The organism is Streptomyces sp. B5E4 (assembly GCF_039871555.1).
Lineage (GTDB): Bacteria > Actinomycetota > Actinomycetes > Streptomycetales > Streptomycetaceae > Streptomyces.
In genome coordinates, this window is sequence record NZ_JBDPMI010000025.1 from 1 (window position 1) to 115,343 (window position 115,343).

Below are 115,343 nucleotides of genomic sequence, written 5' to 3' on the forward strand. Positions count from 1 at the left end.
CCGAACCCGGAAGCTAAGCCCGACCGCGCCGATGGTACTGCATGGGGGACCGTGTGGGAGAGTAGGTCACCGCCGAACAATCTTTAGTACTCAACCCCCGGACACCGTCCGGGGGTTGAGTCATTTCCGAGGTCCTTGCAGACTGGGACAATGGCCGAGGAGATAGTCGCACTTCGTTGGGATGAGCCGTCGGACGGCAGGGACGCCCCCGCGGTCGTCCTGCTGGATCAGACGCGACTGCCCGCCGACGAGGTGGAGTTGGTGTGTGCCGATGTGCCGGCGTTGGTGCGGGCGATTCAGACGCTTGCCGTGCGGGGGGCCCCGTTGCTGGGTATCGCCGGTGCGTACGGCGTAGCCCTGGCGGCCGTGCGGGGCGATGACGTCGATCAGGCCGCCGAACTGCTCGCCGGGGCGCGGCCGACCGCCGTGAATCTGGCGTACGGCGTACGGAAGGCGCAGGGCGCCTATCGCGCCGCCGTGGAGGCCGGTGACGGTGATGTCGGGGCGGCCGGCGCCGCGCTCGCCGAGGCGCGGTCCTTGCATGCTGATGATGCGCGGGCCAGCGCGCGGATGGCGGAGCACGGGCTGCGGCTACTCGGCGAGCTGGTGCCCCACGGTGGTTACCGGGTGCTCACGCACTGCAACACCGGGGCTCTGGTGTCCGGTGGCGGGGGTACGGCGTTGGCCGTGGTGCTGGCGGCGCACCGGTCCGGGGAGCTGCGGCGGCTGTGGGTGGACGAGACCCGTCCGCTGCTGCAGGGGGCCCGGCTGACCGCGTATGAGGCGGGGCGCGCGGGGATGCCGTACACGCTGCTGACGGACAATGCCGCCGGGTCGCTGTTCGCGAATGGGCAGGTGGACGTGGTGATCCTGGGCGCGGACCGGATTGCGGCGGACGGGTCGGTGGCCAACAAGGTCGGGACGTATCCGCTGGCGGTGCTCGCCCGCTACCATCGGGTTCCGTTCCTCGTCGTCGCGCCGACGACGACGGTGGACTTCAGTACGCCGGACGGCTCGGCCATCGAGGTGGAGCAGCGGGCCGGGGGCGAGATCACGGAGTTCTCCGTGCCGCACGCCGCCGGGTCGGGTCCGGGGCAGGCCGCGGTGACCTACGCGGTCGCACCTGTGGGTACGCAGGCGTACAACCCGGCGTTCGATGTCACCCCGCCGGAGCTGGTGACGGCTCTGGTCACGGAGCGTGGGGTGGCGTCGCCGGTGACGGGGGATTCGCTCGCGGAGCTGGTTGTGCGTTGACCGCGGGTGATCGTCAGGGGAAGCGGCACGTTGCGGCGGTGGCCGGGGCGTGACCTGGGACACGGGATTCTCTGTATGGGATGTGTAAATGGGATGATGTCGTCATGAAGGGACGCGTTCTCGTCGTCGATGACGACACGGCACTGGCTGAGATGCTCGGCATCGTGCTGCGCGGGGAAGGCTTCGAGCCGTCATTTGTATCGGACGGTGACAAGGCTCTTGCCGCGTTTCGCGAGTCGAAGCCCGACCTGGTGCTTCTGGACCTCATGCTGCCCGGCCGGGACGGTATCGAGGTCTGCCGCCTGATCAGGGCGGAGTCAGGTGTGCCGATCGTCATGCTGACGGCGAAGAGCGACACCGTGGATGTCGTCGTGGGCCTGGAATCCGGGGCCGACGACTACATCGTCAAACCGTTCAAGCCCAAAGAGCTGGTGGCCCGTATCCGGGCCCGGCTGCGCCGGTCGGAGGAGCCGGTGCCGGAGCAGCTGGCGATCGGTGATCTGGTGATCGACGTCGCCGGGCATTCGGTGAAGCGCGGCGGTGAGCCGATCGCGCTGACACCGCTGGAATTCGACCTGCTGGTGGCGCTGGCACGCAAGCCGTGGCAGGTCTTCACGCGCGAGGTGCTGTTGGAGCAGGTCTGGGGTTATCGGCACGCCGCCGACACCCGCCTGGTGAACGTCCACGTGCAGCGGCTGCGCTCGAAGGTCGAGAAGGACCCGGAGAAGCCGGAGATCGTGGTGACCGTCCGCGGCGTCGGCTACAAGGCGGGGCCGAGCTGACGTGTTCCGCGTGCTGCCGCGGGAGGGCGTGCCCGGCGGGCCGGTGCAGCCGTTCGTCCGGCTGTGCGTGCGCTGGGTACGCCGCCCGTTGCGTATCGCGACGAAGCTGTACCGGCGGAACATCCAGTTGCGGGTGGTCGCCACCACGCTGCTGATGTCGCTGGGCGTCGTCGTGCTGCTCGGCATCGTCGTCATCGGGCAGGTCCGCAACGGCCTGCTGGAGGCGAAGCTCGGCGCCGCGCACGGGCAGGCACAGAGCGGCTTCGCGCAGGCGGAGATACGGGGTGCGTCGGAGGAGCCCGGCAGCGGCAGCGAGGCCACGTCGTCCGTGAACTCCGCGGAGTGGCGGGCGGCCCTGGTGGAGCAGCTCATGGGCAGCGGGCAGGGCGTGGTGTCCGTGCTGGTGATGAGCTCCAGCGTGAACAACGAGGCCACCGGCTCGTCCGACAACCCGCGCGGCTCGCTTGTCTCGGACGACACGTCGGTGGACAGCATCCCGGCCGATCTGCGGGAGAAGGTCGACCGCGGCGGCGGTTCCGGGGTCTACGAGCAGTACGCGCGCGTCTGGAAGCGCGGCTCGGACGAGAGCGAGCCGTCGCTGATCATCGGCAAGCGGCTGAACGACCCGAACAACAACCCTTACCAGCTCTACTTCGTCTTTCCCTTCACCCAGGAGGAGAAGACGCTGAGCCTGGTGAAGGGCACGCTGGCGACGGCCGGGGTGTTCGTGGTGGTGCTGCTCGGCGCCATCGCCTGGCTCGTCGTACGGCAGGTCGTCACGCCCGTACGGATGGCCGCCGGCATCGCCGAGCGGCTGGCGGCGGGACGGCTCCAGGAGCGGATGAAGGTCAGCGGTGAGGACGACATCGCGCGGCTGGGCCAGTCCTTCAACAAGATGGCGCAGAACCTTCAGGTGAAGATCCAGCAGCTCGAAGATCTGTCGCGGATGCAGCGCCGCTTCGTCTCCGACGTCTCGCACGAGCTGCGCACCCCGCTGACGACGGTGCGGATGGCCGCGGACGTCATCCATGAGGCACGCGAGGACTTCGATCCGGTGACCGCCCGCTCCGCGGAGCTGCTGCTCGATCAGGTGGACAGGTTCGAGTCGCTGCTCTCCGACCTGCTGGAGATCAGCCGCTTCGACGCGGGTGCCGCGGCGCTGGACGCCGAGCCCGTCGACCTGCGGGAGATCGTGCGGCGCGTCGTCGGCGGGGCGCAGATGCTGGCGGACGCCAAGGGCGGGCGGCTGCTCGTCACGGGTGACGAGCGGCCGGTGATCGCGGAGGTGGACGCGCGGCGTGTGGAGCGGGTGCTGCGCAACCTGGTCGTCAACGCCGTGGAGCACGGCGAGGGCCGCGACGTCGTCGTACGTCTCGGTGCGTCGGAGAGCGCCGTGGCGGTGGCCGTGCGCGACTACGGCGTGGGGCTGAAGCCCGGTGAGGCGACGCGGGTGTTCAACCGTTTCTGGCGCGCCGATCCGGCCCGTGCCCGTACCACGGGCGGGACCGGGTTGGGGCTGTCGATCTCCCTGGAGGACGCCCGGCTGCACGGCGGCTGGCTGCAGGCGTGGGGTGAGCCGGGCGGCGGGTCGCAGTTCCGGCTGACGCTGCCGCGGACGGGCGGGGATCCGCTGCACGGCTCGCCGGTGTCGCTGGAGCCGGAGGACTCGCGGGCGCGGCGGGCGGCGCGGCCGGTGGAGCCGGGTTCGGTGACCGTGGCGCCGGCCGGTGGGTCGGCCGGCGGCGAGCTGCTGGGGACCGTACCGGCGCAGGGCGGGCGTGGGACGGGGGCCGCCGCGCGGGCGGCGGCACCGCGGCCCGCGGCGCGGGCGGAGGCGGACCCGACGGCGCTGCCGGGCAGCGGGCGGCGGGTCAGCGGGTATGCGGGGGCGGCTGACGAGGCGCCGGGTGCCGGGAGCGAGGATGGCCCCGAGAACGGCTCTGAGGGCGTGCCTGAGGAGGGCGTGGGAGGCGGTGAGGTCCCTAGTGAGGTCGGCGGCGAAGGGGAGCGCGGTGGTCGCGTCTAGGCGTACGGGAGAGGCGTCGGCGGTACGCGGGCGCCGGCCGGCGGCCGGTACCCCGGTGGCGTACCGGCGGCGACCGCCGGGCCGAACCCGCCGCTACGCCAGCGTCGCGCTGCTCGGCGGCCTGCTGCTCCTCGCCGGCTGCGCGTCCATGCCGGACAGCGGGGGCGTGCACCAGGTGCCGCTGTCGGAGCAGCGCGAGGATCCACGCGCGCGTACGTACGCGGAGCGGCCGGAGCCCGGTGCCAGCCCGCAGCGCATCGTGTCCGACTTCCTGGAGGCCCTGCGCAGCGACGACTACGCCACCGTCGCCAAGGCGTATCTGACGAAGAAGGCGCGCACGTGGACTCCCGGCGAGACGACGGTGCTGGCCGAGGCGCCCACGGTGATGGAGCGGCCGATGGCCGGGCCGAAGCCGGTGAACGGCGACAAGATCACCACGGCGGTCGTCCAGCTGCGCGGCGACAAGGTCGCGTGGCTCAACGACGCGGGCACGTACACGCCGGATGAGCGCGCGTACAACCTGAACATCGAGCTGTCGAAGGAGGGCAAGTCCGGGCAGTGGCGGATCGTGGATCCGCCGCGGGGGCTGGTGATCAGCCGGGCGGACTTCGAGCGGACCTTCCAGTCGGCCAGTACCTACCACTTCACGGCGCGCAGCAGGGACACGCTGGTGGCCGACCCCGTGTACGTGCGGCGGCGGATCGATCCCGTGACGGACGCCGTGCGCACGCTGCTCGACGGGCCGGGCGGGCTGATCGGGTCGGTCACGGAGACGACGTTCCCGGCGCGCACGACGCTGGCGAAGAACCAGCGGCTGACGGTCGACGAGGAGGGCACGCTGCGGGTGCGGCTCGCGCTGGAGACGAAGCCGGGGCTGCACACGTGCGAGCGGATGGCGGCGCAGGTGCTGCACACCGCGGAGAGCCAGGAGGGCGTGCGCGTCGACAATGTGGAGCTGCTGACGGCCAGGGACACCAAGATGTGCGACCTGAGCACGGCGGCGGGCGAGCGCTATGCGCCGGACCGGCTGGCGCGGCATCCCGCCTCGCTGTACTTCATCGACGCCAAGAACCGGCTGGTACGGACCTCGTCGGGGCCGGACGCGGGCGAGGCCGGGCCGGCGACGGTGATCAGCCCGCTCGGCGACGGCAAGCCGGCGTTCGGGTCGGCGGCGGTGGCCCGTTCGGAGAAGAAGGCGGCCGGGGTGACGGCCACGGGGCGCGCGCTGTACGTGTCGTCGCTGGACGAGTCCTCGGAGCTGGGTGAGCCGCTGCTGACCAGCGGTGCCAGCGAGGCGCAGGCCGAGCGGGGCGACGGGCTGACGGCGCCGAGCTGGGACGGGCTGGGCGACCTGTGGGTGGCCGACAGGGTCGGCGGGGAGTCGCGGCTGTACTGGATGTCGGGCGGCGCCGGGGATCCGGTGCGTATCGACGTCACGGGGCTGGAGGGGCGGATCGAGGCGCTGCGGATGTCGGCCGAGGGGGCGCGGATCGCGCTGGTCGTCAGCGAGGGGTCGGAGAGCCGGCTGGTGCTCGGGGCGGTGTCGGTGAAGGACGGTGTGCCGGTGGTGGCGCAGTTGCGCGACACGGGGGCGCTGGAGGAGGTACGGGCCGTGTCGTGGGCGGGCGAGAGCCGGCTGCTGGTCGTGGGGCGGGAGTCCGAGGGCGTGCAGCAGATGCGGCTGGTGTCGACGGACGGGTCGGTGCCGCCGGCGGCGGAGCTGGGGCAGGGGCTGACCGGGGTGACGGCGGTGGCGGCGGCGGAGGACGGTACGAAGCCGCTGGTGGCGGCGTCGGAGGAAGGGATCGTGCGGTTGCCGCAGAACGCGTACTGGAAGCCGGTGCCGGGCGCGGAGGCGGCCACGGCGCCGGTGTATCCGGGGTAGGCGCCGCGGGGTTCCGCTGCCGGTTTGTCCACATCCGCGGGGTTGTCCACAGGGGGTCGCGGGTGTCGGTGGCGGCGGGCATGGTGGACGCATGCGGGGGACAGGGCGGGAACTGGCGGGGCTGATGCTGCCGGCCGGCTGCGCGGGATGCGGGGCCGGGCGGGGCGCGGGGGCGCTGTGCGCGGGGTGCGCAGCGGAGCTGACGGCGGGTGCGGTGCGGCGCGTGGTGCCCCGGCCGCGGCCGCCGGGGCTGCCGGCGGTGTATGCGGCGGTGGCGTACGCGGACGCGGCCCGGTCGGCGCTGCTGGCGCACAAGGAACGGGGCGCGCTGCGTCTGGCCCGTCCGCTGGGCGCGGCTCTGGCGGCGGGGGTGCGGGCCGCGGAGGCGGAGCGGGGTGCGCGGGGCGGCGCGGGTATCCGGGCACGGGGCGGCGGTGCGTCGACGGCGGCTTGCAGCGCCCGGGATCCGGCGGCTGCTCGCGGAGCCTCGGGTGCGCCGACGGCTCGCGGTGAGGCCGGCCCGGCGGCGGTGTCCGGGGATCCGAGGGCTTCGGCGTCGGAGCCGGCGCGCCGCCGTGGCCGGGTGCGGGTGTGCGGGGCGGGCGGTGAGCGGGTGGTGCTCGTGCCGGTGCCGTCGGCGCGTGGGGCCGTGGTGCGGCGGGGTCATGATCCGGTGCGGCGTCTCGCGCTGGTGGCCGCGGAGCGGCTGCGGCGGGCCGGGATACGGGTGGAGCTGCTGCCGGTGCTGCGGCAGCGGCGGGCCGTGGCGGACCAGGCGGGGCTGAGCGCGGTGGCGCGGCAGCGGAACGTCTCGGGGGCCCTGGAGGTGGTGCGGGGCGGTGCGCTGCGGTTGCGCGCGCCCGGGTGCCGGATCGTGCTCGTCGACGACGTGCTGACGACCGGGGCGTCCCTCGCCGAGGCGGCGCGGGCGGTGCGCGCAGCAGGCTGCCATGGCGGGCTCGCGGCGGCCGTCGTGGCCGCGCCGCGCGACGCGTTCGAAGCCGGTCGCGCGTGTGCGCTCCCTTGACTGCAATCTTACGTTTCCGCAGGTAGAAAGGAGGTATAAGCACCTGATCGGACTACAGTTGCCTCAGGGGGTGCCGCAGCATCTCAGGCGAGCTATGTTCGATTGTGAGGAGGCTGTGAGGACAGTGGATGGGCCGAATCCGCTGGATCCGATGGGGTGTCGATCTTGTCGTTGGGGGAGGAGGAGGTGAAAGCCGGTCCTCCGTGAGGAGGGTCCGGCGGCAGAGAACCCCGAGGCTCCGGCACGAACCGGGGCCCGAGCGCACCAAGGGACCGGCTTCGCCCGTCAGCTCAGCGGTACGCGGAGCCGTTCCAGAACGGAGTTCTGCGTGGACATCGTCGTCAAGGGCCGCAAGACCGAGGTTCCCGAGCGGTTTCGTCGGCATGTGGCCGAGAAGCTGAAGCTGGACAAGATCCAGAAGTTCGACGGCAAGGTGATGAGCCTTGATGTCGAGGTGTCCAAGGAGCACAACCCGCGGCTGGCCGACCGCTGCGACCGGGTGGAGATCACAGTTCACTCCCGGGGGCCCGTGGTACGCGCCGAGGCGGCCGCGGCCGACCCGTACGCAGCCCTGGACCTGGCGACGGCCAAGCTGGAGGCGAGGCTGCGCAAGCAGCACGACAAGCGCAAGACCAGGCGGCCCGGCAAGGACCGCAGGACGGCGGCGGAGGTGGGCGACGTCGTCGCGCACGCGGCGCAGCTCACGGACGACGGGGAGCTGACGACCCCGTCGATGGAGACGATCACGGAGAGCGAGCCGCTGCAGAGCGGCTCTCGGCTCCTTCGCCGCGGACCGCTGGAGGTGGACGGCGACGGCCCGCTCGTGGTGCGGGAGAAGACCCACGCCGCCGCGCCGATGACGCTGGACCAGGCGCTCTACGAGATGGAACTCGTGGGGCACGACTTCTATCTCTTCGTCGATTCCGACAAGAAACTGCCCAGCGTGGTCTACCGCAGGCACGCGTATGACTACGGCGTGATCCACCTCGACCCGTATCTGATCGAGGAGTCGCTGCCCGACGGTGCAGGGGGCGCCCTGGGCGGCTGAAAGGCGACGGTAGGCGGGCGGCGGGGGCGTCACCCCGCCGCCCGATCGTGAAATCATGTGCGCGCACGGCAAAGTCGGTGCCTGGGGGCAAGCGTGGCGGAGTTCGAGCTGAGCGGAGCTGGTGAGCCGAAGACGTCGGTCGGTCCCCGGGAGGAGCCGATCCGTGTCCTCGTCGTGGACGACCATGAGCTCTTCCGCCGCGGCTTGGAAATCGTCCTCGCGCAGGAGGAGGACATTCAGGTCGTCGGTGAGGCCGGCGACGGCGCCGAGGCCGTGGTCAAGGCCGCCGACCTCCTTCCCGACATCGTCCTGATGGACATCCGGATGCCGCGGCGCACCGGCATCGAGGCGTGCACGTCCATCAAGGAAGTCGCCCCCAGCGCGAAGATCATCATGCTGACGATCAGCGACGAGGAAGCCGACCTCTATGACGCGATCAAGGCGGGCGCGACCGGCTATCTGCTCAAGGAGATCTCCACCGACGAGGTCTCCGCCGCGATCCGCGCCGTGGCGGACGGGCAGTCACAGATCAGCCCGTCGATGGCGTCGAAGCTGCTCACCGAGTTCAAGTCGATGATCCAGCGCACCGACGAGCGGCGGCTCGTGCCGGCGCCGCGGCTGACCGACCGGGAGCTGGAAGTGCTCAAGCTCGTGGCCACCGGGATGAACAACCGCGACATCGCCAAAGAGCTGTTCATCAGCGAGAACACGGTGAAGAACCACGTGCGCAACATCCTGGAGAAGCTGCAGCTGCACTCCCGGATGGAAGCCGTCGTCTACGCGATGCGCGAGAAGATCCTCGAAATCCGCTGAGGCTTCCGGGTGCCGCGGGGACGCCCGGAACGGGCGGTCAGCCCGCGGCCACGGCCTTCTCCGCCGCCCGCGCGAGCGGCGTGTGCAGCTCCGGCGGGCTGACCCGCTCCACCCGCACCGACCGCGCCCCGACCCAACTCGCCGCCTCCGCGAGCGCCGCCGCCGTGGGCTCCACGGCCTTCGCCGGCGTGACGCCGTTCGGCCGGTCCGCGCCCAGCGTCACCTGGCGGGCGACGAGCGTGCTCCCCTCGCGCCCCGGGTCGACCCGGCCGACGAGCCGGCCGCCGGCGAGCACCGGCATGGCGAAATACCCGTGTATCCGCTGGGGCTTCGGCACGTACGCCTCCAGCCGGTGCGTCAGTCCGAAGATCCGCTCCGTACGCGGACGGTCCCAGATCAGGGAGTCGAAGGGGGAGAGCAGCGTCGTCCTGTGCCGCCCCCGCGGGCCGTCTGCCAGCGCCTCCGGGTCGGCCCACGCCGGCTTGCCCCAGCCTTCGACCTCCACCTCGACCAGCTCCGTGTCACCCACGACGGCGGCGACCTGCTCGCCTTTGAGACGGTGATAATCAGCCAGGTCCGCGCGCGTGGCCACGCCGAGGGCGCGGCCCGCCTGGGCGACGAGCCGGCGCAGGCACTCCTCGTCCGTCAGGTCGTCGTGGAACAGGGCGTCCGGGACGGCGCGTTCCGCCAGGTCGTACACCCGCTTCCAGCCACGCCGTGCGGTGACGACGACCTCGCCGGCATCGAGCAGCGTCTCCACCGCGATCTTCGTCTCCGACCAGTCCCACCAAGGGCCGCCCTTCTTCGCCCCGCCCAGGTCCGTGGAGGTCAGCGGGCCGTCGGTACGCAGCCGGTCCACGACGGCGGCGCGCGAGCCCTCCGGGTCCTGCAGGTGATGCCAGCGGTAGCCGCGGGCGCGGCGGTCCCGGCGGCGGAAGGCGAACAGCGGCCACTCCTCGATGGGCAGGATGCAGGCGGCATGCGACCAGTACTCGAAGGCGGCCGCCCCCGACCAGTACGCCGACTCCACCGCCTCGCGGCCGATCGCGCCCAGGCGCGCGTACGGCACGAGTTCGTGCGACCGGGCGAGCACCGAGATCGTGTCCAACTGCACCGCGCCCAGCCGCCGCAGCACCCCGCGGGCCCCTGCACGGCGGTCGGGCGCGCCGAGCAGCCCCTGGGCGCGCAGGGCGATACGGCGGGCGTCGTCGGCGGAGAGAGACACGTTCGTGGTCATGCCGGCGAGCGTAGAGCCTGCCTCTGACAACCCCGGCCGGCAGCGCCGCCCGGCCTGGCCGCCGCCTCTGCCTGCGCGTCAGCGCCCCGTCCGCGCCGGGTACGTCACACGTGCCCCGTACGGCACCTGCGGGGCCAGGCCCATGTCCGACGGGAGCAGCGACGCCACCCAGGCGTCCCGCCGCACGCCGCGGTGGACGAGCCGGGAGCGCAGCACGCCCTCCATCGTGAAGCCGGCCTTCCGCGCCACCGTCCGCGATCCCTCGTTGCCCACCTGCGCCAGCCACTCCAGCCGGTCCGCGCCCAGCTCCGTGAACGCCCAGCGGGCCAGCGCCGCCACCGCCTCTCCCGCATACCCCTGCCCGCGGTGCCGGGGGGCGGTCCAGAAGCCGACGGAGCGGACGCGCTCCTCGGGCCCGGCCGTGCGGCCGACGCCCGCCGAGCCCACCAGCGCGCCGCTCTCCAGGTCGGTGAGGACCAGGTCGTACTGCCGGTCCTCGCGCCAGCCGGCCGGGATGATCTTCAGGACGTACTCCTCGGCGTGCTCCCGCTCGTACGGCGACGGGACCGGCAGCCAGCGCTGGATGCCGGGGTCCTGGCATGCGGCCAGGACGGCGTCGATGTCACCGGGCTCCGCGGGCCGGAGCAGCAGGCGCTCGGTGACCAGCGTGATGGGGTCCATGGGGGTGATTGTCCGCTTCCCGGGCGGGCCGCGCCAGCAGCACAGTTGGACAGCCCGTGCGCTTTCGGACACTTACGGCGACGGTGACGGCGCCGGCAGATACGGCAGCCGCGATGTCAGCTCCACGTCCGACGGCAGCAGCGACGCCACCCAGGCGTCGCGCCGCGTGCCGTGGTTGACGAACCACGAGCGCAGCGTGCCCTCCATCGTGAACCCCGCGCGCAGCGCCACCGCCCGCGACGGCTCGTTGCCCACCTCGGCGAACCACTCCAGCCGGTCGATGCCGACCTCCGTGAACGCCCAGCGCACCACGGCCGCCACCGCCTCCGCCGTGTACCCGCGGCGGCGTTGCCCGGGTGCCGTCCAGAACCCCAGTTCCGCGACCCGCTCCGCGTGCCGCGACGGCGTGAGGCCGACGAGCCCCATCGAGCCCACCAGCGCCCCGTCGTCGCGGGTGAAGACGCCGAAGTTGTACATGGTGTCCTCGCGCCAGCCCGCCGGGCTGACCTTGAGGACGAAGTCCTCCGCGTGCCCGCGCCCGTACGGCGACGGTACGCGCGTCCAGCGCTGCACGTCGGGGTCCTGGCAGGCGGCCAGGACGGCGTCGACGTCGCCGGCTTCCATGGGCCGCAGCAGCAGCCGGTCGGTGTCCAGTGTGACGGGTTCCATCCACGGATTCTCCGCCCGTGCCTCCCGCCCCGCCACGGCTTTTCCGCCCCGCCACTCCCGCGTACGCGCACCCGTCACGGCGGTCCGGCGCGCCCTTTGCGGCACTTTCCGCAGGGTCCGGACGTTGACACGTACGGTGACGGCACCTAACGTCCCTGGGCTGGACCTCCCGGGGCGCCCGCGTCCTCGCATACGATGGCCGGTGCGGCCGTGGGCTCCGCGAGGCCCGAGAGGAGCCCCAGAGGACAGGGGCCGCACCAGCGCACCCGACCGTGCCAGGCCCGACCGGCAAGGAGCCAGCCCAAAGTGTCCGTCTTCGGAAAGATCATGCGCGCAGGCGAAGGAAAGATCCTGCGCAAGCTCAACCGCATCGCGGACCAGGTCAACTCCATCGAAGAGGACTTCACCGAACTCTCCGATGCCGAGCTGCGCGCACTGACCGAGGAATACAAGCAGCGGTACGAGGACGGCGAGTCCCTCGACGACATCATGCCGGAGGCGTTCGCCACCGTCCGCGAGGCCGCCCACCGCATCCTCGGCGAGCGGCACTACGACGTCCAGATCATGGGCGGCGCGGCTCTGCACTGGGGCTTCGTGGCCGAGATGAAGACCGGGGAGGGCAAGACCCTGGTCGGCACGCTGCCCGCGTACCTCAACGCGATCTCCGGCAAGGGCGTGCACATCGTCACGGTCAACGACTACCTGGCGCAGCGCGACTCGGAGTGGATGGGCCGGGTCCACCGCTTCCTCGGCCTGTCGGTCGGCTGCATCCTCGCCAACATGCCGCCGGCCCAGCGCCGCGAGCAGTACAAGTGCGACATCACCTACGGGACGAACAACGAGTTCGGCTTCGACTACCTGCGCGACAACATGGCGTGGTCGAAGGACGAGCTGGTGCAGCGCGGCCACAACTTCGCGATCGTCGACGAGGTCGACTCGATCCTCATCGACGAGGCCCGTACGCCGCTGATCATCTCCGGCCCCGCCGACCAGGCCACCAAGTGGTACGCGGACTTCGCCAAGCTCGTCACCCGGCTGTCCAAGGGCGAGCCGGGCGACCCGCGCCTGGGCAAGCAGGAGACCGGCGACTACGACGTGGACGAGAAGAAGCGGACCGTCGCCATCCATGAGGCGGGCGTCGCCAAGGTGGAGAACTACCTGGGCATCGACAACCTCTACGAGTCCGTGAACACCCCCCTGGTCGGCTATCTGAACAACGCCATCAAGGCCAAGGAGCTGTTCAAGAAGGACAAGGACTACGTCGTCATGAACGGCGAAGTCATGATCGTCGACGAGCACACGGGCCGTATCCTGGCCGGCCGCCGCTACAACGAGGGCATGCACCAGGCGATCGAGGCCAAAGAGGGCGTCGACATCAAGGACGAGAACCAGACGCTCGCGACGATCACCCTGCAGAACTTCTTCCGGCTCTACAAGCGCCACGACCGCAACGGCAACGAAGAGCCGGGCCTGGCGGGCATGACCGGTACGGCCATGACCGAGGCCGCGGAGTTCCAGCAGATCTACAAGCTCGGCGTGGTGCCCATCCCCACCAACCGGCCGCTGGCGCGCATGGACCAGTCCGACCTGATCTACCGCACCGAAGAGGCGAAGTTCGACGCCGTCGTCGACGACATCGAGGAGAAGTACAAGAAGGGCCAGCCGGTGCTGGTCGGCACGACGTCGGTGGAGAAGTCGGAGTACCTCTCGCAGCAGCTCAGCAAGCGCGGCGTGCAGCACGAGGTGCTCAACGCCAAGCAGCACGACCGCGAGGCCATCATCGTCGCGCAGGCCGGCCGCCGGGGCGCGATCACCGTCGCCACGAACATGGCCGGCCGCGGCACCGACATCAAGCTCGGGGGCAACCCCGACGACCTCGCCGAGGCCGACCTGCGCCAGCAGGGGCTGGACCCCGTCGAGCACGCCGAGCAGTGGGCGGCGGCGCTGCCGGCCGCGCTGGAGAAGGCGGAAGAGGCGGTCAAGACCGAGTACGAGGAGGTCAAGGACCTCGGCGGGCTCTACGTGCTGGGCACCGAGCGGCACGAGTCGCGGCGTATCGACAACCAGCTGCGCGGCCGCTCCGGCCGTCAGGGCGACCCCGGCGAGTCCCGCTTCTACCTCTCCCTCGGCGACGACCTGATGCGGCTGTTCAAGGCGCAGCTCGTGGAGCGCGTCATGTCGATGGCCAACGTGCCCGACGACGTGCCGATCGAGAACAAGATGGTCACCCGCGCCATCGCCTCCGCCCAGTCGCAGGTCGAGCAGCAGAACTTCGAGACCCGTAAGAACGTCCTGAAGTACGACGAGGTCATGAACCGTCAGCGCGAGGTCATCTACGGCGAGCGCAAGCGGGTGCTGGAGGGCGAGGACCTGCACGAGCAGGTACGTCACTTCATGGACGACACCATCGACGCCTACATCCAGGCCGAGACCGTCGAGGGCTTCGCCGAGGAGTGGGACCTCGACCGGCTGTGGCGGGCCTTCAAGCAGCTCTACCCCGTCTCCGTGACGGTCGAGGAACTGGAGGAGGCCGCGGGCGACCGCGCGGGCATCACCCCCGAGTTCATCGAGGACATGGTCAAGGAGGACGTCCGCGCGCAGTACCACAAGCGCGAGGAGCAGCTCGGCTCGGAGATCATGCGCGAGCTGGAGCGCCGGGTCGTGCTGTCGGTGCTGGACCGCAAGTGGCGCGAGCACCTCTACGAGATGGACTACCTCCAGGAGGGCATCCAGCTGCGCGCGATGGCGCAGAAGGACCCGCTGGTGGAGTTCCAGCGCGAGGGCTTCGACATGTTCAACGCCATGATGGACGGCATCAAGGAGGAGTCCGTCGGCTACCTGTTCAACCTGGAGGTCCAGGTCGAGCAGCAGGTCGAGGAGGTCCCGGTGCAGGACGCCGCGCCCGCCGACGCCGCGCCGCAGGAGGCCGCGCCCGCCCCGGCGATCCTCGCCAAGGGCCTCGACCAGCCGCAGCGCCCCGACCGGCTGCACTTCTCCGCGCCCACCGCGGAGGGGGGCGTTGAGGAAGGCGAGCTGGCCACCGACGGCGCCCAGGCCGCCACGTCCGGAGGCTCCGGCGACGGCCGCACCCGGGCGGAGCGCCGCCGGGCCCAGAAGGGCGGCTCGAAGGGCAAGCGGCGCAAGAAGTGAGGCCGTAGTACGTCACCGCACGGCGGGGCCGGTCCCAAGGGACCGGCCCCGCCGTCGTCATGTGCGCTCGCCCTGCGGGCTGGGGTCCATCTCGACCGCGGCGCAGCGCCAGCGGTGGTCGGGGCCCAGTTCCAGGCGGAAGGCCAGCGCCCGCAGCCGGTCGCCCACGGCGACGCGGGCGAACGCCTCGATGGCGTCGGGTGCCGGGCGGCAGTAGCCGCACGCCCGCAGTTCCGGGCGGGGGCCGTCGCGCAGGGGCAGTGCGTCGGCGAAGGCGGCGAGCTGGTCGTAGGCGCGGCCCGTGGTGTGGCCGAGCAGCCAGTGCATCGGCCGCTGCCCGCTGAGCGCGAGCACCAGCCGTTCGGCGAACCACTCGTGCGGGCGCAGCTCCCCGGAGGGGCGGCGTGCGGGCTTGCCGCCGGGGCGGCGGGTGTCGCACCGGTTCCGCGGGGCGGTACGGCCGCGGGGCCGCGGGGGTTTCTCGTGCGGTGGCCGGTGGGCGGGCCTCCGGCGGTGTGCCGGGTCGTACGGCGGGTCGGGTGCCGGTTCGCCGGGCCGGCCGGCCGCGGTGTCCCGGGCCCGTCCGTACCGGGTCCCGTCCGTCAGGACGTTCGCGGCGCCGCCGTCCGGCTCTTCCCGCTCCGGCCCGCCTTCCGGCCGGTCGGCGGCCGGCCGGGTGTGTGTGGTCGTCACGCTGTCACCCCCGTGATGCGTGTGGTTCGCGATACCCGAAGGTCTACCGGCGCCCCTCGCCGCTTCGCAACGTCCGCCGCCTCCTCGCCGGACCGCCGGGGGATTCACCCCTCCAGGTGACTCGCCCGCTCCGGCGCCCGCCCGCAGGCCCGTCGTGCCTGCGACGGGCGCCGCACAGGGTGCTGTCGCCACGGGCCCTGGCAACCCACTCGGACGGGGGACCGCCGCCGTATAGTTCGCCCATGCGCGTGTACGTCCCCCTGACCCTGCCCGGCCTGGCGCGGGCGCACGAGGCCGGTGAGCTGGGCCCGGCGCCGCTGGTGGCCTACGCCGTGACCCCGGCGCTGCGCGAGTGGTACCTCTCGGACAACCTCGAAGAGCTGGAGTACGCGGCCCTCACCCGCGCCGCCCAGGCGTCGCTGCGGCTGCTGGCGATCGCCCCCGCCCCCGGCGCCCCGCCGCGCCGGGTCGTGGTCGCGGCGGAGTTGCCCGACGGCGCCGCGGCGGCCGACCCCGATCGGGGGATGGACCCCGCCGCGATCGGCGAGGTGCGTGTCCCCGCGGCCGTGCCGCTGAAGCTGGCGGCGGCGGTGCACGTGGACGCGGACGACGCGGCGGCGGACGTCGCCGCGGCCGTGGCCGCCCTCGGCGCCGCGGACGCCGGGGACGACGACGCCCGGTTCACGGTCGACGGCGCGGAGGACCACGAACTGCTCTGGTACGGCGTCCAGGAGATCGGGAACCTCGTCGGCTGAGCGGCCCGGCCGGCTCGACCGCCCGGTTGTCAGACCGGCCGGTTACCGTTCTGGAGTGCGTACACACCTCGTCTGGGACTGGAACGGCACCCTCTTCCACGACATCCAGGCGGTGATCGAGGCGACGAACGCCTCCTTCACCGAGCTGGGCCTGCCCCCGATCACGCTGGAGCGCTATCGCGATCTGTACTGCGTTCCGGTGCCGCGGTTCTACGAGCGGCTGATGGGCCGGCTGCCGACGGCCGAGGAGTGGGAGGTCATGGACGAGGCCTTCCACCGGCACTACTGGGTGCGGGCCGAGGCCGCCGCCCTCGCCGAGGGCGCGGCGGAGCTGCTGGCGCAGCGGCGGGCCGCGGGGCAGACGCAGTCGCTGTGCTCCCTGGCGCCGCACGAGCAACTGCTGCCGATGGTGCGTTCGCACGGCATCGCGGACCACTTCGTGCGGATCGACGGCCGCACCGGCCCGTCCGACGGCGGGAAGGCGACGCACATGGTGCGCCACCTCGGCGCGCTCCAGGGCATAGACCCGGCCCGAACGGTCGTCATCGGGGACGCGGTGGACGACGCCACGGCCGCGCGGCACGCGGGTGTACGCGCCGTGCTGTACACCGGCGGTTCGCACAGTCGCGCGAGCCTGGAGGCCGCGGGCGTCCCGGTGGTGGACAGCCTGGCGGAGGCGGTCGCGGCGGCGGACGAACTGGGCGCCTGACGACGCCCGGCAGCCCGTCCGGCACCGGGCTCCACCCCTCGCTCGTACGCCCCCAAGGTGACGTTCGCCACCCCGCGGCACACCGGACCCAACCGGGCCATACGGAAGGCTTTAGTCCAGGTGAAGGACGTTCCGCAGGCTGGAGAAGCTGTGCGGATCGTCAAAGAACGGGGGCTGTGTTTGTACACATTCGGCCGTGGACGGCGCCTGGCCCCAAGGGGATAGCCTGGTGGCGTGATCAGCCCGATATCTCATGGGGGCGACGGAGGCGGGGCCCGCGGGGCCACCACCGCGCCCCTCCCGGCATCGGTCGGCGCCGGGGACCCCGACCGGGGGACGGCTGATCGGCGAAACCGGTGCCGCCGCCCGATGATGGCCGGAAGCGGACCGGTGCGTTTCCCGTTCCGGCACGATGCCGCGCAGGGCCCGGAGGCATCCGGGCCGCGGTGCCGTGCCCGCTCGTCAGCAGGGCCGGGGAGCACTCCCGGGCCCACGAGAACCGTCACGCAACGGCGCGCGACAGGAGCCTGAGGACCATGCAGATCAAGCTGGCTGAAGCCAAGAACGAGCTGCTCGCGCGCGCGGCGCGGGCGGACGGGACGGGCGAGGGGGGATTGCCTCCCGAGACCCTCGACGCGTACCTCCAGCGCTATTACCTGCACACCGCGCCCGAGGATCTGCTCGGCCGTGACCCGGTCGACGTCTTCGGCGCCGCGCTCTCCCACTACCGCCTGGCCCAGAACCGTCCGCAGGGCACCGCCAACGTGCGCGTGCACACGCCCACGGTCGAGGAGAACGGCTGGACGTCCAGTCACAGTGTCGTCGAAGTAGTCATGGACGATATGCCGTTTTTGGTGGACTCCGTCACCAATGAGCTGTCTCGTCAGGGGCGCGGCATTCATCTGGTGATCCACCCGCAGATCGTCGTCCGCCGGGACGTCACCGGCCGGCTGCTGGAAGTACTGGACGCCGGCCGCGACCCGAACGCCTCGCCGCCGTACGCGCGCGGCCTCGAAGACCTGCCGCACGACGCCGTCATCGAGTCCTGGATCCACGTGGAGATCGACCGAGAGTCGGACCGCGCGGACCTCAAGCAGATCACCGCCGACCTGCTGCGGGTGCTGTCGGACGCACGCGAGGCCGTCGAGGACTGGCAGAAGATGCGCGACTCCGCCCTGCGCATCGCCGACGACCTCGACGAGGAGCCGCTGCCGGACGACATGCCCACGCAGGAGGTCGAGGAGGCCCGGGAGCTGCTGCGCTGGCTCGCCGCCGACCACTTCACCTTCCTGGGCTACCGGGAGTACCGCCTGACGGTCAACAGCGACGGCGAGGAGCTGACCGCCGTCCCCGGCACCGGCCTCGGCATCCTGCGCGCCGACCCGTCGCACGCCGCGTTCGGCAAGGACAACGGCAGGCCGCAGCCCGCCTCCGAGTCCTTCCACCGGCTGCCCGCCGACGTCCGCGCCAAGGCCCGCGAGCACCGCATGCTGGTGCTGACCAAGGCCAACAGCCGCGCCACGGTGCACCGCCCGGCCTACCTCGACTACGTCGGCGTGAAGAAGTTCGACGCCGAGGGCAACGTCGTCGGCGAGCGGCGCTTCCTCGGCCTGTTCTCCTCCGCCGCGTACACCGAGTCCGTACGCCGCGTGCCCGTCGTCCGCCGCAAGGTCGCCGAAGTCCTCAGCCGCGCCGGCTTCACGCCCAACAGCCACGACGGCCGCGACCTGCTGCAGATCCTGGAGACGTACCCGCGCGACGAGCTGTTCCAGATCCCCGTCGCGGAGCTGCAGTCCATCGTCATCAGCGTGCTGTATCTGCAGGAGCGCCGCCGGCTGCGGCTGTTCCTCCGGCAGGAGGAGTACCGGCGCTACTATTCGGCGCTCGTCTACCTGCCGCGCGACCGCTACACCACCTCCGTGCGGCTGCGGCTCGTCGACATCCTCAAGGAGGAGCTGGGCGGTACGTCCGTCGACTTCACCGCCTGGAACACCGAGTCGATCCTGTCCCGGCTGCACTTCGTCGTCCGCGTCGACCCCGGCACCGGGCTGCGCGAGCTGACCGAGACCGACGTCCACCGCATCGAGAACCGCCTCGCGGACGCCTCCCGCTCCTGGAACGACGGCTTCACCGAGGCGCTGATCGCCGAGTTCGGCGAGGAGCGCGCGGCCGAGCTGGCCCACCGCTACGCCGGTGCCTTCCCCGAGGGCTACAAGGAGGACTTCGCGCCCCGCGCGGCCGTCTCCGATCTCCAGCACTTCGAGAAGCTCAGCTCCCGCGGCGGCACCGAGAAGTTCGCCCTCAGCCTGTACGAGCCGGTGGGCGCCGCGCCCAACGAGCGCCGGCTGAAGGTGTACGGGGCGGGCGCGCCGTTCTCGCTGACCCGCGTGCTGCCCGTGCTGCACAACCTCGGCGTCGAGGTCACCGAGGAGCGGCCGTACGTGCTGCGCTGCGCCAGCGTCACCGACGCGTGGGTCTCGGACTTCGGGCTGCTGTTCCCCCCGTCGCAGAACGGCGGCGGTCTGGAGGTCGGCGAGGACGCGCGCGAGCGCTTCCAGGAGACGTTCGCCGCGGTGTGGAACGGCGAGGCGGAGGACGACGGGCTCAACGCCCTCGTGCCCGTCGCCGGGCTGACGTGGCGGCAGGCGATGGTGCTGCGCGCGTACGCCCGCTATCTGCGCCAGGCCGGCTCGAAGTTCAGCCCGGCGTACATGGAGGACACCCTCCGTACCAATGTGCACACCACCCGGCTGCTGGTGAGCCTCTTCGAGGCGCGCATGGCGCCGGAGCGGCAGCACGCCGGGCGGGAGCTGACGGACGGCATCCTGGAGGAGCTGAACGGCGCGCTGGACCAGGTGGCCTCCCTGGACGAGGACCGCATCCTGCGCTCGTTCCTCACCGTCATCCAGGCCACCCTGCGGACCAACTACTTCCAGCACGACGGCGACGGGACCTGGCACTCGTACCTGTCGCTGAAGCTCGACCCGCAGGCCATCCCCGGACTGCCAGAGCCGCGCCCGGAGTACGAGATCTGGGTGTACTCCCCGCGCGTCGAGGGCGTGCACCTGCGTTTCGGCAAGGTCGCGCGCGGCGGGCTGCGCTGGTCCGACCGGCGCGAGGACTTCCGCACCGAGATCCTGGGCCTGGTCAAGGCGCAGGAGGTGAAGAACACCGTCATCGTCCCGGCCGGCGCCAAGGGCGGCTTCGTCGGCAAGCGGCTGCCGGACCCGTCGGCGGACCGGGACGCCTGGCTGGCCGAAGGCATCGCCTGCTACAAGACGTTCATCTACGGCATGCTCGACATCACCGACAACCTCGTCGGCGGCGAGGTCGTGCACCCCAAGAACGTCGTCCGGCACGACGAGGACGACACGTACCTGGTCGTCGCCGCCGACAAGGGCACCGCGACCTTCTCCGACATCGCCAACGAGGTCGCCGTCTCGTACGACTTCTGGCTCGGCGACGCGTTCGCCTCCGGCGGCTCCGCCGGTTACGACCACAAGGGCATGGGCATCACCGCCCGCGGCGCCTGGGAGTCGGTCAAGAGGCACTTCCGCGAGCTGGGCGTGGACTGCCAGACGGAGGACTTCACCGCCGTCGGCATCGGCGACATGTCGGGTGACGTCTTCGGCAACGGGATGCTGCTCAGCGAGCACACCAGGCTGGTCGCCGCCTTCGACCACCGGCACATCATCGTCGATCCCGACCCGGATCCGGCCGTCTCCTACGCCGAGCGCCGCCGGCTCTTCGAGCTGCCGCGCTCCTCCTGGGAGGACTACGACACCCGCAAGCTCTCCGAGGGCGGCGGGGTGTTCTCCCGCAAGGCCAAGGCGATCCCGGTGAACGCCAAGATGCGCCGGGCGCTCGGCATCCGCGACGGCGCCGCGAAGATGACGCCCGCCGAGCTGATGAAGGCGATCCTCCAGGCGCCGGTCGACCTGCTGTGGAACGGCGGCATCGGTACGTATGTGAAGTCCTCGGCGGAGGCGCAGGCCGACGCCGGCGACCGGGCGAACGACGCGATCCGGGTGGACGGCATCGACGTACGGGCCCGGATCGTCGGCGAGGGCGGCAACCTCGGGGCGACGCAGCTCGGCCGGATCGAGTTCGCGCGCTTCGGGGGTCCTGGGGGTACCGCCCACGAGCGCGAAGCGCTCAGTGGGGGAGGCAGGGGCGGCAAGATCAATACCGACGCGATCGACAACAGCGCCGGTGTGGACACGTCCGACCACGAAGTGAACATCAAGATCCTGCTCAACCAGGTCATCGGCGACGGCGACATGACGGTCAAGCAGCGCAACCGGCTGCTGGGGGAGATGACCGACGAGGTCGCCGCGCTGGTGCTGCGCAACAACTACGCGCAGAACACCGCCCTGGCCAACGCCGTCGCACAGGCCCCCAGCCTGCTCCAGGCCCACCACCGGTACATGCGCAAGCTGAGCAAGGAGGGCGCGCTCGACCGGGACCTGGAGTTCCTGCCCGGCGAGAAGCAGATGCGCGAGCGCCTCACCGCGGGGCTGGGCCTCACCCAGCCCGAGCTGGCGGTGCTGCTGGGCTACACGAAGATCACCACGGCGGAGGACCTGGTCGCCACCGGGCTGCCCGACGACCCGTATCTGGAGCGGCTGCTGTTCGCGTACTTCCCGCAGCCGCTGCGCGACCGCTTCCCCGACCAGATCCGCGCGCACGCGCTGCGCCGCGAGATCGTCACCACGGTGCTGGTCAACGACACGGTCAACACGGGCGGTACGACGTTCGTGCACCGGCTGAAGGAGGAGACCGGCGCGTCGACCGAGGAGATCGTACGGGCGCACACCGCGGCCCGCGCGATCTTCCACCTCGGCGACTTCTGGGACGAGGTCGAAACCCTCGACAACCACATCGCGGCCGACGTCCAGACCCGTATCCGGCTGCACTCGCGCCGGCTGGTCGAGCGCGCCACCCGCTGGCTGCTCAACAACCGGCCGCAGCCGCTGCAACTGAGCGAGACGATCGACTTCTTCAGCGAGCGCATCGGGCAGGTCTGGGCGGCGCTGCCGAAGCTGCTGCGCGGCACGGACCTGGAGTGGTACGAGCGCAACCAGAACGAGCTGACCGACAAGGGCGTCCCGGCCGAGCTGGCGCAGCGGGTCGCGACGTTCTCGGCGGCGTTCCCGGCGATGGACATCGTCGCCGTCGCCGACCGCACCGGGCACGAGCCGCTGGACGTCGCGGAGGTGTACTACGACCTCGGCGACCGGCTGCACATCAGCAACCTGATGGACCGCATCGTGGAGCTGCCGCGGGCGGACCGGTGGCAGTCCATGGCCCGCGCGGCGATCCGCGAGGACCTGTACGCGGCGCACGCGCTGCTCACCGCGGCGGTGCTGTCGGCGGAGCCGGAGGCGGAGGGCGAGGCGATCACGCCGGAGCTGCGCTTCAAGACGTGGGAGGAGAAGAACGCGGCGATCCTCGGGCGGGCGCGCAGCACGCTGGAGGAGATCCAGGGGTCGGAGTCGTTCGACCTGGCGAACCTGTCGGTGGCGATGCGGACGATGCGCACGTTGCTGCGGACGAACCGGTAGGAGGGGCGCGGCGCGGGGCGTTGCTCGAAGTCCGGGGCGGGCGAATGACGTAGTTTGTCCCGCATGGGGCAGACAGCCACGGATCAGCGATCGCCGCGCGTCGGCCCCGGTACGGCATCCGTCGTCGCCGCGTACCGCCGCGCCCTTCCCCGCGCCGTTCGCCGCCACCTCGCCGCCCTCACCGCCCCGCACCACGCCGACCGGCTCCGCGCCGCCCTCAAGGCCCGCCGCGAGCAGGCCGCCGCCGAGGCCCCCGGCCGCGTCGTCATCACCGTCGACGGCCGGCCGCGCATCGCGCACCTGCAGCGCTCGCTCTCCCCGGTGCAGGCCCGCCGCGTCGGGGTGCTCGGCGTCACCCGGGCGCTGCGGACCGCGGGCGTCCCGTACTTCGCGGTACGGGGCCGGGCGTGCGGCCCGTCGGTCGTCGCCGTGCCCGCGTCCCAACGCCGCCGGGCGTGCCGGGTGCTGGCACGGCTGTGCCGGGTGCAGCCGGCGTACGTGACGGTGGTGGTCGGGCCGGGCGGAGGTGCGGGGCCGCGGGGCGTCGGCCTCGGGGCCGGCCTCGCGGACGGTGCGGCCGGTGCGCACCCGCGCCTCGTGCCCGGCTACGAGCCGGGCGTCTGGCAGCAGTTGGAGAAGGCCGACGTGCTGCGCGTCACGTGGTACCGCACGGAGCCGGGCCGGCGGCTCGTCATCGGCGCCGACTCCGGCTGCGAGGTCGAGTTCTGGCACGAGGACGCCATCGGCGACCGGCTGATCGCGCCCCGCCCCGGCCGCGTCGCCGACAGCGTCCCGGCCGGCGCCACCGAGGTGAAGATGACGGACCGCGGCTCCTGGGGCTGCGGTAGCCGGCTCACGCTGCGCACCCGCGAGGAGTTCGCGCACCCGCTGCCCGGGGACGTCACGTACCCGATCGACGCCGTGTACACCTGGACGGACCCCGAACTGCGCTACGCGCTGCGCTCCCTCGCGACGTACGCGCCCTGGATCCGCCGCATCCACCTGCTCACCGACGACGGCACGCCGCCGTGGCTGGACACCGCGCACCCGGGGCTCAAGGTCGTCGCCCACCGCGAGGTCTTCGCCGACCCGACCATGCTGCCGACGTCCAATCCGCGCGCCGTCGAGAGCCAACTGCACCACATCGAGGGCCTCGCCGAGCACTTCCTGTACTTCGGCGACCGCCTCTTCCTCGGCACCGAGACCGTCCCCGAGAACTTCTTCCTCGCCAACGGCCTCACGCGGTTCTTCGTCTCGCCCGCGCAGGAGCCGCTACGGCACGCTCCGCACCCGCTGCGGCGCAGCGTGCTGTGCGAGATCGAGCGCGAGTTCGGCGACCGGCACGTGGCGACCGCCGCCCACCGCGACCCCCGCCGCGACGACCTGGCGATCCCGTCGTCGCTTTACCACCACTACGCCGCCCACACCGGCCGCGCGGCCGCCGCCACGCTGCGCCACGCGGACGTGGACCTGGCGGCGCCCGGCGCGGACGCCGCGCTGCGAGGGCTGCTGGCGGCGCGGAACCGGACGGTGATCCGGGTCCGGGGCCAGGGGGCGCCGGGGCTGCTGGGGGCGTTCCTGGAGGCGTACCTCCCGGTGCCGAGCGCGTACGAGCTGCCGGGGTGAGGGCGGCGGAGAGGGCGGCGGTGGGCCGGCTGGACGCCGAGCACCTCACGGTGCTGGACGGGCGGACGCTGAACGTGTGCGTGCGGCTGCCGGCGGGCGGGGCGGGGCGGTCGGGAGCGTGGCTGCGGGTGGGAAGCCGGGCGCTGCGGCTGGAGGTGGCGGGGGAACGGGCGTTCGGGACGTACGTGGTGGAGCCGGGGTCGCCGGATGCGGGCCGGCGGAGGGCCGCGGGGGCGTGGCACGGGCTGGACGTGATCGCGGTGCGGGAGGGGGAGGCGCGGGAGTTGGGCGTGGAGCTGGCGGTGGAGGGCCGGCGGCGGCGCAGGGGCTACGGGCTGCGGGCGCCGGTGGACGCGGGGCCCGCCGAGTGGATTGCGGGCGCGGGGCCCACACGGCTGGATCCGCCGCATCCGGACGGGTGGCGCGTCACGGTCGCGTCGCCGGGGGACGGCTGTGCCGTGGTGCTGCGGGTGGAGCGGTTGCCGCCGCATGTGGAGGTGGACCGGGTGGAGGTGGGCTGGACGGAACTGACGGTCCACGGGCGGGTGGTGGGACCGGCGGATTCCGCAGCGCCGACGGTGGAGCGCCGGCCCGTCCGGCTGCCCCGGCGCCGGGGCGCGGAGGCCGCGGGGCGCGGGCCTCTCGGCCCGGCCCCCGGCGGGGAGTTCGCGTGCGAACTCGTCGGGCGCGGGGAAGCCGGGGGCGTGTGTGCGCTGCCGGTGGCCGCCCGCGGCGGCGGGCGGTTCGTGGCCCGGGTCGGAGGTGCCGAATGGGCACGGGTGGCCGCCTGGAGCGGCGAGCGGGTGTGGGACGTACGGGTACGGGCCGCCGGGTGCCCGGTCGCGCTCCCGGTGGGGCGGCTGCTCGGCGACGTCGTCGACCCCGGGCGCGTACACCGGTTGCCGAACCGTCTGCTCATCGCCGACTCCGGCGACGTCGTCCGGGTCGCCCCGCGCTACACCGCGGCCGGCCGGCTGGTCGTCGTCACCGAGGCCGTGGGGGACGCGGGGGACATCCGGTGAGGATCACGTTCCTGGCGGACCCCGCCGCCGCGGCGGAGGACGGTGTCGTACGGAGCCTCGCGGCCCGGCACGACGTGGAGTTCGCCGCCGGGCCCGACTCCGCCGCCCTGCGTACGCTCGACGCCGACGTCCTCGTCACCGCCGCCTCCGGCCACGCCACCGCCGTCTGCGCCTTCGCCCCCGCCCGCACCCTCACCGTCCACCGCATCCCCCGCCCCGGCGACCCGCCGCCGCCCGGCGCGCCGGAGCTCGACGCGCTGGTCGTCCCGACGGAGGCCGACCGGGCGGCGTACGAGAAGGAGTTGGGCCCGGCGGCGCCGCGCCTTCTGGCCATCCCCGCCGACGCGCACGCCGCCGACCGCTGGCACACGCTCCTGACCGGGCTGGCCGCGCTCCGCGACGACGAACCCCGCCGCCAGCGCGACCGCGCGGACCGCGCGGCCTTCCACCGTGCCGCGACCGCCCCCGCCCGACCGGTCCGCTCCCTGCCGCCGCCCCCCGCGCCGGCGGCGGCGGAGCGGCGGCGGTGGGAGGAGGCGGTACGGGCCGCGGGGAGCGGCGGCGGACGACTCGTGTGGGCCGCAGGGCAGTTGGCCGAGCTGCGCGACGACCTCCTCGCCGCCGACGCGTACGCCGCCAGCCTCCGCCTCGCCGCGGACGCGCTGGAGGCCGCCGATGTCCCGTACGTCCTGTTGCGCGGCCCCGACGACCCCGACGAGACCGGCCCCGGCGACGCCCTCCGCCACCGCCTCGCCGTCGACGCCGGCCTCAGCTCGCGCGCCTGCCGCGCGTTCGCCGGCGCGTACCCCGGCCAGGCCGTCTACGCCGTGTCCCTCCCGCACCGTGCCGTCCCCGTCCCCGCCGAACTGCTCACCGCCACAGCCGCACCACCCGCCCTGCGCCTCTACCGCCCGTACCTCACCTCGGGCCGCACCCTGCGCTACGGCCCCGGCCACGGCTGCGACATCGAGTTCTGGCACCGCCGCCACCGCGGCGGCGCGTACGCCGGCCCGTGCGCCCCCACCGCGCTCGGCGCCACGCTGCCGTCGCTGGCCCCGACCGCCGTGCGGTACGTGGACGACCGCGCGTTCCCCACGCTCCGCGAGTTCGTCACCGAGCCCCGCCCGCCTGTGGACGCCGTCTACACCACCACGGGCCCGGCGCTGCGCTACTCACTCCGCTCCCTCGCGATGTTCGCGCCCTGGATCCGCCACACGTACGTCGTCGCGGAAACCCCGCCGCCCTGGCTGGACACCGCCCGCCCCGGCCTCACCGTCGCCGACCGGCGCCATCCCCCCGACGCTCTCGGCGCGCACGTACTCCCCCTCGCCGCCGACGTGTTCCTCGGCCGCGCCCTGCCCGCCCGGCGCCGCCCCGGCCCGCTGAGCGTCGACGCCGCGGGCGGCCACGAGCCCCGGCGCCTCGACGGACTGTTCGCCCGCCGCGACACCGACGCCTTCCGCCTCTGTCTCGACGGCACACTTCCGCGGGGCGTACACGCGTTCCTGGAGGGGTACTTCCCGGTGCCGTCCCCCTACGAGCGCGCGGGCGCGCGCGGGGAGGGCGTACGGGCGTGAGGATCGTCTTCCTGCTTCCCCGCGCCGACGAGCCCGGCGACCTTCCGCACGCCGTCCTCACCCGCGCCGGCCATCTCGCCGCGCGCCACGACGTCGAGGTCGTCAGCGTCTTCCGCACCCGCGACCGGCCGCCCGCCGCGCTCGACGCCCGCGTCCCGCTGCGCCACCTCGTCGACCGCACCGGCCCCGTCCCCGTACCGCTACGGCCCACCGCCCTCACCGACCGCGTCCGGCAGCAGCTCGCCGCCGCGCCCAGCGCACTCGTCGACCCCGCCCTGGACCCGGACTTCGACGCGCTCACCGACACCGAACTCACCCTCGCCCTGCGCACCCTCGACACCGACGTCCTCGTCACGTCCTCGTCGGCGCTGCCGGCAGCCGCCGCGGACCACACCCCGGCGGGGGTGGTCCGGATCCACGAGTCGCAGGGGGCGGAGGCGTTGCCGGCGGGGGTGGGGGAGTGCGATGCGGTGGTGGTACGGACGGAGGGCGCGCGGCGGCGGCTGGCGGCGGCGCTGGGCGCGGCGGGGCGGGGTCCGGCGGCGCCGCGGACGGTGGCGATCCCGTACCCGGCGCCCGACGGCTTCCGGCCGCGGTCGTCGCGTACGACGCGGACGGCGCTGCTGGCGGGCCCGCTGACACGGGCGGACCACGCGGTCACGGCCTTCGCCGCGGCCTCGCCGGCCGGGTCGGGCTGGCGGCTGCGGGTGTTCGGCGACGGCCCGGAGCTGCGGCGGCTGCGCCCGCGGGTGGCGGAGCTGGGGCTGTACGAGCGGGTGGAACTGCTGGGCCCGAGCCCGCACATGGCGGCGGAGTGGGCCAAGGCGAGCTTCGCGGTGCTGCCGTCGGGGAGCGGCGGGGTGCTGGAGGCGTACGCGGCCGGGGTGCCGGCGATCGCGTACGACGTGGGCGGCGGGGCGGCGGACGTCGTACGGGACGGGGTGGACGGCCTGCTGGTGCCGCCGGACGACGTGGACGCGCTGGCGGGTGCGATGGCGCGGCTGATGGCGGCGGACGCGGAACTGCTGCACCGGCTGGGTACCAACGCACGTGCGGGGACCGCGCGGTTCGCGGCGGAGGAGGTGACGCGGGGGTGGGAGGAGCTGTGCGTGGAACTGCTCGCGGCACGCCGGCGGGTGGTGGGTGCGCAGGCCCGCGGTGCTGCGGGCCGGGGCGGGTGGCGCGCGGCCGGGGTCGAGCGCGCGGGCGTACCGCAGCGCTGACACGGGCGCGGCCCGGTGCGTACGAACCGCGCGGCCCGGCCCGGTGCCTGCGCACGGCGCTACGGGACCGGGGCGCGCGCCGTGCCGTGGGGTGCCGGGGTCCGGGCGGAGGCCCGGGGACGCGGTGCCGGTGCCGGGGGCGGGCGGTGGCCGGACAGCGCCGCGGAGAGCGGCAACCGCTCGTGCAGCCCGGCGCACAGCAGCGCCACGGGCGCGGGCGCCAGCAGGCCGTAGAGCAGCGCGGGGCCCGGTTCCGTCGCCGTCGAACCGGCCAGCGTCGCCAGGGCCCCCGCCGCCGCTCCGATGCCGCCGTGCACGGCGTGCGCCCGCAGCACCTCCCGTACCCGCACCAGCCCGCACCGGCTCCACCGCACCAGTTGCAGCGCGTGCCCCGCGGCCGGGCCGACGGCGGCGGCGCAGGCCAGCAGCGGCAGGGCGAAGCCGGAGCCGCGCCACGGGAGGACGAGGAAGAGGGCGAGGGCGGCGGCGGTGGCGAGGAGCACGACCAGGTGCGTACCGAGGAGTTCGCGGCGGCGGCCGCGGGCGAGGTCGAGGGAGCAGCCGGCGGAGTAGACGAGTTGCAGCGCCGCCGCGGCGCAGAGCCAGGGCACGAGCGCCGTCGCGGACTCCCAGCCGGGGCCGAGGAGCAGCGCGAGCGCGGCGGGGCCGGCCCCGGCGGCGGCGCCGAACCCGGCGAAGCCCGCGGCGGAGGCGGCGGTGACGGCGAGCCGGGCGGTCGGCACGTCGACGCGGCGGGCGGGACCGGCGGCGGGACCGTCGACGCGGCTCGGGGGGCCGGCGGCACGGCCGGGCCGGGGGTGGCGCCCCGTCGCCGGACGGTCGCCCGGCTCACGGCCGCGGCTCGTGTCCTGTCCGATGCCTCCGCGGCCCGGCCCCATGTCCAGACGCAGGTCGTGACCGAGTCGCGAGTACGCTGCCCGGCCCCCGCCCGCCGTCCGGTTCACCAACCTGCCGTACACCGTCACCGGCACTTCGAGCAGCACCGCGGCGCGCGAGTACACGCCCGCCGCGGCCGGACCCAGCAGCCCGCAGACCGCCCACAGCGGCGCGCCCGCGGCGACGACCCGCAGCAGCCCGAACCCGACCGCGAACCACGAGACGCGGATCAGCGACGCCGCCTGCACCCCAGGGCCGTCCGGCAGCGGGGTACGGGTCAGGAGCAGCCCCGCGGCGGCGAGTGTCAGTGCGGCGGAGACCGGCAGCATGGCGGCCAGACCGAGGGGGTTGGCGCCTCCGGCGAGCAGCAGGATGCCGGTCGCGGCGCCGGCCGCCTGCCCGCCGGCGTCCGTCAGTACGGCGGCGCGGGGGCGGCCGGCGCCGCGGAGGGCGGCGAGTGCGGCGTCGGCGGCGGGGTGGCAGAGGAAGGCGCAGGCGAGGACGCGGAGGAGGGAGGTGGTGTCGGCGGTGTGCAGGAGCAGGGCGGGCAGCGGGGCGGCGAGTTGCGCGACGGCGAAGCCGACGAGCCCGGTGATCCCGGCGAGCCGGAGCGCGGCGTGGGCGGCGGGCCGGGTCGGCGGGCCGGCGCGGCGCAGGGAGGCGGCGATGCCGCTGCCCGCGAGGTGGGCGAGGAGGTGGACGGCGGTGAGGGCCACGGCGTACGCGCCGAGGGCGGCGGGGGAGACGTGGCGGGCGGCGTAGGCGACACAGCCGAGCTGGAGCAGCAGCCCGAAGGCGGCACCCCCCAGCCGCCAACCGGCCACGGAGTCCGCCGCGTGCCCCGTACCGGCACCTGTATCCGCACCGGCCCCGCTCACCGTCCCACCGCCTGGCGCCACATCCGGGGCAACCGCCCCTCCAGCCCCCGCCGCGGCCGGGGCGGCGCCCCCGGCGCTCCGTGCGGTGCGTTCCACCCCCGCGGGAACGGCTCGCCCGGCGGCACCGTCACGTTCTCCTCCTTGCCGCACGCCAGCACCGCCCGCAGCCACCCCCGCTGCGTCGCGTAGAAGTCGTCCGTCAGCGGCTCGGGTGCGAACAGCCAGTCGCGGCACTGCCCCTGGACGTGCGGCCCGTAGCTCTTCGCGTCGTGCGTGTGCCACGGCGTCTCCGGGTGGATGAGGTGCAGCCCGTACCCCAGCCCCGTCAGCGTCGACAGCGCCGCCGCCATCGCCGCCGGGTCCGTGCCCGGCAGGACCTCGCAGACGATCCACGGGCGGTGGTCGCGCAGCACCCTGCCCGCGCCCGCGAGGACTTCGGGCTCGTGGGTCTCGACGTCGATCTTGATGAGGAACGGCGCGTGCCCGTGCCGCTCCGCGAAGTCGTCGACCGTGCCGACCGGCACCCGCACCGACGCGGTGTGCGCGCGGTGCGCGGCGTTGAGGGAGTTGGAGCTCTCGGCCTTCGGCGACAGGTACAGCTCCGCCGTACGGCTGCGGTCCGACAGCGCCATCTGCCGTACGTCGAAGCCCAGTCCGTTGCGGTCGCGCAGGCTGCGGCACAGCTCCGCCGTGCGCGGGGTCGGCTCGAAGGCGACGGTCTGCAGGCGTTTGGCGCCGTGGACGACGTCGACGAGGGCGGCGTACAGCCCGATGTGCGCGCCGATGTCGTACACCGCCGCGTGCGGCGGCGCGTACTGCGCGAGAGTCAGCAGCGTCGCCTGCGTCAGCGGCTCGTAGCCGGCGAGGCCCGCGCGGCGCAGTTGGCGCTGGACCGCGGTCTCCTTGCGGCTGAGCACGTTGAGCGCGCGCGGGTACGCGCAGGTGTCGGGCGGCGCGGCCGGGTTCACCGGTGTGCGGACGGCCAGGGGCATGACCTGCTCACCTCTCCAACGGGCTCGGGCACGAGCGCGTGAACGGGGATCTCGAACGGGCTGGGGTCGGGGAAGTACGCCTGGAGGAACGGCCGGACCAGCTCCACCTGCCAGGCCAGGTCGCCGGCGCCGGAGAGCGTGTCGTTGAGGCAGAAGACGTTCCGGTCGCGGCGGCGCAGCAGCCGCCGGAGGCGGGTGGCGAGGTCCGGATGGGCGAGGTCGAAGTAGTCGTACGGGATCTGCCCGGGCACCGCCCGGCCGGTGAACGCCGCGTAGTAGTGGTGGAACGCGGACGGGACGCTCAGGTCCGTGGCGCTGCGGAAGCGGCTCGCCGCGGTCTGCCGGTGCCGTTCGGGGAAGCGCTCCTCGATCTCGGCGAGGACGCTGCGCCGCAGGGCGTGCGGCGTGTGCTTCATCTTCTGCGTGACGTACGTGCCGAACCTCTCCTGGAGGAGCGCCCTGTTGTTCTTTCCCGCGACCGACACCGGCACGTCGCGCGCGTCCGGCGGCCCGGAGGGCAGCAGGGCGCGGGAGGGGAAGTAGCGGGTGATGCCGCTGGGGAGGAAGAACCGGGCGGGCAGCAGCGGGGCGCCGAGGAAGACGTCGTCGTTGAAGTAGAGGAAGTGTTCCGCCAGGCCGTCGATGTGGTGCAACTGGCTTTCGATGGCGTGCGAGTTGAACGTCGGCAGGACGCCCGGGTCGGTGAAGATGTCGCGGTGGTCGACGACCGTGAGGTGGGGGTGGGCGGTGTCGAGCCAGTCGGGGGCCTGGTCGTCGGTGACGAGGTAGACGTGCCGGATCCAGGGGGCGTACAGGTGCAGTGAACGGAGCGAGTAGCGCAGCTCGTCGCGGTTGAGGTAGCGGGCGTCGTTCGCGGCCTCGGCGTGGTACGGGACGCCGCCCGCGGCGGCGCGGCGGCGGCGCCAGGCGGGGTCGTCGCCGTCGACCCAGGTGTAGACGGCGTCGACGGGGAAGGGGAGGTCGTCGGGGAGCGGGACCGTCAGCTCGGGGCGGGTGCGGACGTCGGGGACGCGGCCGAGGGAGCCGGGGAGCACGAAGCGGGTGAAGAGGTGTCCGGGCGCGGTGACGTACGTGCCGTCGCGCGGTACGGACTCGACGACGCGGTTGAAGCGGGGGGCCACCAGCCGGCTGCCGCCCGGGGCCGGGTCGCTCTCCTCGTACGGTTCCTCCGTCCAGAACTCGACGTCGCAGCCGTAGCCGGCGCCCAGCAGCGTGTGGCCGTCGCGGTCGGCGTAGTAGCAGGCGAACCGGATGACGGCCGCCCCGGCGAGCGCCTCCCAGGCGGCGGGGTCGCCGGCGGGACGCACCCGGCGCTCGGGGCGCCTGCGGCGGTCGGGGAGGCAGACGTAGCCGGGGTGGGCGGCGCACAGGGCGGTGAGCGCGGCGACGGCGCGGGCGCGGAAGGAGGAGGGGACGGCGACGGCGGTGGAGACGCTGCCGTAGCCGCGGACGGCGAAGTGCTCGACGCCGGCGGCGTCGAGGGCGCCGGTGACCAGGCGCAGGTTCTCGTTGCGGGCGCGCAGCGGCGTGGGGGAGTCGAGCACGACGGCGAGCCGGGTCTGGCCGCGGTAGTGGATGACCCGGCGGTCGGGGCGGCCGAGTTGGCCGGTGGCGCGCAGGGCGCGCAGCACCGAGCGCTGCCCCGGCTCGGGGACCCGCCGGGAGAGGACGCCGAGCGCGCGCTGCACCCGGTGCCGGGCGGCGGGGCCGGCGACGGCGACGACCAGCCGGCGCACGCGTCGCGGCACCGCGCGCCGGTAGCGGCGCACGAGCCACGGCTGCCCGGGCTTCGCGCCGTTGGCGTCAGCGGCGTACGCGGGGTACGCGGGGTACGGGTCGGGCCGCGCCGGGCGGGGGCGGCGGACTCCCGTGGCGGTGGGCGCCGGCGGCGGGGCGGTGGGTCGCTCGCTGCGGGTCTGTGTCATCCGTACCTCCGGCTTCCGTGCTTCCGGCGTTCGTGCGTCCGGTGTGCGTACGCCCGGCGTTCGCGCCTGCGCTGGGCGTTCCTGACGAGTGCGTGCTTGCGGTGTTCGTACGACCGGCTTCTGCGCTGTTCGTACGACCGGCGTTCGGGCCGCCGGCTTCGTACGCCCCGCTTCCGCACCCGCGTCATTCGCTGCGCACCACCGCACTCCCCGCCGGCCGCGGCAGCACCCCCGGGACGCCGCGCGCCAGTTCCCCGGGCCCCGGCACCGGCGGGGCACCCGCCTCCCCCAGGAACACGTGCCGGACCACGCGCTCCGCGGCGTGCCCGTCGTCGTACGGGCAGAAGCGGCGCCGGAACGCCGCGAGCTGCGCCGCGGCGGCGGGGGCGGCGTGGGCGCCGGTGGCGAGGGTGTCGGCGATCTCCTCCACGGTGCGGCAGACGCGGCCCGGCGGCTCGGCGGTGAGGTCGAAGTACGTGCCGCGCGCGAGCCGGTACGCCTCCCAGTCGGCGGCGTGGATCACGATGGGGCGGCCGAGCACCGCGTAGTCGAACATCACCGACGAGTAGTCCGTGAGCAGCGCGTCGGAGGCGAGACACAGCTCGGTCAGCGAGGGGTGCGCGGTGACGTCGAGGACCCCTGCGGGCGGGGCGTCGGCGGGCGCGGCGTCGTGGAAGTAGTGCGCGCGGGCCAGCAGGACGACGTGCGCGCCGCGTTCGCGCAGGGCGTGGGCGAGGGCGCCGAGGTCGAGCGGGGGGACGTGGCCGGGCAGGTAGTCGCGGTGGGTGGGGGCGTAGAGGACGGCGGTGGCGCCCTCGGGGATGCCGAGCCCCGCGCGCAACCCGGCGCGTGCGAAGGGCGTGAGGGGTGCGGCGAGGGCGTCGTTGCGCGGGTAGCCGTACTCCAGGGTGGTGTGGTCGGCCGGGTAGGCGCGGCTCCAGGCCAGTGTGGAGTGGCGGTTGGCGGAGAGGCTGTAGTCCCAGCGGTCGACGCGGGTCATGAGCGCGGCGAAGTCCATGCCCGCCGCACCCGCCGGGTGGTCGGCGAGATCCAGGCCCATCTTTTTCAGCGGGGTGCCGTGGTGGGTCTGCACGTGGATCTGGCCGCGGCGCTTCACCACGTATTGCGGGAAGTTGACGTTGTTGACGAGGTACGTGGCGCGCGCCAGGGCGCGGTGGCAGGCCCACGAGCCGGGGCGCAGCACCCGTACGCCGGGCGGGACGGTGTGCGCGTACCCGGGGCGGGCGATCCAGGCGGTGGCGAGGCCGGGGACCAGCTCGCGGGCCCCGGCTTCGAGGGCGGCGGGGTTGCAGGAGTAGCCGCGGTACCAGTACGCGGCGAAGACCGCCAGGTGCGGGTCGAGCGGCAGGCGGAGCTGGAGGCGGTAGTAGAGCAGGCCGCAGCGGTTGCGGGCGCGGCGGGCGGCGCGGCCGGCGAGGTCGCGGGCACGGGAGAGGAGCCGGCCGGCGGCGCCGAGCAGCTCGAACGACCGCCGGGTGCCGAGCCGTACGAGCAGATGCCGCGTACGGGCCCGTGCCCCGCGCCCGGCCCGTACGCTGCCCTCGACCTTTCCACCGGCGCCGGTCCCTGCGCCCGCAGCGGCCTCCGCCCCCGACGCCGGTCCCGCCCCGTACCGCACGTACAGCGCCCGCGTCCGGCGGAAGAACTCCGCCCGCTTGTGCCGCGGCACCCGCTCGCTCTTGTTGAAGATCGTCGTCAGATGGTCCACCATCCGCACGAACAGCACCGGCCGCCACCGCTCCAGCCGCCGCGCGGCGAGGAACGCGAACACCCGCTCGTACTGCTCGAAGACGTCGAGGTGCTGCTCCCCCGGCGTGCCGAGGATGTTGCCCGACCGCCGCTGCCGGTAGTGCACGCACACCCGGTCCAGCACCGCGATCCGCTCCGCCGCCAGCAGCGCGGGGTACGTCCACGGGGTGTCCTCGTAGTAGCCGGGCGGGAAGCTGAGGCCCTGCGCGGCGATGAAGTCCCGCCGGTACGCCTTGTTCCACACCACCATCAGCAGCCGCAGCAGCTCCGGCCGCTCCGCCAGCCGGAACACCTGCGGCTCGCGCTCGGCGAGCAGGTCGGCGCGGACGTTGCGGGCGTGGCGGCCGTCCCAGTAGGTGCGCGCGTAGTCGTAGACGAGGACGTCGGGGTCCGCGGTGGCGGCGAGCCGGTCGGCGATCGCCTGGAGCGCGCCGGGGACGAGGGTGTCGTCGCCGTCGAGGAAGAGGACGTAGTCGCCGGTGGCGCGCTCCAGGCCGGCGTTGCGGGCGCGGCCGAGGCCGACGTTGGCGGACAGGTGGACGGCGGTCAGCCGCGGGTCGCGGGCCGCCGCGCCGTCGATGATCTCGCCGCAGAAGTCGGGGGAGCGGTCGTCGACCGCGATGACCTCCACGTCCGTGAAGGACTGCGTGAGCACGGACTCCAGGCACTCGTCGAGATATGCCTGGACCCTGTACGCGGGGACGATGACGCTGAACCGGGGCACGGACACATCCCTGGGCGGGCGGCGGCGGAAGGACAGTCCGCTGGTCGGAATGTCCTTATTTCTGGTATCCGCCACCGTAACGGCGGCCCCACGCGCGCAGCCGTACGACAGTACGGCCGCCCGGGTGAACTACCCGGACGGCCGTATCGCCTCAGTGCGATCGCTTCAGGATGTACGTGCCTACTTCACCGCGCCCGCCATCACGCCCGAAACGAACTGCCGCTGGAAGGCGAAGAAGACGACCAGCGGAATGATCATCGAGATGAACGCGCCGGACGCGATCAGCTCGATGTTGCTGTCGAACTGCCGCGTCTGCTGCTGCACCGCCACCGTCAGCGGCGGCTTGCCCGGGTCGGCGAAGACCAGGGCCACCAGCATGTCGTTCCACACCCACAGGAACTGGAAGATGCTCAGCGCCGCGATCGCGGGACCGCCCAGCGGCATCACGACGCGGAAGAACAGCCGCAGCTCGCTCGCCCCGTCGATCCGCGCCGCCTCCAGCAGCTCCCGGGGGATCTCCGCGAAGAAGTTCCGCAACAGGAAGATGGCGAACGGCAACCCGAACGCCACATGGAAGAGCACCACGCCCGTGATCGTGTGGAACAGGTTCAGATCCCGGTACAGCGACGCGATCGGGATCAGCGCCACCTGTACCGGCACCACCAGCAGGCCCACCACCGCCAGGAACACCCAGTCCCGGCCGGGGAAGTCCATCCACGCGAAGGCGTAGCCCGCAAGCGCGCCGATGACCACCACCAGCAGCGTGGACGGCACGGTGATCCAGATGGTCGTCGGCAGCGCACCCATCACGTCGTCGTTGCCGAAGAGCGTGTCGTACGTCTCCGTGGTGAGCTGCCCCGGATCGCCGAAGACCTTCCACCAGCCGGTCGTCGCGATGTCCGCCGGGTCCCGGAACGACGAGAGCAGCAGCCCCACCGTGGGGGTCAGCCACAGGAACGCCACGATCACCAGGAACGCCCGGACCGCGCCGCCGCCCGCGTACCGCCCGATGCGGGAGGCGATCGACTCCTTCGGCGGTGCCTCGCTCTTCGCCTCCTGCGGTTCCGGCTTCGGTGCGGTCTCCGCCGCTGCTGCGGTGGTCATCGGCCGGACTCCTTTCGCAGGCGTCGGATATTGAAGATCATCACGGGGACGACGAGGAGCAGCAGCACGACGGAGATCGCGCTGCCCACGCCCAGGTCGGGCTGGGTGCCCGCGAACGCCTGCTGGAACAGCTCGACGGCCAGCACGTTGCCGTCCTCCAGCCGGGCGCTGGGCACGATGATGTAGACGAGGTCGAAGATCTTCAGCACGTTGATCATCAACGTGACGAGCACGACGGCGAGCACCGGCGCCAGCACCGGCACGGTGATGCGCCGGAACACCTGCCACTCGTTCGCGCCGTCGACCCGGGCCGCCTCCATCAGCTCCCGCGGCACCGATGCCAGACCCGCGGCGATCAGCACCATCGCGAACCCGGCCCACATCCACACGTACGCCGCGATCACCGCGGGCGTCACCAGCGACGGGCCGAGCCAGTCGACGCCGCCGTACGCCTCCGCGAAGTTCGAGGCGGGCAGCCGCAACTGGGCGCCGTCGGCCGCGGCCGGCAGCGTGAACGTACCGTCGGACGCCGTCGTGGCCGAGGCGACGACCTTGCCGTCCTTGACCGCCTCGACCTTGATGCCCTGCAGCGCCTTCTCACCGCTGTCGACGACGTCGGGCTCGCCGCCGCCGGGCTTGAAGTCCAGCCACACCGTGCCGCTCACGGCGTCGCCGGCGGCCTGCGGCTTCGCCGCCGACTGCTCGTCGGCCACGTCCTGCGGCTTCACGGCGACCAGCGGCAGCAGCGCCGTCTGCCCGGCGCTGACGGTCGCGTCACTGGTGAAGGGGCCCGTGTCGGGACCCTTCAGATCGGCGTTGGGGCGCGGGCGGGCCCCCGGCCAGGGGGCGGGGTCGCTGAACGTGTCGTGGATCGTCGTCCACGCCGCGTTCGCGGCACCGCGCTCCGGCTCGTTCTGGTAGACGAGGCTGAAGATGACGCCCGCCGCCAGCATCGAGATCGCCATCGGCATGAAGACGACCATCTTGAACGCCGTGCCCCACCGCACCTTCTCGGTGAGGACGGCGAAGATCAGCCCCAGCGCCGTACAGATCGCGGGTGCGACGAGCACCCAGATCAGGTTGTTGCGCAGCGCGGTACGGATGCGGTCGTCGCTGAACAGCTCGGTGTAGTTGTCCAGGCCGATGAACTCGTCGCCGGTGACGTCGAAGAGGCTGCGGTAGACCGAGTACACGATCGGATACAGCACCAGGGCCCCGAGCAGGACCACGGCGGGCAGCAGGAACGCCACCGTGATCCAGCTCTTGGTCCGTACCACCGACCTCGGCGGCTTGCTCTGCTTCTCTTTCGTCTGTGGCGACTTGCTGCTCGGCGGGGCGAGGGGGGAGGGCGCGGCGGAGTCCGCCGCACCTCCCGCCGACGAGGTCGACATCAGGGTCTCCCTGCTCCGTCCGTCAGCTCTGGTAAGCCGCGGCCGCGGCCTTCTCGAGGTCCTGCTGCGCGCCCTCGACGTCCTTCGGATCGGCCAGGAAGTCCTGCAGCGCCTTCCACTCGCCCTTGCCCGCGGTGCCGCCGAAGTCGGCGGGCGCCTGGTCGGACATGTCGAAGCGGAAGTCGTCCCCGGCGTCGACGAGCGCCTGCGCGATCTCGCGCTGCACGTCGTTCGGGTACGCGGCCGTGTCCATGTTCTTGTTCGGCGAGACGAAGCCGCCGGGCTCCGCCCACGCCTCCGCCGCCTCGGTGGACGACAGGTACGTCAGCAGCGCCTGCGCGCCCTTGGAACCGGTCAGCGTCACGGCGGCGTCGCCGCCGGTGACGACCGGCTTGTCCGGGCCGACCGCCGGGAACGGGAAGATCTTCGCGTCCTCGCCGACCTTCGCGTCGGTCTCGTTGACGAACGCGCCGACGAAGTCCGCTTCGAAGACCATCGCGGCCTGCGGGTCCTCCAGGTCGGCGAACGGGGCGATCGCCGAGTCCGGGAACGCCATCTTCGTCGCCTTCTTCTGGCCGCCCGCGATCAGCGTGTCGTTGCCGAACAGCTCGCCGAGGGTGGTCAGCGCGTCCTTCACCGACGGGTCGGTCCACGGGATCTCGTGCGCCGCGAGCTGGTCGTACTTCTCCGGGCCCGCCTGGGAGAGGTAGATGTTCTCGAACCAGTCGGTGAGCGTCCAGCCGTCCGCGCCGCCGATCGCCACGGGCGCCACGCCGGAGTCGGAGATGAGCTGCGCGGTGTCCATGAAGCCCTGCCAGTCCTCCGGCTCCTGGGCGCCCGCGTTCTCGAAGGCCATGGTGTTGTACCAGACCAGGGACTTGTTGGCCGCCTTGCAGTACACGCCGTACTGCTCGCCGTCCACCGCGCCCAGATCCTGCCAGCCCTGCGAGAAGTTCTTGCCCAGCTCCTTCTTCGCGGCGGCGTCGAGCGGCTTCGCCCAGCCCTCCTTGACGAACTCCTGCAACACGCCCACCTGCGGCGCGAACACGACGTCCGGCGGCTTGCCGCCAGCGACCTGGGTACGGACGAAGGAGGCGACGTTGTCACCGGTGGGCACGTACTCCACCGTGGCGCCGGTCTGCTCCTCGAAGCCGTCGAGCACCTTCTCGAAGTTCTTCTGCTCGGGACCCGTCCACACGGCGCCGACGCGCAGGGACTCGCCGTCCAACTTCGGCAGCGTGACGCCGGAGCCTGACTTGTCGGCCTTCCCGCCGCCTCCGCCGTTGTCGTCGCCGTCGTCGCCGCACCCGGCGGCGGTCACGGCGAGCGCGCCCGCGGCGACGATGGCCACCGCTGCCCGCACGACTTTCACCTGTTGCATCCCAGCCTCCCCAGGAACGCGGGGCAGATGGGGTTGTCCCGTGCCGGCGCAGACCTGCCCCGCGAGGCCTGTGCCGTGTTACCTGTGCGAAATGCTGTGGGGTATGTCCTACGCCCGGACCGGCGGGCCCGCAATAGCGCTTCGTAGGCAAACCCTGTCAGCGGCCGTTTCGTGATCGGTCCGTGATAGGGGAGCGTTCGGAATGTGAAGGCGGGCGTGCGGCGGCTGGAGGCGGGGGAGGCGCAAAACCCGCTGGTGGGAGGGGATCTGAAGAGAAATGGGGACGAGCGTGGCCGGTGGGGAGAGAGTTCGGCCAGTGGAGGGAGGGCAGGTGCGGTGCGTTGACGGCGAAGACGCGGGTGATGGCAGATTGTTGCTGAGGGGACGGGTGGGGCGGATGGTGCGAGTGGGGCGTTGAGGGCGGGAGCGTGCGGGGGCAGGCGCGTACGAAGGGTGCGAGTGACGTACGTGCCGACTGCGCGGCCGTGGTGCGAAGACGCGGGCCTGCCGGGGCGGAGGCCGCGGGTGCTACGGGGACGGCGTGCGGGTGTCGTCCGGCTGGGCTGCGGGGGTGCCCGCTGCGCGCTGGAGGGCGCTGGCGAGGAGGGCCAGGTCCGTGGGGCCGTTGCCGAGTTCGCGCAGGGGACGGCTCGTCGGGGGTGAGCCCATGCGGGCCCACTCCAGCGGGACGACGGTGGGCCGGGCGGTCGCCGTACGGGGGATCCGGCCGGTGACCCGCGCCGCCTGGAACGGCACGGGCTCCGCCCCGGGGGCGCACAACAGCCCGCGCCCCGGCGGCACGTCGTCGCCGCCGAGCACGACGTGGTGCGCGGCGCCGGAGACGGCGGCGGTGGCGGCGGTCGCCTCGGGCTGCGCCGAGGCGGTGACGAGGTGCATGCCGAGCGGGCCGCCGTCTCGGGCGATGGCCTCCACGACACGGACGACGGACCCGGCGGCGGGCCGCGCGGGGCTGCCGAGAGCGGGGGCCACGAGGGCGTCGTAGTCATCGACGACGAGCACGACGACCGGCGGCGCGGGCTGCCGCCCGCCGGGTGCGGCGGCGGCCTGGGCGCCGTAGGGCGGTGTGGTGCCGCGGTGCGGGGCAGCGCCCGGGGTGCCGGGCGCGGGGGTGCCGTGCGGGGGCGTGGTGCCGCGGCGGGCGGCGGCGGGGTGTTCGGGGCCGCCGGGTGCCGGCGTCCCGTGCGGGGGTGTGGTGCCCTGGCGTTGCGGCGGTGCGGACGTCCGGACGTGGGGCGGGGTCGTACCGCGACTGCCGGCGGGGCCTTCCGCACCGCCCGCACCGGTCTCGGCTCGTGCCCCGGTCCCGGCCCCCGGTGCCTCCTCCGAGGCGGGCCTGGGGCGCAGACGCAGCGTGTTGCTCTGCGGGGCCTGTATGTCCGCCGCTCCGCCCGCCGAGCGGGGGCCCGGGATCGCCGGGCCCTGCGGCGCCGGCTCGCCCTCCGGGGCGTACCGCGCGGCCCTGCGCTTGAACTCCGCCCCCAGCTCCTGCGCGAACTCCCGCATCCGCACCGGGTCGGACGCCACCAGATACCCCGAGACGTGCGGCAGGTCCGCCGCCGCGCCCAGCGCGTCGCCCCGCTCCCGCCCCGCGCCGTCGACCAGCACCAACTGCAGCCGCTCCGGCGGCTCCCCGGCCGCCAGCGCGGCGGCGAACGAGCGCAGCAGCTCCGACTTGCCGCCCCGCGCGGCGCCTTCGACCGCCAGCGGCCCGGCGGCCAGGTCGGCCATGAGCCGCCCGGTGGGCCCCGCGCCGAGCACCGCGCCCACGCGCGGGGCGCCGGAACGGGACTCCAGCCAGCGGGCGGTGAGCGCGGTGGGGGTGGCGCGGGCGAGGTCCAGCTCGTCGAGGAGGCGTACGGACCCGGGGAGCGCGCCGCGGCGGGCGAGGTGGGTGTCGTCGGCGTCGTCGCGTTCGCCGTACGGGGCCAGCGCGCGGGCCAGCCGCTCCGCCCACGCGGCCGACACCGCGTCGACCGTCCCGGCGGGTCCCGCGGCGGCCGGGCCGGCGGCGGCGGCCTCGAACCAGCCGCCGGCCGCGGCGGGTTCGGCGGGCGCCGGACAGCCGTCGCCGCCGAGGCGGGCGCGGCCGGTGCCGTAGGCGGTCGCGGGGGAGGAGCCGTCGGCGGGGTCGTCGGCGGCGTCGTGGGGATCCGCCGCGGGCGGCTCCGCAGGACCGGGCGGCGCTACGGCCCGGGGGGCGCCCGGCTCCGCGGCGGCGCTGCCCGGTGCCGCCGCCGGACGCTGGAGGAGGCGCAGACTGGTGGCCACGTCGCCGCTGAGCAGCCCGACGGCGCCGCAGGCGGCGAAGCCGGGCGCCGCGGCACCGGCCGCGGCGTACGTCGCGGTCAACGGCGAGGCGGGGGTGGCGGGTGCGGTCTCGGCGAGGCAGACGAGGTGCACGCCCGCGGCGGGCCCGTACTCGGCGAGCCGGGCGACCGCGTCGCGGACGGCGGCCGTCCCCGGATCGCCGTCGACGACGACCACGCTGCGCGTCCCCGGCACCGGCTGCGCCAGCCGCCGCTGCAACTCGCCCACGCGCGCGGCGGCCTGCTCCCGGTCGTACGCGAGCAGCAGCCGGCAGTCCTGGCCCTGCCGCGGCCGTACGTGGGGGAGCCAGCCGGCCCACGACCAGTCCTCGACGCGTGACTCGTGCGGCCGGGTCGGGTCGGCGGAGATCAGCACCAGCTCCAGGGCGTCGGGGCCGTGCAGCGCCGCGAGTTGGGCCACGACCGACCGCGCGAGTCCGGCGAGCCGCCCGCGCGGCCCGGCGAGCGCGAGCGACCCGGCCCGCCGCAGATCGACGGTCAGCGGCACGGTGCCGCCCCCGGCGCGGAACTCGGTCCCCAGCCGCACCACGAGCGCGTCGGCATGCCCACTCCCGCGACGGAACACGAGCCCCCGCCCACCGAGGGCGCCGGGGCGCGCGGAGGGTTCCGTGCCGGCGCCGGGGTACGGGGACTCGCCTGCGGCACCGGCCGCATGGGAGGGCCCGGTGTCCCCGGAACGCGCGGGTGTACGCGCGTCCGCGCCCGGCCGTGCCGGACCGCCCGTACCGGACCCGGGGTGCGGGAATCCGTCCGTGCCGCCCGGGTGCGCGAGGTGGTGCGCCGGGGAGTCGTCCGGGGAGGAGAGGAAGCCCGGCCGGTACGCCGCTTCGTCGGCCAGGGCGGCGAGCAGGAGGGCGGCGGCGTCCGGGTAGCGGTCGTGCGGGCCGGTCGCCTCGACGCGTCGGGGAGCGGTACGGGCCGTGGCCGGGGCGGTGGCTGCCGGCGCCGCGGCGTCCTCCCGGCCGCCGAGCCGCCGGGCCCACGCCCGGATCCCGCGCCGCGGCGGCTGCGGTACGGCGGCCGCGCCCGCTGCCTCGCCGCGGGAGCGCAGCTCCGGCGGCACGACCGTGCCCCGCGTCGGCGTACCTCCCCGGCGCGGCGCGGCCTCGCCCGGCGCGCGCGGCCCTTCGGCGCCGGAGCGCCCGCGTGCCCGCCCGGCAGCGGACTCCGCAGAACCGCGCCCGGCGCCGTACGCGCCCTCGCCGGCGGCGTCCGCGGGGTGTCCGCCCCGTCCCGGGGCGCTGTCCTCGCCGGGCGCGCCCGCCGCAGGAGTGCTCCGGCCGGGGGTGAGGTATCCCTCGCCGTACCCGGCGTTCGTGGCGGCGGAGCCGTGCGCGGCCCGCGCGTCGTCCCCGGCACCGCGCGCTGCGCCGCCGTGCGTACGGTCCGCACCCGCGGCGCCGTACCCGGCGCCCGCGTCGGTGCCCCGGCGGCCCGCGCCCCCCGGGCCCGGTCGTCCGCCGCCGGGCTCACCGCCGCCGTGTCCCGCGCCGGCCCGCGCGTTCTGCGCGCCGCCCTCTTCCGTGTCCCCGTACTCCGGGCCGCCGCCCGCCGGCCAGCCGCTGCCCAAGCCGGTCGTCGTCGTGCCCTGCTCCCGCGGCCGGCGCTGCTCCGGGACCCGGCTGTGCTCCGCCGAGTCCGAGTCCGGCCCCTGCCCGTCGCCGTCCGCCGCTCCGCCCGCGTCCGCGCGCCCGGAACCGGACCCCGCGTCCCTCGCCGGCCCCGCGATCCGCAGCGCCGACTCCCCGACCCGCAGCACCGCGTCCGCCCGCAGCGGCACCGGGGTCGTGCCCACCGCCAGACCGTCGATCGTCGTGCCGTTCGTCGAGCCCAGGTCCACCACCGTGATGCCGCCGTCCGGCGTGACCGTCAGCGCACAGTGGAGGCGCGAGACGTCCGGGTCGTCCAGCGGGACGTCGGCGTCGGCCGATCTGCCGATCCGGATCTGGCCGCCGTGCAGCAGGTGGACACCGCCCGCGTCGGGGCCCGCCACCACCCGCAGGCTCGTGACCGCCGCCGCGTCGGCCGCCGCGGGCCGGCCGTGGCCCGGGTCCGAGGGGCCGCCGAGACTCAGGACCGCGCCGTCGATCAGCGGGGGTTCGCCGAGGAGGGTGCGGTCCGGGTCGAGGAGCCGCTGTCCCGCGTAGACGGCGACGCCCGCGCCGCCCGCCGTGCCGCCCGCGGTGCCCCCGCCGCCGCTCGCGGCGGCCGCCGCGGCGTCCAGGAGGCCGCCCGCGACGGCGCCCAGTGTCGTGCCGGCAGGTGCGGTGACGATCACATCGCGGCCGCGCGCGGCGGCGCCGCCGCGCGTCGCCTGGACGGTCAGCCGGATCTGCATGCCGGTCACCGCTCCCTTCCCTGGGCAGGGCCGATTCGAGGGCCGCCGTCATATTCCCATCTCTCACCGACAGCCCGCTGCGAGACCGGTGTTGGCGGATCTTGTATGGCCGCTTCCTGTCCCGACTCCGACTCAAAAGTTGCCGTTACAGACCATTGTTGACGCCTTCGTCAGCCCTACGGGGCAACCAACGACCGGTTGGCTGACGTCCTTTCTTCGCACAGGCGTCACGAAGCGGCTGCGGACGGGCGATACGGGAGCAAGGCGCGGGTGAGAGCCTGCCGCAAGCGGGTACGCGTCCGCAGGGGGTACGACGACGCGCACGGCGTCCCGGGCCCGGGACACAGCAGAAAACAGGAGGCGCCTTCCGGGAAACCGGTGGCCAGGGGCGGACCGGGAAGCCGGACCCCGGGTCCCGCCCGACCCCGGCGGGTGCCGCGGTGACGCCACTAGAGTGGTGCAGATGGCGCACGGACCGACCGGTCCGAGGGCCGGCAGGAACGATCACGACCAGGGAGCGCATGACGTGCGGCCGGTAGGCAGCAAGTACCTCCTCGAAGAGCCGCTCGGGCGCGGCGCCACGGGCACCGTGTGGCGTGGCCGCCAGCGCGAGACGGCGGGGGCGGAAGCCGCCGTGGCGGGCAGCCCCGGCGAGGTGGTCGCCATCAAGGTCCTCAAGGAGGAGTTGGCGGGCGACCCCGACGTGGTGATGCGGTTCCTGCGTGAGCGCTCCGCGCTCCTCCGCCTGACCCACCCGAACATCGTCCGCACCCGCGACCTGGTCGTCGAGGGTGATCTGCTGGCCCTGGTCATGGACCTCGTCGACGGTCCCGACCTGCACCGTTACCTCCGCGACAACGGCCCCTTCACGCCCGTCGGCGCCGCCCTGCTCACCGCCCAGATCGCGGACGCGCTGGCCGCCAGCCACGCCGACGGCATCGTCCACCGCGACCTCAAGCCCGCGAACGTGCTGCTCGCCGGCGGCACCGGGCCCGACGGGGCCGGCCGGATGCAGCCGATGCTCACCGACTTCGGCATCGCCCGGCTCGCGGACTCCCCGGGGCTGACCCGCGCCCACGAGTTCGTCGGCACGCCCGCGTACGTGGCGCCCGAGTCCGCCGAGGGCCGCCCGCAGACCTCCGCCGTGGACGTCTACGGCGCCGGCATCCTGCTCTACGAGCTGCTGACCGGCCGCCCGCCCTTCGGCGGCACCTCCGCCCTGGAGGTGCTCCACCAGCACCTCAACCAGGAGGCGCAGCGCCCGCCGGGTCTGCCCGACCCGATGTGGACCGTCGTCCAGTCCTGCCTGCGCAAGAACCCGGACGAGCGCCCCAGTGCCGAGAACCTGGCCCGCGGGCTGCGCACCGTGGCCGCCGGCATCGGCGCCGGCGCCACCCCGGAGCAGGCGACCGCCGCCCTCGGCGTCGCCGCGCTCCTCGCCGCCGACCCGCACCCCGCGCAGGTCCCGGGCACGGGCGTCGGCGCGTCCGACCCCACGCAGATCCTCCCGGCGGGCAGCAGCGGCCCCGGGCAGCAGGGCGCGTACGACCCGAACGCCGCCACCAGCGTCATGCAGGCCGGCGCCGCGGGAGCCGCGGCGGGTGCCGCCGCTGCACACGGCCGGCAGGGTCCCGGAACCTCCGGGGCCGAGGACGGCACCCGTGTGATGCCCGTCACCGAAGGACCGCCGCAGCCGGAGGGCCCGCACCCCTGGGAGACCCAGATGCGCGCCGCCCGCGACCGCGGCGAGCAGACCCAGCAGATCGGCTACCTCGACCCCAGCGAGGACCCGCTGCGCCGCCGCCCGCCGCGGCGTGTCCAGCGCCGGCAGCCGCCGCCCGAGGCGTACGCCGCCCCGCCGGCCCGGCGTGAGCCGCCGCCCCAGCGCTACGAGCCCCGCCCGCAGCCCCCCGCGCCCCCGCCGCAGCAGCCCCCGCGCGAGCGGCGGCGCAGCGCGAACCCGATGCGCATCCCGGGGCTCGGCTGCCTGAAGGGCTGCCTGTTCACGGTCGTCGTCCTGGTCGTCGGCTCGTGGCTGATCTGGGAGCTGACCCCCCTCCAGGACGCGATCGCGGACGGCAAGGGCTTCTGGGACCAGATGACCGACTGGGCCACCGACTTCAAGAACTGGGTCTCGGAGCTCAACGACGCCGCCGACGACGCCCAGAAGACGAAGGACGACATCGACTCGGGCGTCAACGACCTGAAGGACGTCCAGGACGGCCTCGACGGCCTGAAGGACGGCGCGGGCCAGTAACCGAAGGCAGGCGGCCGAAGACCGGTGACCGAAGGGGGCACTCAAGCCGCAAAACGCCCCCTGGCCTGTGAGCATGCCGACAAGTCGACACCCACGGGGGGTTTCCGCGCCGGTCCGGCACCCAACGTCCGCGGCGCCGCGTAGCTTTGTGTCATGGCACGCAGAATCGGCAGCCGATACGCCGCCCATCAGGTGATCGGACGCGGCAGCGCGGGCACGGTCTGGCTCGGCGAGGGCCCGGAAGGACCGGTCGCCATCAAGCTGCTCCGCGAGGACCTGGCCGAGGACCGGGAGCTGGTCGAGCGCTTCCTGGGGGAGCGCGCCGCGCTGATGAGCCTGGACCACGCGCGCGTCGTCGGCGTCCGCGACCTCGTCGTCGACGGCCGGGACCTGGCGCTCGTCATGGACCTCGTCCGCGGTACGGACCTGCGCACCCGGCTGGAGCGCGACCGCCGGCTGCTGCCGCAGGCCGCCGTCGCCATCGTCGCCGACGTCGCCGAGGCCCTGGCCGCCGCGCACGCCGCGGGCCTCGTCCACCGGGACGTCAAGCCCGAGAACGTCCTGCTGGACTCCGACGCCCCCGCGGGCTCCGGCGGGGCGCCCCCCGCCCTGCTCACCGACTTCGGCGTCGCCAAGCTGATCGACGCCCCCAGCCGCGCCCCGCAGCCCCCGCCGGCGCCCCGCGGGCGCGGCGGCACGGCGGCGGGCACCCGGGTGCCGACCCAGCGCCGCGTCATCGGCACCCCCGACTACGTCGCCCCCGAGATCGTCGAGGGCCTGCCCGCGCGCGCGGCGGTCGACATCTACGCCCTGGCCACGGTGCTGTACGAACTGCTGGCCGGCTTCACGCCCTTCGGCGGCGGCCACCCCGGCGCCGTGCTGCGCCGGCATGTGACGGAGACCGTCGCGCCGCTGCCCGGCATCCCCGACGAGCTGTGGGAGCTGCTGCTGCAGTGCCTCGCGAAGGCGCCGGCGTCGCGGCTGCGGGCGGTGGAGCTGGCCGCCCGGCTGCGCGAGATCCTGCCGGACCTGGAGGGGCTGCCGCCGCTGGACGTGGAGGAGTCGGCGGACGGGACGGACGAGGCGGGCGGCCGGTCGCCGCACACGATGCGGCTCGGCGGGGACCGCGCCGCCGCCCCGGCGGGGGCCCTGGCCGTCGCCGGCGAGCCGGGCATGACCGGCGCCGGCGGCCGGCCGCTGCGCGGCTCCGTGCCGCTGGTACGGTCCGCGGCCCCGGACTCCAACCGGGACACCCACACGAGTATGCGCATGCCCAGCGCCGACGAGCTGGCCGGCGGCGCCCGCGGCACCGCGCGGGTGCCGCGGCTGGCCGGCCAGCCGCGGCCGGGCTCGGCCCGTGCCGCCCGCGCGGGCACGACGCGCGCGAAGCGCCTGAAGCTCACGGTCGCGGCGGCGGTCATCGCCATCGCGGGCGTCGGCGGCTGGCTGGTCGCGTCGGGAGGCGGCGACGACGGCGGCGGCGGGGGGAACGGCGGGGACCGCTCCACCACGTCGGAACCCTGACCCGGCCCTCCGCCCCGGTCCGCGGATACGCGCCACCTGCGGTCGGAGCATGCAGCGGTACTCTGGTGGTGTGGCAGCACCTGATGTATCCGAATCGCTCAAGGCCCTCGGCTCCACCATGGACTCCATCGAGGCCGTGCTCGACCTCGACAGGCTGAGGACCGACATCGCCGCGCTCGAAGAGGATGCCGCGGCCCCCGCCCTCTGGGACGACCCGGAGAACGCGCAGCGCGTCACCAGTCGGCTCTCCCTCCTGCAGGGTCAGTTGCGCAAGATCGAGGAGCTGCGCGGGCGGATCGACGACCTCGAGGTCCTCTTCGAGCTCGCCGAGAGCGAGGGCGACGCCGACACGCAGCGCGAGGCCGAGGGCGAGCTGGCCGACGTCCGGCGCGCGGTCGAGGAGCTGGAGGTGCGCACGCTGCTGTCCGGCGAGTACGACCAGCGCGAGGCGATGGTCAACATCCGCGCCGAGGCGGGCGGCGTGGACGCCGCGGACTTCGCCGAGCAGTTGCAGCGCATGTATCTGCGCTGGGCCGAGCACAAGGGCTATCCGACGGAGGTGCTGGACACCTCGTACGCGGAGGAGGCCGGCATCAAGTCGACGACCTTCGCGGTCAAGGCCCCGTACGCGTACGGCACTCTCTCCGTCGAGCAGGGGACGCACCGCATGGTGCGCATCTCCCCGTACGACAACCAGGGCCGCCGTCAGACGTCGTTCGCCGGCGTCGAGGTGCTGCCCGTCGTGGAGCAGACCGACCACATCGACATCCCGGAGAACGAGATCCGGATCGACGTCTTCCGCTCCTCCGGTCCCGGCGGCCAGTCCGTCAACACCACGGACTCCGCGATCCGCATCACGCACCTGCCGACCGGCATCGTCGTCTCCTGCCAGAACGAGAAGTCGCAGATCCAGAACCGCGCCGCCGCCATGCGCGTGCTGCAGGCCCGCCTGCTCGCCAAGCGCAAGGAGGAGGAGCAGGCGAAGATGAACGCGCTCAAGGGCGACAGCGCCGGCTCGTGGGGCAACCAGATGCGGTCGTACGTGCTGCAGCCCTACCAGATGGTCAAGGACCTGCGCACGACGCACGAGGTGGGCAACCCGCAGGCGGTGCTCGACGGCGAGATCGACGGCTTCCTGGAGGCGGGCATCCGCTGGCGCAAGCAGCAGGAGCAGGCGACCGCCGAGGGCTGATATCCGCCGGTCGCCGGAGGGTGTGCGCGGACGGTTCGCCCGCTGCAATTCCACGGCTGACCGCGGGCGTTGCGGTGCCGGTCCGAGTGTCACAGTCGTGCACCACTTACCCCGGACAATGGCCGGGAAAAGGTACAACCCCGTCTCAACTCGCTTGACGCTCCGGCGAATAGCCGAGAGGCTTGCCGCCGAGCTTTCTGTAGGTGTGTGGGGTTCGTGTGACTCAGGGGGGTAAGCCCGCCGCGAACAGGCCCCGTACCGACGCCAGCCCACTGACGAGTACGGCTACTGGGGGTAGCGAGCAATGACGAACAAAGTGCGTGTACGGGTGGCGCGGGTCGCCGCCAGCGCGCTGATCGCCGGCGGAGCCTCGCTCGCCGCCGCGGGCGCCGCGCAGGCGACCGGCGACGACGGCGGCGACAACGGTCGCCAGGGCCTCGGGATTGAGATCAATGCCATCGGCGGCGGCGGCGAGGACGACGGCGGCCTCACCGACGGCGGCGAAATCGCCGGTCCCGGCGGTGCGGACGACGGTGGTGCCGCGGACGGCGGCGCCGATGACGGTGGTACCGACGATGGCGGCGCCGATGACGGTGGTACCGACGACGGCGGCACCGACGATGGCGGCACCGACGATGGCGGCACCGACGACGGCGGCACCGACGACGGCGGTACGGACGATGGTGGTACCGACGACGGTGGCACCGACGACGGCGGCGTCGACGGTGGTGTCGACGATGGCGGCACGGACGACGGCGGTGCCGACGACGGTGGTTCGGGTGACGACGGCGGCTCCGGCGACGACGGTGGTCAGCAGACCACCGGCGGTCAGCAGACCACCGGCGGCACCGGCGGCGGTGACACCGACTGCGAGCTGGACGGCGACAGCGTGATCTGCGAGGCCGAGTCGACCTCCGGCGGCAGCGAGCCCTCGCCGGCCGGCGACAGCGAGCCGCAGGAGCAGCTCGCCGACACCGGCTCCAGCGGCACCACGTACCTGCTCGTGGGTGCGGCCAGCATCATCGCCGGCGGCGTCGGCTTCCGGCTGCTGCCGCGGCTGATGACCCGCAACGAGGCGGCTGCCTGACCCGCAGCACCCGCCGCACAGGCGACAGGAAGGGCCCGGAGCGATTCGCTCCGGGCCCTTCCGTGTGCTTCGTAGCGCTGTGTGGCGGTTTCCGGCGCTTCGTGACGCACCGTCGATCAAGTCATGTGACGCAGATCACATATATGGGCTTTCGTGGGTGTCGTACGTCCCCGCCCCCGCGGACGTCGCCGCTATGCAGTCCGCTGCTGCAGGAACAGCACCGCCGCCACGGCCGCCAGCAGCGCCAGCACTATCCACAGCGTGGTCGGCGTCACGCCGTACCAGCCGTTCTCCTGGCGCATGCGCTCCCTGTTCGCCCGGCAGACGGGACAGCGGCCCTCACTCACGGGCCCCGCACAGCTCGCGCAGACCAGCCAGTCGCGTGTCATGTGCTTCCTCCTCCCGCTTCGCCCTCCGTGCTCCACCGGTTCTCCTTCTCCCCCTACCACTGTGCCAGGTCCGGACCGAATCGGCGCGTGTCAACGGGATCCCCGCCGGCTCACGGGCCGGTTTGTCCGTGACGAAACGCACCAACCGCCCACGGCGACTGCGCGCCCCCTCCGCCTTCGCGTAAGGTCACCTGCGACCGCGACAGGGAGCCAGCGTGATCCGATTCGACAACGTCACCAAGATGTACCCCAAGCAGAACCGCCCCGCGCTCCAGGACGTCTCGCTGGAGATCGAGCGCGGCGAGTTCGTGTTCCTCGTGGGGTCCTCCGGCTCCGGCAAGTCCACGTTCCTGCGGCTCATCCTGCGCGAGGAGCGGACCACCCACGGCCAGGTGTACGTGCTCGGCAAGGATCTCGCGCGGCTGTCCAACTGGAAGGTGCCGCAGATGCGGCGCCAGTTGGGCACGGTCTTCCAGGACTTCCGGCTGCTGCCGAACAAGACCGTTGCGGAGAACGTCGCGTTCGCCCTCGAAGTGATCGGCAAGCCCCGCGGCCAGATCCGTAAGACGGTCCCCGAAGTGCTCGACCTCGTGGGTCTGGCCGGCAAGGGCGACCGGATGCCCGGCGAGCTGTCCGGCGGTGAGCAGCAGCGCGTCGCCGTCGCGCGGGCGTTCGTCAACCGGCCGATGCTCCTCATCGCGGACGAGCCGACGGGCAACCTCGACCCGCAGACCTCGGTCGGCATCATGAAGCTGCTCGACCGCATCAACAGGACCGGTACCACAGTGATCATGGCCACGCATGATCAGCAGATCGTCGACCAGATGCGCCGGCGCGTCATCGAACTCGAGTCGGGGCGGCTGGTCCGCGACCAGTCGCGCGGTGTCTACGGATACCAGCACTGAGCTGCTGCCCCCGGAGCTGAAAGGACGGGCATGCGCGCCCAGTTCGTCTTCTCGGAGATCGGTGTCGGTCTCCGCCGCAACCTGACGATGACCTTCGCGGTGATCGTCTCCGTGGCCCTGTCACTGGCCCTGTTCGGGGCCTCCTGGCTCATGGGCAAGCAGGTCGACACCATGAAGGGCTACTGGTACGACAAGGTCAACGTCTCCATCTTCTTCTGCAATGAAGTGGACGCCGAGACCTCGCCCAACTGTGAGAAGGGCGCGGTCACGGCGGAGCAGAAGAAGGAGATCCAGGACGACCTGAAGGCCCTCGACGTCGTCGAGAGCGTCCAGTACGAGTCCAGCGAAGAGGCGTACACGCACTACAAGGAGCAGTTCGGCGACTCGCCGCTGGCCTCCTCCCTCACGCCGGACCAGATGCAGGAGTCCTTCCGCGTCAAGCTGACGGACCCCGAGCGGTACGAGGTCATCACCAGCGCCTTCGCCGACAGACCGGGCGTACAGGAGGTACAGGACCAGCGCAACGTGCTGGAGAGCCTGTTCAACCTGCTCAACGGCATGACGTATGCGGCCATCGGTGTGATGGCGCTGATGCTCGTCGTGGCGATCATGCTGATCGTCAACACCGTCCGGGTGTCGGCGTTCAGCAGACGCCGGGAGACCGGGATCATGCGGCTGGTGGGCGCGTCCAGCGTCTACATCCAGTTGCCGTTCATCGTCGAGGCCGCCGTCGCCGGACTGATCGGCGCGAGCTTCGCGGCCGTGCTGCTGGTCGGCGGCAAGCACTTCCTGATCGACAACTGGCTCGCCGACAAGATCTTGTTGATCAACTTCATCGGCTGGGACGAAGTCATCCGGGTGCTGCCCCTCGTCGTCGCGATCGGGCTGCTCATGCCGGGCATCGCCGCGTTCTTCGCGCTGCGCAAGTACCTCAAGGTCTGACAATCGGGGCGGGTGTGGCGTAGGCCACGTGCGTGCAGTGGAGGGGTCAACTCCCCCTGCCGCACCCGCCGCTGTCCTACACTCAGCGGCATGTCGGGCTCGTCTGACAGCGACAGGCCCCGCAGCGCCTTCCGCCGCGGGGCCTCCCTGACGTTGGTCTTCGTCAGCGTCCTGGCCACCGGCGCCGCCACCGGGTCCTGGCCCGGCGAGGCCGAGCGCCCGCCCAAGGTGCTCACCGGCCACGTCGCCGGAGAGCGGGTCTACGAGCCGCGGGCAGGCGAGGACGGCACCGCGGAGTCCGCGAGTGAGCTGGTCAGCCGCAGCGGAGACCGCTGGTCGACGGCGTACAGCGCGCGTGAGTACGAGTCGCTGCAGCAGATGCTGGCGGGCAAGTACGTCGGCGTCGGGCTGTGGATCAAGACCGACGAGGCCGGCCGGATGGAGATCGCCCAGGTGGGCGAGGACAGCCCGGCCGCCGAGGCTGGCATCCGCACCGGCGACATGCTGCGCGCCGTCGACGGCACCCCGGTCGCGGGCCTTCCCGTCACCGAGGTCGTCGCGCTGCTGCGCGGCGAGGAGCTGGGCGAGGGGGCGCGCGGAAGCACGGTGGTGCTTGCGCTGCAGCGCGGCGAGCGGCGCTGGGCGCGGCCGGTGCGCCGGGTGGAGCTGAAGACCGAGCCCGTGACCGTGCGGCAGAACAAGCCCGAGGGCGACGGCGCCGCGGCCCCGGTGATCCGGGTGGAGAGCTTCACCCGCGGCAGCGGCGCGGAGGTGCGCCGGGCCGCGGCGGAGGCCCGCGGCAGCGACGGCCTCATCCTCGACCTGCGGGGCAACTCCGGCGGCCTGGTCGTGGAGGCCGTCGAGGCGGCGTCGGGCTTCCTCGACGACGGGGTGGTGGCGACGTACGACCTGGAGGGCCGCCAGCAGGCGCTGTACGCGAGACCGGGCGGAAACACCAGGACGCCGCTGGTCGTCCTCGTGGACAGCGGCACGATGAGCAGCGCCGAGCTGCTGGCCGGGGCGCTGCAGGACCGCGGCCGCGCCGTGGTCGTCGGCAGCCGCACCTTCGGCAAGGGCTCGGTGCAGATGCCGCGGGCCCTGCCGGACGGCTCGGTCGCCGAGCTGACGGTCGGCGAGTACCGCACCCCGGCCGGGCGCAGCCTGGAGGGCGTCGGTGTCACCCCGGACCTGGACCTGGCCGTCACCGGCGACCGGGACGCCGAGGAGGAGGCCCGGACGGTTTTGAGTGGCCTCGGGAGCGGCGTCTAGGCGACAATGGCCCGGCTATGGGTAAAGACACGGGTCGCAAGCTGATCGCGCAGAACAAGAAGGCGCGGCACGACTACCTCATCCTCGACACGTACGAGGCGGGGCTCGTGCTGACCGGTACCGAGGTCAAGTCGCTCCGCCAGGGACGGGCCTCGCTCGCCGACGGCTTCGCGCACCTCGACGGCGGTGAGATCTGGCTGCACAACGTGCACATCCCGGAATACTCGCAGGGTACGTGGACGAACCACACCGCGCGCCGCAAGCGCAAGCTCCTGCTGCACCGCGCCGAGATCGACAAGCTGATCGGCAAGACGCAGGAGACCGGGCTGACGATCGTGCCGCTGGCGCTGTACTTCAAGGACGGCCGGGCCAAGGTCGAGATCGCGCTCGCGCGCGGCAAGCGGGAGTACGACAAGCGGCAGGCGCTGCGCGAGAAGCAGGACAACCGCGAGGCGCAGAAGGCGATCTCCGCGGCCCGCCGGAGGTTCCGCGGCTGACCTGCGCGGACGGGGCCGTACGGGGGTGGAACACGGTGGCACGCGGCGCCGTTCTTCCAGTAGGCTGTCAGTAGCGGCTCCTCGCGGGCTGCGCACCTTGAAAACACCACATGGGGATGATCGGTTTCGACAGCGGCTGTCGGAACAGGGGAAGCGAGCCGAGGAAGCGGCCATGATCTCGGAAACCACAGGCCGAAACAAATAATCGCCAACACCAAGCGCGATTCCTTCGCCCTCGCTGCATAAGTAGCGACTTGCGAAGTGTCAGCCCGGGGCTGTTCCCGACCCGGATCCTGGCATCAGCTAGGGGACTCCACTACTAGACCCGGTCACGGGGTGTAGTAGGACAAACCACAGTGACTGAGCCCGTCGGAGACTTGTCCGCGTGATCTCCGGGGCTGAGAAAAACGTAGCGGACTGCGCTCGGAGAAGTCCTGTCCCTGCACCGTTGGACGCGGGTTCGATTCCCGCCATCTCCACGAAGGCGAAAGGCGACGTGTGCCCGCGGAAAGCGCGGGCCGCGTCGCCTTCGTCGTTTCTGCGCGGCTGCGCCGCGCCTGGCGGGGGCTTCGCCCCCGCACCCCCTCAGGGCGAGCGGTGACGTGTGCCCGCGGAAAGCGCGGGCCGGGTCGCCTTCGTCGTTTCTGCGCGGCTGCGCCGCGCCTGGCGGGGGCTTCGCCCCCGCACCCCTTCCCGGGGTGGGCCGGCGTCGTTCTATCCCCGGATGTGGTCCATCAGGTGGGTCAGCAGGTTCGGTGCGACCTGTGTGCGGCGGTACAGGAGTGCCGGTGGGGACGTGGACTGACCGACCGCGTGCGGGCCGGCGCGTACCTTCGGTGCCGCCCTCGCCAGCGTGACGCAGAACCCCGGGTCCTCCACCCGGCTCTCGTGGAAGTCCGCCGCGGACACCGCGTAGAAGGAGCCGGGACCCAGCGACCGCTCCTCCGTCACGTCCAACTCCGCCATGTGCTCCGTGCGTTTGAGCGCGACCTGCCGCCCCGCGCGCTCCGCCCGGTACAGCGGGCCCCGCAACCCTCCCGGCGCGGCACCGAACAGGCGGTTGCGTAGTTCTCCGTCGACGACGAGGCTTTCGAGCGCGTACGCATGCCGGTGGACGGGAAACGCCGGTTGCGCCGTGCGCCGGTCGCCGCGCGGCCAGCAATGCAGCATGTACCGGCGGCGCCATGCGTCCACGGCCAGGTCGAGGCGGAAGAATCCCAGCGGATGCCACAGGGCAGGGAGCCGGGTGGGGTCCAGTCGTTCGGCCAGTTCCCCGAGGGCGGCGACGGTCTTGTCCCCGTCCTGGTCGTCGTAGGCCGCGGCGAGCGCGGGGATGACGGACTCGTCGCCGGACATCGAGGGCTCCGCGGGGCGTGGGGGAGTGGACCGTCGGTCTGGGGCGCGTTCAATATGCAAGTAGTTCTCCGCCCGGGGCAATGGCGCTCGGTGGCGGACCGATCGCTTTCGGACGGCCGCGGATGGCTGGTCAGAGCGGGGGCGGGGTGTCCGGAAGGCGTTCGATGGCCAGCAGCGCCGCGTCGTCGGCCAACTGCCGGCCGGCGTGCCGCAGCAGGTCCTTGCGCAGGGCCGAGACGAGGTCGTCCAGGCCGTCGTCGGCGTGCCGGGCGGCGCTGGCGGCGAGGGGGAAGTAGACGCCGTTCTCGTCGCGGGCCTCGATGAACCCGTCCGTGTAGAGCAGCAGCCGCTCGCCGGGGCGGAAGTCGATGGTCTGCGGGACCGGCAGCGTGCCGACCAGGCCGCCGAGCCCGATGGGGACGCCGGGCCGGTCGGGCTCGAAGCTGGTGACGATGCCGCCGTCGATGATCAGCGGTTCGGGGTGGCCCAGGTGCACGATCCGGGCGACGGGCTCGTCCGGCGGGATCTCCACCAGCAGGGCGGTGGTGAAGCGCTCGCTGAAGCTCTCCGACGGGTCGTCCCGCTCGATCTCCCGCAGCGCGGTCTCCTCCAGCCGCCCGGCGACCTCGCCGATCGTCGGCTCCCGGTACGCGGCCTCCCGGAAGCACCCGGTCAGCACGGCGGAGACGCCGACGGCGGGCAGTCCTTTCCCCCGTACGTCCCCGATGAGCACCCGGGCGCCGTACGGGGTCTTCAGCGCCTCGTACAGATCCCCGCCGATCTGCGCCTCCGCCTCGGCGGCGAGATAGACGCTGCTCAGGGCGAGCCGGTCTATACGCGCGGGCAGCGGACGCAGCAGGGCGCGCTGCGCGGCCCCGGCCACCGACCTGACCTGCTTGAGCTCCGCCTCGCGGTTCTGCCGGATGGTGGCGGCTGCGATGCTGGCCACCGCCACGCAGGCCAGGGCGGCGAGGATCATGTCGGAGCTGACACGGCCCACGACGCCGTTGGTCACGTCCAGAACCAGGGTCAGGCCTATCACGGCACCGCTGATCACGGCGGTGGTACGTACCGACGTGGTCGCCGCGGCCACGACGGGCGCGGCGCCGAGCAGCGGCGTGGTCCGCAGCCAGGAGGGGGCGGCGAGGTCGACGGCCGCGACGACGACGAGGATCAGCAAGGGGTACAGGACGCACGGAATCGGGGACGCGCCGGGTGCGGCGGAGTCCTCGGCGCCTCCGACATCGCGGCGATGGTCGCCGCGGAGCGGGAGTCGCATGGCGATGGCGTCCTTCGGTTGATTTGTACCTTATGGTCCGATTATCGAGGATAGGTCACGGTAGGGGAGGAGACGCGACCGCGCGACCCGATCGGGGCGCGGGAGGCCGCCGCGGCCGGGTGAGGGCGTGGTCAGTGGGGCGGCGGCCAGTTCCGTGGGGCTGCGAGCGCGGCTCTCGTACGGGCCCGGCGGCTGCCATCCGGAGTACGGCGGCGCCGGCCGAGCCCGGACCCGTGCCCCGCGGCTGCGCGGTCAGGGGTGGCCGGGAGCGGCGCGCAGCGCCAGGGTCTCCGGGGCGATGATCTCGACTTCGCCGCGGGCGTACGTCAGCACGCCGTCCCGCCGGAGTCCGGACAGCGCGCGGTTGAGGGTGACGCGGGTGACGCCGAGGTGGTCGGCCAGGGCCTGCTGACCGCCGGGGAGGGGGACGCGGCGGGAGCGGAGGCGGGCGGCTTCGGCGAGCAGCCAGGCCGCGAGCCGGGCGGGCGCGGGCAGGGTCGCCGCCGCGGTGAAGCGGGTCTGCTGGTCGCGGGCCTGGGCGGCGAGGGTGCGCAGGACGTGGGCGCGCACGGCGGTGGCGTCGTCGACGAGGGCGAGGAAGCCGGCCCGGGGCAGGCTGCGCACGGTGCAGGGGGCGAGGGCGGTGAACGTCGCGGTGTGCCCGCGGTCGTCGATCACCGCGACCTTGTCCAGCGCACACGGCCCCGCCCACGCCCCGACCCGTACCACCCGGCCGCCCGCGGACACGACGGTGGCGGCGACCCGGCCGTCGAGCAGGAGAAGCAGGTGCCCGGCGGGGTCCCCGGCGGTGCGCAGGACCTCCCCGGCGGCGTAGCGCCGCGGGAGGGAGGCGTGCCAGAGGGTGCGCAGGCGGTCCGGGGGGAGGTCACGGAGCAGCGGCACGCCCCGGAGCGCGGCGAACGCCCCGGGCCGGGGGTCCGGCGCCGGTGTATCGGGTGATACAGATCCCCTCACGCCCCCGACCGTACCGTCGCCGCCATGCTCGTACTCGAACTGTCCTTCACCCCCGCCCCCGCCCGCCTCGCCGCCCGGCCCGCCCACCGCGACCGGCTCGCCCGGCTGCACCGCGACAAGGTCCTCCTCGCCGCCGGTCCCTGGGCCGACGACTCCGGAGCCCTCCTCGTCTTCGACGCGACCCGCGACCGGCTCGACGCGCTCATGGCCGACGATCCGTACTACCGCACCCCCGGCGTCCGGGTCGTCGGGGTCCGCGAGTGGATCCCCGTCGTCGCCCCTTGACCTCGACCTTGGTTCAACGGCCACGCTGGCGGCGTGACCCGCCCCCTCGTGCCACGCGCCTACCGCCCCGTGCTCGCGCACCCCCGGCTGCGCCGGCTGCTTCCCGCCTTCGTGGCCTCGGACTTCGGCGGCGGCATGAGCATGGTCGCCGTGGCGTGGCTGGCCCTCCTCATCGCCCCGGACGGCCGCGAGGGCCTGCTCGTCGGGGCCGCGCTCGCGGCGTACGCGTTGCCGGGGGCGGCGGGCGTGCTGCTGCTCGGGCGGTGGCTGCGGAAGCTGCCCGCGCGTCGGCTGCTCATGGCCAACTGCGCCCTGCGCGGCACCCTGTTGGGATGCGTCCCGCCGGCCTGGGCCCTCGGGGTCCTGGACCCCGTGACGTACGTCGTGCTGCTCGGCTGCTCCTCAGTGCTGACCGCCTGGGGCAACGCGGGCAAGTTCACGCTGGTCGGCGAGCTGCTGCCGGAGCAGCACCGGCTGGCCGCCAACGCCCTGCTCGGCGCCAGCATGTCCACCAGCATCGTCGCCGGTCCCGCGGTGGCCGGGTTCCTCGCCACGGCCGTCAGCCCGGCGTGGGTCATCGGCCTGGACGCGCTGACCTACGCGGTCCTCGCCGTGCAGACCGCGCGGCTCGGTCCCGGCGGCGAGGAGCGCCCGGACGCGGCGGACCGGCCCGCCGGCCGCGGGCTGCGGCTCCTCGCCGGACAGCGCGAACTTCTCGCGATCCTCATCCTCACCTGGCTCTTCTTCGCCCTCTACGGCCCCGTCGAGGTCGCGCTCCCGCTCTACGTCACCGGTGTGCTCGGCGGCGACGCCGGGCTGCTCGGCCTGTTCTGGACCGCCTTCGGCGTCGGCGCGGTCGTCGGCGGGCTGACGGCCGGCGCGCTGCGGCGGCTGCCGCTGTGGCCGGTGACGCTCGGCATCGTCGCGGGCTGGGGTGCGACGCTGCTGCTGCCGTACGGGCTCGGAGCCGGGACCGCCGCGGCGATGGCCTGCTTCGCGCTGGGCGGCGCGGTGTACGGACCGTACCCGGCGCTGTCGTTCACCCTCTTCCAGAACCGCACGCCGGAGGGCTGGCTGACCACGGTGCTCGCGGCGCGCGGCGCGGTGCTGCTCACGTCGACGCCGGTCGGGGCGGCGCTCGGCGGGCCGCTGGTCGCGGCGTTCGGGGCGCGGGCGGTGCTGGCGGGGTCGGGGGCGGCGACGGTGGGGGTGGCGGTGGTGGGAGCGGGGGCGTGGCTGGCGTCGCGGGGGGCGCGGTCCGTAGCGGAGGCGGGTGACGGGGCGGACGGCGACGTGCCGGACGACGGGCCGGACGACGACGGGGCGCGGGGCGACGGGGCGCGGGCCTCGGCATGACCCCGCCCCGGGGCAGCCCTCAGCCCGCGGTCAGCACCTCCCGCAGCCGCTCGTACGTCGGCGCCAGCCGCCGCAGCACCGCCGCCGTCGCGGCCCCGTCGCCCCGCACCAGCGGATACTGCACCGCCCCCAGCAGCCGTGCCTGCTCCTCCAGCACCCCCGCGGCCCCGACGAGCCCCGCCCGCCGCACGTACGCCGACGCATCCGCGAGCCGGCGCGCCCCGACCCGTACCGCGAAGCCCTCCAGCAGCCCCCGCACCCCGGCGTCCAGCCCCGCCCCGGCCTCGGCCGCCAGCCGCTCCAGCGCCTTGGCCCCGCCCACCGTCCCCGGCGGTACCGCCCGGTCCGCGCGCCCCGCGAGCCACGCCGCCGCCCCCGGCAGCGCGGCCCGTACCGCGTCCTCGGCCGTGACCGTACGGATCCGCTCGAAGCCCGCCCGCATCACATACGGCTCCGCCGTGTAGTCCACCGCCTCCGCCCGCCAGGACGCCAGGAACTCGTCGACCGGCAGCGTCGCGTAGGGGTGGCCGTGCGGGTCGTGCAGGAGCACCGCCTCGTCGTCGGCGGCCAGCACGACGACGTAGTGGTCGTTGCCGCCGGCCGACGGGCCCCACGGGGTGCCCGGGTGGTACAGCAGCAGGCCCATGTCGACCGGCCCGACCAGCACCGGCCCCCGCGCGCACGCCGCCCGCAGCCGTGCCATCGCCTCGTCGGCGGAGCCGCCCGAGGTGTGGTCGCAGCGCAGGCCGAGCAGGGGGACGGCGTCGTCGAGGCCGATCTCGGGGTCCCAGCCGTACGGGTCGAAGAGCGGGGCGGTGCCGCCGAGGAGCTGGACGCCGAAGGGCGAGCCGGTGAGGGTCTCCACGAGAGCGGCGGCGGGGTGCGGAGCGGGGCCGGGCAGGCACATGACGAGGGAGTCGGCGTAGCAGTAGGGGCCGGAGCCCGTGTAGTCGGTCATGAGCCCAGGCAACGCCCTGACACGGGGGGAGAGTCCAGCCCGGCCGGCGCTACGGGGCGGCCGCCGCGGTGTCCGTCGACGGCACCCGGCCGAGCAGCGTCACCGCGACCGCGCCCAGTGCCAGCGCACCGCCGAGCCACAGCACCGACCGCGTACCGAAGCCGTCCACCATCCGGCCGCCCGTGAACGCCCCGAGGGCGATGGCCCCGTTGAACACGGCCACGAACAGCGACGTCGCACCCTCCCGCGCCCGCGGGGCGGCCAGGCCCAGCCACGTCTGCGTACTCACGGACACCCCTCCGTACGCCAGCCCCCACACGACCAGCAGCACCGCCGCACCCGCCACCGACAGCCCGAGCAGCGGCAGGAGCAGCAGGGAGGCGGTCAGCACGGCGCCGATCACCAGCACGGTGCCGCGCAGCCGCCGGCCCACCCGGGCGCCGGCCGCGAAGTTGCCGGCGATACCGGCGATTCCGTACACCAGCAGGAGGGTGCCGATCATCGAGGCCCCGACGCCCGAGAGGTCCTCCAGGAGGGGACGCACATAGGTGTACGCGGCGAAGTGCCCCGTCACCAGCAGGAAGACCACCGCGAGCCCGGTGGCCACCCGGCCGTCGCGGACCAGCAGGGCCACCCCGCCGAGCGCGACCGCCTCCGCGGCGGGCAGCGACGGCAGCAGCAGGGCCATGGCGGCGCTCACGAGCAGCGCCAGCCCGCCGACGGCGAGGAACGCGGCGCGCCAGCCGAGGAGTTCACCGAGGTACGCGCCCGCCGGCACGCCCACGACCGAGGCGACCGCGACGCCGCTGAAGATCAGGGAGGTCGCCGCCCCGACGGCCGCGGCGGGCACCAGCCGCACGCCCAGCCCGCCCGCGAGGGACCAGACGCCGCCGAGCCCGACGCCGACGAGGACGCGGGCCCCGATCATGACGGCGAAGTCCGGCGACCAGGCGGCGAGCGCGTTGGCCGCGGCCAGGAGCACCATCAGCGAGCAGAGGACGAGCCGCCGGTCGAGCCGGCCGACCGCGGCGGTGACCAGCGGGGCGGAGAGGGCGGCGACCAGGCCGGTGACGGTGAGGGTGAGTCCTGCCGTGCCTTCGCTGACGTCCAGCGAACCGCTGATGGGGGTGAGCAGGCCGACCGGCAGCATCTCGGAGGTGACCACCGTGAAGGTGCCGGCGGCCACGGTCGCCACCGCGGGCCACCCGCCGGTGGCGGAGGCTCTCGTGGGCGTGGGTGCGGACAGCTCGTCGACTTTTGCCATGACGTCAGCCAAGCCCGGCGGGCGGGAGGGGAACAAGCGCGAAGTGCTCATGCTTCTATGAGGTGGGCTCATGGAAGGCGGTGCGTGACGGCGCCGCGGTGAAGGGCGGCGGCGGATGGCGAGCGCAGGTCAGAGGGGTGAGGGCGGAGATCCGGCCGCGGTGGGCGGGGTGGAGATCCGCGAGCTGGAGTGCTTCCTGGTCCTCGCGGAAGAGCTGCACTTCGGACGTACCGGCGAACGGCTGTACGTTTCCCAGGGCCGGGTCAGCCAGCTCATCCGCGCGCTGGAACACCGCATCGGCGCCCGCCTCGTGGACCGCACCAGCCGCCGGGTCGCCCTCACCCCGGCGGGCGAGGACTTCCTCGCCGCCCTCCGCCCGGCGTACGCGGCGCTGCGCGCGGCCGTCGACGACGCCCGGGCGGCGGCGCTGGGGGTGGGCGGGCCGCTGCGGATCGGGTTCCAGGGGGTGGTGGGGTACGGATTCGTGGACGCGGTCGGGGAATTCGAGGACCGGCACCCGGGGTGCGCCACGCGCCTCACCGAACTCCCGCTGTCGGACCCCTTCGGGGCGCTGCACCGCGACGAGGTGGACGCGGCGGTGGTGCTGCTGCCGATGGCGGAACCGGGGCTGGTGCTGGGGCCGGTCTTCTCGGTGCAGCCCCAGTACGCGGCGGTCTCGCGGCGGCACGACTTCGCCGCGCGCCCGGAGGTGGACGCCGAGGACCTGGCCGGGGCCGAGCTGATAGGCGTGGCGGCCCCGGCCCCGCCGTACTGGCGCGAGGCCCAGGCCCCGACGCACACCCCGTCGGGTGCGCCGGTGCCGCGGGGGCCGGAGGTGGGGACGTTGCAGGAGGGGTTGTCGCTGGTGGCGGCGAACCGGGGGGTGATGCTGCTGTGCCGCCCGACGACGGAGCACCATCCGCGGGGGGATGTGGCGTATGTGCGGGTGAGGGGGCTGGGGGAGTCGGCGCTGGGGCTGGTGTGGCGGGAGGGCAGGGAGAGCGCGGCGGTACGGGCGTTGGCGGAGGCGGTGGGGGAGGCGATGAGGGGGGTGGGGTGAGGCGGGGTGGAGGGGATGGGCGCGGCGGGTACGAAGTCGCCGCAACGGCGCCCGCAAACCCGGGAAAAGCGCCCTGGTTGTTGCGGGACATGAGGTCGTTGACGCCTGAGGTCTTCACTTCGTCGTAGCGATGAGTGTCGGAAGAACGCGGTGCTTCTGGGCGTTGCCTCCGGGTGTGAAGATCAGCGAAGCTTCCAGAGTCAGCGGTGTGAGCGCGAGATCCTTGCGGCACTACGAGGACGAGGGCCTGATCGTCCCTGGCCGACTCAGCAATGGGTTCCGCGACTACTGCCCGTCCACTGTCGACCGGGTGCGCGTCATCCGCTCACTGCTGGAGTCCGGGCTGCCCGTGCGGTTGATCAGGGAGTTTCTGCCCAGCCTCACCGACGAATCTGATGCCGGCACGGATGCGGTGTGCGCGGAGTTCCTGCACGAGGTGCAGAGCCATCGAGATCGGCTCGCTGCACGTATCGCGATTCTCAGCGATCAGCAGGCGGCACTCGACGCCTACCTTCGCCAGGCCCGCCGTACTGATCTCTGACCATCACTTGACCCTGACGTAAGTGTCAGGCTCTTACGTTCCGTGCATGGACATCGACGAGCAGCAGCACACCGCCGAGCAGACCGGAAGAGCACTGGTCCAGCGGTCGCACCGGGGACCGAAGGATCTGATCCTCACGACCGATCACCGTCACCCCACCCCGGGCCCCGGCGAGTACCTGATCCGCGTGGGCGCCGCCGGCGTCAACTTCGCTGACGTCATGCAGACCCGTGGAACGTACGGAGGCGGGCCGCAGGCGCCCTACGTGGCGGGCTTCGAGGCCGCCGGCGAGATCGTGGGCGTCGGCCCGGACGTCGAGAGCCCGCTGCAGCTCGGCACCCACGTCGTCGGAGCCGGCCCGGGTGCCTTCGCGCAGTACATGACGATGCCGGCCGCGGGTGTCCTTCCCGTGCCTGCCGGCTGGAGCGACCCCGAAGCTCTCGGTCTCGTGCTGAACTGGGCCACCGCCCTGGCAGCGCTGAAGCCGTTGGGCGAGATCAAGACGAGTGACGTGGTGCTCGTTCATGCCGCGGCCGGAGGTGTGGGGCAGGCCGCCGTTCGCCTTGCCCGCCACTACGGTGCGCGCGTTGTCGCGACGGCGTCACCAGCGAAGCATGACACCGTCAAAGCGCTCGGCGCCGACGAGGTCCTGGACAGCCGACGCCCTGAGCTGGCTGCGGAGATCACCCGCCTGACCGGCGGGGTCGACCTGGTCCTGGAATCGGTGGGAAAGGCCACGTTCAAGACCAGCTTGTCGGTCACCAAACCCTTCACCGGACGCGTCGTCGTCTTCGGTGCCGCTTCCGGCGATGCCGCAGTGACCACACACGATCTGGTCTTCACCCACCAGGTCCAGGTCAAGGGTCTGCACATCGGTGCGCTGGCGGTCGCGACCCCGTCCGTCTACCAGTCGTTGCTCGTCGAGATCGAGGCGCTCATCGCCCACGGCGTGTACCCGCCCGGTACCCCCCACGTCCATCCCCTGGCAGAGGGGCCCGCAGTGCTGCACCAACTCGAAGCGGGCCAGACCCGGGGCAAACTCGCCCTCGATCCCTGGCGCTAGGAACGCCTGTGCTTCACCGCAATGCTCCGCCGTCCCCGAGGAGCGGCTGCCACTCGTGCAGCGTTGCCGTTGCCCTTGACGGCGGACGGAGGCCCGCACACTCAGGAGATGGGCGGCCCGGTGGGTCACCGGGCTGCGCCCGGCACCCTCCGGGGCTGCGCCGGGCGCCCCGCCAGGGGCTGCGTCTCCGTGCCCCCGCGGAGTCGGGCCCCGGATCCCGCGGGACTGCCGCATCCGGAGCGAGGCTGCGCCCCCGCACCCCCGCCGGGGGCTGTGCCCCGAATCAACCGGGGCTGTGCCCCGCACCTCCTTGGCGCTCCGCTCCCGCACCTCCGCGGCCCCGCCGGTAGCCTCGCAGGTGACCGGCCCCCCGTAACCGGTCACCGACTGCGCGCCCCCTACCTGATGTTCCTCGTGTCCGCCTCCACCTCCGCCAAGTACTCCTCCCTCGTCACCGGCCGCCCCCGCACCCCCGGCCGCCGCTCCCACGGCCTCGGGCCCTCCGGCCTCCGGTACTCCACCCCCAGCGCCTCCAACCGGCCCAGGTGGTGCGCCAGTCGCTCCGCGAAGCCCGCCCCGTCCCGCGACTCCGCGCACCACACCGTCTCCGCGAACGCGCTCATCCGTGGGAACGCCTGGTAGTCCAGCGCCCGGACGTTGTCGATCGCCTCGGTCCACAGGCCGCACTGCGCGCCGATGACCAGATCCGCCGCCGGGGTGCCGCGCAGTTCCTCCGGGACCGGTTCGAAGGCGTAGACCTCCTCGATCGGCAGGACGGTGCCCACCGGGACCGGTTCGTCCGCCGAGTCCGAGGCGCGGTAGTCGAGGTAGACCTGGCGGGCCGGGCTGGTGATCACCTGGTGGCCCTCGCGGGCCGCCCGCACCGCGCCGTGGTGGTCGCGCCACGACACGATCGTCGCGGCCGGCGGCAGGCCCCCCTCCAGGATCTCGTCCCAGCCGAGCAACTGCCGTCCGCGCGCCTCCAGATGGTCCGAGACCTGCCGGATGAACCAGCTCTGCAGCTCGTCCTCGTTGCGCAGCCCCAGCTCCGCCATCCGCGCCTGCGCCGCGGGGCTCGCCTTCCACTGGTCCTTCGGGCACTCGTCGCCGCCGACGCAGATGATCGGGCTGGGGAACAGCTCGATCACCTCGTCGAAGACGTTCCGTACGAAGTCCAGCGTCCCGTCCGAGACGTTGAGGATGTCCGACTTCACGCCCCAGCCGGTCGCCACCTCCAACTGCGCGCCCGTGTTGCCCAGTTCGGGGTACGCCGTGAGGGCGGCCTGCGTGTGTCCGGGCACGTCGACTTCCGGCACGACGAGGATGTGCCGCGCCGCCGCGTACGCGACGATCTCGCGGATGTCGTCCTGCGTGTAGTAGCCGCCGTGCGGGCGGCCGTCGCCCGTCTCGTTCCAGCCCGGCTTCGACTCCGTGCGCCAGGAGCCGATCTCCGTCAGCCGCGGGTAGCGCTTGATCTCCAGGCGCCAGCCCTGGTCGTCGGTGAGGTGGAAGTGGAGCACGTTCAGCTTGTGCAGCGCCATCTGGTCGATCACGCGCAGCACGTCGCGCTTGGTGAAGAAGTGCCTGGCCACGTCCAGCAGCACGCCCCGCCACGCGAACCGCGGCCGGTCCTCGATCTCGACGCAGCCCAGTTCCCACGGGCCCTCGTCGAGTGCCGTACGGCGCAGGGTGTCCGGCGGCAGGAGCTGGCGCAGCGTCTGCACGCCGTAGAAGGCGCCGGCCGCGCCGCCCGCGGCGATGCGGATGCCGTCGGGGGCGATCGTCAGGCGGTACGACTCCGGCCCCGCACCCGGGTCCGCGGCCAGGTCCGCGGACAGGGCCAGCTCGATCCCGCCTCGTCCCGGCGGCAGCGTGCATCCCGTGCCGGGCAGGAGCTGTTCGCGCAGGACGCGGGCGACCGGGGCGAGCGCCGGATCGGCGACGTGCAGCGGCGTTTCCGGCCCCAGGGCGTACGAGCCGGGGCGGGGGGAGCTGCGCGACGGCGTGGGGATGATCAAGGTCGTTCTCCGTTCGACGGGTTGACGCTGGCGTTCTCCACTCCATATAAAGGGCTCCATCGTAAATATGTAAAGGAGTCCATCGTTAGTCGTGACGGCTGGTGGTGGGCTCGGGAGGGGCGTGGCGCATGGCATCGGCAGCGGAGCTGGGCGGGGATCTGTCCCGGCTGCGGCATCTGAACTCGCTGGCGGTCGTGGACGTCCTGCGCGGCGCCGAGCCGCTCACCCTCACCGCGGTCGCCGAGCGGACCGGCCTGTCCCGGCCGTCGACCAAGGACGTCGTCGGGCAGCTCGTGGAGCTGGGCTGGGTCCAGGAGGTGGGGCCCGCGCAGGGCACCGTCGGGCGGCCCGCGCGGCGGTACCGGTTCCGGGCCGACGCCGGGCACGTCGCCGGCATCGACATCGGCGTACACAGCGTGCGCGCCGCCGTCGCCGACCTCGACGGCACCGTCCACGCCCAGACGCACCGCACCGTCGGCCCCGCCACCCCCGTCGACGACCGCATCGCCGCCGCGGACCTGGCCGTCGCCGACTGCCTGACCGCCGTCGGGCTGCGGCGGGAGGAGCTGTGGGCCGTCGGCGCGGGTACCACGGGCATCGTGGACCGTGCCGGCACCGTGCAGTTCTGCGCCGGCGTCGCCAACTGGACCGGCGTCGATCTCGCCGCCCGTATCGGCGCCCTCTTCCCCTGCGCCGTGCAGATCGACAACGACTCCCGCCTCGCCGCCCTCGCCGAGCTGGAGTGGGGCGTGGCCAAAGGCGTCGACGACACCGTCTTCCTGCACGCCGGCCGGCGCACCGGCGCCGCGCTGGTCGTCGGGGGGCAGGTGCACCGCGGGTTCGGCGGCGTCGCCGGCGAGGTCGGCATGCACCCCGTGACGCACTGGGTCACCGCCGCCTCGTACCTCCACGACTGCCCCGCCGTCCCCCCGGGCGTGCCCAAGAGCGACGCCGCGCGGCACACCTTCGCCGCCGCCCGCGGCGGCGACCCCATCGCCGTGGCGGCCGTCGAGCGCTACTGCGACGACCTGGCGCTGGGCACCTCGGCGATGGTCATGACCCTCGACCCCGAGCTGGTCGTCCTCGGCGGCGCCTTCTCGCGCGCCGCCGACGTGCTGCTGCCGCGGCTGCGGCGGCGGCTGGAGGACGTGTGCCTGCGGGTGCCGGAGCTGCGCGCGTCCGCGCTCGACGAGGAGTGCGTCGCGGTCGGCGCGATCGGGCGGGCCGTGGCCCACCTGGACGGGGAGCTGTTCGGCGGTGCCGCCGGGCAGATCGTCCCGCTGCACGACCTCGCACCCGGCGACGGGAAGACAGCAGAACCCCCAGGCCACCCGGGCGATCAGCGCCACCCGGGCGTGCGGGCCCAGCGGCGCGATCCGGGCGATCAGGGCGCCCCGGGACCTGACCGACCAGCAGGAGGTGCCCGTTGACGACGACGCCCCGCGCCGAGGCGACCGCCGATCCCGTACGGAACGAAGGCGGTGCCCCGCCGACATCCCCGGCCCCCCGGGCCGGCACCGCGCCACCCCCGGTGAGCCCGCTGCGCGCCCTGTGGCGGCGGACCGTCCCCGTACGCTGGCTGGCACCCAGCACCCTGCTCATCGCGGCCGTCATCGTCTTCCCGGCGATCTACATGGTCGGGATGTCCTTCGTCGAGATCAACCGCATCGGCCTGACCGACGGCTTCGCCGGTCTGGAGAACTACCGCAGCCTCTTCGCCGAGGACGAACTCCCCGGCGTCGTCGGCAACACCCTCCTGTGGGTCGTGGTCGTCGTGGGCCTCACGGTCCTCGCCTCCCTCGCCCTCGCGCAGTTCCTCGCCAAGGACTTCTTCGGCCGCCGCTTCGTCCGGCTCGCGCTGATCGTGCCGTGGGCGACGTCCCTGGTGATGACCGCGACCGTCTGGCGCTTCATCTACGAGGGCGGGAACGGCCTGCTCAACCGGCTGCTGATGGATCTGAAAATCCTCGACTCGCCGGTGGACTGGTACAAGGACCCGGACATCGCCTTCTACGCCCTCATGGCGGTCGGGATCGTCACCTCGATCCCCTTCACGGCGTACGTCCTGCTCTCCGGGCTGCAGACCATCCCCGGCGAGCTGATGGAGGCCGCGAAGATCGACGGGGCCGGGCCGTGGACCACCTGGCGCCGGGTGACGCTGCCGATGCTGCGGCCCTCGCTGACGGTCGCGCTCGTGCTCAACATGCTGCATGTCTTCAACGCCTTCGCCCTGATCTGGGTGATCATGGGCAAGACGGCCGGCAACCACGCCGACACCTCCGTCACGTTCATGTACAAGATCGCTTTCACCGGCCGGCTCGACACCGGCGAGGCCGCCGCCCTCGGCGTGCTCAACGTGATCGCGATCAGCCTCCTCATCGCCGTCCTCATCAAGCTGCTCAAGGGCCGCGACCCGCTCGCCCCCGGCAAGGAGCGCAGAGGCGGCGAGGCCGCCGAGGCCCTCGGCCGCCGCACGCGGCTCGCCGCGGCCGCCCTCGCCCGCGGCGTACGTCCCGTGACCGGGCCGCTGGCCGCCGGGTGGCGGCGGGTGCGGCACATCGGGCTGCCGCTCGCGGGGCTCTGCGTCGCGCTGTTCTTCCTCGCGCCGTACGTGGCGATGTTCCTGGGCTCGCTGAAGACCGACGCCGAGCTCTTCCAGGTGCCCGCCGACTACCTGCCCGACGAGTGGGCCTGGTCCAACTACGCGGACGTGTGGGACAAGATCCCGCTCGCGAGCTACTTCAAGGTCAGCCTGATCGTCGCGCTGGTCTCCACGGCCGTGGTGCTGCTGATCGCCGCGCCCGCCGCGTTCATCCTGGCGCGGACGAAGTTCCGCGGCCGGGGCGCGTTCCTCGGGCTGGTGCTGGTCTCCCAGATGTTCCCCGCGGTGGCGCTGCTCATCGGCCTGTACCGGGAGGCGGTGTTCACCGGCGGGATCCACAGCTACTGGTTCATCGTCGCGGTCAACTGCGCCTTCAACATCGCCTTCGCCATCTGGATCCTGCACACCCAGTTCAGCTCCATACCCGTGGAGATAGACGAGGCGGCGATGCTCGACGGGCTCGGGCGCTTCCGGATCATGGTGCGGATGGCGCTGCCGCTCGCGGCCCCCGGGCTCATCACCGTCACCATCTTCACGTTCATCCAGGTCTGGAACGAGTTCGTCATCTCGCTGACGGTCTTCAACGAGCCCACCGAGAACCGGGTGCCGCTCACCGTCGGCGTGCAGCAGTTCGTGGGCCTGTACGAGACGAACTACCAGTACCTCTTCGCCGCCTCCCTGATGGCGATCGTGCCCGCGGTGATCCTGTTCGCGCTCATCGAGCGGTACCTGGTGAGCGGCCTGACGAAGGGCAGCACCAAATGAGCCACTCCATGCCCGGCAGCGGGCCCGGCAGAAGGGCCGTCCTGCGCGCCGGCGGCGCGCTCGCCTCCGCGTCGGCGCTCGGTGCGCTGGCGGCCGCCTGCGGCCGGCCCGTCGCGGCCGGCGACCCGGACTCCATCAAGGTCGTCATCGCACAGTACACCGACGGCACGCAGCCGTACTGGCGCAAGCTCGTCGCGAAGTTCGAGGACAAGAACCCCGGCAAGAGCGTCAAGCTGCAGATCATCGACTGGGGCAACCTGCAGACCCAGATCAACACGATGGTGCAGACGGGCCAGTTGCCCGACATCGCCAACCTCAACCTCTTCGCCGACTACGCCGACGCCGACCTGCTGCACCCCGCCGAGGACGTCCTCACCCCCGAGGTCTACCGCGACTTCATGCCCGCCTTCGCCGACAACGCCTCCTTCCGGGGCCGGCAGTACGCGCTGCCGTTCCTGGCCACCGTCAACGGCATGTACTACAACAAGGCGATCCTGCGCGAGGCCGGCTTCGACGGGCCGCCGGAGACCCGCGACCAGTTCCTCGACGCCGCCGACCGGATCAAGGCGCTGCCCGGGAAGTACGTCCCGTACGGGCTGGCCCTCGGCATCGAGTCCGGGCACTACGAGTTCGGCACCTGGGCCCGCGCCAACGGCGGCGGCTGGACGGCGAAGGGGAGGTGGGCCATCGACAGCGACCGCAACGTCGAAACGCTCGGCTTCCTCCAGGACCTCGCCAAGCGCGGCTACACCCAGCCCAACCCCGGCCAGACCAACCGCCCCGACGGCACCTGGCCGTTGTTCGCCCAGGGCAAGGCCGCGATGGTCTACGGCGCCTTCGGCGCGCGGGCGTTCCTGGACCTCATCGAGAAGGGCGACGTCGACTACGGGCTCGCCGTGCACCCGGTCGGCCACGGCGCCGAGCCCGTCGCGCACGGGATCCAGGACTACCTGATGGCGTTCAGGAAGTCCGGCAGCCGCGAGCTGATCCGCGACTTCCTCAGCTTCTTCTACCGGCCCGAGAACTACGTGCCGTATCTGAAGACCGAGGGCCTGCTGCCCACGACGCAGTCGGCGGTCGACGTGCTCAAGGACGACCGGCGGGTCGGGCGGTACGTGGGGATGACCGGGCGGGCCCGGTTCGACCCCACCACGCGGCCGGTCTGGGCCGAGCTGCTCGGGGTGATGGGCAACGACCTGGGCAAGGCCGTCAGCCAGAACTCGGCGCCGGAGAAGGTGCTCCGCGAGTTCCAGTCCATCGCCGTCTCCGGGGACTGAACGCCCCGGTACGCCCGGGGACGTTCCCCGTACTCCCCGGGGGACGTCCCCGGGGGCCCAGAAAGCCCCGACGCCGCCGGCCGCGGTACCCCGCCCCGGCGGCGTCGGAACCAGCGTCCGCGGCGGGCGGCCGTCCTCCCGCCCGTCGCGGACCACCGACCCGCGGCTCAGCTCAACGAGAAGTCCGCGATACGCACCCCTTCACCCGGCACCAGATACACGTCCCGTCGCCCGGCCGCGCCCCGCAGCACCGCCGTGACCTCCTCGTACGCGTACCGCGACCCCGTGCTGCGCACCTCCGCCCCGCCCGCCACCGGGCCGTCCGGCGCGTCCAGCCGCACCTGCACCGTGCCCGCGCCCGGCGACTCCTTCGCCACCCGCGCCACGAGCCGCCGTGCCCCGCGCCGCAGGTCGGCGTCCGCGAACAGCAGCCACGCGCCCGCCGACTCCGCGGCGACCGCCGTGCCCTGCGGCTTCGACTCGTCGACCAGCCGCACGCCCGCGTAGTCGTCGAAGTTCTCCGCCCGCGTCGTACGCCGCAGATCCCGCGGGGGCACCGTCTCGCCGTCGACGGCCAGCTCCGCCCGCGCCCGGATGTCCCCGGACGAGGCGCCGACGAGCACGTCGTACGTGCTGCGCTCCACCACCCAGCGCTCCCGGGTGACGTCCCAGTGCGCCAGCGCCGCGCGCGGCAGCGGCAGCGTCACCGTGCGCGTCTCGCCGGGCCGGAGGGTCACCTTGGCGAACGCCTGGAGCTTCTTCAGCGGCTGCTTCACGCGTGAGTCGCGCTGCCGCGTGTAGAGCTGCACGACCTCCGCGCCCGCGCGGCTGCCGGTGTTGGTGACCGGCACGGCGACGGCGTCGCGCAGCAGCCGGGGGCGGCCGTAGCGGAAGGTGGTGTACGACAGGCCGTGGCCGAAGGGGTAGAGCACGTCGCCGGTGAAGTACTGGTACGTGCGCTCGTACTTGATGTTGTCGTACTCCAGGATCGGCGGCAGGCCGGCGGCCGAGCGGTACCAGGTCTGGGTGAGCCGGCCCGCCGGGTTCACGTCGCCGAACAGCACGTCGGCCAGCGAGCGGCCGGTCTCCTGGCCGGCGTGGGTCGTCCACACCAGCGCGGGGACGTGCTCCTGCTCCCAGGTCAGCGTGGTGGGGTAGCTGTTCTCGACCACGACGACGGTCCTGGGGTTGGCGGCGAGCACGGCGCGTACCAGCGCCGACTGGGTGCCGGCCAGGCCCATGTCCTCGCGGTCGTCGGTCTCGCGGGCGTTGATGAACGGCATCGAGCCGACGACGACGATCGCGGTGTCCGCGGCCCGTGCCGCCGCCACGGCCTCGTCGATGCCGTCCCGAAGCGTTTCGAGGGTGTAGCGGGAGGCGTCGGCGGCGGTGCCGAGGACGAGCGCGCCGTCCTCCTCGCGGGCGCGGAGGTAGACGGCGTCGCCCAGCCAGTTCTCGTAGCCCGCGTAGCGCAGCACCACCGTGCCGTCGTCCTGCTCCTCGGGGCGGAACAACTGCGAGACGAACCAGCCGTTGGGCTGGTCCTGGTCGTTGTAGAACTGGCCGTCGCGCATGCCGACGACCTTGCCGTTGGCGACGGCCCGCAGCGTGACGACGCCCTCGCCCCAGCCGAAGACGTCGAACTGCTCGGTCCCGCCCGCCGCCGTCGCGCTCTCCGCCAGCGCCGCGCCCCCGTCGCCGCGGCCCGCGGTGACGTAGCGGCCGGTCACGGCGTTCTTCAGCGCCACGCGGTCGACGCCCTCGCCGGTGGTCACCTCGGCGCCCGCGCCGAGGCGGTCGGTGATGCCCTGCAGCGGCGTGATCGCGTACGGCAGGCTGCCCGAGTACCAGTCGGTGTAGAGGGTGTCGGCCAGCGGGCCGACGACCGCGACCTTCCGCAGCTTGCGGGCGTCGAGCGGCAGCGCGCCGCGGTCGTTCTTCAGCAGCACGACCGCCTCGGCGGCGGTGCGGCGGGCGAGCCTGCGGTGCGCGGGACTGTCGATGACGGACTTGTCGAGGTGCCCGTACGGGCCGCCGTCCGCGGCGAAGTCGCCGAGGCGGGCGCGGATGTCGAGGATGTGCCGCACCGCGGTGTCGACGTCCGCCTCGGTGAGCAGGCCCTTCGCCAGCGCCTCCTTGACGGCGGCGGCGGTCGGGCCGCCGTCGGTGTCGTCGGTGGTGAAGCTGTCGACGCCGGCCTTGAGGATGGCGGCGTCGGCCTCGGCGAGGGTGCCGAAGTACTTCTGCGAGCCGGTGGCCGGGAGGTTGTTGGGGGCCCAGGCGTCGGTGACGTTGAGCAGGGAGCGGTCGGTCCAGGTGCGTACGGAGGCGTTCAGGTCGGTGACCGTGCAGGGGCGGCCGTTGACGAGGTTGTACGCGGTCATGACGCCGCACGCGGCGTCGGCGGAGATCGCCGCCCGGTAGGCCGGCTCCTCGTACTCCTTGAGCACCCGCGGGCGCAGGTCCGAGGAGGTCTGGTCGCGCCGGACCTCGTTGTTGTTGGCCAGGTAGTGCTTGACGAGGGGGGCCGTCTTGAGGTTGTCGGGGTCGCCGCCGGTCAGCCCGCCCGCGTAGGCCGTGGAGATGACGCCGGTCAGGTACGGATCCTCGGAGTAGCCCTCTTCGTTGCGGCCCCAGCGCGGGTCGCGCAGCAGGTTGACCGTCGGTGCCCACACGTTCAGGCCCCAGCCGGCGGGGCGTTCGTGCTGGAGGCCGCGCACCTCGTCGCCGACCGCTTCGCCGACCTCGCGGATCAGTTCGGGGTTCCAGGTGGAGGCGAGGCCGACGGCCTGCGGGAAGACGGTGGCGGGGCCGAGCCAGGCGAGGCCGTGCAGGGCCTCGGTGCCGGTGCGGAACGCCTTCATCCCCAGCCGGGGGATGGCGGGCTGCCACTGGTGGAGCAGGGATATCTTCTCGTCCAGGGTGAGCCGGGCCAGCAGCTCGCGCACCTTGGCGGCGGCTGCCGAACCGGCTGGAGCGGCCGGGGCCGCGGCGGCGGTGCCGGCGAGTGCGGTGGTGAGGGAACCGGCCAGCGGGAGCGCCAGCGGGGCGGCAAGAATCGTTCTTCGTTTCACGTGCGCGACTCCTTGTGATCTAGTCGAAACGCTTCGACTACGCGATGAGTTGCTCCGTTCCGTTCCCCCGAAGGTCCGCCCGCCCCCCGGTCAGCCGGCGCGCGGCGCCGTCGTCGCCCGCCGGGTCAGCCACGGCGGCAGCATCGTCGCCTCCGGCACGTCCTGCCCGTCGAGCTTGCCCATCAGCAGCTCCACGGCCCGCGTCCCGATACGCGCGGAGGGCACCGCCACCGACGAGATCGGCAGCGGTGCCTGCTCGGCCAGCTCGTCCGGGCAGATCGCCACCACCGACAGGTCCTCCGGCACCCGCAGCCCGAGCCGCCGGAACGCGTCGATCAGCGGCTGCACCACCGGCTCGTTGTGCACGACCACGCCGGTCAGCTCCGGGTGCTCGCGGAGCAGTTGCTCCGCCATCGCCTGCGCCGCCGCCGGGGTCGCCTCGCAGGGGTGCACCGTCGACGTCAGCCCCCGCTCGTCGGCCGCCGCGGTGAAGCCCTGCGTGACGCGCTGCGCGAAGCCCGTCCGGCGCAGATACACCTCCGGCGGCGAGCCGACGAGGGCCACGCACCGGTGCCCCAGCTCCGCCAGATGCGTCACGCAGGCACCGCCGGCCGCCGCGAAGTCCAGGTCGATGCAGGTCAGTCCGGCGGCGTCGGCCGGGAAGCCGATGAGCACCGAGGGCCGGTCCAGGGCCCGCAGCAGCGGCAGCCGGGCGTCGTGCAACTGCACGTCCATCACGATGAGCGCGTCGACCAGCGCCGTGTCCGCCACCCGCCGCAGCCCCTCCTCGCCCTCCTCCTGGGTGAGCAGCAGCACGTCGTGGTCGTGCTGCCGCGCCGTCGTCACCACCGAGACCGCGAACTGCATGACGACCGGCACATGGATCCCGCTGCGGAACGGGATGACCAGCGCCAGCACGTTGGACCTGCTGCTCGCGAGCGCGCGGGCACCGGCGTGCGGGCGGTAGCCGAGCTCGCGGATGCTGGACTCGATGCGCTGCCGGGTCTCCTCGGAGATCGGGCGCTTGCCGCTGAGCGCATACGAGACGGTGCTCGGCGACACCCCGGCGTGCCGGGCCACATCGGTGATCTTGACCATCAACTCCCCCTGCTCGACCCGCCGTTCGTTCGAACTGCCGGAGTGCCGGACCTTAGCCCACCTCCGCGACGAGGACGCCGCGGCCCGATTCCGCGCGCACCGTGGGACCGCCGACGACCTCCAGCGCCCAGGGCCCGCCCGCGCCGCCGCCGGAGCCCGCACCCGCCGCCTCCCCGTCGCCCGCCGAGGCCCGTACCGTGCCGCCCTCGCAGACCACCGTGAACACCCGCCCCCCGACCGGCACCCGCACCCGCTGCCCAGGCCGCAGCCCGTACGCGCGCAGTGTCACGCCGTCCGCGTAGTCGTAGTCCGGCCGGTCGTCCACCGCCCCCACCGGCAGCACCGCGCCCGGCCGCACCAGCACCGGCGCGCTCGCGAACCCGTGGCGCTCCCGCACCCACCGCGGCCCCACCACCTCCTCGCCGCTCAGCAGATGCGTCCACGTACCCTCCGGGACGTAGTACGAGACGTCGCCCCCGTCGCTGAACACCGGCGCCACCAGCAGATCGGGCCCGAGCATGTACTGCCGCTCCAGATGCGTGCACGCCCGGTCCTCCGGGAACTCCAGGGCCATCGGCCGCATCATCGGCACGCCCGACTCGTGTGCCTCGCGCGCCACCGCGTCCAGATACGGCATCAGCCGCAGCTTCAGCTTCGTGAACACCCGCAGCACGTCCACGGCCTCCTCGTCGAAGAGCCACGGCACCCGGTACGACGACGAGCCGTGCAGCCGGCTGTGCGACGACAGCAGCCCGAAGGCGATCCACCGCTTGAACAGCGCCGGCGACGGCGTGCCCTCGAAGCCGCCGATGTCGTGGCTCCAGTAGCCGAAGCCCGACATCCCCAGCGACAGACCGCCGCGCAGCGACTCGGCCATCGCCTCGTACGTCGACTCGCAGTCCCCGCCCCAGTGCACCGGGAACTGCTGGCTCCCGGCCGTCGCCGAGCGCGCGAAGACCACCGCCTCGCCCTCGCCGCGGTGCTTCTTCAGCACGTCGAAGACCGTCTCGTTGTAGAGGTACGTGTAGTAGTTGTGCATCCGCTCCGGGTCGGCGCCGTCGAAGTACGCGACGTCGGTGGGCACCCGCTCGCCGAAGTCGGTCTTGAAGCAGTCCACGCCCATGTCGAGCAGCGCCGCGAGCTTGCCCGCGTACCAGGCGCGCGCGTCGGGGTTGGTGAAGTCCACCAGCGCCATCCCCGGCTGCCACAGGTCCCACTGCCACACCCCGCCGTCCGGCTTGCGCAGCAGGTAGCCGGCGTCGCGGCCCTCGGCGAAGAGCGGGGAGCGCTGCGCGATGTACGGGTTGATCCACACGCAGATCCGCAGCCCCCGCTCCTTCAGCCGGCGCAGCATGCCCGCCGGGTCGGGGAAGACCCGCGGGTCCCACTCGAAGTCGCACCAGTGGAACTCGCGCATCCAGAAGCAGTCGAAGTGGAAGACGGACAGCGGCAGATCGCGCTCGGCCATCCCGTCGATGAAGGAGGTGACGGTCTCCTCGTCGTACGAGGTCGTGAAGGACGTCGACAGCCACAGGCCGAACGACCAGGCCGGCGGCAGGGCGGGCCGGCCGGTCAGGGCCGTGTACTTGCGCAGGATCTCCTTGGGCGTCGGCCCGTGGATGACGTAGTACGTCAGCTCCTGCCCCTCAACGCTGAACTGCACCCGCGACACCGCCTCCGAGCCCACCTCCAGCGACACCCGCCCGGGGTGGTCGACGAAGACGCCGTAGCCGGCGTCGGTGAGGTAGAACGGCACGTTCTTGTAGGCCTGCTCGGTGGCCGTGCCGCCGTCCGCGTTCCAGATGTCCACGACCTGGCCGTTCTTCACCAGCGGCCCGAAGCGCTCGCCGAGCCCGTAGACGTGGGTGCCGACGGTGAGCCCGAGCTGCTCGCGCAGATAGTGCCGTTCCGGACCGCCGCCGGGGGTGTCGGTCTCCATGATCGCCATGCCCTTGGGGCCGGAGGAGGTCAGCGGCTTCAGCCCGTCGGCGGTGAGGAAGTCCAGCCGCCAGGGCCCGCCGCGCGTCACCCGCAGGGCGAGGCCGCCGGCGGTGAGCAGGGCGTGCTCGTCGTCGTACGAGACCTGCGCGTGCGATCCGGACTCGGCGAGCCGGAAGCGCGGCCCGGCGTCGGTGCCGCCGTCGAAGTGGGTGAGCGTCACGCCGATCACGTCGGGCATGGGGGAGTGGCAGGAGACCGTCATGACCGGGCCCTTCAGCAGATCGCCGCGGTGCCGGATGGGCTGGGTCGGTGCGTGGACGTCCAGCGTGCCGTCCCCGGCGGTGACGTCGAGCACCTCGACCGGGTAGGCGGCGCGGACGCCCGCGCGCAGCATCCAGTAGCCGTCGGTGAACTTCATGCGCAGCCTCTCGGGGTCACTTGGAGAGCACGTCGTGGGGCACGTCGGGGGCGTACGGGGATCACTTGACCGCGCGGAGTCCACGGCGGGGCCGTGGACAGGCGGGTGAGATGCGGTGGTGCGAGCGGGGTGAGCTGACGCGGTGCGGATGTGCGGACGGGCGCCGCTCCCGGTACCGGCGGCTCCCCGCCGCCTTCGCGCGCAGCATCCAGTAGCCGTCGGTGAACTTCATGCGCAGCCTCTCGGGGTCACTTGGAGAGCACGTCGTGGGGCACGTCGGGGGCGTACGGGGATCACTTGACCGCGCCCACGGCGATGCCGCGGGTCAGGGTCCGCTGGAAGATGAGGAAGAACGCGATCGCCGGCAGCACGCCCAGCAGGGCGGCGGCGTTCGTCATCGTGGCGTCCATGTCCCGCTGCCCCTGGAGCACACCGAGGGCGACGGACACGGTCTGGTTGTCGTCCGAGACGAGCATGACCAGCGGCAGCAGGAACTCGTTCCACGTCCAGATGAAGAACAGCACCATCAGCACGCCGATCGTCGGCCGGCTCACGGGCACCACCACCCGCCACAGCACCTGCCACTTGCCCGCCCCGTCGATCCGCGCCGCCTCGATCACCTCGCGCGGGAAGCCGCCGAGCACCGAGGCCAGCAGATACGTGCCGAAGGCGGACTGCACGACGGTGAAGACGATCACCACGCTCAGCCGGGTGTCGTAGAGGCCCGCCTCCTTCGACAGGTAGTAGACCGGGTAGACCAGCGCCTCCTGCGGCAGCATGTTCGCCAGCACGAAGAACGCCAGCACGTACGGCCGCCCGCGGATCCGCCCGATGCCGATGGCGTACGCGCTGAGCACCGACAGCACCACGGCGAGCACCGCCACCGAGCCGGAGATCAGCACCGAGTTCCACAGCTTCTGGCCGAAGTCGACGCGCTCCCAGAAGTCCGCGAGCCCGTCGAGGTACACGCCGTCCGGCAGGCTCAGCGGCCCGTCGCTGCTGTACTCCTCCGGCGACTTCACCGCGTTCATCAGCACCACGAAGAACGGCAGCACCATGAACGCCGCGCCCACCACCAGCGCCACGAGCACGGGGTACTTCCTGACCGCGGTCACGAGTTCTCGTCCTCCGCCCTCGTCTGCAGCTTCAGGGCGACGACCGCCAGTGCCAGGATGAGCACCGTGAGGACGGTGGAGATCGCGGCGCCGTAGCCGGCCTGGAAGTTCTCGAAGAAGTTCTGGTACGCGAAGTAGGACGGGACGTTCGTCGCCCCGCCGGGGCCGCCGCCGGTGAGGACGTACACCATGCCGAAGACCTTCAGCGCCGCGATCGTGCACCAGAGCAGCACCACCGCGATCTCCGGCCGCAGTTGGGGCAGGGTCACGTGCCAGAACCGCCGCCACCAGCCCGCGCCGTCCAGCTCCGCCGCCTCGTGCAGCGCCGGGTCGACGCGCTGCAGCCCGGACATGAAGATCACCAGCGGGAAGCCGATCTGCACCCACACCATCACGGCCATCACGCTGTACAGCGCCCAGTCCGGGTCGCCGAGCCAGTCCTGCTGGAGCGCGTCGAGCCCCACGGCGCCCAGGAGTTCGTTCAGCGAACCGCTCTCCGGGGCCAGGATCCAGCTCCACACGATGCCGGCGACCGCGATCGGCAGCACCTGCGGCAGATAGAAGCAGGCGCGCAGCACGGCCACCCAGCGGCTGCCGGCGTGCCTGCCGACGAAGTCGAAGAGCGCCGACGCCAGCACCAGCCCGAGCGCGGTCGGGATCAGCGCCATCGCCGCGACCATGGCCAGGCTGTGCCGGAAGGACTCGCGGAAGTCGTCGTCGCCGAGGAGCCGGTCGTAGTTCTGAAGACCGGTGAACTCCGGCGTGCCGACGCCGCTCCAGTCGGTGAAGCTGATCCCGGTGTTCATCGCGAACGGCACGACGATGACGACGAGGAACGCCAGCGCGCCGGGCAGCAGGAAGAGCGCGTACGAGCCCTCGGTGGACGGCCGGCGCGCACGGCCGCCGCGGCTTGTGCGCCACCGCCGGCGGGAGGGGGTTCCGCTCCCGCCGGCGGGGCGAGCCGCGTCCTTGGAGACGACGGCCGTCATTCCTGGAGCACGTTCTCGTCGTACTCGGCCTGGAGCGACTCCAGCACGTCGCCCGGCTCCGCGCTGCCGGTGAGGAGCTTCTGCGTCTCGGAGGTCATCGAGTCGTAGAAGCCGTTGGCCGGCCAGTCGGGGTAGTAGGCGAGGCCGTCGTTCCCGGCGAGGGTCGTGTAGTCCTCGATGAGGGCCTTCGACTGCGGGTCTTTGATCGCGGCCGCGTCGGCCGCGACGGGGACGCCGCCGTTGTCGCCCAGGACGTTCTGGATGCCCTTCTTCATCGTGATGTCGATGAAGTCGTACGCCAGCTCCTTGTTCTCGGCGCCCTCCGGGACCACCCACAGGTTGCCGCCGGAGCCGAGGGTCAGGTCGCTGCCGGGCCACAGGAAGGTGTCCCAGCCGAACTTCTGGATCTCCGCCTGGAAGCGGCCGAACCACCAGCTTCCGGAGAAGAGCATCGGGTGCTTGCCCTGGATGAACGAGACGCCGGCGTCCTCGGCCTTGGTGCCGGAGGAGTTCTCGGCGAGGTAGCCCTTGTCGACCCAGTCGGCGAAGGTCTCGGCGGCGTACGTCCAGGCCGCGTCGGAGAAGTCGGTCTCGCCCTCCATCTGGAAGGAGTCGACCCACGCCTTGTCGGCCCGGCTGAGGGCGAGCTGGTAGAGGTACTGCTGCGCCATGTACTCGGCACCGGCGTTGGCGAAGGGGGTGATGCCGGCGTCCTTGAACGTCGCGAGCGCGTCCTCCAGCTCCGCGAACGTCGTCGGGACCTCGACGCCGTGCTCCGCGAAGAGGTCCTTGTTGAAGTAGACCATCGTGAACTCGGCGTAGTTGGGGATGCCGTACCAGGCGCCGGAGCCCATGACGCCGCTCTCGTCGTACCGGCTGGTGGTCGCCACGGTCGGCGGCACGGCGTCGGCCCAGCCGCGCTTCTCCGCCTCGGCGGTGAGGTCGGTCAGCAGGCCCTGGCGGGAGAGCTGGCCGGTGGTGGCGTTGCCCTTGTTGTACTCCATGAGGTCTGGCGCCTGGTCGGAGTTGAGGACCTGCGGGGCGGTCTTCTGGATCTGCTCGAAGCCCTTCTCCTCGAACTCGACCTTCACCCCCGGGTGGCTGTCCTCGAACTCCGTGACGGCCTCGGCCCACGCCTTGCCCATGGCGCTGTCGGGGCCCTCGTAGTGCCAGAGCCGGAGGGTCTTGCCGTCGCCGGAACCGCCGTCGTCGGAGCCGCCGCACGCGGCGAGCGTGCTCAGCGACAGGGCTCCCGCCAGGGCGGCAGCCAGCAGGCGCGCCCTTCTCCGTGCCTTCAACATCCACTGCCTCCGGGAGAGTCGTTCTCGTCGAATCGGTTCGATGAGAGGTGTCGAAGCGCTTCGACGGAGGAACGTAGGGAGGACCCGGCAGTATGTCAATGGCGTTGACAAATTGTTTCGGCGAACGGCACCGGCGAACGGCGGTGGCGGGCGGGCCGGGGGTGTGCCGAGGGCCGGCACACCCCCGGGCCGTCAGACGTCAGCCCCGGCCGCACGCACGATGATCTTGCCCCGGTTCTCGCCGCGGAGCATCCCCAGGAACCCGTCGACGATGCCGTCGAAGCCGTCGACCACGGTCTCGTCGAGGGTGACCCGGCCGCTCTGCAGATGCGGCACGACGAACGCGTACAGCTCCTCCTGCACGTCGGCGTAGTTGCGGACCAGGAAGCCCTCCATGCGCAGGCTCTTCTCGACGATGTCGGGAAGGTTGCGCAGGGCGTGGGGCGTGCCGGTGGCGTTGTACTGGGCGATCGTGCCGATCCGTACGATCCGTCCGTACTCGCGCAGCGAGGAGATCGCCGCTTCGAGGTGCTCGCCGCCGACGTTGTCCATGTAGACGTCGACCCCGTCGGGCGCCGCCCCGGCAAGCAGCTCGGCCACCGGACCCGCGTGGTAGTCGAACACCTCGTCGTAGCCGACGTGCTCGGTCAGATAGGCGGCCTTCGCCGACGTGCCCGCACTGCCGACCAGCCGCCCCGCCCCCATCAGCCGGGCGAGCCGCCCCGTGGCCGTGCCCACGCCGCCGGCCGCCGCCGAGACGAACACGTCCTGGCCCTCCTGAAGTCCGGCGATGCGGGTCAGACCGACGTAGGCGGTCAGGCCGGTGCCGCCGAGGATGCTCAAGTGCGCGGAGAGCGGCACGCCGTCGAAGCGGGGGACGGGGCGCGCCTGTTCGGTGGTGACGACGGCGTGGGTGCGCCAGCCCTGCCGGTGGAAGACGATCCCGCCCTCGCGGAGCGACGGATGGCGGGAGTGCACGACCCGGCCGATCGTGCGGCCCTCCAGCGGCGCGTGGAGCGCGAAGTCGCCGTCCATCATTTCGCGGTGGTAGGGGTCCACCGACCAGTACAGGTTCTCCACCAGCGCCGTTCCCGGGCCGGGTGCCGGCATCGCGGACTCGACGAAGGCGAAGTGGCCGGCGGTGGGGAAGCCGTGGGGGCGGGCGGTCTGGTGCACGGTGAGCGCGGTGTCGGTCATGGCGGTGACCGTAAGGAGGAAATACGGACGCCGGGGAGAGGGTTGGGCTCATGGAACGGTCCGATCCATGAAGGACCCTCATGGAAGCAGGTGGGGACCCCGGTGACAGCAGGAGACCTTGCCCCGCACGAGCTCCGCGTCCTCGTGGCGGTCGAGCGCGAGCGCGGGTTCTCGGCGGCGGCCAAGGCCCTGGGACTGACCCAGTCCGCCGTCTCGCACTCCATACGCGGTACGGAACGCAAGGTCGGAGCGGTCCTCTTCGAGCGGGGCCGCAAGGGCGCGACGCCCACCGCGGCCGGTGCCGGCGCCGCCGCCCACGCCCGCAGGATCCTGCGGCTCCTGGACACCCTGGCCGCGGAGGCCCGCGGCGCCGAGCGCGGCACGGTCGCGGGACCGCTGCGCATCGCCGCCTTCCGCAGCGCCGCCCTCTTCCTGCTCCCGCCCGTCCTGGAGCACCTCGCCGACCGCCACCCCGGCATCGAACCGGAGGTGTACGTCGTCCGCGAACTGGGCGTGGGCACCGCGGGGGAGGTCGCCGAGGGGCGCGCGGACGTGGGCATCGCCACGATCGGCTCCCTCGCGTCCCTGCCCGCCGGACTCATCGGCGACGTACTCCTGGAGGAGCCCTACGCGCTGGTGCACCCGGCGGGCCACCCCGCCCCGCGCTCCCTGCCGCTGGTGGACTGGCAGGAGAACTGCGGCTCGTACACCCGCCGGTGGTGGGCCGGGCAGGACTGGATTCCGAAGGCGACCGTCCTGACCGAGGACGACGGAGCCGTGCTCTCCATGGTGAGCAGAGGTCTCGGCATGGCGATCATGCCCGCGCTCTCGCTGCACGAGGCACCCGACGGCGTCACGATCACCGATCTCGGACCCGGACGCCCCACCCGCTCCGTGGGCTACCTCACCACCCCGGAGCTGGCGGCCGGCGGCTCCGTCCGCGCCCTGATCCGCGCACTCAGAGCGGTCGCCGGTGCCGGCTCCGTTCCCGGGCCTCCGCAGCGTCCGGTGCGTGCCGGCTGAGCAGCGTGGTCCGCCCGAACGGGCAGGCACCGGCGGCCGTAGGAGGGGCTAGGGCAGGACGCCCCCGAAGGCCACGCACGCCGGGCTCGGCGCGGCGGCGGTGGCGCCGGTGCTGCGCAGGGCGCCGGAGCGGGTGACGCGGAACGACACCACGTCGTCGCTGTTCTGGTTCGCCACCAGCAGCACGTCGCCGGCGGGGGCGAGGGCGAAGTGCCGCGGCCACGCGCCGCCGGTCGAGGTGGTCTCGCGCAGGTCGAGACGCCCGTCGGCGCCGACCGCGAACCGGGCGATGCTGTCGTGCCCGCGGTTCGAGACGTACACCGACCTGCCGTCCGGGTGCACGGCGACCTCCGCGCAGTAGCTCTCGCCGGTGAAGCCGCGCGGCAGCGTGCCGAGGGTCTGCAGCCAGCGGAACGTGCCGCGCGCCGCGTCGTACGTGAAGGCCGTCACCGACGACGTCAGCTCGCCCGCGACGTAGACGAACCGACCGCTCGGGTGGAACGCCAGGTGCCGCGTGCCCGAGCCGGAGGCGACCTGCATGAACGGCAGCGGGTTCGGCGTCAGCTTCCCGGCCTCCGCGTCCAGCCGCCAGGCCCAGACGCGGTCGGTGCCCAGGTCGGCGCCGAAGACGTACCCGTACGCCGGGTCGAAGGCGACCTGGTGCGGGTGCGGGCCGGTCTGGCGCTCCGGGTCGGGGCCCCTCCCCGTGACGGTGACGGTGTCCGAGACCGGCTGGGGCGTGCCGTCCGCGCCGAGCGGGACGACGGCGAAGGTGGCGCCGCCGTAGTTGGCGACGATCAGGTGGTCGCCGCGCTCGTCGAGCGCGCCGTGGGCGGGGACGCCGGGCACGGGCTGGTCGCCGGTGCGGGTCAGCTCGCCGGTGGCGGTGTCGATGGCGTACGAGACGACGCCGCCGCCCTTCTGCCCGTTCCAGGTGCTCACCTCGCAGACGGCGTAGAGCACGGGCAGCCGCGGATGCACGGCCAGCCACGAGGGGTTGGGGACGCCGGGCACCTCCTGGATCGGGGTGAGGCGGCCGTCGCCGGCCATGCGGAAGGCGGCGAGCCCGGCGGGGGCGCCGGGGCCGCCGGCGTAGCCGCCGACGTAGACGGCGCGGGGGCCGCGGGCTGCCGCCGCGGCGGAGGCGGGCGCCGCGGCCGCGGGTGCGGCCGACGCGGGCGAGGCGGAGCCCAGCGCGGGAACGACGCCCGCCAGCGCCGCGGCGCCGAAGACCGGCAGCATCTGCCGCCGGCTCGGTCCTGTGGGGCTCTCGGTGGCGGGTTCGGATGCGGGGGGCGGGGCGGAGGCGTGCAAGGCGGTGCTCCTCTCGTGGCGGGGACGGTCACCGTTGGAGCGGGGAGGGATCAGGGGATCGGGGAGATCGGGCGGTGCGGGGTGGCGCGGGGCGGTAAGCGAGGTGATAGGGGACTGGTCGCAGTATGCGGCCTCGGCACGGCGTGCCGACCGATCGGGGAACGTGAACCGAGCGGAGCACGTGAACCGGGCGCCGTTCGCGGCCCCTTCGGCGTACGCCACCGGCCCGTGCACCCGACCCGTCGAGGACGGTGCGTGCGCCGCCCGGCCCGGGGTCCCCTGCGCCCCGGGCCGGGCGGCGGCGCCACGGCCGCTACTCGGGCAGCCGGACGGACTGGGCGTGGCGGAAGACGTTCCCCGGGTCGTACGCGGCCTTGACCCGCTGCAGCCGGACGTAGGCCTGCTTGTAGTACAGGTCGTGCCAGGGGGTGTCCGAGGTGTTCCACTGCGGGTCGCTGAGGTCGATGTCCGGATAGTTGATGTAGCACCCGTCGTTGACCTCGTTGGGCACGGGGACGCCGCCGGTGGCCGCGTACACGTCGCGGTACATGTTCCGGATCCAGCCGAGCTTCGCCGCCTCCTCGGACTGCTCGCTCCAGTAGGCCTGGTACTGGAGCTTGATGATCGAGTCCCGCTGCGGCGCCGCGGTCGCGTCCGGGCCGACCGCGTTGACCTGCGCGCCGTACGAGTCGATCGACACCAGCGCGCTGCGCTGGTCGGTCTCGGTGAGGTTCTTGTACATGGCGGATATCTGCTCTTCCGGGAACGCCTGCCGCAGGTACGCCGACTTGTAGTCGCCGCGCCCGCCCCAGCCGGAGCCGCCGAGCTGGCGGGTGGCGACCAGCCACGGCCGCGCCTGCGGCGCGAACAGGTCGGGCATCGCCCGCATCTCGTTCGTCGACAGGGTCGTCGGCTGGGCGTCGCCCATGTGGCCGCCGATGTGGGCGAGGAAGTCGTCCAGCTTGCCCGCCGCGCCGGGCTGGGTGGCGTCGATCTGGGTGGTCATCGAGATCGAGCCGCTGGCCTTCGTGCTGCAGACGAGCATGCTGAACATCCCGGCGTACGGGTTGCCGGGGGCGCTGTACTCCTCGTAGAAGCCGCTGTAGTTGCGCAGCAGCGTGCGGAAGCGGTCCTCGGTGATGGTGCTCCAGGGCCACGACTGCTGGTGCACATACACCTCGCCGGGCGGCTGCGGCAACTGCTTCTCCGGCGCCAGCCGCTCGGTGCCGGGGGCGCGCAGGAAATAGCGGGTGACGATGCCGAAGTTGCCGCCGCCACCGCCGGTGTGCGCCCACCACAGGTCGTGGTGCGGGTCGTTCTCGTCGCTGGTGGCCACGACGGCGCGGGCCTTGCCGGAGGCGTCCACCACGACGACCTCGACCCCGTGGATGTAGTCGGCCGTCAGCCCGAACTGCCGGGACAGCAGCCCGAAGCCGCCGCCCTGGATATGGCCGCCGGCGCCGACGGAGGAGCAGGAGCCGCCCGGGATCGTCACCCCCCAGACGCGATAGAGCTCCATATAGACCTCCATCAGCGTGCAGCCGGGCTCGATGACGAAGGCGCGTCTTTCCTGGTCGTACGCGATGTCGTTCATCGCCGAAAGGTCGATGACGACCTGGGCGTCGGAGTGGTACACGAATGCCTCGTAGCAGTGGCCGCCGCTGCGTACGGCGACGCGCTTTCCTGCCCGTACGGCCTCGTCCACCGCGGCCACCACCTGCTCGGTGGCCGTGGCCACCCGGATCGCCTCGGGATCGGCGCGCCAGCGGCCGTTGCTGCCGGAGACGAAGTCGGGATAGCGGGCGTCGGCGGGGGTGATGGTCGAGGCGGGCACGCCGCGGGCGGCGGCTCCGGCCGAGGTCGCGGCGGCGAGCTGGCCGGTGCCGAGGGCGGCGGCACCGCCCACGGCCGCGCTGGAGAGAAGCACTTTCCGGCGTGAGACGTTGTCCATGAGAAAACTCCCGTCGGCGCAGAGGGAAATGGGCAGCACAAAGCCGGGTGGCACGCATGTGCGTAGGCAGAGGAATTTCGCCGGGGCGGCGCTCGATGCGGGAAGATGTTAATCCGGGGCGACCGGGACGTAAATCCCGGTTTGGGAATGCCCGTATCCAATTCCCTGATACTCGGCGGGAGTTGAGCCGCCGGGAACGGGCTGCGGTGGGGCGTTGCGCGGAGCGCAGCCAACGGAATGTAGCAGACCGCCTGGGAAAACGCCGGGGCCGCGGATCTGCTTCGGGCCGCGGGGCGGCCCGGCGCGTGGAGGGCGGCGGCCGCGAGCGCGGCGGCGGTGGCGGCGAGGAGCGTGAGCGGCGGAGGAGGTGCCCGGCGCGATCTCGGCGTCTGGCTAGAGGATCGCGCGTCGGCGGGCGATGACGGCGGCGACGTCATCGTCGAGCTCGCCGTCGCTGTAGGCGACGAGGTCGCGGTGGAGATGTTTCAGGAGGTGGCGGGGCGTCTCGCCGCTCCACGGGCGGATGCGCTCGGCGAGGGGGTAGAAGGCGCCGGAGCGGTCGCGGGTCTCAGTGACCCCGTCGGTGTACAGCAGGAGCTGGTCTCCCGGGTGGAAGGGGGTGAGGTCGACGTGGAACTCATCGTTCACAAGCATGCCCAGGTTGAGCGGCGGCGAGGGAGAGTCCGCTTGCAGTTCCCGGACCTCGCCGCGGTGCAGCAGAAGGGGAGGCGGGTGACCGCAGGTGAGGGTCCGGACGACCGGTTCGTGGTCCGGGATCTCGGCGAGGAGAGCGGTGATGAAACGCTCAGCGATCTCCGAGCCCAGGACTCCCGGGTGCTGGGAGGCATAGCGGCTGATGCTCGTCTCCAGGCGGCGCGCGAGATGGGGCAGGTCAGGCGCGTCGTGGGCGGATTCGCGGAAGGCGCCGAGCAGAGTCGCGGCAGCCTGGATCGCGGGCAGGCCCTTGCCGCGTACGTCGCCGATGAGCAGCCGTACGCCGTGCGGCGTACGGACTGCCCCGTACAGGTCCCCGCCGATCCGGGCCTCCGCCGCGGCGGCCAGATACATGCTGTCGAGCGTGACGTGCCCGAGGTGGTGTGGAAGCGGATGCAGCACCGCCAGCTGGGCGGTCTCGGCCACTGATCGGACCTGAACCAGTTGATGGGCGCGTCGGGCGAGCAGACGGTTGAGGAAGACGGCGAATACCGCAATCGCCGCGACAGTGGCCAGCTCGGAGTGCGCGGTCACATCCCGTAGCGCATGGAAGTGCACCATCAGGACGAAAAAGATGGCGCACGCGCCCACTCCGGTGAGCACGGTCTCCCACAGGGGCAGCAGCGCGGCAGCAGAAACCATGGCCGTGGCGAGGAAGGCGACCGGCCGGACATCGCTGGGCGTGAAGAGGCCGATGAGTAGCCCGATTAACAGGAGCAGAGGAGGCAGTACATGCAGCGACTTCTCCTGTGCACCAGTCCTGCGCGGGATTCCGCCTTCCTCGGGAGGCCTCGCCACCGTCCGCTCCCCATGGTCGCAGCAGCCTTGGCCCGGAAGCCGGGCAACCGATTTGGTGGACTTTATCACCGTTCGCCCGAAATGCAGCGAGCGGGCCGGTGGTGACGCGCGGGTGTCACCAGGTCACCGCGCCGCAGCCGTGGGGCGGCGCGGCGCGTTGAGGGCGGCGGCCGCGAGCGCGGCGGCGGTGGCGGCGGCGAGGGGGACGGCGTACGCGACGGCGGGCGTCCCGGCCGCCCACCTGCCCGCGGCCCAGCCGCCGGTGGCGGACCCTGCGGCGATGCCGGCGAGGAGGGCGGTGACGGCGAGGGTCATGCCCTCGTTGAGGCGGCCGGCGGGGGTGCGGGCCTGGACGAGGGACATGCCGGTGATCATCGTCGGTGCGGTGGCCATGCCGGCGAGGAGGAGGGCGGGGGCGAGGAGGGCGAGGCGGCCGGTGGCGGCGGCGAGGAGGGGGAGGAGCATGAGGGCGGCCATGGCGAGGACGCAGCGGAGGAAGAGGGGTTCGGGGGCGAGCGTGTCCGCGGCCTCCGACGTCTCCGTGACCGGCGTCTCGGCAACGGACGCCGTGACAGGCGCCTCCGCGACGGACGCCTCCGTGACTTGCTCCTCCGTGACCGGCGTCTTCGCCACCGACGCCTCCGCGACGTCCGAACCCCCCGGGCCCGCGGCGGAATCCGCGTAGGCCGGCCGCCGCGCCCCGTGGACGAGGCCCGCCAGGCACGAGCCCGCGGCCAGCAGCGCGAGGATGCCGCCCGCCGCGGCCGGGCGCCCCAGCCGGTCCGCGTACGCGATCGTGACCACCTCCATCGACCCGAACACCGCCCCCGCGCAGCCGAACGCCGCCAGCAGCGGCGGAAACCCGGGCCGGCGCAGCGGCGACCGCGCCCGCTCGCCCGGCGCGCGCGGCCGGGGCGGGGGCTCGGTGGCGCGCTGGGCGGCGAAGAGGAGGATGCCGCCCATCAGCAGGACGGCGCCGGTGACCGTGCCCGCCTCGGGGAAGGCCGTGGTGCACAGGAGGGCGGCGAGGACGGGTCCCGTCATGAAGCAGAGTTCGTCGGCGGCCTGTTCGAAGGAGTTGGCGGTGTGCAGGGCGGTGGCGTTGCCGGGGGCGGGGCCGCGGAAGGCGTGGGCCCAGCGGGCGCGGGACATGCCGCCGGTGTTGGGGGTGGTGGCGGTGAGGACGTAGGCGGCGAAGAGCGTCCACGCCGGGGCGCGGAGGTGGACGCAGAGCGCGAGCACGAGCGAGCCGAGCGCGGCGATCGCCGCCGCGGGCAGGGCGATACGGGCCTGGCCGCGCCGGTCGACGAGCCGCGCGGTGAGCGGCCCGACGACGGCCGTGGCGGCGAGCCCGGCGGCGGGGACGGCGCCGGCGAGGGCGTACGAGCCGTAGCGCTCGGCGATCATGATGACGGCGCTGACGGAGAACATGCCCATGGGCAGCCGGGCGACGAGGTTGCCCGCGGTGAAGGCGCGGGCGCCGGGGACGGCGAAGAGCCGGCGGTAGGGGGCGAGGAGGTGCCGCGGGGAGCGTATGGGCATGCGGGAAAGGCTGGCCGCGGGCGGCCGCGGGGGTCCAACACCTGATCGCTGGCCATTCACGCGCGTACGTTGTGAAATGGCCGGATGCCGATCGCGCTCCGGGACGTCGAGCCGCGGCTGCTGCGCGCTTTCGCGGCGGTCGCGGAGACCCTGCACTTCACCCGCGCCGCCGGGCGCCTGTACGTGGCGCAGCAGGCGCTGAGCCGCGACATCCGCAGGCTCGAACGCGAACTGGGCGCGGAGCTGTTCTCCCGCACCACCCGCCAGGTGCGGCTGACCGCGGAGGGCGAGCGGCTGCTGCCGTACGCCCGCAGGGTGCTCGCCGCGTACGACGACATGGCCGCCGCCGCGGACCCGCGGACCCGCCCGCTGCTCGTCGACGTCGGCGCCCGCTACAGCACGGGCCAGCGGATCCTGGACGCGGCCCGCGCGGCGGCACCGGAACTGGAGCTGGTCGCGCGGTTCCACAGCGGTCTGACGGGTGCGGCGGCGGAGATCGCGGCGGGGCGGCTGGACGTGTCGTTCGGCCGGGTGGCGGGGCTGGCCGCGGAAACGCGGGCGGGCCTGCGGCACGAGCTGGTACGGCTGGAGCCGATGGCGGTGCTGCTGCCCTCGGCCCACCCGCTGGCGGCCCGCCCCACGGTGCCGCTGGCGGCGCTGGCGGGCGAGACCCTCTACGCGGCCGACGGCAACGCGGCGACGGCGGAGTGGACGGACCTGGCCCGCGAACTCTTCGCCGCCCACGACATCCGCCTGGCGGCACCCTTCCCGGAGATCGACGGCGAGGCGGAGTTCGTGCGGCTCGTCCACAGACACGGCTGGTCGGTCCTGGCCACCACGGAATTCGCGCCCGTCCCCGCCATGGCCCTCCGCCCCCTGACGGACCCGGTCCCGCTGTCGCCGGTCTCCCTGACCTGGCGCCGCGGCCTGACCCACCCGGCGATGACCGCCCTGCGCACGGCGGCGCGGAAGCTGGCCGGTGACCACGACTGGCTGCACCACCCCCAAGACGCCTGGCTCCCGGAGGCCGACCGGGCCCTGCATGCCTCCACCTGACCGCTGTTCCGGTCGCTGATGCCGAAGCAGACCGAGCCGTCACCGAAGGCCGGAGTACCGGGCGTACGCGACTCACCGCGCACCCGCAGCCGGTACGGTGCGGGCGTGCCGGAGTTCGCGGAGCAGTTGCCCGCCCTGATCGGCGTGGTGATCGGGGCCCTCGGTTCGTACGTGGCGGTCATGCACGGCGAGCGGGTGCGGTTCCGCCGTGAGCGCACCGTGCGGTGGGAGGACCGGCGCCTGGCCGCCTACCAGGCGTACGCCCTCGCCGTGAAGTCGACCGTCAGCCCGCTGTTCCGGGTCGCCGCCCACTTCGGCAACGACGCCAACCCCCACCCGCTGCCGCCGCGGGAAGCCGGGCCCGGCCTGGGCGATGCCTCGCAGGCCCGCGATCTGGCGTGGGAGGAGATGCTGTTGCTCGGCTCGCCGGAGGTGGTGGAGGCGGGCCGGGCGTGGGCGCAGACGGTCGCGGCGATGGAGCGGTTCGTACGGGACGGGACCCGCGATCCGGGTGCGTGGTCGGCTCTGGTCGGGGAGCAGCGGGTGGCGCGCGAGGCGTACTACGCGGCGGCCCGGCGGGATGTGGCACTCGGGCCCGGGCACTCGGGCCGGTGGCAGCCGGGAGACAGGCCGTGAGCCGGTGGCCGACCCGGCGCACCGGCGATCACGGCGACGGCCTCAACCGAGCCTGCCGAGTTCGGCGGTCACAAGGTCCGAGAGGCGTTGCGCGGTGGCGAAGTCGGGGGCGAGGCGGTTCTTGGTGACCGCGAACGACGTCTCCGTGGCGGGGTCGGCGTAGGCGTAGCTGCCCCCTCCGCCGGGCCAGCCGAACGCGGTCGGTGCCTCGTCCGCCGGGGCGCCGAGGCGACCGAGCGGGTAGCCCAGAGCCAGTCGCGCGGGGTTGCCGAAAACCTGGTCGGTGCCCTCGAAGGCGACCGCCGACAGCTCCTCCAGTTGCTCCGCGGCGATCAGCCGGCCGTCGAGGAGCGCCGCGTAGACGGTCGCGATCCCCCGTGCGGTGAAGGTGCCCACGGACGGGACGTCGGCCTGGAGGAAGCCGGAGTCGTTGCCCATCGACGCCCGGGGCTGCCGTTCCCACGGGGCGAGGAGGCCGTCGTGCTCCGCCGGTTCCGCAGGCTGCGACCCGGCGTCCTCCAGCCGGGCGAGCCGGGCGAACGCGGCCGGGGGCACGCCGAAGTACAGCTCGCCGACGATCCCGAGGGGCGCGGCGATCCGGTCGTGCACCAGCCGCCGCACCGGCCGGCCGGTGACCCGGCGCGCGATCTCGCCGGCCAGGAAGCCGAAGGTGAAGGAGTGGTAGCCGGTCCGGGTGCCGGGTCGCCACCGCGGTTCCGCGCCGGCGAGGGCCGCGCAGACCCGTGGCCAGTCGGCGAGGTCGGCGGGGCCGATGCCGCCGGGCATCGCGGGCACTCCCACCGTGTGCGTCAGTACATGCCGCAGGGTCGCGGTCTCTTTGCCGTGTGTCCCGAACTCCGGCCACACCTCCGCCACCGGCGTGTCATAGCCGATCAGTCCGTCCCTGACCAGCAGGTGGGCGAGCAGCGCGGCCACGCCCTTGGCCGTGGAGAAGCTGAAGAACAAGGTCTCCGGGGTCACCGGCCGTCCGGTCGTGCCGTCGGCCACACCGGCCACGGCATCGACGACCGGACGGCCCCGATGGTGGACGGCGACCTGCACGCCGGTCTCGGCCCCACCGGCGACCAGTTCGTCCAGGACGTCCTGGACCCGTTGCCGGAGGGTCACCGGACCGCGCCGAGGCCATCCAGGCGGTGCTCCCACGCCGTGCGGCGGCGCTGCAGCCACGCCTCGGCGTTCCGGAGGCCGGCCGGATCGAGTCGGCAGGTACGGACCCGCCCGGCCTTCTCCGACCGCACCAGCTCGCTGTCCTGGAGCACCCGCAGGTGCTGGACCGTCGCGGCGACGGTCACCCCGAGGTGGGCCGCCAGCTCGCTCACGGTGGCCGGGCCGTGGGTCAGGCTCTCGATCACCGCCCGCCGGTTCGCGTCCGCGAGCGCGTGGAAGACCCGGGCCGCCGCCTCCGCCTCATACTTAAGCATGTACTTAAGTTACTCGTCCGGGTCGCGAAGTCGAAGGAGGGGCGCGGGTTCCCGGTCCCGGGGCCGGCGCACCGGCCGCGCTGGACCCGGGGGCACGCCCGCGTTCGTGCGCGAGGGGTTGACGGCACCCGTGGGGGTCTCTAGCTTCCGAAATCGATTTCAGATCGTGGAGTCGAGGGATGCGGAGGGCCGCCATGACCGTCGACCGCGCCGGACGAGCCGGCGATCACGACTGCCGCCCCGGCACCGGCTGTTGCCCGCCGCGCGGCTCCGCGGTGCCGGACGGGCTCAACCGGCGCGGGTTCGTCGCGCTCGGCGCCGCCGCCGCCGTCGCGCTGGGGCTGCCGCCGCGGAGTGCCGTCGCGGTGCCCGCGGACAAAGGGCTGGACGCCGGGTGGTTCAAGGAACTGCGGCGGCGGGGGGAGGCCACCGCGTACCGCGGGGACGCGCTGGCGAACGTAGGCATGCCCGTCGGCGGGATCGCGGCCGGACAGGTGTACCTCGCCGGGGACGGGCGGTTGTGGCTGTGGGAGGTGAACAACCCCGACAGCTTCCCGTACGGCGGCGCCGACTGGCAGGGGATCCACTACGCGGAACCGCTGCCGGTGACCGCGCCGTTCGCCACCGGGTTCGCCCTGCGGTGGGCGTCGGCCGCGGGCGGCGGGACCGCGTCCCTCGACGGCGACGGCTTCGCCGACGTCGTCTTCCGCGGGCGCTACCCCCTCGGCACCGTCACCTATGCCGACCCCGGCGTCCCGCTCGCCGTCACCCTCGACGCGTACTCCCCCTTCATCCCCACCGCCGTGGACGACTCCTCGCTCCCCGTCACCGTCCTCGAATACACCCTCCGCAACACCGCGAACCACCCCCTCACCGCCGAACTCCTCGGCTTCGCGGAGAACCCCGTGTGCCTGCGCAGCCGCACCGCCCAGCCGGTCACCCTCACCGCCGCCCCCTTCGAGGGCGACGCCACCGGCGTGCAGTTCGGCGCCCGCGCGGACACGCGTCCCGAACCGCCGCGCGAGGAAATCGTTTTCGAGGACTGGGAGCGCACGGACTACTCCCGCTGGACCGCCACCGGCACCGCCTTCGGGCCCGGTCCCGTCACCGAGGCCGAGTGTCCCGACTACTTCAGGCGCTTCGGCGACCTCGGCGTCTCCGGCACCCGCTTCGTCACCTCCCACCACTTCCGCGCCGGCGGCGACGCCGCCGCGGCCGACGGGCACCGGGGCAAGCTCGTGAGCGAGCCGTTCACCATCCAGCGCCGCTACGTCGCCGTCGGCGTCGGCGGCGGCAGCCAGGCCGGCACGGCGTGCGTCGACGTCGTCGTGGACGGGGTGACCGTCGCCTCCTTCACCGGCCGCAACGCCGAGCCGATGGCCCCGCGCGCGTACGACGTCAGCGCCCACGAGGGCAAGCGGGCGACCATCGAGATCGTGGACGAGTCGACCGGCGGCTGGGGCCACGTCAACGTCGACCGGATCCGCTTCACCGACACCCCCGTCGCCGAACAGCCCCTCGGTGAGCTGACCGACCACGGCACCTTCGCGCTCGCCGCCGCCCACCCCGCCGCCCGCGTCCGGCCCTCCGTCGCCGACTGGTCCACCCCAGACGCGCTCTTCGACTCCGCCGACGCCCCCGCCGAGGCGGACGGCGGCCGGGCCACCGCCACCGGGGGCCAGGCCGGGACGGTCACCGTCCCCGTACGCCTCGCGCCCGGCGAGACCGCGCGCGTCCGCTTCACCCTCGCCTGGCACTTCGACCGCGTCGACCGGCAGCTCTTCGGCTATCTCACGGGCGCCGGCTCGCTGCGCCGCCACTACGGCACCCGCTTCGCCGACGCCCGCGCCGCCACCGCCCACGCCGCGGCCCGTGGCGACGAACTCGCCGCGGCCACCCGGGAGTTCGTCCGCACCTGGTACGAGGACGCCACCCTTCCGCACTGGTTCCTCGAACGCACCCTGGCCCCCGCCTCCACCCTCGCCACCTCCACCGCCCACCGCTTCCAGGACGGCCGCTTCTACGCCTGGGAGGGCCTGTACTGCTGCGACGGCACCTGCACCCACGTGTGGAACTACGCCCAGTCCGCCGCCCGGCTCTTCCCCGCCCTGGAGCGCGACACCCGCGAGCGCGTCGACTTCGGGCTCGCCTTCCACGAGGAGACCGGCGCCGTCGACTACCGCGGCGAGGCGGCCCGGCACGTCGCCCACGACGGCCAGTGCGGCAACGTGCTGCGCACGTACCGCGAACACCTCATGGCCCCCGACACCGCCTTCCTCACCCGCGTCTGGCCGCGCGTGAAGAAGGCCACCGAGTACCTGATACGCGCCGACGCGCTCGACGGCCGGCCGCCGGACGGCGTCCTCGAAGGCGAGCAGTACAACACCCTCGACGCCTCCTGGTACGGCGAGATCCCCTGGATCTCCGGCCTGTACGTCGCCGCCCTGCACGCCGCCGCGGCCATGGCCGACGAGATGGCCGACGCCGCCTTCGCCGCCGCGTGCCGCGAGCTGGCCGCGCGCGGCACGAAGGAGCTGGAGGCGCGGATGTGGAACGAGCGCTACGGCTACTTCGAGCACCTCGTGGACCCCGCCCACGCCGACGCCATCAATTCCAACCGCGGCTGCCACATCGACCAGATGTACGGCGAGACGTACGCCTTCCAGCTCGGCCTGCCGCGCGTCTTCCCCGGGGACAAGGCGCGTACCGCGCTCGCGAACCTCTACCGGCACAACTTCCTGCCCGACGCGCAGTCCTACAAGGACGTCTCCGGCATTCCCGGCGGCCGGATCTACTCCACCGAGGGCGAGGCGGGCACCGTCATGTGCACCTGGCCGTTCGGCGGCAGCGACACCGCGCCCGGCAGCGGCGAGCCGTTCGCGATCGGGTACTTCAACGAGGTGTGGACCGGGCAGGAATACCAGTTCGCCGCCCACCTCATGCACGAGGGCTTGACCGACGAGGCCCTGGCCGTCACCCGCGCCGTGCACGACCGGCACCGCGCGGAGAAGCGGAACCCGTACAACGAGATCGAGTGCTCCGACCACTACGCGCGCGCCATGATGAGCCACGCCGTCTACCTCGCCGCCACCGGCTTCGACTACCACGGGCCCCACGGCCGGCTCGGCTTCGCACCGCGGCTCCGGCAGGGCCGGGACTTCGCCGCGGCGTTCGTCACCGCGGAGGGCTGGGGACTGTACCGCCAGCGGCGCCGGGGCCGCACGCTGACCGCGCGCGCGGAGCTGCGCTACGGGACGCTGCGGCTCACCTCGCTCGCCGCGCCCGCCCGCGCCGGGGCGCGGGCGACGGCGGAGGCGATCGGGCGGGACGGGCGCCGGCGGCGCGTCGCGGTGCGCGGGACGTCGGACGGGAACGGGCGGACGGCTGCGGAGTTCGCCGAGGAGGTCACCCTGCGGGCGGGGGAGACGCTGGAGGTGACGTACCGATGACGAGGTCGCGTACGCCGGGTGCCCCGGCCGCGCAGCCCGGGGACGCGGCATCCGCCGCCCCCGGCGGGCCGGTGCCCGCGCCCGTGACCTTCGCCGTCGTCGGCGGGTTCCTCGGCGCCGGCAAGACCACCACCCTCGCCGCTCTCGCCCGCGAACTGGGCGCCCGCGGGCGGCGGGTGGCGCTGATCGCCAACGACCAGGGCGACGACCTCGTCGACACCCGCCTCGCCGAGGCCGCCGCCGGCTGGGCGGGCGAGGTCACCGGCGGCTGCTTCTGCTGCCGTTTCGAGGACCTGCTGGACGTCGTCACGCAGGCTGTCGAGGAGTACGGCGCGGACACGGTCCTCGCCGAGGCGGTCGGCAGTTGCACGGACCTCCAGGCCACGGTCGTACGGCCGTTGCGCCAGCGGTACGGGACGCGGTTCCGCGTCGCGCCGCTGCTGACGGTGGTGGATCCGGCCCGGTTCGCGGCCCTCGGCCGGGCCGGGGAGGCGGACCTCGCGTACCTCTTCGACCGGCAGCTCGCCGACGCCGACGTGATCGCGCTCAACAAGGCGGATGCCGTGGACCCGGCGCTGTCGGCCGCGGTACGGACCGCGCTGGCGTCCCTGCACCCGGGCACACCGCTGCTGACGTACTCGGCCCGTACCGGCGCGGGCCTGCCGGCACTCGCCGACACGCTGACGGAACCGGCCCCCGACGCCCCCGGCCACCCCGCCGCCGACACCGCCCCGATCGGCCTCGCGCGCCGGGCCGTTCACGCGGGCTCCGCCGCCCCCGCGGCGCCCCGCGTCCCCGCGGCACCCGGCTTCCCCGCCGGACCGGGCGCGAGCGCCGGCCGTGACCGCGACCTCGTCATCGACTACGACCGCTACGCCGCCGCCGAGGCCCGCCTCGCCTGGCTCAACCACACCGCCGAGGTCCGCGCCCCGCACTCCGCCGCCGGCTTCCCCTCCGCCCGCTGGGCCGCGACCCTGCTCGCCGAACTGACCGCCGGCGCCGCCCTCGTCGGCCACGCCAAGGTCCACCTCACCGCGCCCGACGGCCGGACGACGAAGGCGTCCGCGGTCGGCGACGGCCGGGCCCCGGCGGTGGACGCCGACGGCGGCACGATGCGGTCGGCGCGGGCGCTGGTCAACGCGCGCCTCGCCTGCCCCGCGGCCGAACTGGACGCCGCGCTGGCCGCCGCGGTCCGCGCCGCCGACGCCGCGGCGGGCGCGGCGACGTCGGCCCCGGCGCCCCCCGCCGCCTTCCACCCCGCCTACCCCCGCCCCGCCCACCGCCTCCCGGCCGGCGTACCGCCCTCTGTTACATCCGGGTGAACCCCGGTAAACACCCTGGTCCAGCCCCCGCACGAGGCCCGTCCACCCGCCTTGAGCACCGTTTCCTCACCTGTCAAGTACCCCTTGAGTGAGGGCAAGGTTGCGCGTGCGTCACTTGTCAACACAGGGTGGAAACCCACCGTCCCTACGGTCACCCTGAACCAGATCCGCCGCCCCGCCCGCGGGTGCGGCACGCCGACGAAGGGCAGGGACGGCTGCGATGACCGGCTCCGGGCAGACCGCGCGCAGGGGGAAGCGCTGGATCGAGGAGTGGGACCCCGAGGACGAGGCGTTCTGGGCGGAGAAGGGCGAGAAGACCGCCAACCGCAACCTCCTCTACTCCGTCTTCTCCGAGCACATCGGCTTCTCCATCTGGACTCTCTTCTCCGTCCTCGTCCTCTTCATGGGCGACGAGTACGGCATCGACGCCGCCGGGAAGTTCTTCCTCGTCTCCGTGGCCACCCTCGTCGGCGCCTGCGTACGCGTGCCGTACACCTTCGCCGTCGCCCGCTTCGGCGGGCGCAACTGGACGGTGTTCAGCGCGCTGATGCTGCTGCTGCCGACCGCCGCCGCGTTCGCCGTGATGGAGCCGGGGACGTCGTATGGCACTTTCTTGCTGGTCGCCGCGCTCGCCGGGGTCGGCGGCGGCAACTTCGCCTCCTCGATGACGAACATCAACGCCTTCTTCCCGCTGCACCGCAAGGGCTGGGCCCTCGGTCTCAACGCCGGCGGCGGCAACATCGGGGTGCCCGTCATCCAGCTCGCCGCGCTGCTCGTCATCGCCGTCGCCGGCGACGGGCGGCCGCGGGTGCTGCTCGCGGTCTACATGCCGCTGATCGTGATCGCCGCGGCGCTCGCGTGGTGGCGGATGGACAACCTGGCGCCCGTACGGAACGACACCGGGGCGGCGAAGGAGTCGGTCAGGGACGCGCACACGTGGATCATGTCGTTCCTGTACGTGGGCACCTTCGGCTCGTTCATCGGCTACAGCTTCGCCTTCGGGCTGGTGCTGCAGACCCAGTTCGACCGCACCCCGCTGCAGGCCGCGGCCGTGACCTTCATCGGGCCGCTGCTCGGCTCGGTGATCCGGCCGGTCGGCGGGTGGCTGGCCGACCGCTACGGCGGGGCGCGGATCACGCTGTGGAACTTCGCGGCGATGGCCTGCGCGACCGGCGTCGTCGTCTTCGCGTCGGTACGGGAGTCGCTGCCCGTGTATCTCGTGGGATTCGTCGCGCTGTTCCTCTTCTCCGGGCTCGGCAACGGCTCCACGTACAAGATGATCCCCGGCATCTACCAGGCCAAGGCGATCGCCCTCGGGCTGCGGGGCGAGCAGGCCAACGCGTACGCGAGGAGGCTGTCCGGCGCCGCGATCGGGCTCATCGGCGCGGTCGGGGCGCTCGGCGGGCTCGGCATCAACCTGGCGTTCCGGCAGTCGTTCCTCGCCAACGGCAACGGCACGGCCGCCTGCGTGGCCTTCCTCGTCTTCTACGCTGTGTGCTTCGTGGTGACCTGGGTCGTGTACCTGCGCGGGCCGCGCACGCCCGCGGCGCGCGCCGAGGGCGCGGACGGCCCGGAGCCGCGGCAGCCCGCCTACGTGGGGGTCTGAGCGGAGCACCATGGCACGGCACGAACGGCACCGACCGGGGAGCAGCGCACCATGACCGTACCCGCCGAGGTCAAACCGCTGGAGGGCTTCTCCGTCGGAGTCACGGCCGCCCGCCGCGCGGACGAGCTGAGCACCCTGCTGGCCCGCCGCGGCGCGGTCGTGCACCGCGCGCCCGCGCTGCGGATCGTGCCTCTGCACGACGACGACGAACTCCTGAACACCACCAAGGCGCTCATCGGCGACCCCCCGGACGTCGTCGTGGCCACCACCGCCATCGGCTTCCGCGGCTGGGTCGAGGCCGCCGGCGGCTGGGGCCTCGGCGACGCGCTGCTCGACAAGCTGGCGGGCGTCGAACTGCTCGCGCGCGGGCCGAAGGTGCGCGGCGCGATCCGGGCGGCGGGGCTGACCGAGTCGTGGTCGCCGGCGTCGGAGTCGATGGCCGAGGTGCTGGAGCGGCTGCTCGCCGAGGGCGCCGAGGGCCGGCGGGTGGCGCTGCAGCAGCACGGCGAGCCGCTGCCGGGCTTCGTCGAGTCGCTACGGGCCGCGGGGGCGGAGGTCATCGTCGTACCGGTCTACCGCTGGATGCCGCCGGAGGACCCCGCGCCGCTGGACCGGCTGCTGGAGGCGGTCGCCACCCGCGGCGTCGACGCGGTGACGTTCACCAGCGCCCCGGCCGCCGCGAGCTTCCTGGACCGGGCGGCCGCCCGGCACTGCCGCGACGAGGTCCTGGACGCCCTGCGCCACGACGTGCTGCCCGCCTGCGTCGGGCCGCTCACGGCGCTGCCGCTGGAGCGGCACGACGTGCCGACCGCCCAGCCGGAGCGCTACCGCCTCGGCCCGCTCGTCCAGCTCGTCGCCCTCGAACTCCCCGGCCGCGTCCGGCCGCTGCCGGTCGGCGGGCACCGCATGGAGATCCGCGGCCACGCCGTGATCATCGACGGCGCGCTGCGCCCCGTGCCGCCGGCCGGGATGTCGCTGCTGCGCACCCTGGCGCACCGGCCCGGCTGGGTCGTCTCCCGGGCGGAGCTGCTGCGCGCGCTGCCGGGCGCGGGCAGCGACGAGCACGCGGTGGAGACGGCGATGACCCGGCTGCGTACGGCGCTGGGCGTGCCGAAGCTCATCCAGACCGTCGTCAAGCGCGGCTACCGGCTGTCCCTGGACCCGCCCGCGGACGACAAATACGCTGAGACAGGGCCATAACGCACCCGCGAGGGCGGCCGTTGAACGCCCCGGCGGCGATCTCCGTACTCCTCGACCCGGAGGTGAGGGATGCGGGACGATGCCGTGGTGGCAGCGCAGCGCTCGAAGCCGACTCCCGACGAGGAGTTGATGCGGGTCCTCTACCGCGAGCACGCGGGCCCGCTGTTCGGCTTCGTGCTGCGCCTGGTCGCCGGGGACCGGCACCGGGCGGAGGACGTCGTACAGGAGACGCTGCTGCGCGCCTGGCGGCACGCCGACGAACTGGCTGCCGCGGACGGCTCCGTACGGCCCTGGCTGGTCACCGTGGCCCGCCGGATAGTGATCGACGGGCACCGCAGCCGGCAGGCGCGCCCGCGCGAGACCGACCCCGCGCCGCTGGAGAGCGTCCCGGCCGCCGACGACACCGACCGGGTGCTGCGGCTGATGACGATCTCCGACGCGCTCGCCGACCTGACGCCCGCCCACCGCGCCGCGCTGGTGGAGACGTACTTCAAGGGCCGGACGGCGAGCGAGGCGGCCGAGGTGCTGGGCGTACCGGCGGGAACGGTGCGCTCACGGGTGTTCTACGCGCTGCGCTCGCTGCGGTTGTCACTGGAGGAACGGGGAGTGGTGCCGTGACCGAGCAACGGCATCCGGACGTCGGGGCGTACGCGATCGGCGCGCTGGAGCACGACGAGGCGGAGCGGTTCGAGGAGCATCTCGCCGGCTGCGAGCGGTGCGCCGCCGCGCTGGCGGAGCTGGTCCCGGTCGCCGACATGCTGGCGGACGTGCCGCCGCCGCAGGAGCCGCCGCCGGGCGCGCTGGACCGGCTGCTGACGGAGCTGACGGCGGTACGGGCCCGGCAGCGCCGGGTGCGCCGGCGGCTGTTCGTCGCGGTGACGGCGGCGGCGGTGGTGGCGATCGCGGCACCGGTGGTGACGGCGGTGGTGCTGACCGGCGACGACCCGGCCCCGGAGCAGCGCCGCGCCGACGTGTCGGGGCAGGAGGTCAGAGCGGTGGACCCGGAGACGGGCGTGGAGGCCAGAATCAGCATGCGCCCGGTGACCTGGGGCACGAGCGTGGACCTGGACCTCCGCGGGGTGAGCGGCCCGCGCCGCTGCGACCTGCAGGCCGTGGGCAAGGACGGCTCGCACGAGACGGTGACGAGCTGGGGCGTCCCGGCGGACGGCTACGGCGCCGGAAACGGCAGAAACGCGGGCGCGAGCGGCCAGGGCGGCGGAAACAGCCTGCGGACGTCGGGGGGCACGAGCATGTCGCCGGACGACATCGACCACTTCGAGGTGGTCACGTCGGAGGGCGACCGGCTGGTGGTCGTCCCCGCGGAGGTCGGCTGACGCCCCCGCACCCCCGCCGACCTGGGCCGACCTCCGGTCACCCGGCCGCTCCACTCCCCGACCGCACCCGTCGGCCGGGCCGGTCTGCCCCGCACCCGTCGGCCACCGCCCGGCCTCCGGGCCCCGAGCCGCCGCGACCGGTCCGGCCCTCCGCGCCCCCACACCCCCGCCGACCTGGGCTGACCTCCGGTCACCCGGTCGCGAGAGGTAAGATGAACGGCTGCCTTGTCCGCACGAAGGGGGCCGCGGGTGACCGCGCACATCACCGCCCCGGACTCCGTCCGGGAGCGCGAGATCCAGGCCGAGCAGGACCATCTGGACCGCGTGTACGACCGCCTTGAGGAGAAGATCCACGAGGCGGAGTTCCTCATGAGCGACGCCGCCAAGCGCGGCCAGGTCGGTACCCCCGGCGCGCTCGCCGAACGCGACGCGCAGGTCTTCCGCGCCGGCGTCCATCTCAACCGGCTGAACAGCGAGTTCGAGGACTTCCTCTTCGGCCGCATCGACCTCCTGCCCGGCAAGGACGGCGTCCGCGGCCCCGACGGCGCGTACACGTCCGTCGAGCCCGCCGACGACGCCGTGGCCGGCGACGACGGCGGCGAACAGCGCGCCCGTATCGAGGAGACCCTGCACATCGGCCGTCTCGGCGTCCTCGACGCCGACTACGCCCCGCTGGTCATCGACTGGCGCGCCCCCGCCGCCGCGCCCTTCTACCGCGCCACCCCCGTCGCCCCCGGCCGGGTCGTGCGCCGCCGTGTGATCCGCTCCAAGGGCCGCCGGGTGCTCGGCGTCGAGGACGACCTGCTGCGGCCCGAGCTGTCGGTGACGCTCGCCGGTGCCGCGCTGCCCGTGGTCGGCGACGGTGCGCTGATGGCCGCCCTGGGCCGGGCCCGTACGCACGCGATGCGCGACATCGTCTCCTCCATCCAGGCCGAGCAGGACACCGTCATCCGCGCCCCCGCCGCGTCCGTCACGGAGGTCGAGGGCGGCCCCGGCACCGGTAAGACGGCGGTGGCGCTGCACCGCGCCGCGTACCTGCTGTACCAGGACCGCCGGCGGTACGCGGGCGGGATCCTCGTCGTCAGCCCGACGCCGCTGCTCGTGGCGTACACCGAGGGCGTGCTGCCGTCGCTGGGCGAGGAGGGGCAGGTCGCGATCCGCGCGGTGGGCTCGCTGGTCGAGGGCGCCGAGGCGTCGCTGTACGACGAGCCGCGGGTGGCCCGCGTCAAGGGCTCGGCGCGGATGGTGCGGGTGCTGCGCCGGGCCGCGCGCGGGACGCTGACGGCGGGCGACGTGCCGCAGCGGCTGCGGGTGGTCGCGTTCGGCGCCCGGGTGGAGCTGGACGCGCGGGACCTGCGCCGCGTACGGGAGGCGGTGCTCGGCGGTACGGCGCCGGTGAACCTGCTGCGGGCCAGGGCCCGCCGGTTCCTGCTCGACGCCCTGTGGCAGAAGTCCGGTGCCCGGCCGCGCTACGACGACCCCGAGCTGGCCGCAGAGGCGCGGGCGGGGTTCGACGAGGACATCTCCACCGAGGACGACTTCCTCGCCTTTCTCGACGCCTGGTGGCCGGAGTTGACGCCGCGCGCGGTGCTCGCGGCGCTCGCCGACGAGAGGCGGCTCGCGGGCTTCGCGCGGCGCGTGCTGAACCCCGGCGAGGTCCGCCGCCTCGCCCGCTCGCTGGCCCGCGACGGGCTGACCGTGCACGACGTGGCGCTGCTGGACGAGTTGCGGGTGCTGCTCGGCACGCCCGCGAAGCCGGCCAGGCAGCGGGAGCTGGACCCGCTGGACCAGTTGACGGGCCTGGAGGAGCTCACGACGTACGGGGAGCGCACGGCGCCCGTACGCCGGCGCGACGAGGAGCGGCAGGAGTACGCGCACGTCATCGTCGACGAGGCGCAGGACCTGACGCCGATGCAGTGGCGGATGGTGGGCCGCCGCGGGCGGCACGCGACGTGGACGGTCGTCGGCGACCCGGCGCAGAGTTCGTGGCCGGACCCGGACGAGGCCGCCGCGGCGCGTAGGGAGGCGCTGGGCACCCGGCCGCGGCGCCGCTTCACGCTGACCGTCAACTACCGCAACCCGGCGGAGATCGCCGAGGTCGCCTCCCGGGTCCTGGCGCTGGCCATGCCCGGCACCGAGCCGCCGGAGGCGGTGCGGTCGACCGGCGTGGTGCCGGCGTTCGCGGCGGCGGGTCCTGATCCGTACGACACGGTGCGCGCGGAGGTCGGGCGGCTGCTGGCGGACGTGGACGGCACGGTGGGCGTCGTGGTGCCGATGCGCCGCCGCGAGGAGGCCCGCGGCCGGCTGGCGGGGCTGGGGGAGCGCGTGGTGGTGCTGGGCAGCCTGGAGGCCAAGGGGCTGGAGTACGACGCGACGGTGGTGCTCTCGCCCGCGGAGATGGCCGACGAGTCGCCGGCGGGCCTGCGGGTGCTGTACGTGGCCCTGACCAGGGCGACGCAGCGGCTGACGGTCGTGGCCACGGCCCCGGACCTTCCGGATGCCGACGGCGTCCCCGACCTGCTGCGTCCGTAGGCGGGAGCCACGGGGGCCGCCGAGACGGGAATGGCCTTACGGGGACGGTTTGTTAGCCTGAGTGTGGCACCGGCCCGATCCATGCCCCCGGGCCCAACCATCGGCGCTTCGAGCGCCCACTTGCCGCGAGGCGAGCTGGCGGGTCGGTGCCACCAGGCTTCTCCGGGCCGGGTGTGCGGCAGCAGCCGCCCATCCGGCCCGCCGCCTTTCCCGGACCGGAATCCCGGTCAGTGCGTTTCCCGCGGTCCCGGTTTGTGGAAAAGTGATTCCGCATCCCGGAGGGTTTCCGGATACCGCCCAGTAGGTGCGACCATCGATCCGATCCGCAGCGGGGCGTGTCGCGCCCCGTGGCTTCACCACACAAGAGGGAACACACGGCCATGGCAACGGCGCCAAGCGTCTCCTACTCGAACACGGTCCGGCTGGAGGTCCCCGCGGGGGGCAACGCCGTCAGCCAGCTCACCTCCGCCGTGGAGTCCTCCGGCGGCAGCGTCACCGGCCTCGACGTCACCGCCTCCGGCCACGAGCGGCTGCGTATCGACGTCACCATCGCCGCCGCCTCCACGGACCACGCGCGCTCCATCGTCGAAAAGCTCCGCGGCATCGAGGGCGTCACCGTCGGCAAGGTCTCCGACCGTACGTTCCTCATGCACCTCGGCGGCAAGATCGAGATGCAGTCCAAGCACCCGATCCGCAACCGCGACGACCTGTCGATGATCTACACCCCCGGCGTCGCCCGCGTCTGCATGCAGATCGCCGAGAACCCCGAGGACGCCCGCCGGCTGACCATCAAGCGCAACAGCGTCGCCGTCGTCACCGACGGCTCCGCCGTCCTGGGCCTGGGCAACATCGGCCCCAAGGCCGCGCTGCCGGTGATGGAGGGCAAGGCGGCGCTCTTCAAGCGCTTCGCGGGCATCGACGCCTGGCCGCTGTGCCTGGACACCCAGGACACCGACGCCATCGTGGAGATCGTCAAGGCCATCGCGCCCGGCTTCGCCGGCATCAACCTGGAGGACATCTCCGCACCCCGCTGCTTCGAGATCGAGGCGCGGCTGCGCGAGGCGCTGGACATCCCCGTCTTCCACGACGACCAGCACGGCACCGCCATCGTCGTGCTCGCCGCGCTCACCAACGCGCTGCGGGTGGTCGGCAAGGAACTGGCCGACGTGCGCGTGGTGATGTCCGGGGCCGGCGCCGCGGGCACGGCGATCCTCAAGCTGCTGATCGACGCGGGCGCCAAGCACGCCGTCGCCGCCGACATCAACGGCGTCGTCCACTCCGGCCGCGCCGACCTGGTGGACGCCCCGCCCGGCAGTGCGCTGCGCTGGATCGCCGAGAACACCAACCGCGACGGCCTCACCGGCACGCTCAGGGACGCCGTGCGCGGCGCGGACGTCTTCATCGGCGTCTCCGCCCCCGACGTCATCGACGGCGCCGACGTGGCCGCCATGGCGTCCGACGCGATCGTCTTCGCGCTGGCCAACCCCGACCCCGAGGTCGACCCGGCCGCCGCCCGCGAGCACGCCGCCGTCGTCGCCACCGGGCGCAGCGACTTCCCGAACCAGATCAACAACGTGCTCGTCTTCCCCGGCGTCTTCCGCGGCCTGCTCGACGCGCACTCGCGGACCGTCAACTCCGAGATGATGATCGCCGCGGCCCGCGCCATCGCCGACGTCGTCCAGGGCGACGAGCTGAACCCGAACTACATCATCCCGAGCGTCTTCAACGACCGGGTGGCCCCCGCGGTCGCCGACGCCGTCCGCGACGCCGCCCAGGCCGCGGGCGTGACAGAGCCGCCCACCACCGGGCCGTAACCGCCCCTGCACCCCGCGTGGGAACGGGCCGGGCCCCGGCGCGTCGGCTGGCTTTCGGGCCGCCCGTACGTCATAAGTGTGCGGATGGACGGGCTGCGGTGCACGACGCGCCAGGGCGCCGGATTGGCGTTTCCGCCGCAGGTGAGGGCAGGATGCGTAGTCGGGCGCGAGGCGCTGTCACGGGACCCGGTTACGGGGACTGTCAGCGGGTCCTGGCAGCATCGGCTTTGATCTCACGCCTCAATGGCAAGAAAACACGGGAGACAGATATGAACCGCAGTGAGTTGGTGGCCGCGATCGCAGAGCGCGCCGAGGTGACCCGCAAGGACGCCGACGCCGTGGTGGCCGCCCTCGCCGAGGTCGCCGGGGAGGTCGTCAGCAAGGGCGACGAGAGGATCACCATCCCCGGCTTCCTGACCTTCGAGCGCACCCACCGCAAGGCGCGCTCCGCCCGCAACCCGCAGACCGGCGAGCCGATCCAGATTCCCGCTGGTTACAGCGTGAAGGTCACGGCCGGCTCCAAGCTCAAGGAAGCGGCGAAGGGCAAGTAAGGCCCGCAGACCGACGAAGGAGGGCGGCCGGACCCAGCGGGGGCGGCCGCCCTTCGCCTGTCCGGCCGCCCTCCCTCCGTACGCGGACGGGGCGGGCGGGCGGCGCTCAGCCGGCCGCGGCGGCGCCGACCGGGACGTCCGGCAGCTCTGCGCGGGCGCCGAGGTCCGCGAGCTTCTGCAGGAAGTTCTCGTAGCCGCGGTTGATCAGGTCGATGCCGTGCACCCGCGAGGTGCCCTGCGCCGCCAGTGCCGCGATGAGGTACGAGAAGCCGCCGCGCAGGTCCGGGATGACCAGGTCGGCGCCCTCCAGCTTGGTCGGCCCGGAGACGACCGCGGAGTGCAGGAAGTTGCGCTGCCCGAAGCGGCAGGGGGTGCCGCCCAGGCACTCGCGGTAGAGCTGGATGTGCGCGCCCATCTGGTTGAGCGCGGAGGTGAAGCCGAGGCGGGACTCGTACACCGTCTCGTGCACGATCGACAGCCCCGAGGCCTGCGTGAGGGCGACGACCAGCGGCTGCTGCCAGTCGGTCTGGAAGCCGGGGTGGACGTCGGTCTCCAGCGCGATGGCGTTCAGCGGGCCGCCGGGGTGCCAGAAGCGGATGCCCTCGTCACCGATCTCGAAGGCGCCGCCGACCTTCCGGAAGGTGTTGAGGAACGTCATCATCGAGCGCTGCAGCGCGCCGCGGACGAAGACGTCGCCCTCGGTCGCCAGCGCCGCGGACGCCCAGGAGGCGGCCTCCAGCCGGTCCGGCAGGGCGCGGTGGGTGTAGCCGCCGAGCTGGTCCACGCCGGTGATGCGGATGGTCCTGTCGGTGTCCATCGCGATGATCGCGCCCATCTTCTGCAGCACGCAGATGAGGTCCTCGATCTCCGGCTCGACGGCCGCGTTGGACAGCTCGGTGACGCCCTCGGCCAGCACGGCCGTCAGCAGCACCTGCTCGGTGGCACCCACGGACGGGTAGGGCAGCCGGATCTTCGTGCCGCGCAGCCGCTGCGGGGCCTCCAGGTACTGCCCGTCGGCGCGCTTGTCGATCCGGGCGCCGAACTGGCGCAGCACGTCGAAGTGGAAGTCGATGGGCCGGCCGCCGATGTCGCAGCCCCCCAGGCCGGGGATGAAGGCGTGGCCGAGGCGGTGCAGCAAAGGGCCGCAGAAGAGGATCGGGATACGGGACGAGCCCGCGTGCGCGTCGATGTCCGCGACGTGCGCGCTCTCGACGTACGTCGGGTCGAGCACCAGCTCACCCGGCTCGTCGCCGGGGCCGACGGTCACGCCGTGGAGCTGGAGCAGGCCGCGCACCACCCGCACGTCGCGGATGTCCGGGACGTTGCGCAGCCGGCTGGGGGAACTGCCGAGCAGCGCGGCGACCATCGCCTTGGGCACGAGGTTCTTGGCCCCGCGGACGTGGATCTCGCCCTTGAGGGGCGTACCGCCGTGGACGAGAAGGACATCGGCGCTGTCAGGAGCTGTCATGGGGCTCGCGATCCTGGAGACGGGCTGGGACAGACAGAAATGCTAATGCCCCGTCCATCCCCCTCCCCCGGGCCGGGGCGTGACGGGGAACGTCATGAATTCGCTACAGAATCGTCGGGGTGACGCGGAGGGACTCTGCGTACGGCGCACGGGTGCACAGGGTGACGGGCGGGGAGCGTCGAGGCGCCGGGGCGCGGCTGGTGGGCCCGTTCGCGCGGGCGGGTGCGGGGCGGGCAGGGCCCGGGGCTCCGGGGCGCGGAGCCCGCGGCCGGGGGCGTGCAGACTCCGGTGCCCCGGTGGTGCGTGCGCCCCGTAGCGCGCCGGTGCGGACCCCCTGGGTCGCAAGAGGCGGCCGGGGCCGGCCCTCGCGGGGGCGTGCGTGCGCGCATTGCCGTATTCCTCGGCCGTCCGCTCCCCACGCGCCCGTAACTGCGGGATCATGTCCGCATGACGGAGGTGTCATCCCTCACGGGCCGGTTGCTGGTCGCGACGCCGGCCCTGACCGATCCGAACTTCACCCGGACCGTGGTGATCCTGCTCGATCACGACGAGGAGGGGTCGCTCGGCGTCGTGCTCAACCGTCCGACCCCCGTCGGCGTCGGCGACGTGCTGCAGGACTGGGCCGACCTCGCCGGCGACCCCGGCGTGGTCTTCCAGGGCGGCCCGGTCTCCCTCGACTCCGCGCTCGGCCTCGCGGTGGTCCCCGGCGACAAGGGCGGCGTGCCCGGCGGCGAGGGGCCGCTCGGCTGGCGCCGGGTGCACGGCGCCATCGGCCTGGTCGACCTGGACGCACCGCCGGAGCTGCTGGCGGCGGAGCTGGGCACGCTGCGGATCTTCGCGGGGTACGCGGGATGGGGCCCCGGGCAGTTGGAGGAGGAGCTGGACGACGGCGCGTGGTACGTCGTGGAGTCCGAGCCCGGCGACGTGTCCTCGCCCGCGCCGGAGGGCCTGTGGCGGGCGGTGCTGCGGCGGCAGCGCAGCGAGCTGGCCATGGTCGCGACATATCCGGACGACCCGAGCCTGAACTGATCCGCGGTGCCGTCGGTACCCTTGGCCACCATGAGCACTCCTCTCCCCGAGCCCGAACGCGGAACCGGCACCGGCACCCTCGTCGAACCGACGCCGGAGGTGTCGCACGGCGACGGCGACCACGAGCGCTTCGCCCACTACGTCCAGAAGGACAAGATCATGGCCAGCGCGCTCGACGGCACGCCCGTCGTGGCGCTGTGCGGCAAGGTGTGGGTCCCGGGGCGCGATCCGAAGAAGTACCCCGTCTGCCCCATGTGCAAGGAGATCTACGAGTCCATGGGCGCCGGCGGCGGCAAGGACGGCGGTAAGGACGGCGGCAAGAAGAAGTAGTCCGGCCCGGCCGCGGCCCCGCCCGCGGCCGGAATGGTCTAGTCCAAATCGCGGTCCTGGGGCAGGATGAGGTCATGGATCTCATCCCCGCGCCCCGAAGCGCCGCCCGCACCGGCGACACCGCGACCTTCGCCCTGGGCCAGGGCACCGTCCTCGCCGCAGGCGACGGCGCCGACGGCGTCGCCCGGTGGCTGCGCGCCGAGCTCGGCGCGGCCACCGGGCTGCCGCTCGCCCCGGGAGACCCCGCCGCCGAGGCGGACGCGGACACCGCGACCGCCACCGACGTCATCCGCCTCGACGTCGACCCCGCGCTCGCCCTCGCCGGCCGCCCCGCGGGCACGGCCGGCGCCGAGGCGTACCGGCTGGAGATCGGTCCCGGCGGCGTCCGCCTCACCGGCGGCGGCCCCGCCGGGCTGTTCTGGGGCGCGCAGACCCTGCGCCAGCTCCTCGGCCCGCAGGCGTACCGCACCGCCCCCCTCGGCGAGCGCACCTGGGAGCTGCCGCACTGCCGGATCGAGGACGCCCCGCGCTTCGGCTGGCGCGGCTTCATGCTCGACGTCTCCCGGCACTTCCTCACCAAGCGCGAGGTGCTGCGCCACCTCGACCTGATGGCCGCGCACAAGCTCAACGTGCTGCACTTCCACCTCACCGACGACCAGGGCTGGCGCATCGAGATCAAGCGCCACCCCAAGCTCGTCGAGGACGCCTCCTGGCGTCCGCGTACCAAGGTCGGCCACCGCGCCTCCGACATCTGGGACGAGCGTCCGCACGGCGGCTTCTACACCCAGGACGACCTCCGCGAGATCGTCGCGTACGCCGCCGCCCGGCACATCACCGTCGTCCCGGAGATCGACATCCCCGGCCACTCGCAGGCCGCCATCCACGCCTACCCCTGGCTCGGCAACACCGACGTCGTCGACACCGCGTCGCTCGACGTGTGGGGCGACTGGGGCGTCTCGGAGAACGTCCTCGCGCCCACCGAGGAGGTACTGCGCTTCTACGAGGGCGTCTTCGAGGAGGTGCTCGACCTCTTCCCGTCGACGTTCGTGCACGTCGGCGGCGACGAGTGCCCCAAGCACCAGTGGAAGTCCTCGCCGGCCGCCCAGGCCCGTATCCGCGAACTCGGCCTGGCCGACGAGGACGAGCTGCAGTCGTGGTTCATCCGGCACTTCGACCGCTGGCTCGCCGACCGCGGCCGGCGCCTCATCGGCTGGGACGAGATCCTCGAAGGCGGCCTTGCCGACGGCGCCACCGTCTCCTCCTGGCGCGGCTACGCCGGCGGCATCGCCGCCGCGCAGGCCGGCCACGACGTCGTCATGTGCCCGGAGCAGCAGGTCTATCTCAACTACCGCGAATCGGGCGCCCCGGACGAGCCCGTGCCGATCGCCCAGGTGCGCACGCTGGAGGACTTCTACCGCTTCGAGCCCGTGCCGCCGCAGCTCGAAGGCCCGGCGGCGGAGCACGTCATCGGCACCCAGGCCAACGTCTGGAGCGAGGTGCTGGAGAGCCCGCAGCGCTTCGACTACCAGGTCTATCCGCGGCTCGCCGCCTTCGCCGAGGTCGCCTGGTCCGCCCTGCCGCCGTCCGCCGAGCGGGACTTCGCCGGCTTCACGGCCCGCATGGAGGAGCACTACGCGCGCCTCGACGCCCTCGGCGTCGACTACCGCCCGCCCGGCGGCCCGCGGCCGTGGCAGCAGCGTCCGGGAGTGCTCGGACGCCCGATCGAAGGACCGCCCCCGATCGTGTGAGCCGGCGGCTGCCCCGGAAGTCGTACAAGCCTCCCCGAAGAGTGACAATCCCCACGCGGCACCGGCCAGGTCCCGATCCGGGCCCGCGAGTTGGGTGCCGAGCGGGGTACGCTCGTGTTCTTCCGCGCCGCCGGAGGCGGCCCCGGACCGTGACGGATGTGCCAGAGTTGCCACGTCCCGGCCGGGAGCCCGTACCGTACGGCGGAACGGCCGGAACTCCTGGGGGACACTGCGGAAGGGGCAGCCGGGTTGACCACTCATGCACCGCAGGCCGCGCAGACGGTGGTGCTGCCGGACTCGCTCGACGAAGCGGTCGCGGCGCTCGTCGCCATGCCCGCCGCCGTGCCCGTCGCCGGCGGGACCGACCTCATGGCGGCCGTCAACGCGGGCCTGTTGCGCCCCTCCGCGCTCGTCGGCCTCGGCCGGATCAGCGAGCTGCGCGGCTGGCACTACCAGGACGGCGCCGCCCTCCTGGGCAGCGGCCTGACCCACGCCCGCATCGGGCGGCCCGACTTCGCCGCGCTCATCCCCGCGCTCGCCGCCGCCGCGCGCGCCGCGGGCCCGCCGCAGGTGCGCAACGCGGGCACCCTCGGCGGCAACATCGCCTCCGCCGACCGCACCGGCGACGCACTGCCGGTGCTCGCCGCGCTCGACGCCACCGTGCTGATCGCCGAGCCCGCCGGCGGGCACCGCGAGATCCCGGTCAGCCATCTGCTCGCCGGCGTGGAGATGCTGCGCACCGGCGAACTGATCGCGTTCGTGCGGGCGCCGCTGCTGCACGCGCCGCAGGTGTTCCTCAAGGCCACCGGGCGTACGGGACCGGGGCGCGCGGTCGCCTCGGTCGCGTTGGTGCTCGACCCGGCGCGCCGCTCGGTGCGGTGCGCCGTCGGCGCGGTGGCGCCCGCGCCGCTGCGGCCGATGGAGGCCGAGCAGTGGGTCGCGGGCCTGATGGACTGGGACGGCCACCGCGGGCTGCCCCCGGAGGCGCTGGCCGCCTTCGGCGAGTACGTCGCCGCCGCGTGCATCCCCGACCCGCCGCCGGGTCCGGAGGGCGAGGAGCCGCCGCGGCTGCCGGCCGCCGCGCTGCACCTGCGGCGTACGGTGTCGGCGCTCGCGCGCCGGGCACTGGGGAGGGCGCTGTCGTGAGCCGTGACCATGTGGACGACCAGCAGCCGCAGTACGGCACCGGGGGCTGGCAGCCGATGCCGCAGGGTGCGGACGGCGACCCGGACGCCACGGCGTTCGTGCAGTTGCCGCCGGAGGCGTTCCCCGAGGCGGACGCGGGCGTGCCGCTGGCGGCGCCGGGACACGGGTACGTGCCGCCGCCGATAGCGGTCCCGGCGACGGACCCGGGGCAGACGGGGCAGTTCCAGATCCCGGAGGGGCTGAGCGGGCAGACGGCCCAGGAGGCGCCGGAGGGGTACGGGCACGGCGAGGCGTACGGATACGGGCCGGAAGCGGCCGGGCCCGGCCGGGGCGACGGTCACGGCGACGGCCCGGGTCAGCCCCGGCGGTCCGGGGCCGGGGGCTTCGGACAGGCGGGCATGCGCGCGGTGGCGGAGAGCCGGCGCGCGGCGGCCAATGGGGGTTCCCCCGCCGGTGAGAGTGGGGGCACCCCCGCCAGTGAGGGCGTAGCCGGCGGGGGAGTAGCCGGCGGGGGAGGGTACGCGCAGGGCGCGCCGGGCGGCGGGCAGGGTGCGTACGGACTGCGGCAGGACGCGGGCCCCGACGGCGGTGCGCAGCGGTGGGCGGACCCGGGCTACCCGGCGCACCACGACCCGGGTACGGGCACGTGGCCGGGCGCCGCGCACGCGGACGCCGGCGACGGCCCGTACGGCGAGGTCCCCCCGGGCCCCGCACCGCACCCGGCCGACCGCGAAGGCCCCCCCGACGAGGGGCAGATCAGCGCCTGGCGCCCGGTGCCGCAGGACGGCGACACGTCCCCGGGCTGGGCGATCCCGACCGCGCCCGACGACCTGCCGGAGGACTCCGGGGAGTACGCGCTGCACGACCGCTCCGCGGGCGGCGGGCAGCCGGACGGCGACGCGCGGGAGCACGCGCCGGAGGCGCAGGACGTACCCCGGCCGCCGCAGACCGACCGGGCCGACGAGGCGGCCCCGGCCGATCCGGCGCAGGAAGCCGCCCCTGCCGGGGCCGAGCCGGCCCCGGCCCCGGTCTCCGCCCTGCCGGCGGACGAACACCCCCTCGCGTCGTACGTGCTGCGCGTCAACGGCGCCGACCGCCCGGTCACCGGCGCGTGGATCGGGGAGTCCCTCCTCTACGTGCTGCGCGAGCGGCTGGGCCTCGCGGGCGCCAAGGACGGCTGCTCGCAGGGCGAGTGCGGCGCGTGCTCGGTGAAGGTCGACGGCCGGCTCGTCGCGGCGTGCCTGGTGCCGGCCGCGACCGCCGCGGGCGCCGAGATCCGCACGGTCGAGGGCCTGGCCGACCAGGGCGTGCACTCCGACGTCCAGCGCGCGCTGGCCGCGTCGGGCGCGGTGCAGTGCGGGTTCTGCGTGCCGGGCCTGGCGATGACCGTGCACGACCTGCTGGAGGGCAACCACTCGCCGAGCGACCTGGAGGCCCGCCGGGCGCTGAGCGGCAACCTGTGCCGGTGCACCGGCTACCGCGCCGTGCTCGACGCCGTCCAGGAGGTCATCGCGGGCCGCCGCGCCCCGGACCCGGAGGACGACGCCGAGCGCGTCCGTATCCCGCAGCAGGCGGGACCGGGCGAAGGCGGTGCCCACCCCGCTCCCGACACGGTCCGCATGCCCCCGCCCCGCCCCCCGAACCCCCACGAGGGAGGCCCCCGGTGACCCCCTCCTCGGAGCACACGGCGACGACCCCCCTCCCCCCGGGCGGCCCCGAGGCCCACGGGATCGGGGCCTCGCTCCCCCCCACCGACCTCGCCGCCAAGACCGAGGGCACGTTCCCGTACGCCGCCGACCTGTGGGCCGAGGGCCTCCTCTGGGCCGCCCTGCACCGCTCCCCGCACGCGCACGCGCGGATCGTCTCCGTCGACACCTCCGCCGCCGAGGCCATGCCCGGCGTCCGCGTCGTCGTCACCCACCGCGACCTGCCCGACGCCGCCGACCACGGCCGCGGCGTACGGGACCGGCCCGTCTTCGCGCACGACATCGTCCGGCACCACGGCGAGCCCGTCGCCGCCGTCGCCGCCGACCACCCCGACACCGCGCGGCTGGCCGCCGCCGCCATCGCCGTCGAGTACGAACTGCTCGACCCCGTGACCGACCCCCAGGCCGCCTTCGAGGCCGAGCCCCTGCACCCCGACGGCAACCTGATCCGGCACATTCCCCTGCGCTTCGGCGACCCGGGGGCCGCCGGCGAGGTCGTCGTCGAGGGCACGTACCGCATCGGCCGCCAGGACCCCGCGCCCATCGGCGCCGAGGCCGGTCTCGCCGTGCCGCGCCCCGACGGCGGCGTGGAGATCTACGCGGCCGCCACCGACCCCCACTCCGTACGCGACCAGGTGTCCGCCTGCCTCGGCCTGGCAGCGGACCGGGTCAAGGTCGTCGTCACCGGCGTCCCCGGCGCCACCGGCGACCGCGAGGACGGCTCCATGCAGCTTCCCCTCGGGCTGCTCGCGCTGCGCACCGGCTCGCCGGTCAAGCTCCTCGCCACCCGCGAGGAGTCGTTCCTCGGCCACGCCCACCGCCACCCCACCCTGCTGCGCTACCGGCACCACGCCGACGCCCGCGGCAAGCTCGTCAAGGTCGAGGCGCAGATCCTGATGGACGGCGGCGCCTACGCCGACACCTCCGCCGACGCCCTTGCCGCCGCGGTGTCGTTCTCCTGCGGCCCGTACGTCGTCCCGCACGCGTTCGTCGACGGCTGGGTGGTCCGTACGAACAACCCGCCCTCGGGACACGTCCGCGGCGAGGGCGCCATGCAGGTCTGCGCCGCGTACGAGGGGCAGATGGACAAGCTCGCGGCGGCCCTCGGCATGGACCCCGCGGAGCTGCGCGCGCGCAACGTGATGGCCACCGGCGACCTGCTGCCCACCGGCCAGACCGTCACCTGCCCCGCGCCCGTCGCCGAACTCCTCACCGCCGTACGCGAAGCGCCGCTGCCGCCCGAGGACCCCGAGGAGCGGGCCCTGCTGCCCGGCGGCCCCGAGGGCGCGGGCGAGCCGGGCGTCGTGCGCCGGGGCGTGGGCTACGGGCTGGGCATGGTGCACATGCTGGGCGCCGAGGGCGCCGACGAGGTGGCCACCGCGACCGTCCGCGTCAGCGGCGGCGTCGCCACCGTGATCTGCGCGGCCGTCGAGACCGGCCAGGGCTTCGCCACCCTGGCCCGGCAGATCGTGCAGGAAGTCCTCGGCGTCGACGAGGTGCACACCGCGCCCGTCGACACCGACCAGCCCGCCGCCGGGCCCGCCTGCCACGGGCGGCACACCTGGGTCTCGGGCGGCGCGGTGGAGCGGGCGGCGAAGATGGTCCGTACCCAACTGCTGCAGCCGCTGGCGCAGAAGTTCGGCATGTCCGCGGAGCTGCTGACGATCGCCGACGGCAAGATCACGTCGTACGACGGCGTGCTGTCGACGACGGTCGCCGAGGCGCTGGAGGGCAAGGAGCTGTGGGCCACCGCCCAGTGCCGCCCGCACCCGACGGAGCCGCTCGACGCCAACGGGCAGGGCGACGCGTTCGTGGGCATGGCGTTCTGCGCGGTGCGCGCGGTGGTGGACGTGGACGTGGAGCTGGGCGCCGTGCGGGTGGTGGAGATGGCCGTCGCGCAGGACGTCGGCAAGGTGCTCAACCCGCGGCAGCTCGCGGCCCGGATCGAGGCGGGCGTCACGCAGGGCGTGGGCGCGGCGCTGATGGAGAACCTCCGTACGAACAAGGGCATCGTCCGCCACCCCGACCTCACCGGCTATCCGCTGCCCACGGCGCTCGACGCGCCCGACGTGCGGATCGTGAAGCTGATCGAGGAGCGGGACGTGGTGGCGCCGTTCGGCGCGAAGGC

At 73.7% G+C, this 115,343-nt stretch carries 82 protein-coding genes, 1 rRNA gene and 1 other RNA gene (1 of these 84 running past the window's edge); 51 read left to right on the plus strand and 33 right to left on the minus strand.

Annotation, left to right across the window (positions count from 1 at the left end; genetic code table 11):
* The 8 genes from rrf to ABGA99_RS26625 form a co-directional block, all read left to right on the plus strand.
* Positions 1-78: ribosomal RNA gene (gene rrf / locus ABGA99_RS26590) — 5S ribosomal RNA — on the plus strand; the annotation flags it as partial.
* A 72-nt stretch (positions 79-150) separates the two neighbouring features.
* Positions 151-1,254, plus strand: coding sequence for an S-methyl-5-thioribose-1-phosphate isomerase (mtnA, locus tag ABGA99_RS26595; protein WP_347580111.1), 1,104 nt, complete (start codon positions 151-153; stop codon positions 1,252-1,254).
* A gap of 104 nt (positions 1,255-1,358) precedes the next feature.
* The gene (gene mtrA / locus ABGA99_RS26600) at positions 1,359-2,036 is read left to right on the plus strand and encodes a two-component system response regulator MtrA (protein ID WP_018840454.1); all 678 of its coding nucleotides are present in this window, start codon (positions 1,359-1,361) and stop codon (positions 2,034-2,036) included.
* A gap of 1 nt (position 2,037) precedes the next feature.
* The gene (gene mtrB, locus ABGA99_RS26605) at positions 2,038-4,062 is read left to right on the plus strand and encodes an MtrAB system histidine kinase MtrB (protein ID WP_347583588.1); all 2,025 of its coding nucleotides are present in this window, start codon (positions 2,038-2,040) and stop codon (positions 4,060-4,062) included.
* Positions 4,049-5,947, plus strand: a complete 1,899-nt coding sequence (locus ABGA99_RS26610) for an LpqB family beta-propeller domain-containing protein (protein WP_347580109.1) — start codon at positions 4,049-4,051, stop codon at positions 5,945-5,947. Before mtrB ends, ABGA99_RS26610 begins: the two co-directional genes overlap by 14 nt.
* A 91-nt stretch (positions 5,948-6,038) precedes the next feature.
* Positions 6,039-6,974, plus strand: coding sequence for a ComF family protein (locus ABGA99_RS26615; RefSeq protein ID WP_347583589.1), 936 nt, complete (start codon positions 6,039-6,041; stop codon positions 6,972-6,974).
* A gap of 328 nt (positions 6,975-7,302) precedes the next feature.
* On the plus strand, positions 7,303-8,022 hold the full coding sequence (raiA, locus tag ABGA99_RS26620) for a ribosome-associated translation inhibitor RaiA (RefSeq protein ID WP_347580107.1): 720 nt from the start codon (positions 7,303-7,305) through the stop codon (positions 8,020-8,022).
* 93 nt (positions 8,023-8,115) lie between these two features.
* Positions 8,116-8,835: a response regulator transcription factor gene (locus ABGA99_RS26625; RefSeq protein ID WP_347583590.1), complete on the plus strand. Its 720-nt coding sequence runs from the start codon at positions 8,116-8,118 to the stop codon at positions 8,833-8,835.
* A 37-nt stretch (positions 8,836-8,872) separates the two neighbouring features.
* Here the strand turns inward: ABGA99_RS26625 and ABGA99_RS26630 are convergent, their stop codons facing one another.
* From ABGA99_RS26630 to ABGA99_RS26640, 3 genes are all read right to left on the minus strand, one after another.
* Entirely contained in the window at positions 8,873-10,072 is a 1,200-nt protein-coding gene (locus tag ABGA99_RS26630; protein ID WP_347583591.1) for a crosslink repair DNA glycosylase YcaQ family protein, read from the minus strand.
* A 78-nt stretch (positions 10,073-10,150) separates the two neighbouring features.
* Positions 10,151-10,753, minus strand: a complete 603-nt coding sequence (locus tag ABGA99_RS26635) for a GNAT family N-acetyltransferase (RefSeq protein WP_347583592.1) — start codon at positions 10,751-10,753, stop codon at positions 10,151-10,153.
* Between the two features lie 72 nt (positions 10,754-10,825).
* A complete protein-coding gene (locus ABGA99_RS26640; protein ID WP_347580103.1) occupies positions 10,826-11,422 on the minus strand; it encodes a GNAT family N-acetyltransferase in 597 nt (198 codons plus the stop codon).
* A 306-nt stretch (positions 11,423-11,728) separates the two neighbouring features.
* Here ABGA99_RS26640 and secA point away from each other — a divergent pair, with 306 nt between their 5' ends.
* Positions 11,729-14,572, plus strand: coding sequence for a preprotein translocase subunit SecA (gene secA / locus ABGA99_RS26645; RefSeq protein ID WP_347583593.1), 2,844 nt, complete (start codon positions 11,729-11,731; stop codon positions 14,570-14,572).
* 57 nt (positions 14,573-14,629) lie between these two features.
* On the opposite strand, the gene ABGA99_RS26650 is transcribed toward secA, so the two are convergent.
* Positions 14,630-15,265, minus strand: a complete 636-nt coding sequence (locus tag ABGA99_RS26650) for an Rv3235 family protein (protein WP_347583594.1) — start codon at positions 15,263-15,265, stop codon at positions 14,630-14,632.
* Between the two features lie 242 nt (positions 15,266-15,507).
* On the opposite strand from ABGA99_RS26650, the gene ABGA99_RS26655 reads away from it, so the two are divergent.
* The 7 genes from ABGA99_RS26655 (at position 15,508) to ABGA99_RS26685 (ending at position 27,741) form a co-directional block, all read left to right on the plus strand.
* A complete protein-coding gene (locus ABGA99_RS26655; RefSeq protein ID WP_347580100.1) occupies positions 15,508-16,020 on the plus strand; it encodes a hypothetical protein in 513 nt (170 codons plus the stop codon).
* Between the two features lie 55 nt (positions 16,021-16,075).
* Positions 16,076-16,729: an HAD family hydrolase gene (locus ABGA99_RS26660; protein WP_347580099.1), complete on the plus strand. Its 654-nt coding sequence runs from the start codon at positions 16,076-16,078 to the stop codon at positions 16,727-16,729.
* 536 nt (positions 16,730-17,265) lie between these two features.
* Entirely contained in the window at positions 17,266-22,293 is a 5,028-nt protein-coding gene (locus ABGA99_RS26665; protein WP_347580098.1) for an NAD-glutamate dehydrogenase, read from the plus strand.
* 63 nt (positions 22,294-22,356) lie between these two features.
* Positions 22,357-23,919, plus strand: coding sequence for a stealth conserved region 3 domain-containing protein (locus tag ABGA99_RS26670; RefSeq protein ID WP_347580097.1), 1,563 nt, complete (start codon positions 22,357-22,359; stop codon positions 23,917-23,919).
* A complete protein-coding gene (locus ABGA99_RS26675; RefSeq protein WP_347583595.1) occupies positions 23,916-24,941 on the plus strand; it encodes a hypothetical protein in 1,026 nt (341 codons plus the stop codon). The genes ABGA99_RS26670 and ABGA99_RS26675 overlap by 4 nt, the downstream gene beginning before the upstream one ends.
* Positions 24,938-26,518: a hypothetical protein gene (locus ABGA99_RS26680; protein WP_347583596.1), complete on the plus strand. Its 1,581-nt coding sequence runs from the start codon at positions 24,938-24,940 to the stop codon at positions 26,516-26,518. Before ABGA99_RS26675 ends, ABGA99_RS26680 begins: the two co-directional genes overlap by 4 nt.
* Entirely contained in the window at positions 26,515-27,741 is a 1,227-nt protein-coding gene (locus ABGA99_RS26685) for a glycosyltransferase (protein ID WP_347580094.1), read from the plus strand. Before ABGA99_RS26680 ends, ABGA99_RS26685 begins: the two co-directional genes overlap by 4 nt.
* Positions 27,742-27,800: 59 nt before the next feature.
* On the opposite strand, the gene ABGA99_RS26690 is transcribed toward ABGA99_RS26685, so the two are convergent.
* The 8 genes from ABGA99_RS26690 to ABGA99_RS26725 all read right to left on the minus strand — a co-directional run bounded on the left by ABGA99_RS26690 (position 27,801) and on the right by ABGA99_RS26725 (position 43,510).
* Entirely contained in the window at positions 27,801-29,516 is a 1,716-nt protein-coding gene (locus tag ABGA99_RS26690) for an oligosaccharide flippase family protein (protein ID WP_347583597.1), read from the minus strand.
* Entirely contained in the window at positions 29,513-30,508 is a 996-nt protein-coding gene (locus ABGA99_RS26695) for an FkbM family methyltransferase (RefSeq protein WP_347580092.1), read from the minus strand. The genes ABGA99_RS26690 and ABGA99_RS26695 overlap by 4 nt, the downstream gene beginning before the upstream one ends.
* The gene (locus tag ABGA99_RS26700; RefSeq protein ID WP_347583598.1) at positions 30,481-32,454 is read right to left on the minus strand and encodes a stealth family protein; all 1,974 of its coding nucleotides are present in this window, start codon (positions 32,452-32,454) and stop codon (positions 30,481-30,483) included. The genes ABGA99_RS26695 and ABGA99_RS26700 overlap by 28 nt, the downstream gene beginning before the upstream one ends.
* A gap of 184 nt (positions 32,455-32,638) precedes the next feature.
* Complete coding sequence (locus ABGA99_RS26705) at positions 32,639-34,954, minus strand: CDP-glycerol glycerophosphotransferase family protein (protein ID WP_347583599.1); 2,316 nt, start codon at positions 34,952-34,954, stop codon at positions 32,639-32,641.
* Between the two features lie 174 nt (positions 34,955-35,128).
* Complete coding sequence (locus ABGA99_RS26710; protein ID WP_347580089.1) at positions 35,129-36,052, minus strand: carbohydrate ABC transporter permease; 924 nt, start codon at positions 36,050-36,052, stop codon at positions 35,129-35,131.
* Complete coding sequence (locus ABGA99_RS26715) at positions 36,049-37,443, minus strand: sugar ABC transporter permease (protein WP_347580088.1); 1,395 nt, start codon at positions 37,441-37,443, stop codon at positions 36,049-36,051. Before ABGA99_RS26715 ends, ABGA99_RS26710 begins: the two co-directional genes overlap by 4 nt.
* Before the next feature lie 22 nt (positions 37,444-37,465).
* Positions 37,466-38,824, minus strand: coding sequence for an ABC transporter substrate-binding protein (locus ABGA99_RS26720; protein ID WP_347583600.1), 1,359 nt, complete (start codon positions 38,822-38,824; stop codon positions 37,466-37,468).
* Between the two features lie 528 nt (positions 38,825-39,352).
* A complete protein-coding gene (locus ABGA99_RS26725; protein ID WP_347583622.1) occupies positions 39,353-43,510 on the minus strand; it encodes an FHA domain-containing protein in 4,158 nt (1,385 codons plus the stop codon).
* A 526-nt stretch (positions 43,511-44,036) separates the two neighbouring features.
* On the opposite strand from ABGA99_RS26725, the gene ABGA99_RS26730 reads away from it, so the two are divergent.
* From ABGA99_RS26730 to ABGA99_RS26745, 4 genes are all read left to right on the plus strand, one after another.
* Complete coding sequence (locus tag ABGA99_RS26730; RefSeq protein ID WP_347580086.1) at positions 44,037-45,767, plus strand: serine/threonine-protein kinase; 1,731 nt, start codon at positions 44,037-44,039, stop codon at positions 45,765-45,767.
* Between the two features lie 153 nt (positions 45,768-45,920).
* Positions 45,921-47,291 (plus strand): serine/threonine-protein kinase, encoded by a 1,371-nt coding sequence (locus ABGA99_RS26735; RefSeq protein ID WP_347583601.1) that lies wholly within the window; start codon positions 45,921-45,923, stop codon positions 47,289-47,291.
* 70 nt (positions 47,292-47,361) lie between these two features.
* Positions 47,362-48,483 (plus strand): peptide chain release factor 2, encoded by a 1,122-nt coding sequence (gene prfB / locus ABGA99_RS26740; protein WP_347580084.1) that lies wholly within the window; start codon positions 47,362-47,364, stop codon positions 48,481-48,483.
* 304 nt (positions 48,484-48,787) lie between these two features.
* The gene (locus ABGA99_RS26745) at positions 48,788-49,570 is read left to right on the plus strand and encodes a hypothetical protein (RefSeq protein ID WP_347583602.1); all 783 of its coding nucleotides are present in this window, start codon (positions 48,788-48,790) and stop codon (positions 49,568-49,570) included.
* Between the two features lie 191 nt (positions 49,571-49,761).
* Here the strand turns inward: ABGA99_RS26745 and ABGA99_RS26750 are convergent, their stop codons facing one another.
* Positions 49,762-49,959 (minus strand): hypothetical protein, encoded by a 198-nt coding sequence (locus ABGA99_RS26750; RefSeq protein ID WP_347580082.1) that lies wholly within the window; start codon positions 49,957-49,959, stop codon positions 49,762-49,764.
* A 215-nt stretch (positions 49,960-50,174) separates the two neighbouring features.
* Between ABGA99_RS26750 and ftsE the strand changes: the two genes are divergently transcribed.
* From ftsE to ssrA, 5 genes are all read left to right on the plus strand, one after another.
* On the plus strand, positions 50,175-50,864 hold the full coding sequence (ftsE, locus tag ABGA99_RS26755; RefSeq protein WP_347580081.1) for a cell division ATP-binding protein FtsE: 690 nt from the start codon (positions 50,175-50,177) through the stop codon (positions 50,862-50,864).
* Positions 50,865-50,894: 30 nt separating this feature from the next.
* Positions 50,895-51,806 carry a permease-like cell division protein FtsX gene (ftsX, locus tag ABGA99_RS26760; protein WP_347580080.1) on the plus strand — a complete coding sequence of 304 codons (912 nt, stop codon included), beginning with the start codon at positions 50,895-50,897 and terminating at the stop codon, positions 51,804-51,806.
* Positions 51,807-51,959: 153 nt separating this feature from the next.
* Positions 51,960-53,075 (plus strand): S41 family peptidase, encoded by a 1,116-nt coding sequence (locus ABGA99_RS26765; protein ID WP_347580115.1) that lies wholly within the window; start codon positions 51,960-51,962, stop codon positions 53,073-53,075.
* Between the two features lie 17 nt (positions 53,076-53,092).
* Positions 53,093-53,572, plus strand: coding sequence for an SsrA-binding protein SmpB (gene smpB, locus ABGA99_RS26770; protein WP_047016032.1), 480 nt, complete (start codon positions 53,093-53,095; stop codon positions 53,570-53,572).
* Positions 53,573-53,684: 112 nt separating this feature from the next.
* Positions 53,685-54,054, plus strand: a transfer-messenger RNA (tmRNA) gene (gene ssrA, locus ABGA99_RS26775).
* 232 nt (positions 54,055-54,286) lie between these two features.
* Here the strand turns inward: ssrA and ABGA99_RS26780 are convergent.
* The 3 genes from ABGA99_RS26780 to ABGA99_RS26790 form a co-directional block, all read right to left on the minus strand.
* Positions 54,287-54,928, minus strand: a complete 642-nt coding sequence (locus ABGA99_RS26780) for a hypothetical protein (RefSeq protein ID WP_347583603.1) — start codon at positions 54,926-54,928, stop codon at positions 54,287-54,289.
* A gap of 130 nt (positions 54,929-55,058) precedes the next feature.
* Positions 55,059-56,207, minus strand: a complete 1,149-nt coding sequence (locus ABGA99_RS26785) for a PP2C family protein-serine/threonine phosphatase (RefSeq protein ID WP_347580078.1) — start codon at positions 56,205-56,207, stop codon at positions 55,059-55,061.
* A gap of 252 nt (positions 56,208-56,459) precedes the next feature.
* The gene (locus ABGA99_RS26790; RefSeq protein WP_347580077.1) at positions 56,460-57,182 is read right to left on the minus strand and encodes a Crp/Fnr family transcriptional regulator; all 723 of its coding nucleotides are present in this window, start codon (positions 57,180-57,182) and stop codon (positions 56,460-56,462) included.
* Between the two features lie 24 nt (positions 57,183-57,206).
* Here ABGA99_RS26790 and ABGA99_RS26795 point away from each other — a divergent pair, with 24 nt between their 5' ends.
* Both ABGA99_RS26795 and ABGA99_RS26800 read left to right on the plus strand, forming a co-directional pair.
* A complete protein-coding gene (locus tag ABGA99_RS26795) occupies positions 57,207-57,467 on the plus strand; it encodes a YciI family protein (RefSeq protein ID WP_347580076.1) in 261 nt (86 codons plus the stop codon).
* Between the two features lie 33 nt (positions 57,468-57,500).
* Positions 57,501-58,823 (plus strand): MFS transporter, encoded by a 1,323-nt coding sequence (locus ABGA99_RS26800; protein ID WP_347580075.1) that lies wholly within the window; start codon positions 57,501-57,503, stop codon positions 58,821-58,823.
* 19 nt (positions 58,824-58,842) lie between these two features.
* Here ABGA99_RS26800 and ABGA99_RS26805 read toward each other — a convergent pair whose 3' ends face one another.
* Together ABGA99_RS26805 and ABGA99_RS26810 are read right to left on the minus strand one after the other, a co-directional pair.
* Positions 58,843-59,781, minus strand: coding sequence for a hypothetical protein (locus tag ABGA99_RS26805; RefSeq protein ID WP_347580074.1), 939 nt, complete (start codon positions 59,779-59,781; stop codon positions 58,843-58,845).
* A 49-nt stretch (positions 59,782-59,830) separates the two neighbouring features.
* Positions 59,831-61,045, minus strand: a complete 1,215-nt coding sequence (locus tag ABGA99_RS26810) for an MFS transporter (RefSeq protein WP_347580073.1) — start codon at positions 61,043-61,045, stop codon at positions 59,831-59,833.
* 160 nt (positions 61,046-61,205) lie between these two features.
* On the opposite strand from ABGA99_RS26810, the gene ABGA99_RS26815 reads away from it, so the two are divergent.
* The 3 genes from ABGA99_RS26815 (at position 61,206) to ABGA99_RS26825 (ending at position 63,709) form a co-directional block, all read left to right on the plus strand.
* Entirely contained in the window at positions 61,206-62,105 is a 900-nt protein-coding gene (locus tag ABGA99_RS26815) for a LysR family transcriptional regulator (RefSeq protein WP_347580072.1), read from the plus strand.
* A 175-nt stretch (positions 62,106-62,280) separates the two neighbouring features.
* A complete protein-coding gene (locus ABGA99_RS26820) occupies positions 62,281-62,646 on the plus strand; it encodes a MerR family transcriptional regulator (protein ID WP_347580071.1) in 366 nt (121 codons plus the stop codon).
* Positions 62,647-62,692: 46 nt separating this feature from the next.
* Complete coding sequence (locus ABGA99_RS26825) at positions 62,693-63,709, plus strand: NADPH:quinone oxidoreductase family protein (RefSeq protein WP_347580070.1); 1,017 nt, start codon at positions 62,693-62,695, stop codon at positions 63,707-63,709.
* A 398-nt stretch (positions 63,710-64,107) separates the two neighbouring features.
* On the opposite strand, the gene ABGA99_RS26830 is transcribed toward ABGA99_RS26825, so the two are convergent.
* On the minus strand, positions 64,108-65,727 hold the full coding sequence (locus ABGA99_RS26830; RefSeq protein WP_347580069.1) for a beta-N-acetylhexosaminidase: 1,620 nt from the start codon (positions 65,725-65,727) through the stop codon (positions 64,108-64,110).
* A 128-nt stretch (positions 65,728-65,855) separates the two neighbouring features.
* On the opposite strand from ABGA99_RS26830, the gene ABGA99_RS26835 reads away from it, so the two are divergent.
* Genes ABGA99_RS26835 through ABGA99_RS26845 form a run of 3 tightly spaced genes read left to right on the plus strand, consistent with a single transcriptional unit; the run spans position 65,856 to position 70,371 of the window.
* Positions 65,856-67,157 (plus strand): ROK family transcriptional regulator, encoded by a 1,302-nt coding sequence (locus ABGA99_RS26835; protein ID WP_347580068.1) that lies wholly within the window; start codon positions 65,856-65,858, stop codon positions 67,155-67,157.
* Positions 67,154-69,094 (plus strand): ABC transporter permease subunit, encoded by a 1,941-nt coding sequence (locus tag ABGA99_RS26840; protein ID WP_347583604.1) that lies wholly within the window; start codon positions 67,154-67,156, stop codon positions 69,092-69,094. The genes ABGA99_RS26835 and ABGA99_RS26840 overlap by 4 nt, the downstream gene beginning before the upstream one ends.
* An 8-nt stretch (positions 69,095-69,102) precedes the next feature.
* On the plus strand, positions 69,103-70,371 hold the full coding sequence (locus tag ABGA99_RS26845) for an extracellular solute-binding protein (RefSeq protein ID WP_347580066.1): 1,269 nt from the start codon (positions 69,103-69,105) through the stop codon (positions 70,369-70,371).
* A gap of 167 nt (positions 70,372-70,538) precedes the next feature.
* Here ABGA99_RS26845 and ABGA99_RS26850 read toward each other — a convergent pair whose 3' ends face one another.
* The 7 genes from ABGA99_RS26850 to ABGA99_RS26880 all read right to left on the minus strand — a co-directional run bounded on the left by ABGA99_RS26850 (position 70,539) and on the right by ABGA99_RS26880 (position 81,504).
* Entirely contained in the window at positions 70,539-73,445 is a 2,907-nt protein-coding gene (locus ABGA99_RS26850) for a glycoside hydrolase family 3 C-terminal domain-containing protein (RefSeq protein ID WP_347583605.1), read from the minus strand.
* Positions 73,446-73,535: 90 nt separating this feature from the next.
* On the minus strand, positions 73,536-74,543 hold the full coding sequence (locus ABGA99_RS26855; RefSeq protein ID WP_347580064.1) for a LacI family DNA-binding transcriptional regulator: 1,008 nt from the start codon (positions 74,541-74,543) through the stop codon (positions 73,536-73,538).
* A gap of 52 nt (positions 74,544-74,595) precedes the next feature.
* On the minus strand, positions 74,596-76,902 hold the full coding sequence (yicI, locus tag ABGA99_RS26860; protein WP_347583606.1) for an alpha-xylosidase: 2,307 nt from the start codon (positions 76,900-76,902) through the stop codon (positions 74,596-74,598).
* A gap of 293 nt (positions 76,903-77,195) precedes the next feature.
* Positions 77,196-77,960: a carbohydrate ABC transporter permease gene (locus tag ABGA99_RS26865; protein WP_347580114.1), complete on the minus strand. Its 765-nt coding sequence runs from the start codon at positions 77,958-77,960 to the stop codon at positions 77,196-77,198.
* Between the two features lie 53 nt (positions 77,961-78,013).
* Positions 78,014-79,006, minus strand: a complete 993-nt coding sequence (locus ABGA99_RS26870; protein WP_347583607.1) for a sugar ABC transporter permease — start codon at positions 79,004-79,006, stop codon at positions 78,014-78,016.
* Complete coding sequence (locus tag ABGA99_RS26875) at positions 79,003-80,307, minus strand: extracellular solute-binding protein (RefSeq protein WP_347580061.1); 1,305 nt, start codon at positions 80,305-80,307, stop codon at positions 79,003-79,005. The genes ABGA99_RS26870 and ABGA99_RS26875 overlap by 4 nt, the downstream gene beginning before the upstream one ends.
* A 192-nt stretch (positions 80,308-80,499) precedes the next feature.
* On the minus strand, positions 80,500-81,504 hold the full coding sequence (locus tag ABGA99_RS26880; protein WP_347583608.1) for an NADP-dependent oxidoreductase: 1,005 nt from the start codon (positions 81,502-81,504) through the stop codon (positions 80,500-80,502).
* A gap of 102 nt (positions 81,505-81,606) precedes the next feature.
* Here ABGA99_RS26880 and ABGA99_RS26885 point away from each other — a divergent pair, with 102 nt between their 5' ends.
* Positions 81,607-82,527, plus strand: coding sequence for a LysR family transcriptional regulator (locus ABGA99_RS26885; RefSeq protein WP_347583609.1), 921 nt, complete (start codon positions 81,607-81,609; stop codon positions 82,525-82,527).
* A 48-nt stretch (positions 82,528-82,575) separates the two neighbouring features.
* Here ABGA99_RS26885 and ABGA99_RS26890 read toward each other — a convergent pair whose 3' ends face one another.
* From ABGA99_RS26890 to ABGA99_RS26905, 4 genes are all read right to left on the minus strand, one after another.
* A complete protein-coding gene (locus tag ABGA99_RS26890) occupies positions 82,576-83,841 on the minus strand; it encodes a lactonase family protein (RefSeq protein ID WP_347580058.1) in 1,266 nt (421 codons plus the stop codon).
* A 313-nt stretch (positions 83,842-84,154) separates the two neighbouring features.
* Positions 84,155-85,792, minus strand: a complete 1,638-nt coding sequence (locus tag ABGA99_RS26895) for an FAD-binding protein (RefSeq protein ID WP_347580057.1) — start codon at positions 85,790-85,792, stop codon at positions 84,155-84,157.
* A 393-nt stretch (positions 85,793-86,185) separates the two neighbouring features.
* Positions 86,186-87,304 (minus strand): PP2C family protein-serine/threonine phosphatase, encoded by a 1,119-nt coding sequence (locus tag ABGA99_RS26900; RefSeq protein WP_347580056.1) that lies wholly within the window; start codon positions 87,302-87,304, stop codon positions 86,186-86,188.
* Positions 87,305-87,427: 123 nt separating this feature from the next.
* The gene (locus ABGA99_RS26905) at positions 87,428-88,846 is read right to left on the minus strand and encodes an MFS transporter (protein WP_347580055.1); all 1,419 of its coding nucleotides are present in this window, start codon (positions 88,844-88,846) and stop codon (positions 87,428-87,430) included.
* Between the two features lie 84 nt (positions 88,847-88,930).
* Here ABGA99_RS26905 and ABGA99_RS26910 point away from each other — a divergent pair, with 84 nt between their 5' ends.
* Entirely contained in the window at positions 88,931-89,902 is a 972-nt protein-coding gene (locus ABGA99_RS26910) for a LysR family transcriptional regulator (protein WP_347583610.1), read from the plus strand.
* A 105-nt stretch (positions 89,903-90,007) separates the two neighbouring features.
* The gene (locus tag ABGA99_RS26915) at positions 90,008-90,538 is read left to right on the plus strand and encodes a hypothetical protein (protein WP_347580053.1); all 531 of its coding nucleotides are present in this window, start codon (positions 90,008-90,010) and stop codon (positions 90,536-90,538) included.
* Between the two features lie 42 nt (positions 90,539-90,580).
* Here ABGA99_RS26915 and ABGA99_RS26920 read toward each other — a convergent pair whose 3' ends face one another.
* Positions 90,581-91,666 carry a serine hydrolase domain-containing protein gene (locus tag ABGA99_RS26920; RefSeq protein ID WP_347580052.1) on the minus strand — a complete coding sequence of 362 codons (1,086 nt, stop codon included), beginning with the start codon at positions 91,664-91,666 and terminating at the stop codon, positions 90,581-90,583.
* Positions 91,663-91,980 carry a metalloregulator ArsR/SmtB family transcription factor gene (locus ABGA99_RS26925; protein WP_347580051.1) on the minus strand — a complete coding sequence of 106 codons (318 nt, stop codon included), beginning with the start codon at positions 91,978-91,980 and terminating at the stop codon, positions 91,663-91,665. The genes ABGA99_RS26920 and ABGA99_RS26925 overlap by 4 nt, the downstream gene beginning before the upstream one ends.
* Before the next feature lie 194 nt (positions 91,981-92,174).
* Between ABGA99_RS26925 and ABGA99_RS26930 the strand changes: the two genes are divergently transcribed.
* The 9 genes from ABGA99_RS26930 (at position 92,175) to ABGA99_RS26970 (ending at position 105,788) form a co-directional block, all read left to right on the plus strand.
* On the plus strand, positions 92,175-95,429 hold the full coding sequence (locus ABGA99_RS26930) for a GH116 family glycosyl hydrolase (protein WP_347583611.1): 3,255 nt from the start codon (positions 92,175-92,177) through the stop codon (positions 95,427-95,429).
* Positions 95,426-96,751, plus strand: a complete 1,326-nt coding sequence (locus ABGA99_RS26935) for a GTP-binding protein (protein WP_347583612.1) — start codon at positions 95,426-95,428, stop codon at positions 96,749-96,751. Before ABGA99_RS26930 ends, ABGA99_RS26935 begins: the two co-directional genes overlap by 4 nt.
* 220 nt (positions 96,752-96,971) lie before the next feature.
* On the plus strand, positions 96,972-98,357 hold the full coding sequence (locus ABGA99_RS26940) for a nitrate/nitrite transporter (RefSeq protein ID WP_347580049.1): 1,386 nt from the start codon (positions 96,972-96,974) through the stop codon (positions 98,355-98,357).
* Between the two features lie 51 nt (positions 98,358-98,408).
* Complete coding sequence (locus ABGA99_RS26945; RefSeq protein WP_347580048.1) at positions 98,409-99,557, plus strand: uroporphyrinogen-III synthase; 1,149 nt, start codon at positions 98,409-98,411, stop codon at positions 99,555-99,557.
* Between the two features lie 69 nt (positions 99,558-99,626).
* Entirely contained in the window at positions 99,627-100,175 is a 549-nt protein-coding gene (locus ABGA99_RS26950; RefSeq protein ID WP_347580047.1) for a sigma-70 family RNA polymerase sigma factor, read from the plus strand.
* Positions 100,172-100,891, plus strand: coding sequence for a zf-HC2 domain-containing protein (locus ABGA99_RS26955; RefSeq protein ID WP_347583613.1), 720 nt, complete (start codon positions 100,172-100,174; stop codon positions 100,889-100,891). The genes ABGA99_RS26950 and ABGA99_RS26955 overlap by 4 nt, the downstream gene beginning before the upstream one ends.
* A 249-nt stretch (positions 100,892-101,140) precedes the next feature.
* Positions 101,141-103,423 (plus strand): UvrD-helicase domain-containing protein, encoded by a 2,283-nt coding sequence (locus ABGA99_RS26960; RefSeq protein WP_347583614.1) that lies wholly within the window; start codon positions 101,141-101,143, stop codon positions 103,421-103,423.
* 380 nt (positions 103,424-103,803) lie between these two features.
* Positions 103,804-105,237 carry an NAD-dependent malic enzyme gene (locus ABGA99_RS26965; RefSeq protein ID WP_347580044.1) on the plus strand — a complete coding sequence of 478 codons (1,434 nt, stop codon included), beginning with the start codon at positions 103,804-103,806 and terminating at the stop codon, positions 105,235-105,237.
* Positions 105,238-105,506: 269 nt separating this feature from the next.
* On the plus strand, positions 105,507-105,788 hold the full coding sequence (locus ABGA99_RS26970; RefSeq protein ID WP_027741684.1) for an HU family DNA-binding protein: 282 nt from the start codon (positions 105,507-105,509) through the stop codon (positions 105,786-105,788).
* A 106-nt stretch (positions 105,789-105,894) separates the two neighbouring features.
* Here the strand turns inward: ABGA99_RS26970 and murA are convergent, their stop codons facing one another.
* Complete coding sequence (gene murA, locus ABGA99_RS26975; RefSeq protein WP_347580043.1) at positions 105,895-107,256, minus strand: UDP-N-acetylglucosamine 1-carboxyvinyltransferase; 1,362 nt, start codon at positions 107,254-107,256, stop codon at positions 105,895-105,897.
* Between the two features lie 447 nt (positions 107,257-107,703).
* Here murA and ABGA99_RS26980 point away from each other — a divergent pair, with 447 nt between their 5' ends.
* The 6 genes from ABGA99_RS26980 to ABGA99_RS27005 all read left to right on the plus strand — a co-directional run.
* Positions 107,704-108,285, plus strand: coding sequence for a YqgE/AlgH family protein (locus ABGA99_RS26980; RefSeq protein ID WP_347580042.1), 582 nt, complete (start codon positions 107,704-107,706; stop codon positions 108,283-108,285).
* A gap of 30 nt (positions 108,286-108,315) precedes the next feature.
* Entirely contained in the window at positions 108,316-108,615 is a 300-nt protein-coding gene (locus ABGA99_RS26985; RefSeq protein WP_018843843.1) for a DUF3039 domain-containing protein, read from the plus strand.
* A gap of 74 nt (positions 108,616-108,689) precedes the next feature.
* Positions 108,690-110,363: a beta-N-acetylhexosaminidase gene (locus ABGA99_RS26990; RefSeq protein WP_347583615.1), complete on the plus strand. Its 1,674-nt coding sequence runs from the start codon at positions 108,690-108,692 to the stop codon at positions 110,361-110,363.
* 249 nt (positions 110,364-110,612) lie between these two features.
* Positions 110,613-111,509, plus strand: coding sequence for an FAD binding domain-containing protein (locus ABGA99_RS26995; RefSeq protein ID WP_347580040.1), 897 nt, complete (start codon positions 110,613-110,615; stop codon positions 111,507-111,509).
* Complete coding sequence (locus ABGA99_RS27000; RefSeq protein WP_347583616.1) at positions 111,506-113,176, plus strand: 2Fe-2S iron-sulfur cluster-binding protein; 1,671 nt, start codon at positions 111,506-111,508, stop codon at positions 113,174-113,176. The genes ABGA99_RS26995 and ABGA99_RS27000 overlap by 4 nt, the downstream gene beginning before the upstream one ends.
* A protein-coding gene (locus tag ABGA99_RS27005; RefSeq protein WP_347580038.1) for a xanthine dehydrogenase family protein crosses the window boundary here: on the plus strand, positions 113,173-115,343 show its 5' portion. Its footprint extends 118 nt past the window's final position; 2,171 of the gene's 2,289 nt are visible here — the first part of the coding sequence; the start codon lies at positions 113,173-113,175; the stop codon falls past the right edge of the window. The genes ABGA99_RS27000 and ABGA99_RS27005 overlap by 4 nt, the downstream gene beginning before the upstream one ends.

Coding starts and splice junctions, on each gene's coding strand:
- ABGA99_RS26695 (WP_347580092.1), bottom strand. CDS start 30,508: ATGCCCCTGGCCGTCCGCACACCGGTGAACCCGGCCGCGCCGCCCGAC.
- ABGA99_RS26925 (WP_347580051.1), bottom strand. CDS start 91,980: ATGCTTAAGTATGAGGCGGAGGCGGCGGCCCGGGTCTTCCACGCGCTC.
- ABGA99_RS26810 (WP_347580073.1), bottom strand. CDS start 61,045: ATGGCAAAAGTCGACGAGCTGTCCGCACCCACGCCCACGAGAGCCTCC.
- ABGA99_RS26780 (WP_347583603.1), bottom strand. CDS start 54,928: ATGTCCGGCGACGAGTCCGTCATCCCCGCGCTCGCCGCGGCCTACGAC.
- ABGA99_RS26655 (WP_347580100.1), top strand. CDS start 15,508: ATGCGCGTGTACGTCCCCCTGACCCTGCCCGGCCTGGCGCGGGCGCAC.
- ABGA99_RS26630 (WP_347583591.1), bottom strand. CDS start 10,072: ATGACCACGAACGTGTCTCTCTCCGCCGACGACGCCCGCCGTATCGCC.
- ABGA99_RS26935 (WP_347583612.1), top strand. CDS start 95,426: ATGACGAGGTCGCGTACGCCGGGTGCCCCGGCCGCGCAGCCCGGGGAC.
- ABGA99_RS26865 (WP_347580114.1), bottom strand. CDS start 77,960: ATGGTGCTGCCGTTCTTCGTGGTGCTGATGAACGCGGTGAAGTCGCCG.
- yicI (WP_347583606.1), bottom strand. CDS start 76,902: ATGAAGTTCACCGACGGCTACTGGATGCTGCGCGCGGGCGTCCGCGCC.
- ABGA99_RS26670 (WP_347580097.1), top strand. CDS start 22,357: ATGGGGCAGACAGCCACGGATCAGCGATCGCCGCGCGTCGGCCCCGGT.
- mtrA (WP_018840454.1), top strand. CDS start 1,359: ATGAAGGGACGCGTTCTCGTCGTCGATGACGACACGGCACTGGCTGAG.
- ABGA99_RS26970 (WP_027741684.1), top strand. CDS start 105,507: ATGAACCGCAGTGAGTTGGTGGCCGCGATCGCAGAGCGCGCCGAGGTG.
- ABGA99_RS26725 (WP_347583622.1), bottom strand. CDS start 43,510: ATGCAGATCCGGCTGACCGTCCAGGCGACGCGCGGCGGCGCCGCCGCG.
- ABGA99_RS26950 (WP_347580047.1), top strand. CDS start 99,627: ATGCGGGACGATGCCGTGGTGGCAGCGCAGCGCTCGAAGCCGACTCCC.
- ABGA99_RS26735 (WP_347583601.1), top strand. CDS start 45,921: ATGGCACGCAGAATCGGCAGCCGATACGCCGCCCATCAGGTGATCGGA.
- ABGA99_RS26905 (WP_347580055.1), bottom strand. CDS start 88,846: ATGCCCATACGCTCCCCGCGGCACCTCCTCGCCCCCTACCGCCGGCTC.
- ABGA99_RS26635 (WP_347583592.1), bottom strand. CDS start 10,753: ATGGACCCCATCACGCTGGTCACCGAGCGCCTGCTGCTCCGGCCCGCG.
- ABGA99_RS26930 (WP_347583611.1), top strand. CDS start 92,175: ATGACCGTCGACCGCGCCGGACGAGCCGGCGATCACGACTGCCGCCCC.
- ABGA99_RS26985 (WP_018843843.1), top strand. CDS start 108,316: ATGAGCACTCCTCTCCCCGAGCCCGAACGCGGAACCGGCACCGGCACC.
- ftsX (WP_347580080.1), top strand. CDS start 50,895: ATGCGCGCCCAGTTCGTCTTCTCGGAGATCGGTGTCGGTCTCCGCCGC.
- ABGA99_RS26875 (WP_347580061.1), bottom strand. CDS start 80,307: ATGTTGAAGGCACGGAGAAGGGCGCGCCTGCTGGCTGCCGCCCTGGCG.
- ABGA99_RS26715 (WP_347580088.1), bottom strand. CDS start 37,443: ATGTCGACCTCGTCGGCGGGAGGTGCGGCGGACTCCGCCGCGCCCTCC.
- ABGA99_RS26795 (WP_347580076.1), top strand. CDS start 57,207: ATGCTCGTACTCGAACTGTCCTTCACCCCCGCCCCCGCCCGCCTCGCC.
- ABGA99_RS26750 (WP_347580082.1), bottom strand. CDS start 49,959: ATGACACGCGACTGGCTGGTCTGCGCGAGCTGTGCGGGGCCCGTGAGT.
- ABGA99_RS26895 (WP_347580057.1), bottom strand. CDS start 85,792: ATGGACAACGTCTCACGCCGGAAAGTGCTTCTCTCCAGCGCGGCCGTG.
- ABGA99_RS26745 (WP_347583602.1), top strand. CDS start 48,788: ATGACGAACAAAGTGCGTGTACGGGTGGCGCGGGTCGCCGCCAGCGCG.
- ABGA99_RS26615 (WP_347583589.1), top strand. CDS start 6,039: ATGCGGGGGACAGGGCGGGAACTGGCGGGGCTGATGCTGCCGGCCGGC.
- ABGA99_RS26880 (WP_347583608.1), bottom strand. CDS start 81,504: ATGACCGACACCGCGCTCACCGTGCACCAGACCGCCCGCCCCCACGGC.
- smpB (WP_047016032.1), top strand. CDS start 53,093: ATGGGTAAAGACACGGGTCGCAAGCTGATCGCGCAGAACAAGAAGGCG.
- ABGA99_RS26990 (WP_347583615.1), top strand. CDS start 108,690: ATGGATCTCATCCCCGCGCCCCGAAGCGCCGCCCGCACCGGCGACACC.
- ABGA99_RS26980 (WP_347580042.1), top strand. CDS start 107,704: ATGACGGAGGTGTCATCCCTCACGGGCCGGTTGCTGGTCGCGACGCCG.
- ABGA99_RS26835 (WP_347580068.1), top strand. CDS start 65,856: ATGGCATCGGCAGCGGAGCTGGGCGGGGATCTGTCCCGGCTGCGGCAT.
- ABGA99_RS26805 (WP_347580074.1), bottom strand. CDS start 59,781: ATGACCGACTACACGGGCTCCGGCCCCTACTGCTACGCCGACTCCCTC.
- ABGA99_RS26910 (WP_347583610.1), top strand. CDS start 88,931: ATGCCGATCGCGCTCCGGGACGTCGAGCCGCGGCTGCTGCGCGCTTTC.
- ABGA99_RS26965 (WP_347580044.1), top strand. CDS start 103,804: ATGGCAACGGCGCCAAGCGTCTCCTACTCGAACACGGTCCGGCTGGAG.
- ABGA99_RS26855 (WP_347580064.1), bottom strand. CDS start 74,543: ATGGTCAAGATCACCGATGTGGCCCGGCACGCCGGGGTGTCGCCGAGC.
- ABGA99_RS26700 (WP_347583598.1), bottom strand. CDS start 32,454: ATGACACAGACCCGCAGCGAGCGACCCACCGCCCCGCCGCCGGCGCCC.
- ABGA99_RS26945 (WP_347580048.1), top strand. CDS start 98,409: ATGACCGTACCCGCCGAGGTCAAACCGCTGGAGGGCTTCTCCGTCGGA.
- ABGA99_RS26785 (WP_347580078.1), bottom strand. CDS start 56,207: ATGCGACTCCCGCTCCGCGGCGACCATCGCCGCGATGTCGGAGGCGCC.
- murA (WP_347580043.1), bottom strand. CDS start 107,256: ATGACAGCTCCTGACAGCGCCGATGTCCTTCTCGTCCACGGCGGTACG.
- ABGA99_RS26845 (WP_347580066.1), top strand. CDS start 69,103: ATGCCCGGCAGCGGGCCCGGCAGAAGGGCCGTCCTGCGCGCCGGCGGC.
- ABGA99_RS26870 (WP_347583607.1), bottom strand. CDS start 79,006: ATGACGGCCGTCGTCTCCAAGGACGCGGCTCGCCCCGCCGGCGGGAGC.
- ABGA99_RS26825 (WP_347580070.1), top strand. CDS start 62,693: ATGGACATCGACGAGCAGCAGCACACCGCCGAGCAGACCGGAAGAGCA.
- mtnA (WP_347580111.1), top strand. CDS start 151: ATGGCCGAGGAGATAGTCGCACTTCGTTGGGATGAGCCGTCGGACGGC.
- ABGA99_RS26720 (WP_347583600.1), bottom strand. CDS start 38,824: ATGCAACAGGTGAAAGTCGTGCGGGCAGCGGTGGCCATCGTCGCCGCG.
- ABGA99_RS26940 (WP_347580049.1), top strand. CDS start 96,972: ATGACCGGCTCCGGGCAGACCGCGCGCAGGGGGAAGCGCTGGATCGAG.
- ABGA99_RS26710 (WP_347580089.1), bottom strand. CDS start 36,052: ATGACCACCGCAGCAGCGGCGGAGACCGCACCGAAGCCGGAACCGCAG.
- ABGA99_RS26665 (WP_347580098.1), top strand. CDS start 17,266: ATGCAGATCAAGCTGGCTGAAGCCAAGAACGAGCTGCTCGCGCGCGCG.
- ABGA99_RS26640 (WP_347580103.1), bottom strand. CDS start 11,422: ATGGAACCCGTCACACTGGACACCGACCGGCTGCTGCTGCGGCCCATG.